86 protein-coding genes and 5 pseudogenes are annotated in these 94,186 nt (G+C 67.0%); 28 read left to right on the forward strand and 63 right to left on the reverse strand.

Going from position 1 to position 94,186, the window contains the following annotated elements; genetic code table 11:
* Positions 1-709: 709 nt before the first annotated feature.
* Entirely contained in the window at positions 710-1,834 is a 1,125-nt protein-coding gene (locus HQN59_RS22485) for a PD-(D/E)XK nuclease-like domain-containing protein (RefSeq protein WP_176071389.1), read from the forward strand.
* 141 nt (positions 1,835-1,975) lie between these two features.
* Here HQN59_RS22485 and HQN59_RS22490 read toward each other — a convergent pair whose 3' ends face one another.
* Positions 1,976-2,320, reverse strand: a complete 345-nt coding sequence (locus HQN59_RS22490; protein WP_176071390.1) for an H-NS histone family protein — start codon at positions 2,318-2,320, stop codon at positions 1,976-1,978.
* A 153-nt stretch (positions 2,321-2,473) separates the two neighbouring features.
* Complete coding sequence (locus HQN59_RS22495; RefSeq protein WP_176071391.1) at positions 2,474-3,619, reverse strand: integrase domain-containing protein; 1,146 nt, start codon at positions 3,617-3,619, stop codon at positions 2,474-2,476.
* Positions 3,620-4,757: 1,138 nt separating this feature from the next.
* Here HQN59_RS22495 and HQN59_RS22500 point away from each other — a divergent pair.
* From HQN59_RS22500 to HQN59_RS22520, 5 genes are all read left to right on the forward strand, one after another.
* Positions 4,758-5,801: a PRTRC system protein D gene (locus tag HQN59_RS22500; protein ID WP_176071392.1), complete on the forward strand. Its 1,044-nt coding sequence runs from the start codon at positions 4,758-4,760 to the stop codon at positions 5,799-5,801.
* Positions 5,798-6,163, forward strand: a complete 366-nt coding sequence (locus HQN59_RS22505; RefSeq protein ID WP_176071393.1) for a hypothetical protein — start codon at positions 5,798-5,800, stop codon at positions 6,161-6,163. The genes HQN59_RS22500 and HQN59_RS22505 overlap by 4 nt, the downstream gene beginning before the upstream one ends.
* A gap of 7 nt (positions 6,164-6,170) precedes the next feature.
* The gene (locus HQN59_RS22510; RefSeq protein ID WP_176071394.1) at positions 6,171-6,596 is read left to right on the forward strand and encodes a CFI-box-CTERM domain-containing protein; all 426 of its coding nucleotides are present in this window, start codon (positions 6,171-6,173) and stop codon (positions 6,594-6,596) included.
* A complete protein-coding gene (locus HQN59_RS22515) occupies positions 6,593-7,141 on the forward strand; it encodes a PD-(D/E)XK nuclease family protein (RefSeq protein ID WP_176071395.1) in 549 nt (182 codons plus the stop codon). The genes HQN59_RS22510 and HQN59_RS22515 overlap by 4 nt, the downstream gene beginning before the upstream one ends.
* 167 nt (positions 7,142-7,308) lie before the next feature.
* Positions 7,309-7,608 (forward strand): hypothetical protein, encoded by a 300-nt coding sequence (locus tag HQN59_RS22520; RefSeq protein ID WP_176071396.1) that lies wholly within the window; start codon positions 7,309-7,311, stop codon positions 7,606-7,608.
* A gap of 37 nt (positions 7,609-7,645) precedes the next feature.
* Here HQN59_RS22520 and HQN59_RS22525 read toward each other — a convergent pair whose 3' ends face one another.
* Together HQN59_RS22525 and HQN59_RS22530 are read right to left on the reverse strand one after the other, a co-directional pair.
* Positions 7,646-8,671, reverse strand: coding sequence for a S49 family peptidase (locus HQN59_RS22525; RefSeq protein ID WP_176071397.1), 1,026 nt, complete (start codon positions 8,669-8,671; stop codon positions 7,646-7,648).
* Positions 8,672-8,820: 149 nt separating this feature from the next.
* Positions 8,821-9,432: a hypothetical protein gene (locus tag HQN59_RS22530; protein ID WP_176071398.1), complete on the reverse strand. Its 612-nt coding sequence runs from the start codon at positions 9,430-9,432 to the stop codon at positions 8,821-8,823.
* A gap of 100 nt (positions 9,433-9,532) precedes the next feature.
* Here HQN59_RS22530 and HQN59_RS22535 point away from each other — a divergent pair, with 100 nt between their 5' ends.
* The gene (locus tag HQN59_RS22535; protein WP_176071399.1) at positions 9,533-9,814 is read left to right on the forward strand and encodes a hypothetical protein; all 282 of its coding nucleotides are present in this window, start codon (positions 9,533-9,535) and stop codon (positions 9,812-9,814) included.
* Between the two features lie 20 nt (positions 9,815-9,834).
* Here the strand turns inward: HQN59_RS22535 and HQN59_RS22540 are convergent, their stop codons facing one another.
* The 36 genes from HQN59_RS22540 to HQN59_RS22715 all read right to left on the reverse strand — a co-directional run bounded on the left by HQN59_RS22540 (position 9,835) and on the right by HQN59_RS22715 (position 46,006).
* Positions 9,835-12,753 carry a conjugal transfer protein TraG N-terminal domain-containing protein gene (locus HQN59_RS22540; RefSeq protein WP_176071400.1) on the reverse strand — a complete coding sequence of 973 codons (2,919 nt, stop codon included), beginning with the start codon at positions 12,751-12,753 and terminating at the stop codon, positions 9,835-9,837.
* Positions 12,754-12,780: 27 nt separating this feature from the next.
* Positions 12,781-14,217, reverse strand: coding sequence for a conjugal transfer protein TraH (locus HQN59_RS22545; protein ID WP_176071401.1), 1,437 nt, complete (start codon positions 14,215-14,217; stop codon positions 12,781-12,783).
* Positions 14,218-14,226: 9 nt separating this feature from the next.
* A complete protein-coding gene (traF, locus tag HQN59_RS22550; protein ID WP_246295107.1) occupies positions 14,227-15,114 on the reverse strand; it encodes a conjugal transfer protein TraF in 888 nt (295 codons plus the stop codon).
* Between the two features lie 10 nt (positions 15,115-15,124).
* Positions 15,125-15,514, reverse strand: coding sequence for a hypothetical protein (locus tag HQN59_RS22555; RefSeq protein WP_217704276.1), 390 nt, complete (start codon positions 15,512-15,514; stop codon positions 15,125-15,127).
* Entirely contained in the window at positions 15,505-17,925 is a 2,421-nt protein-coding gene (gene traN / locus HQN59_RS22560) for a type-F conjugative transfer system mating-pair stabilization protein TraN (protein WP_176071402.1), read from the reverse strand. The genes HQN59_RS22555 and traN overlap by 10 nt, the downstream gene beginning before the upstream one ends.
* Before the next feature lie 2 nt (positions 17,926-17,927).
* Positions 17,928-18,503, reverse strand: coding sequence for a type-F conjugative transfer system pilin assembly protein TrbC (trbC, locus tag HQN59_RS22565; protein ID WP_246295108.1), 576 nt, complete (start codon positions 18,501-18,503; stop codon positions 17,928-17,930).
* Positions 18,504-18,681: 178 nt separating this feature from the next.
* On the reverse strand, positions 18,682-19,707 hold the full coding sequence (locus tag HQN59_RS22570; RefSeq protein WP_176071404.1) for a TraU family protein: 1,026 nt from the start codon (positions 19,705-19,707) through the stop codon (positions 18,682-18,684).
* Positions 19,704-20,363 carry a type-F conjugative transfer system protein TraW gene (gene traW / locus HQN59_RS22575; protein WP_342451287.1) on the reverse strand — a complete coding sequence of 220 codons (660 nt, stop codon included), beginning with the start codon at positions 20,361-20,363 and terminating at the stop codon, positions 19,704-19,706. The genes HQN59_RS22570 and traW overlap by 4 nt, the downstream gene beginning before the upstream one ends.
* Positions 20,335-20,664, reverse strand: a complete 330-nt coding sequence (locus tag HQN59_RS22580; protein WP_176071405.1) for a hypothetical protein — start codon at positions 20,662-20,664, stop codon at positions 20,335-20,337. The genes traW and HQN59_RS22580 overlap by 29 nt, the downstream gene beginning before the upstream one ends.
* A gap of 12 nt (positions 20,665-20,676) precedes the next feature.
* Positions 20,677-21,189 (reverse strand): conjugative transfer signal peptidase TraF, encoded by a 513-nt coding sequence (gene traF / locus HQN59_RS22585; protein ID WP_246295109.1) that lies wholly within the window; start codon positions 21,187-21,189, stop codon positions 20,677-20,679.
* A gap of 63 nt (positions 21,190-21,252) precedes the next feature.
* A complete protein-coding gene (locus tag HQN59_RS22590) occupies positions 21,253-21,612 on the reverse strand; it encodes a hypothetical protein (RefSeq protein ID WP_176071407.1) in 360 nt (119 codons plus the stop codon).
* Positions 21,609-24,185, reverse strand: a complete 2,577-nt coding sequence (gene traC, locus HQN59_RS22595) for a type IV secretion system protein TraC (RefSeq protein WP_176071408.1) — start codon at positions 24,183-24,185, stop codon at positions 21,609-21,611. Before traC ends, HQN59_RS22590 begins: the two co-directional genes overlap by 4 nt.
* Before the next feature lie 17 nt (positions 24,186-24,202).
* Entirely contained in the window at positions 24,203-24,838 is a 636-nt protein-coding gene (locus tag HQN59_RS22600) for a TraV family lipoprotein (protein ID WP_176071409.1), read from the reverse strand.
* Positions 24,835-25,647 carry a DsbC family protein gene (locus tag HQN59_RS22605; protein ID WP_176071410.1) on the reverse strand — a complete coding sequence of 271 codons (813 nt, stop codon included), beginning with the start codon at positions 25,645-25,647 and terminating at the stop codon, positions 24,835-24,837. The genes HQN59_RS22600 and HQN59_RS22605 overlap by 4 nt, the downstream gene beginning before the upstream one ends.
* Positions 25,637-27,040 carry a TraB/TrbI/VirB10 family type IV secretion system protein gene (locus HQN59_RS22610; protein WP_176071411.1) on the reverse strand — a complete coding sequence of 468 codons (1,404 nt, stop codon included), beginning with the start codon at positions 27,038-27,040 and terminating at the stop codon, positions 25,637-25,639. Before HQN59_RS22610 ends, HQN59_RS22605 begins: the two co-directional genes overlap by 11 nt.
* A gap of 2 nt (positions 27,041-27,042) precedes the next feature.
* Complete coding sequence (locus HQN59_RS22615) at positions 27,043-27,873, reverse strand: type-F conjugative transfer system secretin TraK (protein ID WP_176071413.1); 831 nt, start codon at positions 27,871-27,873, stop codon at positions 27,043-27,045.
* Complete coding sequence (traE, locus tag HQN59_RS22620; protein ID WP_176071414.1) at positions 27,809-28,429, reverse strand: type IV conjugative transfer system protein TraE; 621 nt, start codon at positions 28,427-28,429, stop codon at positions 27,809-27,811. The genes HQN59_RS22615 and traE overlap by 65 nt, the downstream gene beginning before the upstream one ends.
* 21 nt (positions 28,430-28,450) lie before the next feature.
* A complete protein-coding gene (gene traL / locus HQN59_RS22625) occupies positions 28,451-28,750 on the reverse strand; it encodes a type IV conjugative transfer system protein TraL (protein WP_176071415.1) in 300 nt (99 codons plus the stop codon).
* 36 nt (positions 28,751-28,786) lie between these two features.
* Positions 28,787-29,134 (reverse strand): hypothetical protein, encoded by a 348-nt coding sequence (locus HQN59_RS22630; protein ID WP_246295110.1) that lies wholly within the window; start codon positions 29,132-29,134, stop codon positions 28,787-28,789.
* A 27-nt stretch (positions 29,135-29,161) separates the two neighbouring features.
* Positions 29,162-29,458: a hypothetical protein gene (locus HQN59_RS22635; RefSeq protein WP_176071417.1), complete on the reverse strand. Its 297-nt coding sequence runs from the start codon at positions 29,456-29,458 to the stop codon at positions 29,162-29,164.
* Positions 29,458-30,186, reverse strand: a complete 729-nt coding sequence (locus HQN59_RS22640) for an OmpA family protein (RefSeq protein WP_176071418.1) — start codon at positions 30,184-30,186, stop codon at positions 29,458-29,460. The genes HQN59_RS22635 and HQN59_RS22640 overlap by 1 nt, the downstream gene beginning before the upstream one ends.
* Positions 30,183-30,746 carry a lytic transglycosylase domain-containing protein gene (locus HQN59_RS22645; RefSeq protein WP_176071419.1) on the reverse strand — a complete coding sequence of 188 codons (564 nt, stop codon included), beginning with the start codon at positions 30,744-30,746 and terminating at the stop codon, positions 30,183-30,185. Before HQN59_RS22645 ends, HQN59_RS22640 begins: the two co-directional genes overlap by 4 nt.
* A 3-nt stretch (positions 30,747-30,749) precedes the next feature.
* Positions 30,750-31,166: a hypothetical protein gene (locus HQN59_RS22650; protein ID WP_176071420.1), complete on the reverse strand. Its 417-nt coding sequence runs from the start codon at positions 31,164-31,166 to the stop codon at positions 30,750-30,752.
* 286 nt (positions 31,167-31,452) lie between these two features.
* Entirely contained in the window at positions 31,453-32,076 is a 624-nt protein-coding gene (locus HQN59_RS22655; protein WP_176071421.1) for an IncC plasmid conjugative DNA transfer DtrJ family protein, read from the reverse strand.
* Positions 32,073-33,983 (reverse strand): conjugative transfer system coupling protein TraD, encoded by a 1,911-nt coding sequence (gene traD, locus HQN59_RS22660; RefSeq protein WP_176071422.1) that lies wholly within the window; start codon positions 33,981-33,983, stop codon positions 32,073-32,075. Before traD ends, HQN59_RS22655 begins: the two co-directional genes overlap by 4 nt.
* Before the next feature lie 9 nt (positions 33,984-33,992).
* Positions 33,993-35,879 carry a MobH family relaxase gene (gene mobH / locus HQN59_RS22665; RefSeq protein WP_217704277.1) on the reverse strand — a complete coding sequence of 629 codons (1,887 nt, stop codon included), beginning with the start codon at positions 35,877-35,879 and terminating at the stop codon, positions 33,993-33,995.
* 88 nt (positions 35,880-35,967) lie between these two features.
* Positions 35,968-37,110 carry a FlhC family transcriptional regulator gene (locus tag HQN59_RS22670; RefSeq protein ID WP_176071423.1) on the reverse strand — a complete coding sequence of 381 codons (1,143 nt, stop codon included), beginning with the start codon at positions 37,108-37,110 and terminating at the stop codon, positions 35,968-35,970.
* Positions 37,111-37,130: 20 nt separating this feature from the next.
* Complete coding sequence (locus tag HQN59_RS22675; RefSeq protein WP_176071424.1) at positions 37,131-37,442, reverse strand: hypothetical protein; 312 nt, start codon at positions 37,440-37,442, stop codon at positions 37,131-37,133.
* Positions 37,443-37,756: 314 nt separating this feature from the next.
* The gene (locus HQN59_RS22680; RefSeq protein ID WP_176071425.1) at positions 37,757-38,599 is read right to left on the reverse strand and encodes a helix-turn-helix domain-containing protein; all 843 of its coding nucleotides are present in this window, start codon (positions 38,597-38,599) and stop codon (positions 37,757-37,759) included.
* A 356-nt stretch (positions 38,600-38,955) separates the two neighbouring features.
* Positions 38,956-40,020: a DUF932 domain-containing protein gene (locus tag HQN59_RS22685; protein WP_176071426.1), complete on the reverse strand. Its 1,065-nt coding sequence runs from the start codon at positions 40,018-40,020 to the stop codon at positions 38,956-38,958.
* 249 nt (positions 40,021-40,269) lie between these two features.
* Positions 40,270-41,286, reverse strand: a complete 1,017-nt coding sequence (locus tag HQN59_RS22690; RefSeq protein ID WP_217704278.1) for a DUF7146 domain-containing protein — start codon at positions 41,284-41,286, stop codon at positions 40,270-40,272.
* 87 nt (positions 41,287-41,373) lie between these two features.
* A complete protein-coding gene (locus tag HQN59_RS22695; RefSeq protein WP_176071427.1) occupies positions 41,374-43,878 on the reverse strand; it encodes an adenosylcobalamin-dependent ribonucleoside-diphosphate reductase in 2,505 nt (834 codons plus the stop codon).
* A 444-nt stretch (positions 43,879-44,322) separates the two neighbouring features.
* Positions 44,323-44,673 carry a hypothetical protein gene (locus tag HQN59_RS22700; protein WP_176071428.1) on the reverse strand — a complete coding sequence of 117 codons (351 nt, stop codon included), beginning with the start codon at positions 44,671-44,673 and terminating at the stop codon, positions 44,323-44,325.
* 38 nt (positions 44,674-44,711) lie between these two features.
* Positions 44,712-45,023, reverse strand: a complete 312-nt coding sequence (locus HQN59_RS22705) for a hypothetical protein (RefSeq protein ID WP_176071429.1) — start codon at positions 45,021-45,023, stop codon at positions 44,712-44,714.
* Positions 45,024-45,032: 9 nt separating this feature from the next.
* On the reverse strand, positions 45,033-45,371 hold the full coding sequence (locus HQN59_RS22710; RefSeq protein ID WP_176071430.1) for a hypothetical protein: 339 nt from the start codon (positions 45,369-45,371) through the stop codon (positions 45,033-45,035).
* Complete coding sequence (locus HQN59_RS22715) at positions 45,356-46,006, reverse strand: hypothetical protein (RefSeq protein ID WP_176071431.1); 651 nt, start codon at positions 46,004-46,006, stop codon at positions 45,356-45,358. Before HQN59_RS22715 ends, HQN59_RS22710 begins: the two co-directional genes overlap by 16 nt.
* Before the next feature lie 499 nt (positions 46,007-46,505).
* On the opposite strand from HQN59_RS22715, the gene HQN59_RS22720 reads away from it, so the two are divergent.
* Entirely contained in the window at positions 46,506-47,285 is a 780-nt protein-coding gene (locus tag HQN59_RS22720; protein ID WP_176071432.1) for an AcaB family transcriptional regulator, read from the forward strand.
* Here the strand turns inward: HQN59_RS22720 and HQN59_RS22725 are convergent.
* Positions 47,282-47,509: a hypothetical protein gene (locus tag HQN59_RS22725; protein WP_176071433.1), complete on the reverse strand. Its 228-nt coding sequence runs from the start codon at positions 47,507-47,509 to the stop codon at positions 47,282-47,284. The two genes, HQN59_RS22720 and HQN59_RS22725, sit on opposite strands and share 4 nt — an antisense overlap.
* Before the next feature lie 35 nt (positions 47,510-47,544).
* Positions 47,545-48,618: a tyrosine-type recombinase/integrase gene (locus tag HQN59_RS22730; RefSeq protein ID WP_176071434.1), complete on the reverse strand. Its 1,074-nt coding sequence runs from the start codon at positions 48,616-48,618 to the stop codon at positions 47,545-47,547.
* Between the two features lie 509 nt (positions 48,619-49,127).
* On the opposite strand from HQN59_RS22730, the gene HQN59_RS22735 reads away from it, so the two are divergent.
* On the forward strand, positions 49,128-50,981 hold the full coding sequence (locus tag HQN59_RS22735; protein WP_176071435.1) for an ATP-binding response regulator: 1,854 nt from the start codon (positions 49,128-49,130) through the stop codon (positions 50,979-50,981).
* A 32-nt stretch (positions 50,982-51,013) separates the two neighbouring features.
* On the opposite strand, the gene HQN59_RS22740 is transcribed toward HQN59_RS22735, so the two are convergent.
* Complete coding sequence (locus HQN59_RS22740; protein ID WP_217704279.1) at positions 51,014-51,292, reverse strand: hypothetical protein; 279 nt, start codon at positions 51,290-51,292, stop codon at positions 51,014-51,016.
* Positions 51,293-51,410: 118 nt separating this feature from the next.
* The gene (locus HQN59_RS22745; RefSeq protein WP_176071436.1) at positions 51,411-52,634 is read right to left on the reverse strand and encodes a hypothetical protein; all 1,224 of its coding nucleotides are present in this window, start codon (positions 52,632-52,634) and stop codon (positions 51,411-51,413) included.
* Positions 52,635-52,947: 313 nt separating this feature from the next.
* Between HQN59_RS22745 and HQN59_RS22750 the strand changes: the two genes are divergently transcribed.
* The 3 genes and pseudogenes from HQN59_RS22750 to HQN59_RS26355 all read left to right on the forward strand — a co-directional run.
* Entirely contained in the window at positions 52,948-54,513 is a 1,566-nt protein-coding gene (locus HQN59_RS22750) for a S8 family peptidase (RefSeq protein ID WP_176071437.1), read from the forward strand.
* A 10-nt stretch (positions 54,514-54,523) separates the two neighbouring features.
* Positions 54,524-54,796 carry a hypothetical protein gene (locus tag HQN59_RS22755; protein WP_176071438.1) on the forward strand — a complete coding sequence of 91 codons (273 nt, stop codon included), beginning with the start codon at positions 54,524-54,526 and terminating at the stop codon, positions 54,794-54,796.
* A gap of 230 nt (positions 54,797-55,026) precedes the next feature.
* Positions 55,027-55,279: pseudogene (locus tag HQN59_RS26355) on the forward strand (hypothetical protein); the annotation flags it as partial.
* Between the two features lie 47 nt (positions 55,280-55,326).
* Here HQN59_RS26355 and panC read toward each other — a convergent pair.
* The 14 genes from panC to HQN59_RS22830 form a co-directional block, all read right to left on the reverse strand.
* Positions 55,327-56,187, reverse strand: a complete 861-nt coding sequence (gene panC / locus HQN59_RS22765) for a pantoate--beta-alanine ligase (RefSeq protein ID WP_176071439.1) — start codon at positions 56,185-56,187, stop codon at positions 55,327-55,329.
* An 18-nt stretch (positions 56,188-56,205) separates the two neighbouring features.
* Positions 56,206-57,036, reverse strand: coding sequence for a 3-methyl-2-oxobutanoate hydroxymethyltransferase (gene panB, locus HQN59_RS22770; RefSeq protein WP_176071440.1), 831 nt, complete (start codon positions 57,034-57,036; stop codon positions 56,206-56,208).
* Positions 57,033-57,419, reverse strand: a complete 387-nt coding sequence (gene panD / locus HQN59_RS22775; RefSeq protein ID WP_176071441.1) for an aspartate 1-decarboxylase — start codon at positions 57,417-57,419, stop codon at positions 57,033-57,035. Before panD ends, panB begins: the two co-directional genes overlap by 4 nt.
* Before the next feature lie 10 nt (positions 57,420-57,429).
* Positions 57,430-58,461, reverse strand: a complete 1,032-nt coding sequence (gene bioB, locus HQN59_RS22780) for a biotin synthase BioB (RefSeq protein WP_176071442.1) — start codon at positions 58,459-58,461, stop codon at positions 57,430-57,432.
* A 7-nt stretch (positions 58,462-58,468) separates the two neighbouring features.
* On the reverse strand, positions 58,469-59,257 hold the full coding sequence (locus HQN59_RS22785) for a citryl-CoA lyase (RefSeq protein ID WP_176071443.1): 789 nt from the start codon (positions 59,255-59,257) through the stop codon (positions 58,469-58,471).
* A 36-nt stretch (positions 59,258-59,293) separates the two neighbouring features.
* Positions 59,294-60,154, reverse strand: coding sequence for an HpcH/HpaI aldolase/citrate lyase family protein (locus tag HQN59_RS22790; RefSeq protein WP_176071444.1), 861 nt, complete (start codon positions 60,152-60,154; stop codon positions 59,294-59,296).
* A 34-nt stretch (positions 60,155-60,188) separates the two neighbouring features.
* Positions 60,189-61,562 (reverse strand): MmgE/PrpD family protein, encoded by a 1,374-nt coding sequence (locus HQN59_RS22795; RefSeq protein ID WP_176071445.1) that lies wholly within the window; start codon positions 61,560-61,562, stop codon positions 60,189-60,191.
* A gap of 27 nt (positions 61,563-61,589) precedes the next feature.
* The gene (locus HQN59_RS22800; protein WP_176071446.1) at positions 61,590-62,765 is read right to left on the reverse strand and encodes a CaiB/BaiF CoA transferase family protein; all 1,176 of its coding nucleotides are present in this window, start codon (positions 62,763-62,765) and stop codon (positions 61,590-61,592) included.
* An 11-nt stretch (positions 62,766-62,776) separates the two neighbouring features.
* A complete protein-coding gene (locus HQN59_RS22805) occupies positions 62,777-63,937 on the reverse strand; it encodes an acyl-CoA dehydrogenase family protein (protein WP_176071447.1) in 1,161 nt (386 codons plus the stop codon).
* A 77-nt stretch (positions 63,938-64,014) separates the two neighbouring features.
* Positions 64,015-65,613 carry an AMP-binding protein gene (locus tag HQN59_RS22810; RefSeq protein ID WP_176071448.1) on the reverse strand — a complete coding sequence of 533 codons (1,599 nt, stop codon included), beginning with the start codon at positions 65,611-65,613 and terminating at the stop codon, positions 64,015-64,017.
* A 76-nt stretch (positions 65,614-65,689) separates the two neighbouring features.
* Positions 65,690-66,631, reverse strand: a complete 942-nt coding sequence (locus tag HQN59_RS22815) for an electron transfer flavoprotein subunit alpha/FixB family protein (protein ID WP_176071449.1) — start codon at positions 66,629-66,631, stop codon at positions 65,690-65,692.
* Position 66,632: 1 nt separating this feature from the next.
* Positions 66,633-67,382, reverse strand: coding sequence for an electron transfer flavoprotein subunit beta/FixA family protein (locus HQN59_RS22820; RefSeq protein WP_176071450.1), 750 nt, complete (start codon positions 67,380-67,382; stop codon positions 66,633-66,635).
* A 102-nt stretch (positions 67,383-67,484) separates the two neighbouring features.
* Entirely contained in the window at positions 67,485-69,110 is a 1,626-nt protein-coding gene (locus HQN59_RS22825; RefSeq protein WP_176071451.1) for a long-chain fatty acid--CoA ligase, read from the reverse strand.
* A complete protein-coding gene (locus HQN59_RS22830; protein ID WP_176071452.1) occupies positions 69,107-69,823 on the reverse strand; it encodes a TetR/AcrR family transcriptional regulator in 717 nt (238 codons plus the stop codon). Before HQN59_RS22830 ends, HQN59_RS22825 begins: the two co-directional genes overlap by 4 nt.
* A gap of 67 nt (positions 69,824-69,890) precedes the next feature.
* Between HQN59_RS22830 and HQN59_RS22835 the strand changes: the two genes are divergently transcribed.
* From HQN59_RS22835 to HQN59_RS22905, 15 genes are all read left to right on the forward strand, one after another.
* Positions 69,891-71,027, forward strand: a complete 1,137-nt coding sequence (locus tag HQN59_RS22835; protein ID WP_176071453.1) for an acyl-CoA dehydrogenase family protein — start codon at positions 69,891-69,893, stop codon at positions 71,025-71,027.
* Positions 71,028-71,089: 62 nt separating this feature from the next.
* The gene (locus HQN59_RS22840) at positions 71,090-72,298 is read left to right on the forward strand and encodes an acetyl-CoA C-acetyltransferase (protein WP_176071454.1); all 1,209 of its coding nucleotides are present in this window, start codon (positions 71,090-71,092) and stop codon (positions 72,296-72,298) included.
* 25 nt (positions 72,299-72,323) lie between these two features.
* Complete coding sequence (locus tag HQN59_RS22845; RefSeq protein ID WP_176071455.1) at positions 72,324-74,459, forward strand: 3-hydroxyacyl-CoA dehydrogenase NAD-binding domain-containing protein; 2,136 nt, start codon at positions 72,324-72,326, stop codon at positions 74,457-74,459.
* Positions 74,460-74,498: 39 nt separating this feature from the next.
* Positions 74,499-76,118, forward strand: coding sequence for an acyl-CoA carboxylase subunit beta (locus HQN59_RS22850; protein WP_176071456.1), 1,620 nt, complete (start codon positions 74,499-74,501; stop codon positions 76,116-76,118).
* A gap of 11 nt (positions 76,119-76,129) precedes the next feature.
* Positions 76,130-78,100 carry an acetyl/propionyl/methylcrotonyl-CoA carboxylase subunit alpha gene (locus HQN59_RS22855; protein ID WP_176071457.1) on the forward strand — a complete coding sequence of 657 codons (1,971 nt, stop codon included), beginning with the start codon at positions 76,130-76,132 and terminating at the stop codon, positions 78,098-78,100.
* A gap of 34 nt (positions 78,101-78,134) precedes the next feature.
* A complete protein-coding gene (locus tag HQN59_RS22860) occupies positions 78,135-79,283 on the forward strand; it encodes an acyl-CoA dehydrogenase family protein (RefSeq protein ID WP_176071458.1) in 1,149 nt (382 codons plus the stop codon).
* The gene (locus HQN59_RS22865) at positions 79,280-80,461 is read left to right on the forward strand and encodes an acyl-CoA dehydrogenase family protein (RefSeq protein WP_176071459.1); all 1,182 of its coding nucleotides are present in this window, start codon (positions 79,280-79,282) and stop codon (positions 80,459-80,461) included. Before HQN59_RS22860 ends, HQN59_RS22865 begins: the two co-directional genes overlap by 4 nt.
* Complete coding sequence (locus tag HQN59_RS22870) at positions 80,445-81,413, forward strand: AAA family ATPase (RefSeq protein ID WP_176071460.1); 969 nt, start codon at positions 80,445-80,447, stop codon at positions 81,411-81,413. The genes HQN59_RS22865 and HQN59_RS22870 overlap by 17 nt, the downstream gene beginning before the upstream one ends.
* Entirely contained in the window at positions 81,397-82,803 is a 1,407-nt protein-coding gene (locus tag HQN59_RS22875; RefSeq protein ID WP_176071461.1) for a VWA domain-containing protein, read from the forward strand. The genes HQN59_RS22870 and HQN59_RS22875 overlap by 17 nt, the downstream gene beginning before the upstream one ends.
* Positions 82,804-82,805: 2 nt before the next feature.
* Positions 82,806-84,452 (forward strand): MBL fold metallo-hydrolase, encoded by a 1,647-nt coding sequence (locus HQN59_RS22880; RefSeq protein WP_176071462.1) that lies wholly within the window; start codon positions 82,806-82,808, stop codon positions 84,450-84,452.
* Between the two features lie 26 nt (positions 84,453-84,478).
* Positions 84,479-84,970 (forward strand): PaaI family thioesterase, encoded by a 492-nt coding sequence (locus HQN59_RS22885; protein WP_176071463.1) that lies wholly within the window; start codon positions 84,479-84,481, stop codon positions 84,968-84,970.
* A 43-nt stretch (positions 84,971-85,013) separates the two neighbouring features.
* Positions 85,014-86,795, forward strand: coding sequence for an acyclic terpene utilization AtuA family protein (locus tag HQN59_RS22890; protein ID WP_176071464.1), 1,782 nt, complete (start codon positions 85,014-85,016; stop codon positions 86,793-86,795).
* 39 nt (positions 86,796-86,834) lie between these two features.
* Positions 86,835-88,031 (forward strand): acyl-CoA dehydrogenase family protein, encoded by a 1,197-nt coding sequence (locus HQN59_RS22895; RefSeq protein ID WP_217704280.1) that lies wholly within the window; start codon positions 86,835-86,837, stop codon positions 88,029-88,031.
* Positions 88,032-88,036: 5 nt separating this feature from the next.
* Positions 88,037-88,489 (forward strand): MerR family transcriptional regulator, encoded by a 453-nt coding sequence (locus tag HQN59_RS22900; RefSeq protein WP_176071465.1) that lies wholly within the window; start codon positions 88,037-88,039, stop codon positions 88,487-88,489.
* Positions 88,490-88,508: 19 nt separating this feature from the next.
* Entirely contained in the window at positions 88,509-89,291 is a 783-nt protein-coding gene (locus HQN59_RS22905) for an alpha/beta fold hydrolase (RefSeq protein WP_176071466.1), read from the forward strand.
* Between the two features lie 32 nt (positions 89,292-89,323).
* Here HQN59_RS22905 and HQN59_RS22910 read toward each other — a convergent pair whose 3' ends face one another.
* From HQN59_RS22910 to HQN59_RS22925, 4 genes and pseudogenes are all read right to left on the reverse strand, one after another.
* Complete coding sequence (locus HQN59_RS22910; protein ID WP_176071467.1) at positions 89,324-90,064, reverse strand: methyl-accepting chemotaxis protein; 741 nt, start codon at positions 90,062-90,064, stop codon at positions 89,324-89,326.
* 17 nt (positions 90,065-90,081) lie between these two features.
* Positions 90,082-90,297, reverse strand: a pseudogene (locus HQN59_RS26360) (transposase); the annotation flags it as partial.
* A gap of 550 nt (positions 90,298-90,847) precedes the next feature.
* Positions 90,848-91,969: pseudogene (locus HQN59_RS26365) on the reverse strand (recombinase family protein); the annotation flags it as partial.
* Positions 91,970-92,109: 140 nt separating this feature from the next.
* Positions 92,110-92,403 (reverse strand): hypothetical protein, encoded by a 294-nt coding sequence (locus tag HQN59_RS22925; protein ID WP_217704282.1) that lies wholly within the window; start codon positions 92,401-92,403, stop codon positions 92,110-92,112.
* A 143-nt stretch (positions 92,404-92,546) separates the two neighbouring features.
* Here HQN59_RS22925 and HQN59_RS22930 point away from each other — a divergent pair.
* A pseudogene (locus HQN59_RS22930) lies at positions 92,547-92,762 on the forward strand (transposase); the annotation flags it as partial.
* 119 nt (positions 92,763-92,881) lie between these two features.
* On the opposite strand, the pseudogene HQN59_RS26370 reads toward HQN59_RS22930, so the two are convergent.
* Positions 92,882-94,062 (reverse strand): annotated as a pseudogene (locus HQN59_RS26370) (Tn3 family transposase); the annotation flags it as partial.
* Between the last annotated feature and the right edge of the window lie 124 nt (positions 94,063-94,186).

Genomic DNA, 94,186 nt, shown 5'->3' on the forward strand with positions numbered 1-94,186 from the left:
TACAGGGGCTCAACCGGGGCGCCTCCGGCGGCCTGGCAGGGGCCCGGGATTGAAGAACTTCAAACCGCAGCCAATCCACTTAACTCAGGCCGCTGCGTGTTCAAACCAGCGGAGCCGGCTCTGTTTCGCTGCTGCTGCCAACTGGAGGAGGTCCGGCTCACAGCCTTCGTTCGTCGGCAACGCCGAAGGCTGGGCTCGATTGGTCGCAACAGCTTGGTCCGAACTGAGCCAGGAACTCGCTTCCGGCCCGCGCCCAATGATCCAGGGTCGGCGGTGCGCGTCCTCAGTGGCAGCGGTCGATGGTCCCCTCGCCGAGAACAGCACAGCCGATAGATCGGGCAATTGCTCGTTCTGCGCCGATTCGGCGACAAGCCAATGGGCCGAGGAACACGCCTCGACCGTGCCTAGCGGCCGATGAATGGCTGGCTGGCGTCGTTTCGTGAACACTGCCGCCTTCACGCGTGAGGACGCCGGGGCGGGAGGCTGCTGCGGGAGATCTCGGCAAGTCGGGGATGCAGTCCCGTCCGTCAACGTTTGCGCGCGTATCGGTTGAAGTTCGGTGCGCCGATCCGGCAGGTCGCCGACCTCCGCTTTGGTGTGCTGGCGTGGGAGCGCATTGGCCCCAACGTCGCATCGGGGCTGACCCATCTCGCGCAAGCGACGGCGGAGTCGTTCCAACAGTGATTGCACGTGAGTCCTTCAAGTGGCGATGGGCGACATCGACGTTGCGCCGCTCCATGACGTCGGCGCGATGGTCTCACTATGCATGACCAGCCTCGGCGGCGTCCATCCGAAAGCGCGCATCGGACCCCCGGCCGAAGTTGCCATCGGCGTGGCAGGACATTGGAGGAGCATCGCGCAAGTACAAAGGGGTCCACCACGTCGTGCGGTCTTGAGTAAGCGGGCCCGGTCCGTATCGTGTTCAGGTAGCAACGATACGGAGATGGCAATGAGCCAAGATTTGCAAGAGGACGATGTGGAGGCGGTAGATGCTTGCGAGCCAGCCGCCGCGCCGATGCGCGAGGTTCCCGATATTCCATTCGGCATCACACGATGCATGAGAAACGAGGACTACCACGGCGACCGCAGTGCGGTGTCTTCGACCCAACTCAAACGTATGCTGATCAGCCCCGCGCACTTCCTCAGCGGCATCAGCGACCCGGAGGAGTCCACGGAGGCCCTGCTGTTCGGTTCGGTGCTGCACGGCCGGCTGCTGGAGCCCGACACCTTCGAGTCGCGCTTCTTCGCGATGCCGAAGCTGAACCGCGCCAGGAAGGAAGGCAAGCAGCGCTACGCCGAATGCCTGGTGCAGGCGGCTGGGCGCACCGTGTACCCCGAGGCCTGGAAGGAGCCCATCGAGCGCATCATCGACAACGCGATGGGTCACCGGAAGGCACGCGAGCTGCTGGCCAAGGGCGAGGCCGAAGTGGCGCTGGTCTGGCTGGACCCCGACACGGGCATCAAGTGCAAGATCAAGATCGACTGGTGGCACGACGCGCGCACGCTCGCCGACGTGAAGTCTGCCGAGGACGTGACCTTCGAAGGCTTCCGTCGCTCCTGCGCCAGGCTCGGCTATGCGCTGTCGGCGGCGATGTACTGCGAGGGCGTCTACCAACTCACAGGCGAGGAACCCGAGTGGGCTTTCATCGCCTGCGAGAAAGCACGGCCGAACACGATTGCCGTCTACCGCGCGACGCGTCCGATGCTCGAGCGTGGTCGCAGCGACTTCCGGCGCGCTCTGCGACGGCTGGCCGAGTGCCGGGAGCGTGGGCACTTTCCGATGCTGCAGGCCGATGGCGAGTGGGAGGACATCGACTTGCCGCGCTGGGCCTGACGGGCGGGCTTGAGGCGCCGGGCCTGGGCGTCCAGTCGCTGGCGGACGGCCTCAGCCTGCTCGGCTGGTGCAACGGGACTGCATCCCCGCGCCGAAAGAGCCCGCCATCGTCTGGACGTTCGAACTCGCTGGGTCAGTGGCTCAGTTGACCGCGAAGTCTCCGAGTTGCTTACCCTCCGCCAACCGCGCAACCAGCCAGCGCGGCTTGTTGCCCCGGCCGGTCCACGTGTTCTCGCCGTCGCGGTACTTGATGGCCACCGGGCGGCCCTTGGCAGCTGACTTGCGCGCCGGCGCCTTCTTGGCCGCCGCCCGCGTGGCCTTGGTCTTCTTCACCGAGCCGAACAGCTGGTCGGGCGTGATGCCGTAGTGCTCGATGGCGGTGCGGATGCGGGCGATGACGCCGTCTAATTCCTTCGCCTTGATCGCCTCTGCCTCGGCCTGCAGTTTCTGAATCTGGGCCTGAAGCTGGCTGTAGGACTTTGCCAATTCGATCTCCTGTGGACGCGCAAGTCTACTTTGGCGAAGGTTTGCTTCGACCTGCTCCAGAGTCCACGCTCGAAACCGTTGCGATGTAGTAGCCAGTGGTGCGGCGCACAGGTGAAGCCGAGAAGGTGCCAGGCATTCGACATGGCCGACTCCTCACGCGGCAGGCGGGGCCACTGCTTCGTCGCCTGCGGTTGGCGACTTCGCCCGCGGCTGAGCCAGGCTCTTGCCCAAATAGGCATCCGTAATCGCGACGCGACCGTGGCCGAGCTCGGACGAGACGGCCATGCGCGCTGCACCATCGGCGTCCCCGGCACCAGCGCCGCCGCGCACCGGCGAGGGCTCGCCGGCGAGTTCCTCGTAGCGGTCGTTGGCATGCTGGTGCCGCAGGCCGTGCGCGGTCACCCCGAGGGCGGCCTTCGTGATCTCGAACCGACGCAGCACGTTGTAGAAGCGGTTCGCGTTCTGGACCGCCGTGCGGCCCGGTGCGCCGACGTAGTGACCGGGCGCAACCGACTGCAGCGCGCGCTCGATCAGTTCCTGCTGCTCCGGAGTCTTCACGGGGATGTCGCGCGGGCGTCCACCCTTGGTGCCGTAGCGCACCCGCAGGAACTGCTTGCAGTCGGGGAAGTGCTGGGCGTCGCGCGGGTTGGCCAGATCGCGCGGGATGACGGCGACATGGGGCCGGAAGTGCCGAGCCTCCTTGGCGCGCAGGCCGAAGCGGTAGCAGAGCTCGAGCTGCATCCCGACCCACGGGTCGTAGGCCGTCACCTCACGGATCTTGGCCTCGACCTCGACGCATCGGGCAATCCAGCTGCGATCGACCTTGGCCGTGCGCTCGCGGTGGACGTAGTGGGAATCGGCGCCGAAGTAGGTCGCGACGTCGCGCACCATCCCCGGACGGCCGATCCACGCCGCATAGGTGCGCAGGAACGAGAGGTAGTTGTGGACCGTGGCCACCGACAGCTTGCGCTCGGCCCAGAGGTTGGCAACGGCCTGCACCTGGCGGTTGGTCAGGACTCGCGGATCAGCGTCTTTGAACGTGGTGTTGAATCGCAGGTCGTCCCAGAACTTGAAGTAGAACCGCTCGCGATCGAGCATGGTCTTCTGCGAGACCGTCTTGAGCAGCTTGGAGTGCTCCGGGTTGTGTATCGCCAGGACACAGTGCAGCAGGCGCTTCCAGTCGCGCGTGCCGTTGGGCTCCGTGTCGAGAACGTTCTGCGGGTTCTTGGGCGAGCCCGCTGGCGACCGGCGTGCGTAGACCGGCAGCTTGGCCGGGGGCATTGGCTTCTTCGACGACATTTCTTGCTCCGTTAACGGCCGGCGAGCCACTGCGGCCGCGTCAATGGGTTCGGACGCGGAACTCCTGCTCGCACGTGCGTCCAGGGTCGCGCGAGCAGGTCGAAGGTCAAGGGAGCAGCCGGCACCGTCGACCCTCGAAGGCGGTGCGTTGTTTCAAGCGTTCGGCCGCGCGGAGCGACCTGGCAGGTGTTGAAAAATCACAGTCCCGTAGCCCACCGTCGCGATTCCGCGGCGGTCGACTAACTGGCCAGCACACCTCGTCGGATGCGCTGCGCCGTCCTCGGTCCATGCCGAGGTGCTTCTGGGAGTTCGTGGGTACCGTTTCTCGCCGCTTGAAAGCGCTCCTGCCACCGGAGCGCACGGGGCCACGTCTGGAATCGATCGTGCAGCCTCAGACGGGCTGACCACGACCGAGAACCCTCATGGGGTTGACGACGTAGGCGACGGTGTTTTCGCGAGCAGCGCACGGGCTGCTCGTGGGATGGCCTCGGCCGCAGCGTCGCTGCTAACGAAGGCCACTCAGGCAGATCCGATGGACGGATCGAGATGAAGAGGTAGGAGCACCGCGACTGGCGCGGCAAGGCCTCGAAGGGCCGGGCTTGAAGTGCAGGTCACGACTGCGAACGGCGGGTTCTCGGATCCCGCAGCACCGGCCTGCTTGCATTGAGAGCTGTGGCAGGCAGCACAGGCTCGGGGGGAAGTTGAACCCATGCGAGGCGCGCTTGTCAACAGCGCGAAGCCCTTGAAGAAAAAAGCGCGGTGGTATGGCAATGGTTAGTGCATTTCCACGATCTGCGATGACCTTTCCCAGGGGCTTGACCTACAGGTTCCCCCGTCTAGTCGTGGAAGGCGAGCCAGACGCGAATGTAACGAGCCGCCGCAGTTCGAACGCCAGGCACGAAAGCGCCAGCAGGAGCCCGCCGAGAGGTCAGTGGAACTGCCGCCTTCGGCGGACTTCGTCGTACTTCGTGCTGGCTGGACAACGACGGAAGTCCTGCCAAGGTGCCACTTCGAGAACGTAGGCCCGGGCTCGCGATCGCGAAACAACGGGGGTCCCGGGTCTCGTTTCGAGTTGGCGGGAAGCGTTCTCTTGGCCATGCTGACGACATCGAGCAACGCAACCTGGAGAGGGTCACTCATGGGACCGATCGTCAGAGCCATCGATGTGGGATTCGGGAATACCAAGTACGTGCGAGCGTCGCAGGACGGGCGCGTGGAGTGCGCGCACTTCGCCTCGATCGCCTACGACAGCGCCCACGACAGCTCGGGCGACGGTATCGGAAACTCTCGAAGAACAGTATGCGTGCCGGTGGGTGGCATCTGGTATGAGGTCGGTCCCGACGTCGCGCTCGCAGCCGATGGGTTCGTCGGCCGGAATCACCACGACGACTACATCCGGACGCAGGAATACCGAGCTTTCACGGCCGGCGCGCTGCACTTCATGAAGGTCGACCATGTCGACCTCCTGGTGCTCGGCCTGCCCGTCTCGCAGTACATGAACCGTCGGGCCGAGTTGCAGAAGTCCATGACGGGAACGTTCGATGTCGGGCGAAAGCGCAAGGTCGAAGTTCGCCGCGTGCTTGTCGTCGCGCAGCCGCAGGGCGCGATGTATGCGGTGTTCGGGGATCAGGCGAACGCCAACCTCCGGCAAGGTCGAACGCTCGTGATCGACGCGGGGTCGCGCACCTTCGACTGGCTCGTGACATTGGACAGCCGTGTGGTCGGCAAGATGAGTCACTCGGTCAATCGAGGCGTGCACGACATGCTGACGAAGATAGCGGCTGCCATCTCGAGCGAGACTGGGCGGGACTACCAGAACCTTGAGGCGATCGACAAGGCACTGCGGGAGCGGAAGCCGCTTCGCGCATACCAGCGCAGCATCGACCTGAAGAAGTACGACAAGATGATCGAGAAGATCGCGGAGCAAGGCGCGGCCGCGATCCACAAGCGCTTGGGCTCCACGGACGATCTCGAACACATCGTTGTTGTTGGCGGGGGCATGCACCTGTACCGCGCCACGATCCGGCGCAAGTTCCCGGAGGTCAAGATGAGCGAGGTGGACGAGCCTCTGTACGCGAACGTCAAGGGCTTTCAGCTGATGGGCGAGCAGTACGTGCGCGAGAACCCGCAATTCTTCGCCGAAGCTGCGGCTCCGGCGGAGGCGGCTCCAATCGAAGGGTGAACGACATGAGCAAATCTCGCAAGATGGTGGTGCAGGTGACGATTGCCGCTGAGGAATGCCCTGAGCTGCATCGACGTCTGGCCGACATCACGTCGCCCAGGCGACGGGTGAAGCGGTTCCTGAGCCTGGCTGAGATGGGCCTTTTCGCGGAGCACGTTCGGCTCGGCGTGGCTGCACCTGCGCAAGCTGATGTCACCGGCCCCGGGACGTCCATGCCCCTGAAGCCGCTGGCGCTGAACCGTAGCGTGAGCGCACCCCAGCTTCCATCGCCGCCGGGCGGCCAAAGCATCGCCGAAATGGCGGACATGTTCGAAGACTCAAAGGGCGCAGAGGGCTCGGCTGATGCCGACGAAGCGGGCTGATCGAGACATGGTGAGCGCCAGCGAGTTGGCCCAACTCGGCTACTGCGAGCGCGCCACGCATTTCGACTGGCGTCACGGCGCCAAGCGGACTCCGGAGCAAATCCAGGCGCAAGACCGCGGCAACGCTGCGCACCAACAGTTCTACAGGGACAGCATCGCCGTTGCACGCGCCAGCGAGCGAAAGGGGAGGTGCTTTGTCGCGACCTTGGCGCTGGGAGAGGGCGACGCGACGACGGCACTGCGAGCCTTCCGGGACCTGTACCTTCGCAAGACGGCCGGCGGGCGGTGGCTCATCGGGGCCTACTACCGCTCAGGGCCTGCCGTGTGTGAGGTGCTGAGCAGGCATCCGCGCATGTTGCAGGTAGTGCGCTTGGGAGTCTCGCTGGCCGCCAAAGCGGCTGCGTGGGCGGTCGTTCGGAAACTCTCGCGATGAGCGACGCCATCTCCGGCGCCTTGCTGCTTGTCGGGCTGCTGTTCTTTTCAATCAGCTACCTGTGGTTGCGAGGGAGACAGGAGCGGCCGGACGAGAGCTGGTTGCCCAGGGAACTCGCCGGCGGGCAGCTGGCCTTCGCCGAGAAGCGCTTCGAGTCTAGGCGGCACGGCCTCGTGGCTCGGCTCGACCGGGCCTACCGCGCCGGCGATCAACTGCACCTGGTCGAGCTGAAGACCCGGGCGTACTTGGCCGCGCACGTGTCCGACGTGATCGAGCTGTCCGTGCAGCGCCTTGTCCTCGAGGCGGCGACCGGCGAACCTGTGTCGTCGATCGCGCACGTCGCCGTTCAACTGCCGGACCGATCCGGCCTGCGTACCATCCGGGTCGAGTTGTTCGACGAGCACCAGGTCATGGCCATGCGGCAGCGACTGCTGCAGCTGCGGGACGGCAAAGGCGCGACGCCGCTGCCCGCGCCGCGGAGGAGGGCCTGCGAAAAGTGCGGCCACCGGACAGTGTGCCAACGCACCTACGGCGATCGCGAGTAGCAGCACGCTGGTGTGGAGGACGGTCGGCCGCGCTCTGCGCCGGGGCAGCACGTGCCCCCTTGCCATGCTTGGGAGCTGACTCCGATCCGACAATGGCGACCCGCCACAGCGCGCGAGGAGGGCGGCGCGATCAGCTGGCTAGACTCAATGGAACCTGCGCACAGCCGATGCACATCACCGACCTGACACATTTCCTCGATGCCTCCGGCGGCCTCGCGCCGGTCAAAGGCCCGGCGCGCACACTGGCACAGTTCCTGTTCGATGTGGTTGCGCACGCGTCCGATGGATCCGACGGTGCGCCGGCTGCGCCGAAGTGCTTCAAGTGCAAGAAGGGTGCGGTCACCGCGGCTCGAGCCATGGACCAAGCGGTCGTGTGGACCTGTCCATCTTGCGATGCCGAAGGTCGAATCTCCAACTGGCAGGGCACGATGTGGGACTTGACGGCGCGGCCCAAACCGCAGGGCTGAGGGCCGCTCGCGCCTGGGTAGCCGAGCGGTTTGCGTCCTACTGAACCACAGGACCAGACATCGCGAGTCTCCTGACCGCGCCGGCAATCGCCTCCTGCAGAGAGCGGGCAAGGAAGGGCGAGGTGTCGGAGCTGGGTCCGTAGTCGTAGGGCTTGAGGCCCCAGTGGGCAGCGACGAAATCGTCGACGGTGGCCACCGCGTCGATCAGGCCGAGCTCCTTCGCCTCCGGGCCCGGCCACACCTCGCCGGTGCCGAAGTCGACGTTGGTCTTCAACGCCTGGCCCCGCCGGGCCTTCACCTCCGCCAGGAAGAAGCCTCCCATCTGGTCGACGAGTTGCTGCGCCTTGCGGTCGACTTCAGGGCTGACCGGAGTGAAGGGGTTGAGGAAAGCCTTGAGCTTGCCAGATGCGTAGACGCGCTGGGCCACGTCGACTTTCGCAATCGCCTTGTCCAGTTGCCAGGGGGCCATGATGGCCCCTATCGACCCCACGAACGAGTACTTGGCCGCGACGATCTTGTCGGCGTTCAGCGCGACCATGTAGGCAGCGCTTGCGCCGACGTTGTTGATGACCGCGACGACCTCCTTCCGATGCTTCGACTTGAGGGCATTGATGGCCGTTGAGATCCGTTCGGCCTCCACCGGCGCACCCCCAGGGCTGTCGATGTGCAGAACCACGCCCTTGACATTCGGATTGCCGAAGGCCTTCTCCAATATCGGGATGATGTTCTCGGCAGAGGCGCGTTCGCTCGACCCGATGGGCCCCTCGATGCGGACGATGCCGACGACGTTGCCGAAGGGACCCCAGCGGAACCCAGTCGAGCTCAGGAAGAAGAGAAAGTACAGCACCCCAAGCAGGACCGGTGCACCGAAGAACATGGCCTGGAACCGGTTGCGCCAGCGGCGCTCGGACCTCCGTTCCTTGGCTGCAAGTGCCGCCGAGCGTTCAAAGGATTGCCGTTGCTCCCGCATCTCTCGCAGCACTTCGAGCACCACGGACGGGAAGCTCGTTGCCTCACTGCGACCGTCTGGCGGCGACGGTGGTTCGATTGGGGTGGTGGACATCGCGCGCTCCATTCCGGGCTGCCAGTGCCCGGAACTCGAAGATAGTGCGCTTGGCGAGCCGCTTCCACTCGAAAGGAGGGTCCGATCCCCCCATGAAAGCTGGCGGAGGGCTGGAGTTGGGGGAGCCTCAGGGGCTGGGTTGGGCCTAGCTACTTGCAGGAGCCGCCCTGCAGAATCGAAGACAGTGTCATCTTCCCGCAGTCCTTCTTGGCCCCGGGCGATGCGTCCGGCTTTGCGGGACCACGGTCGGCCTGCTGTGCAGCTGCAGCGAGGCGTGCCTTGAGCGCGTCCATCGGGTCGGTTCGCTCGAGCTCATCAAGCCTGCCCACGAGTTCGTCATGTTTGAGAATGGTGCATCGGAGTTCAAAGCCGGCCTGAGTAACGTCGCCGAGAGGTAGCCTCACTTCGGAGCGGACGACGCTCGCGATCGGGCATGCCGAGTTCACAACTTCAGATAGAGACTGCACGTCCACACTACTAGCTGTCGCGCCTTGCACCACTAGGACTTGGCCGTTTCTGCACTTTGTCGCGATGAAACTCGCGGCCATGCGAAAGAAGGCGTCGACCTGATCTTTCTTTGGTGCGGCCGATGGAACCAGCGTCTTCGATCCTAGGAACAGATTCGTGTCGTGAGCAAGATCGCAGACCGAATCGTCGGTGGCCTTGTTCGGTCGCAGCGCAACTGCTTCAGCTGGTCCAGTTGTCATGACGGCGCACAGGGCGACCGAAAGACTCAGCAGGTGGGATGTACAGGCGTTCATGGCTGCTCCCTTGACGGCATGCCAAAGGCAGTATATGAAGACGGACGCGGGCCCCCAACGATGGTGGTGTCGCTGATTGTTTCAGCAGGAGGTAACAAGGGTGGCGAAGGCCAAAGTTGCGCTGGCTGCGTTCTTGATCGTCGGGGGCATCGCCGCCTCGACGGTGACCGAGCGCGACCCGTTTGTCATCGCGTTCTTTTGGGTGTTGTTCGGAGGCGTAGCGGCGGCCCTGGCGATGTTTGCTGGTCCAGACCAGGACGTCGTTGTTCCTGAACCCACGGTGCCGAACCCCTTCACAGATGAGTTGGGCGTCCAGCGCTACCCGGGTGACGTCTTTGATCTGGAGAACCACCCGCGGCCAGGTGCGAACGGACGCTTCTAGCCGCCGTGATTCTTCGGGAGCTATTTGCGACGGCCGTCCCTCGGCAGCATCGTGGGCACTTCTGGTGTCGAATCGATTGCCTTTGCGCGGGTCGATTGAGCTTGGCGTTCTCTCGCCACCTCGGCAGCTCGTAGCGCCGCGTCGCTCCCGCCTCCAATCGCGTCTCGCGCGCCCCCAATCAGATCCCTTGCATTCTCGGCGAGTGCTGCTGCATCTTCTCGAATTTGCCGTGCGCTCCCGAGAACCTGCGATCGCCGGGTTGAAGCGGTCCCATCTTGGTTTCTAACAATCTCGTTGCGCTGATCAAAGGTGGCCGCCTGTGTGGGACGGGAACTTGCGTCCTGTGTCTGGCCAAGGACTTGGCCCTGCACTTGCTCGAGTTGGGTGGACGGAACGGGTGGTCGTAAAGAAGCGGTTCCGATCCGCGTTCCGACTGAACGATCATTTGCGGCGTCTGCCGAGGCGATCCTGCCTCTGGCGAAGATCGCATCTGAATTGTTTGCTCGATTGGTATCGAGCACCCCGGCAAAGGTGCTGGGAAGGGCTGTGCCCGACACGGTCTTGGTGGGCGGGAGAGCCCTAGAGGCAAGTTCACTCGCCATAGCGGCTTGTAGGGCGAGGCTATCCGATCCGTATTCAGCTGCGAGCCTGTTGTAGCGATTGATGAAGTCCGAGTTTGCAGGTAGCTGGGCGAGGTCGATCGAAAGAACTTCGCCCGTCTCGTAAGCTTTTGACAATCGCTCAGCGACAGCGGTTCGATCGGCGAGAGTCGACTGTGCGGTCTCGGCACGGCCAACGGCCGTGGACAGGCGCGAAGCGAGTTCGGTTCCTTCGCGCTGATCGCTTCCGAGAGCACGTACGAACGACTGATCACGCGTGGCACGCTCGGCGAAAGACTTGAATTCTCGGAGTTGGTCCGCTGAAAGTTCGTTCGCGACCTTCGTCTCCGCGTCATTGAGCGTGTTCGTGTAGCTCTTTCCAGCGCTTCCACCAGCACTTGCTTTGATGGGGCTGATACCCGGGGTTGCGACACCACCAGATAGCTGGAACGCGATATTCGCAACCTGTTGGGCGCTCAAACCAGTTGTCCGCGCGACAGCTTCGCTGGTGACACGCAAGCGCTCAGCAGTTGCGCCGAGTTCGCTGCTGGAAGAGACACCCTGGCCGTCGTTCCTCGTGGTGGAGCGGAAGCGACCCGCGCCGCGCGACATTGTGTCTACGAGGACTGACGAGAGATCATTCGAAGCCGACACGGCGTCTGTGCGTGCTGCTTCGACGGACTTTGAAGCCTCCTGGACCGATGACTGCGTTACGCGCGACGAGACAACACGTGAGGCCGCGCTCTCGTTGCGGAGGAAGGAGGTAGCCTGCGCGCCGCTGGCAGTAGTCGTGACCCAGTTGCCGTCCAGATTCTGTTCGCGACTCACCCAGGGGTTCGAGGTGGATGGGCTGATGGTCCGCTGGTCCATCGACACGTTGCCCATGCTGGCATTGCCAGTGGCTGCGGCCGCGGAGGCGTTTCCAGACATCGAGGCAGCCTGAAGCCCCTGCAATCCGCCCATGACAGCGGAGCCGAAGTTGACCATCCGATTGGCCAGGGACCAGGCGAGCATGGGGATCCCGATGATCAGGTACGAAACCACCGCCTGCGCAGAGACCGAGTTCGAGTAGATGGGTGAGGCTGTCTGCAGCGATAGCGCCTTCACGCCCCCGCCAATCTCGGCAGCTGCTGCCTGATCGAGTTGCCCGTAAAGCGTCGCCATGTAGTTCAGGATCGCGAAAAGGGGTGGCCAGAGCTGGATTGACACCAGGGCTATCGCATAGCCCGAGAGGATCATGATCGTCGTGCGGCCCGTCGAGACGAAGAGCAAGAGGACAACGAGCGGGAAGACCGCGTAGCACATGGCTTCCGCGACATTTCGGACGACCGGCAATGCCTGGGACGAGATCTTCGCGCCGTTGATCCAGGATGCGTTTTGGGCAGCCACTGCTTGAGCGCGACCGGTCGCGAGCATCATGCAGGCCGGATCGTTGATGCGCTGGCAGCCCATCTCTCCCGCGTCATTGATCGCATTGACGATGGCGTTCTGGCGGATCAGGTCCGCAGCTGTCGCCGCGGCGCCGGCGATCTGAGATCGAATGTAGGCCTGGGGAATTTGGTTGAGCACAGCCGCCTGCGCGGCGGCGGCGGGCAGGTCCGGATTCAGTCGCTGGCCGAGACGCGCCACCAGCGCGTTCACCTGCGCGGGCAAACGTCCGGCGATCGAAGCGTATGCGGCGTCGCAGGTCGTGGTTGTGACGCCCGCGCCGGCCGTGATCACGGTGAACCTGGCGGGGTTGGTAGCCGCCATCGCTGCCCAGAGGTTGTCCGAAGTGGAGAACGCCGTTGCCGACAAGGTGCCGTCGGCGATGTCGTACGCGGTGCAGTTGTTCGCGAAGTTGAGGATGTCGTTGAGCACTGCCGGATCGGGAATCGAGATGCTGCGGGTCTCCTGGATCAGTCGGCTTCCGAACATCAAGCCATTCTGCTGGTAGGAGAGCTCTCCGGGCAGTGAGGCCGGGCCGGGAAGCGTCTGGAAAGCCGTCTCGAACAGCTCGGTGATCGTGTTCCCGATGGTGCTGGTCAGTCCGCCTAGAGCCGCCATCCCGAACGGCACGTTCGCGATGACGCGATTGGCCGTGCCGCCGGTCTTGTCCACCACCGCGACCGTCACGCGCGGCACGAACAGCACGCCGTAGATCAGCACCACCGATGCCAGCCACCTCCAGCCAACCAGCTTCTCCGGCTGGAACATGTAGGCGACCATCGCTGCGACGAAGCCGCAGAAGGCGACGGCGGCGATGGCGCTCAGGTATGTGCCCGAAGCCATGATCGCTGCGATGGCGTTGAATATGCCAGCCAAAGCGTCGCTGTTGTGGTACGCGAAGATCTCCCACATGACTATGCCCTCAGCGCGTGGCCGCTGCTACTTGCTGCCGCGGCTGGAGTAGCCCAGCATGTCGAGCGCATGAAGCGACATGCTCGACCTGAGGTTGCGCTCCAGGCGTTCCATGTCGGTCGCGACGGTCGAGACCGCGGTCACTTTGCGGTAGAGCGTGGCTTGTTCTTGCTGGAGTAGGCCCATGAACTTCTGAACGTCTTCACGTTGCTGGATGGCTAGGCTGCGCTGTCGTTCGCTTAGCCGATGCTGCTTTGTCAGCGCGGAGATGGCTACGTTCGCGAACTGGTTGAGGAAGGTGAAGGCGTAGTCGGCGGCGATGACCTCGCGATAGTTGCCGATCATCATGTCCGCGAGGCCCGAGCCGGGGATCGTGTTGCCGATCGACAGCATGCGCCAGACGGGGATGCTGGTGCTGTTCACGAACCCGACCGCGGCCGAGTTGTTCGGGATCGCGGTGCGGGTACGGATGTTGTCCGAGATGGCCTGCATGATGTCCGAGACCTTCTTGGTCAGCGGCTGATGCACGTAGGTGTTGTCGCGAGTGATCGCGTCGCAGTCGGTGTAGTTGTTGCAGCGAAGGAGCTGGAGGTTGATGTTGCCGCCCGCGGCATCGGACTGTCCGTAGAGCAGCTGCGCAACGGTCGTGATGCTCGGGCCGATGTACTCGGGGTCGCGATTGGCTGCCTCAGCGGGGAAGATCACGGCCCCGACAATGCTCATCACCAGTTCGCGTGCGGGGTCGTCGAGCGTGTCGATCGACTTGAGGGCACGCCAGGTGAAGTTGCCGACAAACGGCGCCTGGGCCGCAATGTTGGCATCCGCGCTGGTGCGCGCCGAGGCAAGGATCGATGGACTGTCAGATGCGCAGCGCCGCATGGCCGAGTCGATGTCGGTTTCCATGCCCATCTGCATGGCCAACTTGGCGCACGCTCGTTGCGAGTCGTATCCGACGGCTTCGGCCGCGGACGACACCAGGGCCGTCGCGGTCTCGCAGGAGTTGATGCGCGCGTTGTTGATCCAGGTCTCAAGGCCCTTCGCCCACTTGGTCAGGCCGCCCAGCAGTGGCGAGACGGCTTCGAGCGCCAGTTGAAAGGCAATCCCTGGCAGAGCCGCCGTGATGTTGCGCAGCATGTTGCGGAACTCGGTGGCGGAGATGTGCGAGAAGGACCCGCCGAAGAGGTCGATGCCACCACAGCCGCCCTTGGCAGTCGGGAACTGGATCGCGGCGAGCTGGTAGGTCTTGTTGGGCGAACGCAGGTAGAGGTTGCCGCCGGTGTACGTATTGAAAGTCTGTCCCTTGAAGGCCCCCGGCGCGGTGTAGTTGCCGATCGCACCGAGGTTGTTGAACATGGTGTTCACCTCGGCGTTGAGGTCGCCCGCGTAGGTGAGCGGTGACGCGAGGGCCAGTGCGTAGGCGACCAGGACGGCGATCAGCTTGCGGAGCATGATGCGTGCGGACATGACGGCTCCCTATTGAAGATTGACCCGACGGGTGATGGACGGCACGTACGCGTCAGCGCCCGGCGCGGTGACGGTGGCGATGCGCTCGAGGAGTTGGGACTCGGAGAGCACGCCGAAGCCGATCGGCATGATCTTTCCGGTGAAGGGCTCGGCCAGGTAGACCGCGGGCACCTGCGTCACCTGCAGCGTGCGCGCGATGCCGTTGTCGCGGCGGAAAGTGGGGAAGTTCGGCAGGCCCTTGCCGTCGACGCTGATCGGCACGACCTGGACCCCGAAGCGAGCGCTGAACGCCTCCAGCGTCGGTGCGAAGGCATGACAGTAGGGGCAATCGGAGCGGAAGAAGAAGAACAGCACGTGGCTGCGCGCCAGGTCGCTCATTGACTGAGCTCTGCTGTTGGACTGCTCGCGATCGAAGACCTCGATGGCCCGGGAGTTCACGGGCCGACCCTGCAGCGTCATGTCCAGCTCCGGTGTTGCCCAGGCCACGCGCTGCGCAACGTCGGAGAAGTAGCTTGCCTGGCGGACGACCTGCGCCTCAAGCTGCATATAGCGGCGGACGTTGTCCTCGCTCGGCCGGATGATCGCGATGTTGCGGTACTCCTCGAGCCGCTTCTGCAACTGCTCGAACTCGATGAGCTCGGGTGCGCGGGTGTCGCGCCGGCGCGGTTCCGCCTTTGGCTGCGCGGGCTTGGGCAGCACGGGCGGCAGAACCTCTGGCTCCGGGTCCTCGTAGAAGTGCCAGCCCCGTCGCGCGTCATCCCAGAATGGCGAGCGGGAGACGGGGTGAGCGGCGGTTGTGGTCGCGCCGGGCGTTGGATCGGCCTGCGCCACGGCCACGGCGGGTGACACCAGCATGGCGATGGCGGCGAGCGCGGCGAACGGCCTGGACATGAACATGGCGCGCTCCTTAGGAGAGGGACCTGGGTGGCTGGCCGTCGCGGCAATAGTTGATGCCGAAGTCGACCGTATGGGGCTGGCCCGGCGCTTGGCCTGGGACCTGCACCCCCTCCTGGCGGAAGCTGACCTTGAGCCGACTGCAGCCAGCCTGTGCGTAGCGCTTCACGGTGGTGACGTCGATCAGGATGGGGCCCGACGCCTTGAAGTGCCGGGTGATGTTCTCGGCGTCCTTGTTGGTCAACACGCCCAGTGCCGATCCCGACGGCGAATCGATGGCGGCGACCATGAGGACGCGCACGTCGACCACTGGAACCCGTGCGGTCTCACCCGCCTGGGCATGAGCGGGCAGCGAGACGGTGAAAGGCAGAACGGCGAGCAGGCACAGCGGTTTCATTGACATTTGCCCTGTCCGAAGTAGCAGTTGGGAACCCTCGCGCCGTTGTTGTTCTGGATCGCCGCGAGGTTGGGGCTCTTGGCCACGAGCGACGCGTAGAACTCGCTCAGGTCCATCCGGGCGAAGTCGAGCGACTGGAGCTGAGCGATGCTGAAGCCGGAGCAGTCCGGGGTCTCGGCGCTTCCCCAGCCTTTGGAGATCTGGCCGCGTCCCTGCTCGTTGACGATGCGCGCGAGCATCGAGTTGAAGCAGCACTTGCCGGTCGTGTGCTCGGTGCAGGAGACACAGACGCCGAGGATCCGCAGGCAGGTGGAGCAGTAGCTGCCCACCGTGTGGCACAGACCGGCGCCTTCCTTCAGTGCGACCCGGGCCTCGTTCTCGTTGCACGAGGTCAGCGACAGCACGATGTAGATGATGGCGGCGATCACCAGGGTCCAGGGATCGAAGGCGATCACGAAGCCCTCACCCGCCACCGTGCTGGACGAGTACAGCACCGTCGAGCCGGCGGGAAGCGCTGTGCCGTTGACAGCGATCGTGACACCGTAGGTGGAGAACGAGCCGCTGAAGCCCGCGCCGGTCAGCAAGGCGCTGAGACCCTGGTAGACGAACTCGCGGTTCTCCGAGTTCATCAGGATGTCGTAGACCAGCCGGGAACCGGTGCCGAACACGCTCTGATTGGACATACCGCGGCCAGACGAGTCGGAGTTGCAGCAGTTCGTGAGCAGGCGGTCGCGGCAACTGTTGGCCTCGCCCTTGAAGACCTGCATGCGGTCACTGTCGAGGTAGACGCCAGCCTCGCGGGTGGCCTCGAGCATCGACATCGTTCGGGCGAAGTCCGTGTCGTTGGTGTAGGTGGTGTTGAAGCAACTGGTGCCGAGGCAGAAGACATTCGTCGGACAGTTGGTCGCTTGGGTCACCGTCTCGTTCGGGATCGTGCAGGTGTACTGGTCCTGGAAGGCCTCGCAAGCGCCTGTCACCGGATTCGTCCGGGAGCAGGTCGAGGAGAGCGGTGTGCAGCCGGCGGCCACCAGGGGAGCGCATTGGTCGGCGGTCGAGGTGCCGCTGCAGCTCATGGTGCTCTGGTACTGCCAGCAGTCGCGTGTGACCGGCACGCCATCGATGACCTTGGTGGAGGGGCCGTCCACGCACACGGGTGTGCTGGCCACTGCGCAACGGCTGTCGGCCGCCAGACCCGGGCATTGGTTGTTCCAGGTGTCTGTGGCGGTATTGAGCGTTGCCGGTTTGGCGTAGGACAGCCGCATTTGCGGGATCGGGCCGTAGGCCGGGTTGGGTGCCCAGCCGACCACCGCGCGGGTCGATGTGGCTCGCCAGTAGGCCGCGGCATAGGTGCCGGTCACATCGGTCGCCCGGATGTCACCGGGTGAGCCCGGGCTGTAGCAGGTTGTGGTTGCCAGCGCGGAGCTCGTGCACCCGAAGTTGTCGCCACCGAATATGCAGGTGGTCGCTAGAAGGTTGTCGCCACTCTGGCTGCCCGCGGGGCAGGCACCGTAGACGTCGATGAAGGGGTGCACGGTCACGCACGTCATCGATTCCCAGCCGCCGGTGCACGACTCGACCGGATCGTCGGCGATCATGGCCGTCAGGCTGCACGTCGCGCCGGTGCAGCTCTTGTCCGCCACGTAGACGCCTCGCTCCGCACGCGTGAAGCTCGGCCAGTTGAAGGTCGTCCCGATGACGGCCACCCGTTGCGGCGCGACCACGGGTGTGGTCATGTCGACATCGAAGAACGCGAGGGGATTGCCGGAGCTCGTCACACGAAAGTGCTGACGGGTGTCCGGGCGGTCCGGCAGACATTGCGCGGCGACGGCGGTCGATCCCGACGAGGCCTGCGCGAACCAGTCGCCGGCGTTGCAACTGGTGGAGCGTGAGACTGACACGTTGAGGGCGTTCGAACAGCTGTAGCTGCCGGACGTCACGTAGCGGGCGCAAGCACGTGTCTCGGTGTGCGTCGCGATCGTGGTGTCGGTTGTCGTGCAACCGCTGTAGTAGGCGGCAAGGCTGCCCAGATCGAGCGAAGGATTGCGAGCGATGCTCGATGCGGCGGCCACGGCCGGATCGCTCGGAGAGATTGTCGGGCGCGGCGTGTTGGCCGAGTTGATGGCCGTGCGAAGCGCCTGGCAGGTCGGGTCGTTCGGTGTCGCGGCGCAGGCCGCGAGCTTGGCAGTGACGTCGGGGCCGAGCGCAGGCCGCCCGGCCAGCGATGCCTCCGGCGGCGTCGTGGTGTAACCAGGGACGACGCCCGTGGCGGACGGCTGGTTCACCATGCCGCGGATCGTCGTGTTGGCAGCGCGCCCGGCGGCGACGCCCTGATCGTGTGAGGTCTGGGCGATCGCCGCCGTCTGGGTCACGATCAGGGCTTGCGTCATCACCCAGACAACCAGGCGCTTGAAGGTCATGCTCAGCCCCCTTTGATCCGGGCGAGGAAGTGATTGGCGTCGCGCGAGAACTTCGGGGCGCTGCGCTGGATGAAGCGCAAGGCGTAGTCGATGCTCACGTCACCTGCTGCGAGCGCGTAGCTGTCGGCTGCGAAGCAGGTGCCGGCAGCGCAAGGCGTCGGGACCGAACGGTCCTTGATCAGCACGAAGGACGGTGTGGCCGTGATCGAGAAGCGGTCGAAGGCCTGGGGATCGATCTGGAAGCCGACCTTGCGCTGACCGATGACACGTTGGACCCGGGTCACGGTCTTCGGCAGAGAGTCCTCCACCAGGCCACGCAGCACCAACGTCGCCCCGCTTCGAGCCGCCTGCTCGGCCAAGCGCTCGAGCGCCGCATCGGACATCGAGAAGCTGACGAACACCAGCAACGCCGGTCCCATGGCCACGCCCGGCCTGGAGGGGTCGGGGGCGCCCATTTCGTCGAAGCCCCTCGCGATGGCACCGAGGTCGATGCGCTGCGGCGTGCGCGGCTGTGGCAAAGCGTCGATCCGGGGCGTTGATGGGACGGGAACCCGGGAGAGCTCTTCGTCGGTGGGCATGCGGTACCTGCGGCGCGCGGCCTCGATGTCCTTGTCGGAGATGGCCGGCTGGCTGCGCGCCGCGCGAGCGATGTCGGCCTCGGTGACCTGGCCACTGCTCGCCTGAGCGAGAGCCGCTGGTGCCGCGGTCACGACCAGCGCAGCCGCGAGCGTGGCGGCCAGGACGCTGCGATGAAGCTCAGTAGCCGACACAGCAATTCCTCTTCCGGAACAGCATGAAGGCGAAGTCCTCGCCGCGAACGGGGTACTCCTTGCCTGCGCCCCACAGGACGGTGGTGCGTCCGAACGGCTGGCAGCACTTGCCGTCGAGCTTGTCGGTCGACGGGATCGGGTAGGTGAGGTTGGTCTTGTAGGACGCCTTGTCCATGATCGGCTCGAAGTAGGGACCACATAGGCCCCGCGAGCCGTGCCAGCCCCAGGCGATGAGTTCGCGGTGCATCTTGGCCGTCAGGCGCTGGGCGAGTAGCGCGGCCGTGCGCACGCCGCCCATGTGGTACTGGACCTGGCCGTCCAGCGGATAGATGCCCCCCTGGCAGCCAGCACACCAGAAAAGGGTGTTCAGGCCAAAGCCGACGGTGGCTGCCACGCAATCCGCCGCGCAGGCGGCGATCGCGATCGGATTGGCGAAGAGCACCGCGTCCGGATTGAGGATCAGCGTCAGTTCGTCGTCGTTCCACAGCGGATCGACCTCGGTGAGGTACGCGAGGTCGAAGCTGCCGCGCTCAAGGCAAGGGAAGTCGGCGACGACTTCGAGCCAGTACAGGACGGGGTTCGTGTAGAAGTGGGCCTGATAGAACGACCCGCCATCGCCGTCCCCTTCCGAGCGGGTGTAGCGGGCACCCTCGGGAGCTGCGATGCCCGGGTCCAAGTTGAGGCCGCCCAGGGATGGCAGGCAGAACGGCTTGCGCGTCGCCTCGACATGGCGCGCAGGTTCCCAGAAGCCGATGGACAGGCCGATCGTGGGATTCACGCCGCAGCTGCAGATCGGATTGGACGGGTTGTCGCCGCTGTCCTCCTGCCCACCGAAGTTCGCGATGGTGGCGCCGCCGATGGTGATGGGCAGCACGCACGACCAGCAGATGTCGGTCAGCGGGTTCGGGAACTTCCCCGTGCAGGTGGCCATCCCTGCCGCGGTGGCCAGCGAGGACCATACGAGCAGCGGCAGCAGGATCAGCAGGATCAGCAGGCGGTGGAGCGTGTTCATCGCACGGGAACCTCATCGATGCGAAGGCGCTGGCCTTCCTGAGACACGATTGCGGGCACCGCGGCGATGCCGAACTTGCGCACGAGGGTGCCCTCCTGGTCATAGAACACCGGCTTGTTCCAGCGCTTCATCAAGTCCATGTAGCTGCCGCCCACGAGGATCGGCTTGACCTTGCCCTGGTAGCGCTCGATCAACTCGCGCGCCCGCGCGACCTGGCCCGGATCGCGTGCGTCGAAGAACAGCAGGTGCTTGGACAGGCTGACGACCTCCAACGGGTTCTTTCGGGTGCCAGCCGGGAAAAGGACCGCGCCCTGAGCGTCGACGACGTTGGACTGCAGCGTGAAGGTCGGGTCAAAGTAGTAAGTGCGTGGAGCCAGGGCGGTGCGCAGGCCGTCCACGGGCTTTGGGTTGTTGACCGCGTAGGCGGCTCGGTCGCGCGCCTCCTGCTCGTGCCGCCGGAGTTCGCCACTGGCCTCCTTGGCTCGCAGCCGGGTCATGATCACATCGAGGAAGTGCTTCTCCGCGATCGGGTAGGTCGGCCCGATGGTGCCGAGGTTCTCGGCCCGCCCGCTCGCGGCGCAGCACAGGGCGGCGAGCGCGAACGTGACGGCAGGAAGCCGTGGCATCTCACTTCCCCGGGCACGCGATGGAGGCACCGAGTCGCTGCAGCGCGGCCGTGTCCCGCTCGTGGGAGGCGCGGATCATGCCCATCAGCACCGGGTCGCCGTCACCTTGCGCGAAGGCACGACGCAGCTCGGTGGTCCGCAGGGGACGTCCGCAGCGATTGCGGAACGCCGCCATGAAGGCTTCCGCACCGTCGCGTGCCGGCGGCGCGACCTGGGACAGCAGCGCCAGGTAGGTATCGATCGGCACGTCATCCTGGATGTCCAACCTCTGCGGCTGGGCGCCGACCGTGCCCGCCAGGCACAGCATCGTGAACATCGAGATCGCGCGCATGCAGTCCTCACTTCACAGCAGCGGAATAACTCGCGACTTCACGTCCTGCACCCGCACCAGCCCGCTGAGGCTGTAGCGCGAGTCGAAGCTGTCGGCGCTGGTGCCTTGCACATACAGGTGACCCGCCGGAATGACGGTCGGCGCAATCGGGCTCAGTTCCCGGCGGTCGAAGGCATGGGTCTTGGCGCGTCCCACCGGTGCGCCGTTGACGAAGACGTCGCGCCCCTGCACCGTGACCACGTCGCCTTCCACGCCGGCGACCCGTTTGAACAAGGCCTGATGGCGCAGACCGGGGTACGCGACTTCGCCTGCGGGTCCCTCGAATGCGTAGACCACCAGATCGCCGCGGCTGATGGCGCCGCTTCGGTAGTCGGCGATCGCGACCTTGTAGGGCAGACTGGGCGTCCAGTTGAACAGCAGCGGAACGACCGGCAGCGGATGGACGAACATGCGGATGAGCGCGAGTACCCAGACTGCGCCGACCGCGCCAAAGACCAACCAATGCCGTCGCATGTCGCGCGCCAACAGGCGGGCGCCATGGAGCAGCCAGGGACCGAGACCGACGCGGAGAGTCGTCATGGCAGCACCTCAGGACTTCGAGCCGACCTTGGCCTTGAGCGCCGCGGTGAGGTCGATCGCGTTGGACCAGCTACCCGCCACCGCCGACTTGACCACCACCGTGCACCTGCACTCGGAGGGCATCTCGCGCAGCGCTCGGTCGAGGCGGTCGCCGAAGGCCTGAGCCTGGGCGTAGGCGCGCTGGCGCTCGTCGTCGGTCTTGCTCGCCGTCAGAAGCGCAGCGAACTCGGACTCCTTGGCGCGATAGACCTCGGCGATGTCGACGATCCCGATGACCTGTGCCGGCTTCACGACCAGGCGGTCGTAGGCGAGCAGCGCGCCGGCGGTCACGAACACCGACACCAGGACATGGGTCGCAGCCGAGGTCATACCGCATGCCCCCGGCGCCGCAGCAGCTCGGTGATCGCGTCGTCGATGGACAGGCCCTGCCGGCGAAGTGCGTCCAGCGGCGCGTTGTCGTCGAGCTTGTTGCTGAACAGCAGGTGAGAGAATGGGTCCAGGATGATGCGAGCCACGCCCTCGCCGATGGGCGACGTGATGTAGCACTCGGAGAACACGCCGGGCTCCATGCGCAGCGAGTTCAGCAGCCGCTTCTTCGGCTCGTCCATCGAGAAGCGGCCCGTCCGGGCGAGCAGCTCGATCGACTCGGGTTTCTGCCGCAGCAGGAAGGTCCAGTCGGAGCACTTCAGCGCCGATTCCATCTGCGCAGAGGTGAAGTAGTCGTCGCCGTTCTGGGTCGCGGTCACGAGGCTGCCGCCATACTTGCGAGCGCGCCGTGCGGCCTCGTCGATGGCTGCCGCCATCACCAGGTCGTTCTCGCTGGAGTCACCGAGCTGCTGCTTGAGCTCGTCGATGAACCAGACCTTCTTGCGATCCCGCGTGAGGTACATCTCGCGAGTGATCGCATGGAACAGGATGATGTTGACGACGGCCTGCAAGTCCGGCTTGCGCTTGAGCTCCTCGCTCTCGATCACGACGAAGTCGTTGGAGAAGTCGATCGTGTTGCGGCCGGTGAAGAAGCGCGCGTACTGACCGCCCTTGGCATACGGGTTGAGCATCACGGCCAGGTCGCGGACCCGCTGGTCTTCCTTGATGCCCAGCTCCTCGATCGTTCCGGGCACGAACGAATCGCGCAGGATCGTCATGTCCAGCTCGGGGCCGTACTGGGCCCAGAGCTTGAGCAGCATGGCCGAGATCGCCTTCGTCTGGACCTCATCGAGCTGCTTCATTGAGGCCATCTTGGCGATGGCCGGCAGCAGCATGTCGATGTCCTCGTTGATGTCTGTCACCAGCGGGAACGGGTTCAACGAAATCTCGACATCGGGCCGGAACTCGATGAAGGTGCCGTCGGCCTTGCGGCAGAGCTTCTCGAACGAGCGACCCAGGTCCTGCATCCAGATCTTGGCGCCGACTGCGCGATAGGACCACGCGAGCTCGTTGAGCAACACCGACTTGCCTGAGCCCGGCGAGCCGATGACCGCGGCGTTGTAGTTGCCGTCGTTGTCGTACAGGTCGAGCGTGAGCAACTGGCCGCGGCGACCGGCGAACATCAGGGTCGGTGTCTTGCTGCCGCGCCACTCGGCCAGCACTGGCGCGAGGTGGATCGCGTTGGCCATCGTCTTGCGCGTGACGCGCTTCATCTTCCGCAGGTCGCCGTGGAAGGCGGGCGACAAGGTCATCGGCAGGCTGGCCAGCAGCGCCTGGCGATGCTTGTAGACATCTGCATTGAGCTCGAAGCCGCGAGCGCGCCAGATGGCCTTGGCGGTCTCCTGGGTCTGGGCCACTTTCGTCGGGTGGCAGAACAGGCCGAGCTGGTGGTACATGCTCACCAGCGCTCCGCCCGTGTCGATCGCGTCGGCGGCCGCGGACCAGTCGCGGGCCTTCTTTGCGACGTCGGGCATGACCACGGCCATCTTGCTGCCCGCGTTCTGCGTGGCCCGGACGTGGTTGGCCGTGACCACCGTCTTGGTGGCGTTGGGGTCGAGGATGTAGACACCCATCGTCAGAAGGAAGGGCGAGCTGTACTGCAGTGCCGGCTGCATCAGGTCGCCGACGAGCGCGCCCATCTGCCACAGGCCGAAGCGCTCGGGGAAGGACTTGATGGAGAAGAAGCGCACGTCCAGGCCGTCGCCGGCGCCTTCCTTCCACAGGTGCAGGCCGTTGGAGCGCGCATCCTGGATCGTGTCGTGGTCGACGATCTGGTCCCTCAGCTCTCGCCCGTCGTCGTAGTGAAGGTCCGGCGCGGTCGCCGCGTCGATGCGATCGGGATTGACGAACAGCGAGCACCAGTTGATCAGGTCGGCCGCATCGCAGACGCGGTTGGGCAGCGAGGCCGAGCGAAGAGTCGTCGCCATGCCGTCGCGCAAGCCGATGATCCGTTCGCGATCGGCGAGGTTGGCGGGATCGGCGTTGACCGACACGCTGACCATCAGGCGGAAGTCGCGAATGGTGTAGTGGAAGCCCTGTGTGAGCGAGTGGTGCGCACCATGGGACAGGTGGGCATAGCGGCGCCGCGCGAGCTTGCGGTACAGGTTCTCGTTGCGCGCCGGGCGGCCGAACGCCTGCGCCTTCTGGATCTGGTCCCCGTCCTCCATGCGCAGGTTGGCGTAGCGACGCAGCGGCGGGCAGATGTGCGGCGAGGCGAACAGGTGGAACTGGATTCCCGTGTCGGGCGGGCAGTTCGAGTAGAGCGACACAAGCACGTCCACCATCCGGTCGTCGGCGCCGCTTTGCGGCATCACCTCCAGGAGGAAGCCCACGCCATCCTTGTTGACGAAAAGCTGCTCCTCATCGAGGTAGGAGATGTAGGGCAGCCAGCTGGCGAACTGGTCGGCGGGCGACTCGTCCTGGTGGCCGAACGAGAACAGCCCCGGTCCGGGCTTGTCACCCGTTCCAGCTGACGGTGCGCTGCCGAACAGGTTGAGGCGAAGGGACTCGAGCATGGAAAGGCCCTCCCAGGTCATTGGTCGGCGGCAGGCGTGCGGCCCTGCAGGGCCCGCAGTGCCTGCGTCAGGGACGGTGCCTCCTCGGTCGGCACGGACGACGGGCCGTTCGCACCAGACGCGGCGCCGGCCGACTTCGTCGGCGTGGGCGGCTTGGGCGCACGGATTGGCATGAAGGCCTCGCGCTGTTGGCGCTGGACGTGATCGACGAGCCAGCGACCGTTGTCGACCTGGACGTAGACCAGGCTCTCACCGACGAGATCGCGGTCGGCGTCCTCCCAGGCTTTTACCCACATGCGGAGCACCCGCGGCGCGGCGCGCAGTGGGGCCGCCTGGTACGCCGCGCCCTCGTCGTTCGCCGAGGGGCGCGTCGAGGCGTTCAGCATCGCTGGGGCAGCGCGCACGCCTCCCGCCGGGGGGCTCGACTGCGGCGTGGTGTCCACCGGTGGCGTCCCGGAACGGCGCTGCACCGGCAGGTTGTTCTGGATGGCGTTGTAGTAGTTGCCCGAGAGCGAGTCGCAGCGGACCCCTTCGGGGGCCTTGCACGCGTACCTCGAGTCGCCGTCCAGTCCGGTAATCGACGTACAGCCCGACAACAGGACCACCAGCGTGAGCACGAAGCCCGAGGCGATGAAAGTACGGTTGCTGCTCATTGCGGCCTCACCTGGGTGACCGTTCTCGGTTGCGCGGCCGGCAGATCGCCCGCGATCGCGGAAGCGAGGCGACGCTCGATTTCCGCACCGGGAACGTAGCCGGTCGTGCGCGTGCCATCGGCATAGAAGATGGTCGGCGTGCCGTTGACGCCGAGTTGCCGGGCCAACTGCACGTTGCGATCCAGCGCCGTTGCGCAATCGGCCTGCCCGTTCAGCCCGCTGGTGTCGGCGTTGAGCATCACGGCCCGCCAGCTCTTCACCGGGTCGGGGGAGCAGAGCACCGCTTGCGGCAACTGGCGACCCTGGAAGGGCAGCACGAAGGTGTAGACGGTCACGTCCGAGAGACGGGCGAGTTCCGGCTCGAGCCGCCGGCAGAACGAGCAGGCCGGATCGCTGAACGCGTACAGGATGCGTGCACCCGTGCCGTGGACGACCTTCAGGGCGTCCTGCAGCGGCAGCCGCGAGGCATCGATCGGCTTCTCGGCCACCTCGATGGTCTCCGTGGGCGGTCGAAGGGCCTGGGCGCGTGCGAGCTTCGGTCCGGTGACGTCGGTCGCCGTCTTCGCGTCGAGAAGGCGTCCCATGATGAAGTAGCGCGGGTTCTTGGGCGACACGAAGGCCACGTTCGGTCCCATCCAGACTTCGAAGAGACCGGGGACTTCGCTGGCGGCGACCGAGGTGAAGGTCGTCGACGGATAGGTGCGCTTTAGCGTGGCCAGCAGGCGGGCTTCTTCCCCGGTCGAGGCTGCGTGCAAGCCCTGCAACGCCAGCGCAAGGAGAGCGCCGACCAGGAGCTGTTCATTCTTCATCGGTGGTCACCTTCTGGTAGCGCTCCGACGGCTCCGTGCGGCCGGGCAGCGAGGTGGGGGAGTTGGACGCCGAAGGGGCATCGGTGTTGTCGATGCGCACGCCCTTGGTGAGGACCACGTCGATCTCGCGGCCACCGTCGATCTCGATGATCGGGAAGGTCTGCTCGGCGAGCTTGATGTAGTACTGGGCGAGCCGGTCCATGGCTTTGCCCACGCCCGAGCCGATGCCGGCGCGATAGGCCTCCGATCCGGATGTGGTGGCCACCGATCCCAGCGGCGAGGTGCTGTAGGTCGTGTTCGCCTGCGAGAAGCCTTGGCCGATGCCACTGACCACCCCGGCAAGCAGTGCGTTCGCCAGCATCTGGCCTTGCTTGGTCACCAGGCGGCCGCGCATGCCGACCTTGCTGTCCTCGCCGAACACGGAGCCCTGGATCTTCACTTCCAGCGAGTCGCCGTTCGGCCGCACGCAGGAGAGGAGCTCGGTGCGCAGGAAGGCCCGCTCCGAGCTGATGTCCCCGTAGCCGGCGGCGATGACGAAGCACTCCCGGTACTCCGCGCGGAAGCGGTTGGGCAGCACCGAGTTGTCCGACAGCCGGATCAACACCGGATGCGGATTCGATTGCGCCTGGCCGCCGGTAGGGGCGTCCAGGCCCCCCAGCAGCACGCCCTTCGTGAAGCTGACCGGCAGGAAGTTCTCCAGGGTCTCGCGCGGCTTCTTGCCTCCCGGCTCGGCGGGATCACCGGTCTTGGTCGGCTGGGCCAGCGTGACCCGCATGAGTTGCGGCATGGCCGGCGCGGCGCCGACATCGATGCCGCTCGGCGACGCCGTCCCCGGCACGCCAGGCGGCATTGCGCCGCGTCCGTACGCGACGGGCGGTGGCGGTGGAGGAGGAAGCCCGGCCGGCACGCGGGGCAGCGCGGCGTCGGGTGGCCCGGGTAGTGGCGGGTTGGACGGCTGCGCCAGAGGCCCCGGGGCGGACGCCGCCCGGGTCGCTTCAGCCGGGCGACTCTTGAGTCGCTCCTCCATCTCGGCCAAGCGACGCAGCAGGTCCTGCTGCTTGTCGTTCAGGTCGCGGTTGAGCTTGCGCTGCTCATCGCGTTCCGCCTTGAAGCTCTCGAGTTCCTTGCCCGCCTTGCCGATCCAGACCTCCGAGTCCTTGACCTGGGAGCCGGGTGCCATCAGGTCGACGTTGGTCGGCCGCACGTCGCTCTTCGCGGCTGCGGCCGCCGCGCGCTGGGCACTGTCGCCCGACCCTGCGGAGAAGACGGCCCACAGCAGCGCGACGCCGCCGCCCGAGATCAGCGCGGCCATCGTCCATTGGCGCGCGCGCGGCGACATGCGCTCGGCGATGCCGGCCCAGCGCTCGCGAAGGTTGTCGACGAAGCTGGGCATGATCAGGACCCCTGGCGGATGACGTAGACGGTGGTGCTCTCACCGGGGCGCAGGTTGTGGTTCTCGATCGAGATGGCCAACACGTTGCCGCGTTCGCGATCGAACTCCTGCTCGGCCAGAACCATGTCGAGGTTCGAGACGTTGGTCAGCACGTAGCGCTCGCCGATGAGGCCACGACCTTCGTACTGCCGCACGAGCGAGAACTTGGCCTCCTGCCAGAGCTGGATGGGGCGGTTCACCTCGTCGACGCGGATGTCGGTCGGTGCACGGTCCGCTGCCATCGCGACCAGCATCGCCTTCAGGGCCCGGACATGCTGTGGCGTACGGGCCGTCGGCGACGCCGAGGCGGGGTCGATGCGGGTCGAGCGTGGCGACTTGTCCCGAATGACGATGGTGTCGGCCGGCGTGTCGGAGCGGCGCAGAAGCAGGGTGTATGTCGCCTGCTGGGTCGACACGAACAGATTGACCGGCTTGCCGGGCCCGCCGACCGGGCGGACGTAGATCTCGCCCTTGTCGACATCGCACTCGAGCACGACTTCGCCGGCGGGGTTCACCGCGCCGGCTGCTGGGGCCGGCATCGCGCCGGGCTGGGCCGGGGCCGCGCTGGTGATGGCCGCACCGCAGTTGGTCGAGTAGATGTTGCCGAAGACGTTGGTGATCGGCGCACCGTCGACGCGGATGCGGGTCGGCTCCTTCAGCGAGAGCACGGCGTCGACGGAAACGCCGTCGCTGGCCTCGACGACCTGCAGCGCGAACGCCGGGGTGGCGCTAGCGAGCAGGAGCGCCGTTGGGATCAGCAGCGCCGACGCGAGTTTGCTGGCCGGGTTGCGCATACGGAATCTCCTTGAACGACTGGATGTGGACGCGACCGCCCGCGTACTGGAACTGCGCGAGGTATGACCGCGTCTCCGGCTCGGTGACGTCCGCGCCGTTGATCTGCCGACGCAATCGGCCGGTGACGACGACGGACTGCTTGGCCTCGTCGGCAGCCAGTTGCTGCACGAGGAAGAACGTGGTGGCGTTGTTGCCGCGCAGGCGTTCGGCCTCCAGGTCCATCTTGGTCTTCATGGCCGCGTGCTGATCCGGGGCCACCCAGTTCAGCAGCACGTTCTTCTTCCAGTCGACGGTGGAGGGCGTGACGTCCAGAACCAGCCAGGCGACGTAGCTCGCCATTTCCTCGAGGTACTCCCGGCTCGCCTTCTCCTTGGTGACCCAGAAGGTGCGGTCGATGTTCGGCGGGACGATGACGGTCCGGTCGGATCCGACGATGCTCACGATGACGATGAGGCACAGGAGCACCGTCATCGACAGGGCGGCCACGATGGCGCTGAGGACGCGATTGGCCCGCCGCTGCGCGCGCAGGTCGTTCTGGTGCTGGGCGAAGTCCATGGTTGCGGGTTCCTGCAGGGTTCAGCCGACCATGCGTCGGATGTGCGAAGGCGGCGTGGCGCGCAGGGCGGTGGCGGGATTGGTCGGCAGCGCCCAGTACGCCCAGTGCATCGCGAAGGCCGGGTGCTTGTCGGCCTTGGTGCGAGAGATCCAGCGACTCAGGAGGAAGCCAGCACCGGCGCAGAGCACGAAGCCCCACTTGGTGCCGGACATCCAGCCGAGAAAGAGGAAGAAGACGAAGGGGAAGGCGACATCGGCGTCCCAGAAGCCGAGCTTCCACTGGTCGTCCAGCCGTCGCGGGATGTAGGTGTCCGACTGCATCGCGCCTCCCCTTGCTCGTGGGCCCTGCCGGCCGGCTCAGATCACCGCACCCAGGATCGCGCCGGCGATCGTCAGGCCGACGGCACCGAAGATGGCCATCCCGAGATAGAACAGGACCGGGCCGAAGTTGCGCAGCGCGGCCAGGCTGATGAAGGCGACCACGAAGCCGACGAAGCCGACGAGCGCCTTGACGCCCGGAGCCAGCGCGGCCAGTTGCGCCAGCGCGGCCGCGAGCGGGCCGGCGATGCCGACGAAGCCGACCAGGTCCAGCGCGTGGCTGGGCGCTGCCGCCATCAGGCCGGCCAGGAGGGCGAAGATCAGTCCGGTGGCCAGCATCACCTTGCGCGAAGGCAGGGCCAGGGTCGGTGCGGTGGTTGCTTGCATTGCGTTCTCCAATTGAAGGTGGTGAGTTCAGGGGGTCGTGTGGGTGACGCCGAACGAGGCGATGGCCCGCTGCACGATTCGCTCGGCACCGAGCTCCAGCGCCAGTTCGACGCACGCGTCGGCCAGGTAGCTGAGGTCGATGACGGGATCCCTCGTGGATTTCTGGATGCGCCGCAGCTCGGCGAAACTCTCGCTCCGGACGATCGTTGCCTTCCAACCGGGGCGAGGCTTGCGCGAGTGCTGCGGGGATGCGGCTGATGTCGCGCCCGAAGGCGCGGCGTCGGCTGTGGGGGCGCGAGCGGGGCGTGCGACGGGACGGTCCATCAAATCACTCCCGAGCTCGTGAAGACGACTTCGACGCGCCGGTTCCGGCTGCGACCGCTTTCGTCGTCGTTGGACGCAATGAAGCAGCACCGCCCCTTCGCGTCGATGGCGATGACGTTGGGCAGGTCTGGCACCGCGTCGCGGATGAAATTGCGCACGGCCAGAGCGCGGGCCAGCGCAAGCTGTTGGTTGATCTCCTCCGGCCCCAGGCTGTCGGTGCGCCCCGAGATCACGATGCGGTCGGACTCGCGCGCCAGCCGCAACGACCGCCGCAAGACCTGTCGCGATTCGGCCGTCAGCGCGGCCGAGCCGAACGCAAAGGTGAGGAGGATGTGCGTGTCCGCGGTGCCCGCACGCGCAGGCGCGACAGGGGCGATGGGTACCAAGTTCGCGGGGGGCTCGTCCGGAGCAGGCGTGTCAGACGCTCGCGTCGCTTGCAGGGACGGGCCCATCACATCGCCCGCGGCCGCGGCGACGGGATGGGTGAGGGCGCCGGGCAACGTCTTGGGCGTGGGCGATGGGCACGCGGGCTCGGCGCAGGCAGCGAAGTACGCACTCGGGCCGAAACTCATCTGCGCAATGCGAAGCGGGGCAGGGCGAACCGGCGCCGTGCTCGCCTGGACCTGAGTCTCGACGGTGCGTGGCGGGTGAGTACACGACGCAGTGGCCAGCAGCATCGAGGCAGCGAATCCGCTCGCCATCGACAGTCGGGTGAGGCGCAGGGTCATGGAGTCACCCTTGCATTGAGGATGAACGGCGCGGGGCGGGCGGGCGTGTCGGATTCCGTCCGAGGGCGCGCCGTCGCAGCGGCCGGGATGTGCGTGCCCTTCGCTTGACTGGGAAGTCGGCGGAAAACACGCCACGCGTAGGTCGAGCGCGCTCGCTGGCAGGCCGTGCCCTTGAGCTGCGTGCAGGCGGCGTTGTAGGCGCCCACAGAGTCCCAGCTCACGCCCTGGCGCGAGAACTGACCGGCCAGCAGCCAGGCGCCAACCATGATGTTGGTGCAGGGCTCATAGAGATCGCGCTCCGTGATGCCGAAGCGCGCGAGGGTCGGCAGGTGCGAGCTGTTGATTTGCATGAGGCCGATGTCGTAGCTCTTCGTGCGGTCACGATGGGTCAGGTTGACCGCCGAAGCGTTGAGGTCGGACTCCGCACGCGCCACCGCGTACAGCAGCTGCGGCGAGACGCCGTAGCGAGTGGCCGCGTCCTCCCAGCACGCGTGAGCCAATGCCGGCAGCAGCAGGCCTGCGCACGCGAGCGACAACAGGAGGGGATGGGCGTGCGTCATGGCTCAGCCCTGCAGGTCCCGGTCGGCGGCCGCACGCGCCGCGAAGTTCAAGCGCGCTTGCTGCAGCACGCGTGCCACGGGGTCGTGTCCCGCGCGCACCACCGCCACGCAACCGGTGGCAATGTCGTCGAGGTCGAACCTGGGGTTCGGATGGGAGTTCCAGGGGGCCCGGTGTTCGCGCAGCAGGTCGTCGAACTGCCGGCGCCAGACGTGGCACGAACGCCGCGCGGATGTCGCATCGCGCGCGCCGAGTTCGGTGCTCAGAAAGCGCTGCAGTGCGGACATCGCGTCGGTACTGGCCAGCACCAGCGCGATGCATGCCGACAGCAGGTCGGGGAAGCGGAACTTCGGCGAGTGGTTGGAACTGCTGGCATAGACGCTGTGCAGCCAGTCGTGCTCCGCCAACCACACGCGCGTCATCACGATGGCCGGCGGCTGTGCGGCGACGAGGGTGGGCGGCATCGACGGTCCTCGTGAATGGGCGGCTTGGGGTTGCATCGGCGGGGCCTCAATGAGGCTCACGACATGCGAAACCTCAGGTGCTTAGCGTAGGAAGCAAGTCGCGCCCGCTCAACTCGAAACCCGGATCGGAGACCCCCGAGTTTTCGACCGTCGATTCCGCCGGCGCTCCGGTTTGGATGCCGTGGTGCCTGCCAAAACGAAGCGGCCCGCACAGTGGCGGGCCGTTTGGGGTTTCGTATGGAAATCAGCGCATCACGTGGTAGTTGGCGATGGCCCGGCTGAACACGAGCAGCATCAGGAGCAAGGCTGCGATGGTCAACAGAGGGTTGATCGTGAAGGGCAGGAACAGTGCCACCAGCACGAGCGATAGAAGAGCAATGCCGCTGGTGGCGCTCAGGGTGTATACCTCGGCGCTGTAGGCCGCGAACTCGCGCGCGCGAACACTGCGCACAGCAAAGCCGTCAATCGCGCACACGAGGAAAAACACCAGCAGAAGTGGCAGCACGTGAAGCAATGTCGCGGCGCGCAGCGTCGCCAGAGTGAACAGTGCGTCCACCGACTTGAAGTAGGGCGAGGAGAACAGGCGCGTGCTCATCTGTCCGAACTCGGCGGTCATGGCCGTGTTGATGCCGGGCCCGGCAGGCTGGACGGTTTCCGGTGGCGGCATCGACACATTGACCCCATTGGCCTGGAAGGTCAGCATGCGCTCGAGGATGCGATCGGCCGCTGCCATCCCCCACAGGGTCGTGTTGAGTTCGTGCTCGGCTCGCACAGTCTGCATCAATCGCTCCGGTGGCACTGACGAGGGGATGTAGAGCACGAGGCCGAGCACACAGGCCAGTGCGGTGATCCAAACGATGCGGATCATGCTGCGTGCCCGGTGCGGCGCGGCCTGGGCCGGTCGAAGTCGGGGTCCAGGATCGGGAAGCGGCCCTTGATGAGCCGACCACCCGAAACCTGGGCGAAGTACTGGAGGTTGGGCAGCTTCCCGAGCACGTCTGCCGGGATGCGCTCTTCCATCGCGTCGGTGATCTGCACCGACTGGCCGCTGCTCCAGTCGCCCAGATGCGTGTCAGCCCCGAGGTTGCGGCCGACCCGCATCGTGTGGATGCCGGTCTTGCCGAAGGTCTCGACCACGAAGTCCTGTGTCGGACGGTCCTTGGTCCGCAAGGCGAAGAGGTTGTTGAGGTTGCCCAGCGCCATGCGTGCAGCGTCTTCGGATCCCAGTCGGTTGGCGAGGTCCGCGAGGGTTTGCATCGCGCAGATCGAGTGGATGCCGCCCTCGGCGCCCTTGTTGAGGATCTCGATCAGCGGTTTGTTGATGACGTTGGAGACTTCGTCGACAACCAGCGTGATGCGACCCTTGATGTCGAGGTTGTAGCGCATGCCCGCGCGCGCGGCCATGTCCGCCAGGGCCAGCGCGCCGATCGCGGAAGCCACGGACGGGTCGGGCAGCGAGTCCAGGCACATGTAGAGCACGTGGCCGCCGCGTTCGATCTTCTCGAAGTTCATGATCGGGCGCGTGTCGTCCAGATCGAAGGGATCCGGCGACAGGCTTTTGCCTAGGTCACCCGAGGTGAGCATGGACAGGATCGGCAGCAGGCTGGCCGTGATCTTCTGGTAGTGCTCGCGGTTGTGTCTGAAGACGCGGATCTGATCGTCGATCACGCGCTCATGCTGGTTCTGCGGGACCTGCTGTTCGTAGTAGGTGACGTAGGCGATCAGCTGAGGGCTGGTTACCTCCGAGGGGCGGCGAAGTTGTCCGCGGCTGGCCTCCTGCAGCAGCTTGCGCATCTCCACCGAATCGCGCCAGCCGCGCGGCAACACGCGGTCGAAGAAGTGAGTCAACGAGGCCTCCAGCACGGGCTCGACCCCGCCGGCGACGTACTTGATGAGCTTGACGAGGTTGGGACGGTCTTCGAGGCTCACCAGGCCCTGCACCACGACGTTCACGGCGTCCCATCCGAAGGCGCTGAAGGTGCCGTCCTTGTCGGTCGGCATGATCGACTGCAGGCGGCTCGCGATCTCGGTGGGCTTCTGCCAGTTGAAGGTGAAGTCCAGGCGTACACCGACTTCTGGGAAGGCCGGATGGAATTCGAGGAAGGTGTCGGGCGCCCGGTAGTCCTCGCAGGCTCGCTGGACGACACGCTTGAGTCGTCGACTGTTCTTCGGATCGATGAAGACGACCACGTCGCCGCGCTTGATGGCCTGAGTGAGCAAGGTCGCGAGTGCCACGCCCTTGCCGGCCTGGGTCGTGCCCACAAGCAGCGTGCCGCCTTCGAAGTTCTGCAACGGCCGGTACAGCGGCTGTTCCTTGGGCTCGACGCCGTGGATGAAGGGCATGCCGATCTCGGAGTCCGGCTGAGGGTCCACCGTGTAGCCCAGCAGCGACAGCAGGTAGGGCGGTAGCGTGAAGGCCTTGTAATCGATCTTGGCCAACTCGTAGAGCCGCTGCGAGTGAAGTGGCTGCCATTCGAAGCCGAAGCCGAGGAACACCAGGTCTGGCTTCGGCGTGAGCTGCCCCAGGCGACGGGTGGTGATGACCTGCATCGCACGACCGGACAGTGAGGCCCGCACGGTAAGGACACCTAGCGCCTGGCGTGCGCGCACCACCACCATGGCCATCGCGAACGCCGCCAGCGCCAAGGCCAATGGCGTGAACACGGCGCGGGACCCGGTGATGTAGACAAAGTACAGCAGGCCGGAGAGCCAGGCAGCGGCGGCCCAGACTTCGTAGGCCGGTCGCCATGGCATTTCGTAGGGTCGAACAAGCATGGCATCACCTCATGCAGTGGCTTGGAAGTCGGAGAGGTCGAGGCCGTGTATGTGTCCCGGCTTGACGATCACGCCGGCCTGCTCCTGGCCTCCGATGTCGTGCTGGTAGGTCCTGGGGCGGCGATCCTTGGTCCCCACAAGCAGGTCGACCTCGACCAGCGCCCGCAGGGCCACGTTCACGTCGACGCTGCAGGACTTGAAGTGCGACAGCGGAACGAAGACGCCCGCCCCGACGGTTACGGCGACCGCTGCTCTGGGGTCTGCGTTCATGCTTTCGATGGCAGCCTGCAATGCCTGGCGGACTTGGGGAACGAGCCGAAGCGGTGCGTTCAGAGCAAATCTTCGTGGTGGCGATGGCGGAGTAGTAGGCGGAGGACTTGCCAAGTGCTGTGGCACGGATGCGTCCAGCTCACTTGGCGAGGACGGAGCCGCGGACCCAGCGTCCGGGTTGCCACCGAAATCGAGCGGTGTCTGCGGATCGAGCGCACGGCGCGAAGTTGGGTCATGTTCGGGTTCTGCGCGCTGTCCCGGGTATGGTGCCCCGGCCACCTCGTCAACGCCGGGCCGTGGTGGGGCGGGCGCACGCGTCTCCGCTGCGGCCGGCGCCGCTCCGGCGGCAACCTGCGCGGCGGTCGTGTGTGCTCGAGCGGGTGTGGGCGATGAGCGCGCCAGCAACGACTGGGGAAGTGGTTCGACAGGGCGCGCCTGACCCGTCAGCAGGATGTCTGGCGACATCAGGCGCACCGCCTCGAGCGCAGTCGAACTGCCAGGTGGCAGGATCGACCAGTTGGTAACTCCCGGCGGCGGCGACATCAGCACTCCGGCAGCAGTCAGGATCTCGACGATGGTCTCGGGCGCCTTGGGAATGCCGCGCAGTTCATCGTCCTCGAGGACTTTGCGGATTTCGGCCGCGGCGTTGGGCCAGACGATGAACAGGCCCTCGGCACCCAGCCACACGCGCGAGCGCTCGGTGTTGGGCGACCAGGCCGGGTGCGCGGCGATGAGCTGGCGCATGGCATCAAGCAGGTAGCGTTCGATGTGTGCGCCAAGGATGGGCCGGCCATAGCGATGGGCACTCGCGGCCAGGTCGCGGTCGATGACCAATGCGGCGGAGCGTTTGACCAGCTCGATCAGGATGCTCTGCTCGTGCAGCAGTGGGATCCCGGTGATCGAGGCCAGCATCTGCGGGACCACCACGTGATTGGCGGCTGCAAGCTCCTGCATCGATTCGGGCGAGACGATGTGCGGCAGTGCGAACAGGCTCAGTCCGCGGCTCTCCGGAGCGTTGGCAATCCAGCGCACAAAGAAGCGGCGTGCCTTGCGACGCGCCAGCCAGGTCGTCAGTGGCATCAGGTACGCGGGCCACTCATCGCCCTGCTCGTCCATCACCGTGGCAGCGCACAGCGTGCGGTGCAGTTCGCTGCACAGCCCTGCCAGGAACGTGGCCCGGCGCCAGCGCGGCTCGAGGTCCTTGCGAACGCTGATGGTCGCGCGCCCCGAGACGATGTGGGCGTCGGTGCCCTGCAGCCCGAAGAAGGCCACCTCCAGTCCAAGGCGAAACAGGCCGCCAGCGCCGCAGAAGTAGTTGTCCGCCGTTGCGGGGAGCAGGTTGACGTAGCCGGCGTAGCGCCGGATCGGCTCGACGATGTCGCGCTCGAAGGTTTCGCCGTCGCAGCCGTAGCAGTACTTGAAGCGTTGCAGCAACTCCGCCTCGGAGGCGAGCAGTTCGTCCACCGTGCAGGCGGCGATGCCCGGATCGACCGAAGGATGTTCGGGACCAGGTGGCGGTGCGACGATGCCGCCGGGTTCGGTGCGCGGGATAGGGCCAGCGCGGGGGCGACGGTGGAGCAGATCGAGCAGGCCCATGTTCGACGCCACGATTTGAGTGGCATCCATGATGCGGCGCTGCAGGCCGTGCCTTCAACCCGAAACGACGGTCGCAGCCCCCCGGTAAAACGACCGTCGTTCCCGGCCCCTGGGAGGATCAGGTGACTTCAGCGCTCGCGCGGGTATTCGTGGGTGCGGGCAGCAGGACGCGGTGGCGTTTGATGAGCATGCAAAAGGGGCACCCCATCGGGCGGGCTTCCAGCTTGCTCACCAGGTGGTGCGAGTCGCATTCCGGGCATCGCACGAGTTCGAACTGCCGTGTGGGTACGCCCCACAGCGCATCCAGCAAGGCGGCGACCTCGAAGCAGCGGTCGAAGGCTACGGGCTTGGGATAGCCGTGGCAGACCTTGCGCATCTCCTCGACAGCCGCACACATGGCTTCGACCAGGGTCAGATCCAGTTGCACCAGCCGTCTGAAGTGCGCCGCGAACACCGCGTACTGCACCCGGTGCGTGACTTCCGTCTTCGCAGACCAATGGGTCAGGGACATCGGACGCGTGAGGTGTGCGCTGGTGACCGTCCGTCGACCGCGCGAGGCGCGAAACAGGGTGGCCCAGTGCTTCTCGGCCAGGACCGCGCGCACCCTGTGGCCGGCTCCCAACTCCTCGAGCCGGCGCAGCAGGCGCACATGGGCGATATCCAAGTCCAGTTGCCATGGTTCGTGCTGCTCGGCCTTTGCCGGCGCCGGCAGGGCCGGTGTCGGGCCGCGCAACAGTTTTGTGGCATTCCGTCGGCGTGAGGGTGCTTGCCAGTCGGTGCGGCACGCAGGGCAGTTTTCTCGCTGCGCCATCCCATGCGCGGCGAGGTAGGTGCTGTGGCAGCTATGGCACTCGACGAAGGAGAGCACGCTCTTGTTCGCAGCCCAGATCCCGTCCAGCCTCGAAACCATGAAGAATGCCTGGTCGAAGTGCAGTTCCGATGCGGGGTGCGTGGTGCGGTGGTGCCGGTAAGCGGTGATGAGCGCGTCGGCGGGCCGGAAGCCGTCGCCGGTCAATCGGCGGTAGTGGGCCGCAAGCAGGCTGGCCTCTGCCTGCAGGCGGCGAGTGGTCTTGAAGAGGAAGTCTTCCGAGTACTTCGGTCGACCGATCGGCGGCGGGTATTGCTTGCAGTAGACGGCCCGCGAGATGTAGCCGGGTGTCAGTTGAGTGATGAATGAGATGGTGCGGTGTCGCGCGCCCAGCATCGCGCACTGGCGCGCTGTCTCCAGCGCACGCAGGCTGGCCGCCGTCGTGCTGACCACAATTCACCGCCCTGCGGGGTTCAGGCGTCGGCGATGCGGGTCGAACGCACGGTGGCTGGGCGCGCCGATGCAATTGCCGGCGCGACGGCCGGGGGCAGCGCCAGCAAGGTTGGGAGGTCGCTGCGAGGCAGGAAGAGCGCTTGGTCGCCGATGCCGCAGACAAAGCTGAGCAACTCGTCGGGCGCGCGACTGACGATGGCCGCGAAGTCCTGGCGTGCCAGCCCGAAGCTGCATACCGCGCCGCCCATGTCGCGCAGGGCGACGTCGCGCATGAGCAGGAGAAGGTTCAGATTGGCTCGCTGAACCTGCGAGAGTGAGGTTGCGTGGTCCATGGTTTCCGTCCGGTCTGCCGTGTGGCGGGTTGACGCGGGCAGCATGCGAGCCCAGCGTCAAGTCGATACGGCCGTGCCGTCGCGACTTGAGCCAAAGATTACCGATTTCTGGCGTTCGGTGTCAATGAGAATTGGCGTTACATATACACATGGAACAGACTAGACGGCGCTGGAAGTAAATTAGTTAGTTCGTATGTCGTAAGTATCCGGATGTGAATGCGCGGATTCAGCCAACACCGGGTCGATCGTTTCTAGACCATTCGGGCATTCCAGCCGGCGCGCATCAGCATGCGCGACAAGTCGGACAGTGCCGATCAGGTCGCTGTCGCAGGCGCGGCGAACCCCACCTGTAGGGCGTTGAAGATCGACAGCGGGCGCGTGGGCTTTTCGAACAGCAGGGCGCGATACGCCGTTCCCACCATGACCAGTTCGTCCTCGGTCGCGAGGCCGGTCGCGATCTGTCCCGTGAGGATCACCAACGGACCCGACGGCATGCGCACGCGGATCTGCGACAGCAGGTCCTTTGCCGTGTTCTCGCCCAGGAGCCAGTCGACCACGAATCCGTCGAAGGGCTCGGCATCCATGGCTGCGAGCAAACTGCTCGCACAGTCGAACGGTTTGGCGTCTAGCCCTTTGGCGCTCAGGAAGTCGACGATCGACTGTGCCGAATCGCCGTCGTCGTCGAGGACAGCCACGCGGCGCGGGGGCGCGCGCTCGAACAGCAAACGGGCCAGTTCGTAACTCGGTCGGTCCGCCACGTCGGAGGCGGGTGCAACCGTCCACTGTCCGGTGGTCTCGTCGAGCAGGGCGACCATGGGTCCGATGCGTCCCGAGAGTGGCTCGCCCACGGGCCAGATCGTGCAGGGCAGCGGGGCGCCACCGAACGGCAGCGTGGCGGGTTTTCCGGGCTCGTCGGCGAGTGCCGACAGGATGGGAATCAAAGGCTCGTGAAAGTGGGTCGCGAGGCGCCTGATCTCATCGATCGTCCACGGGGCCTCGCCGAGCATGCGCCGGCGCACCTGGGTGTACGACAGGCCTAGGGCCGCTTCAAGGGCTCGGAAACGCTGGCGGTCGGCGACGCCGTGCTTTTCCAGCATGGCATCGATGAAGGCAGCGAGGGCTCGGTGCCGGTCTTCGTCGGAGCGTTCGCTCGCCATGCCTAGCCCAACCGGCGGAGCGCAAAAGTTGCGTTCGGAGTCATCATAGATCGCCGCTGAGAGCAAACGAAACCCCAGAATCCTGGACTTTCGCTGATCCTTCTTCTTGTCCCTCCCCGCAACCGGCGAATGCTACGCGAAATTGCGGGGGTAGTCGCCTGGGGCGACCACAGGACACGGAGCGATGCAGTGGGCAGTTCGGCATTCCGGACTTCCTACTCCGAGCGGGAAGCTTATGCCCTCCCGGACGGTTGTGCACGCCTGGAAAACGACCGCTCGCAAAAAAAGAAAAGGACGCCGCGGGTGCGGCGTCCTTGCTGGGGTGGTGACTGCCCCGTGGGGCAGTGAGATGTGGGTCAGGCTGCTTCGGCGAGTTCGGACCACTCCTTGGCGCCTTGGTCGAGCAGACGCCCACCGATGGCCTCCAGTTCGGTCGAGCGGTCGTACAGGTCGACTTCCTGTGCGTAGCCCGTCACGGCGTTCACGAGACCGAAGCCCGTGAGGTCGCCGTCTTTGATCAGCGTGCGCAGCACGCCGGCCTTCTCGTGCTCCTGCAGCAAGTACTTCACCGCCAGGCGCTCGACGCTCTTGACCGGGTCGCCCACCAACTTGATGCCCATCGTCTTGCGCATGCGCTCGGCGATCAACGAGAAGGTGGCCTGGGACACGGCGGCCTGGACGGTGTCGCGCACCTTCAGGAAAAAGGCCGCATCGTCAGCGGCCAGGGTGTCTTCCTTGAAGAACGTGACCTCGTCGTGCGAGGTCTCGGTCATGCGCCCGATGTGGGTCTTGCGCATGGCCTGGTCGGCCGCGATGAGGCCGTTGCTGCACAGCAGCCGGAAGATGAGCGGACTCACCGACAGCGAGCCCTGTCCGGTTTCCGAGTTGCTGATGACGACGCCTGCGTGCACCACGTCGCCCGGCTGCAGTTCGAACTGCACGCGCGACGTGACGACCTTCAGGTACATGCGGCTGTCGGTGACCTCGCAGGACTCCACGCGAGCCCCGGGCAGTTCGCGCAGCATCGGGTAGACGTGCGCGAGCAGATCGTAGTTGTCCAGGCGGCGGTAGCGGTCGGACAGGAATGCACGCGCGTTGCCGTCCAGCGTGCGCACCATGCGCTGTTCCGGCTGTGAGTGCAGCCAGGTGTCGATGTTGCGATCCAGCAGCGTCGGCTGCTCGGCGCGCATGCGCTCGAAGTAGGCATACGGGATCTTGAGGCGGTCCGCGAGCTGCCGGCGGCAGTTCTCGGTGGTCCGAAAGGTCCGCACGCCATCGCTGGTCTCGATGTTGAGCACCGAGCTGCCGCTCTCGCTGGTGACGTGGTGCATCAGCGGGGTCGGGACGATCATGTCCTGCTTCGTTGCGAGCTGCCGCTCGAGTTCGGTGGCGAGGTCGACGAGGGAACGTCCGTACTTCATGGAGATCTCCAGATGAAATACGGGGACGGCTCTACCCCTTGAGCGGGGAAGCGCGTCCCCGCGGGGTGGTGGGCTCAGCGTCGCTGAGCGGTGATGCGGCGCGACGGGCAGGCCGTCGTGCGCTCGGATTGAAGGGCTACCTTTGCTATCGATCAGCGTGGCCTGGCAGCTGCCACTGGGAAACCTCTTTCACTGTGCCCGGCAAGGGACACAAGGAAAGAGGGGTGGCATTGCTGCCACCCCAAAAGACTACGCCGCCCGCCTGTCCTTGGCAAGCGAGGCGAGCCAGATGTCGGCCCAGTCCGTGCCCGCCTGGCGGGGCACGAAGACTTCCACCGTGCGATGCAGACCTGCCTTGCGTGCCTCGCGAACGAGGCGTTGCGCGAGCAGGTATGCCGATGACTGGCCGGCGAACTCGGCGTTGGCGTCGTTGTCGGCATAGATGCACACGCGCAGCACGCGGTCGGGAACCCACAAGCGCTCCAGGTTGCCGCAGTTCAGCGCGGCCCAGGTCGGCTTACCGGTGCGCAAGCGCACCGCCAGCGCGGTCTCGATGCCTTCGGTGACCGCGAGTTCGTCCGTGGCTTCGTCGAGGCGCACGGCCGATCCGTTGATGCCTGCCGACAGCAGTTTCTTGGATTGGTCACCCAGCGCCTTGCGCCCGTCCTTCAGGTAGGTGCGGTGCAGCGTGACGGCCTGACCGTCGCTCCCCTGTACGCACGCAAGCATCGCCGGATAGGTGGCGATCAGCTTCGAGCGCTTCTGCCCGGGTTGCTTCTCGTAGTAGCCCAGTGCCGGATGGAACCGAAGCGTCTTCGGATACGCACCCTGGTCGATGCCGCGGTTGCGCAGATACCGGTCCACCTCGTCGCCGGCGGCGACCGGGGTCGCCTGCAGCCAGGTCTGGTGGCACAGCTTCTTCATCCGCTCCAGCGATGGCCCTGACAGCCCGGGTGCCGGCACGACACGGGCCGTGCCGAGCATCCTCTCGATGTCGTCCAGCAGTTCGCCGAACCGTCCTCCGCGCACGGCGTGGGCCAGCTTCAGGCCTCCACCGGCACCGCAGGAGCGGCAGTGGTAGTTGCCTTCGCCGAACTTGTCCGTGTACTGGAAGCGGTCGGTACCGCCACAGCCGTCGATGGGACAGGGCAGGTTCTTGCCCTTGAGGATGTCTTCGTCGACGCCCAGGTTCCGCAGTATGGACGTCCAATGCCCGTGCGCGCGGGACTTCAAGTCCTTCACGCGCACTTCGAAGTCATTGTTCATGATCTTGTCCGATGAGTCGGCACCCTCGACCCATGTTGCTCACCTGGACGGTGAGCACCATGCGCCGAGGACACCTGGGTTGTTGATTCAGCCGCAGCTGCCGACGTGGTTGCACTCGGAGCAGCGTTCGCAGCCGTCGACGCGCTGCAGGGCGCGCGCCCCGCACTCGGGGCACTGACGGCCGCGGGTCACGAAGCTCGATGAAGCTGGCTGCGATGCCAAGCTTTCGGCCGAAACCGCGTCGCCTTCGAAGCCCAACTGCAGCTCCAACTGACGCGACAGACGTGCGGACAACTCGATCACCGGCACCTGAACGCCTTCGGCATCCAGGAACCCGCGTTTGGCCAGCATCTGCTGGAGCCAATAGCCGATTGCCGCGACTTCGGAGTCGTGCCAGCGCTTGGCCATGCGACCGTCACCGCGCTCGACGCTGCCGCACTGGACCGGGCCCTTGTCCCAGACCACCTCGCGCATGTTCTTCAACGCCTTCTCGATCGAGCCACCGGAGCGACCCACCATCGACAGCATGCGCATGTTCGAGGCGATCCATTGCTGGCCCTCGTCGCGCTGACCTGCCGGCATGAAGAACTCGACCGGCCGCTCGATGACGACCTGCCGACCGTTGACGATGCCCGCGACACGCATGAAGTTGATGGTCAGGTAGACCGACTTCTTGCCTTCGCTCGTGTGGTACTCCACCTTCGAGGTCACGCCCTCGAGATCACCCTCGGGCCGGCTGTCGAACTGCTTGCGCAGCGGATCGTCGTCTTGCGCCGACCGAGCCAGCAGCGGGGTTGGGGCGCCCTCTACGCTGAGAACGGAGCCGGTCACCTCATTGGGTCTGAACGTCGCCAGCCCCTTGATCTCGGCCTTCCAGGCCCAGAGGTACAGGTCCTTGAACTGCTCGTAGGGATAGTCCGCCGGGACGTTGACCGTCTTGGAGATGGCGGTGTCGATGCAGGGGGCAACCGCCGCGACCATCGCCTCGTGATCCATGGCGCTCATCTCCAGCGCTGTCACGAATGCAGGTGTCAACGGGGCCGCTTCGCCCTTGAGGCGGCGGTACAGCCGCCATGCGTGGTCTTCGACCGCGTACTCCCGGATGCTGCCGTCGGGCATGCGCTTCTTGCGCGTGTACTGCCAGCTGAACGCTGGCTCGATGCCGTTGCTGACGTTGTCCGCGAAAGCCAGGCTGATCGTGCCGGTCGGCGCGATCGACAGCAGGTGCGAGTTGCGGATGCCGTGCTGCCGGATCTGCTCCCGCAGATGTTCCGGCAGGCGAGATGCGAAGGTACCGCGCGACAGGTACAGCTCGGCGTCGAACAGCGGGAAGGGCCCACGCTCGCGCGCAAGCTCGATGGAGGCTTGGTAGGCCGCGTTTCGCATCAACTCTGCGATCCGCCGCGCCTGGCCGCGGGCCTCGGGCGTGTCGTACCGCAATCCGAGCATCACAAGTGCGTCGCCCAGGCCAGTGAAACCCAAGCCGACACGACGCTTGTCCATCGCCTGTTGCCTCTGTTGCGGCAACGGCCAGACGGTGGCGTCCAGCACGTTGTCGAGCATGCGCACTGCGGTGTCGACCACGCGGGCGAAGGCATCCTCCTCGAATCTCGCGTTCGGCTCGAACGGGTCGAGCACGAAGCGGGTGAGGTCGATGGAGCCCAGGCAGCAGCAGCCGTAGGCCGGCAACGATTGCTCGCTACACGGATTGCAGGCTTCGATCGTCTCGCAGTACGACAGGTTGTTGTCGCGGTTGATCGTGTCGATGAAGAGCACGCCGGGTTCGGCGTGGTCATAGGTGGACCGCATGATCTGGTCCCACAGGACCCGGGCCTTGACGGTTCGATAGACCCAGGGTCCCTGACCGGCGTACAGCTGATAGGCACCAGCGGCCACCTGTGAGGCTCCCGGCTGCGCGATGTGCTTCAGGTCGATGTCGCCGTCGTTGACCACGGCCTGCATGAAGGCGTCGGTCAAGGCCACCGAGAGGTTGAAGTTCTTCAGGCCACCGGTGTCCTTGGCGTGGATGAACTCCTCGATGTCAGGGTGGTCGCAGCGGAGCACGCCCATCTGGGCCCCCCGTCGCGCGCCGGCGCTCTCGACCGTCTCGCAGGAGCGGTCGAAGATCTGCATGTAGCTCACCGGGCCGGACGCGTGGCTGCGCGTGCTGCCGACCCAGGCACCGCGTGGGCGGATGCGCGAGAAGTCGTAGCCCACGCCACCGCCGCGACGCATGGTCTCGGCGGACTCAGTCAACGCGGTGTAGATGCCGGGGTGGCCGTCGTCCGTCTGGGCGATGGAGTCGCCGACCGGCTGCACGAAGCAGTTGATGAGCGTCGCCGCGAGGTCCATGCCCGCAGCCGACTGGATGCGACCGGCGGGCAGGAAGCCCTGCTGGAGCGCCCGAAGGAACTCGGAACGGCGCTCTTGGCGGTGGTCCGGCTCGACGTTGGCGAGTGCGTTGGCAACGCGCGCGTTGACGTCGTCGATGGTCGACTCGTCGCCCTTGCAGTACTTCTCGCGCAGGACGTCGACGCTGATGGACTGCGGCTCCAGGGTCGCAGCGGGTAGGGAAAGGTCATTGAGGTTCATGAGAACTCCTCGGGTGCGTGATGCCCACCCGGCAAGGCGCTGCCAGGCCGCACGCCTTGAAGGCGTGGACTGGCAGGCTCGGATGCGCGACGGTGGGCGGAAGAGGCAGGCAATCGGCCACGGGATGGCCGGACTGCTGCCCGCCGGACGGGATGGGTCGTGCAGGCGTGTTGCCTGCATGGGGACCGCTGCGGGGCAGCGGTCGCGATTCAAGGGCTGACTTCGCGCCGGAGGGCGCCAGGCCTGTCAGCTGCCTGTGGGGAACTCGGTTCTTTCCGAAGGGCGGCTATCCCTTCGGAAAGTACCGCCGTGAGGCGACTCCTTCCCGGGTGCGGCCCTCCCCTTGTGGGAAGGACCGCAGGCCGATGTGGTCAGTGCGTCGTGTTCGATCGTCGTGCACGGGGGCCGTCGGATCGATCATCGCCATGCAGCGACCTTGTGGTGCTACTGCCGAGCGGGCACGAGTTGCGGATTCGTGATGCGCCAGGTCGGCGCTACCGCGAATCCCGTCGGCGTGCGCCGGCCGGTGTCCTCGAACAACCCGGTCGCGAGCATCGAGTCGATCAGCGGCTCGTTCTCGGACCACGATTTCACGGAGAACTCGTCATCCGCGAGCACGGCGCCGTAGGGCACGAGGTTGCAGCTCAGGGTCGCGAGCGGCTCCGGCGGCTCGTCGTCGACGACCGTGTAGAGCTGGACGTAGATGGCGCCGCCCTTGGGGTAGCGGCCGATGTGGATGCTGGCCAGCCCGTAGGGTGTCTGGACCGAGCCGATGCTGGGGGGATTCATCGACATGGAGGTTTCTCCTTGCGAGGTCTGTGGATCCCGTCGCGCTAGGGCGCGAGGGGCTCGGTGTAGAGAAGGCCGCACGCCAAGGCGTGGCCGATCGGATGGCTGGCCAGCTCGGGTGCGGTCGTCAGCCACTGGTGCGGCAGGTCGCTGTCCAGTCGTGAGATCTGGAAGCCTGCGACGTCCGCATGCACTTGGTAGGCAGGGCGATCGGCGCCGGCCACCACGAAGGTGCGACCGGCGTTGCCTGTGAGCACTTCGCTTTCCTTCACGAGGTGCTCGAGCTCACCCACCGAACGTACGAGCAGCAGGTGCTGCATGCCCGCGGTGCGGATGGAAGGGGTCGTGGCATTCATCGAGGTCTCCTAGTCGTCGTCGGCGACGACGCAGGTCAGTCGGCGGCTCGTGGCCTCGCGATGGATCGCAGCCGTGAGCCGGGAAGGGGGAGATGGCTGCAGGGGGGTGATGGGAGCCGAGATGAGGAGTGGTTGCGCCTGCCGCCTGGCCGTGCCCTCGCCGAGGTCGTCGACGGTGCATCGCAGGCGAACGACAGGTGCTTGCGCCTCTTCGCCGGTGGCGGGCGCCAGCGGGCTCGCGGCTTCGGGATCGAACCCTTCGAGGGGCTCGTCCAACTTGCCGGCGATCCCCCAGAGCACCAGGATGACCACCAGCAACGCCTCAGGTCGCATCAGTTGATGTGGCATGACGCCTCCGGCATACGGGCACCGACCTCGTCGACCGGCAGTGCGAACAGGTCGGGCTGGGCGGAGTCCAAGGACACCGATGCCTCGTGGCGACGGATCTGCTCGTTGAGCCACTGCGGATTCGTCGTCAGCTGCGCCGCAGCGAAATGGGGATCGCTGTAGAACAGCTCCTGCGCCCACTGCGGGTAGCGTGCGACGGACTCGCGCAGCCACCGTCGCGCATTGACGAGGAGCCATTGGCGAATCTCGTCGACATCCAGCAGCCCGAAGTACGCGGTGGGCGACAAGGGGCTGGTGCCGACGACCCGCACGCACGAGGCGAACGAGAAGGGAAGGTGGTCATTCGCCGGACTGGTCAGTGCCCAGTCGAGCGTCTCGATCTTCTCTTCAAGGGGCGTCTCGGGGTCCGTGAGCTTCTTCAGCTCTTGCAGGAGCACCCAGTGCAGTTGCACGACGGCCGCTTCGCTCCACGGGACTTCGTCGTCGGCCGGGACCGGCGCATTCGGTTTGTCGAGCGCCTGCAGCGGCCACTGGTGCAACTGCAGGGTATGGATGGCCTCGGCGCGGCCGGGGATGGAGATGGGCTCCTCGAAGTCGAAGAGGGAGCCCCGGATGCACGCGGTGGTGGCACTCATGGTGAGCATTGCTGCCTCCAAGGGAATGCGGAGCAACGCCCGTCCCCTGCGGGGCAGCGAATGCCCCGCAGGGGTTGAGTTGGTGGCCGGTCATGAACCGGCATTCAAGGGCTGGCTTTGGCGGCGCAAGCCGCATCAATCGGTGTGCCAGCTACCGATCGGGAAACACCTTTCGGCGCACGACCAGACAGGTCGCGCCTCGAAAGGCTGATCGGCGGATGTGGGTGTGCCTGGTGCGGGCGGCGCGTCGGAACGACGCTCTGGAGGGCTTGCCTGATTTGGGGTGCAGGGCCAGCTTCTGCACGTGCAATACCTTAGCGCCGGGCAGGCGGCTTTGTCAACGACGGGGCAACGCGCGATTTCGACGGGGGGTTGGGACCGCCTTTACGGTGGCGCGCGGCGGCCGCGCTCGGGATGATTGCGGTACGCGTCCAGTTCGCCCGGACAACGGAGAGACACCATGACTTCGACCCGACTCGCCGTCATCGACACCGGTCAAGTGAACGAGCGCATCCTGAACAAGGATGAGTACCGCGCCGACTTCCGAAAGGTCGAAGGGGCGTCGCTCAAGCGCACGACACACCTGTCGAGCCCGCACGCCAAGCGCTTGTTCGCCCGGTGCTTCTACAGCTTCCAGGCCTCGATGTACTTCATCAGCGAGCTCGGGCGGGTCAAGCTGGACCACGAGGTGGTGGAGCGCATCGAGCAGAACATCCGCGAGACGCTGGACTCGGCGACCGCGGAGATCAACACGGCGATCGACCAGGCCGAGGCCCTGCTCAAGCATCACAACATCGACGTGCTGGCTTCCTATGACACGGTGCCGCTGCAGGTGGAGATCGGCATCACCTCGTCGTTCGGTCGGCGCTACTTCGACCTGATGCACAAGCTCGATGTCGTCATGCCGATGATGGAGACCCTGGCGATCGAGGAGATCATCAACGAGCGGGAACTCGAGACACGCCGGTCGATGTACAAGCGCGCCGTCCTGCACATCTCGACGCGGGCGCGCAACCTGTGGATGGGCGTGCGACGGCGGATGAACGAACGTGATGCGCGCTTGGCCGCAGAGGCCGCCAAGCCCAAGCCCACCGGGCAGCGGCGGAACGCGCCGGACGAGACAGATGGCGATACCGGGCACGAAAGCAGCATCGGAACCCCCGCTGTTGCGAATGCGACCGAGGATGCGAGTGCGGCTTCGTCAGATCCGCATCCTTCTCCTGCGGAACTGCCCGAGCCGGCCGGCCAGGATCAGGAAGTCGTGCGGGCCGCCGCCTAAACGTCAGCTGCCAGGCGGTCCGCGATCCACTGCCGAAGTTCGGTGCGGCCGTCGTCATCGGCTACCAGTTGCTTGGGACTTCGGTCCGTCAGCTCTGAGATTGGCAGCGACACCCACAGCGACAACCCAAGGGACGCGGGAACCAGACGTTCGGGCACTTCCTCGAACCCGAGATCCAGCAGCACCCTGCGCACATATGCAATGGCCATGAGGTCTGCCGGCATGCGGTTCGCAGTCTCCCGTGGCCCTTTGCGCCGCCTCAGTCCGGCCGCTCGGTGGAGTAGTCGACGCGACGGTATCGATCCATCACGCGCATTTCGACGATCCCGAGCCACTTGGCCACGAGTTCCTCGGACTTGCCGCGACGCAGTTGGCGAAGGGCGAAGGTGTGCCGCAGCCGATAGGCGCCGCCCTCGGCGAGGCTCTTGTCGATGCCGGAGGCCTCGAGGACCGATCGGACGGCTTCGTAGTGGGTCACCTTGCCCCACTGCTTTCCGGAGCGGGTCGCGGGCAGGAGGTAGTCGCCGGCCAGTTCCTGCTCTCTTCGGACCTGAAGCCAGTAGGCCAGCACGCGCCCGGCCCACTTGACAACGGGGGCCTCCCGCTCGGGGCTGTCGCCATGCGCCGGCACGTGCAACGTCCCGGGCACGCCCTTCTCGTCCCCAGCGCGGATCCGCGGCGACGAGAGCTGCAGCACGCGCACGTCTGCCGGGGTCAGCCCTGAGCCGAGGTGAAGGGCGACGGCGCAGCGATTTCGCAGTTCCTGCCAGGAGACGTCGGCCCCTCGGCGTCCGGAGCGAGGCAGGCCTGCGGACAGGTAGTTCACGAGGATGCGTGCCTCTGCGGGTTCCAGGAAGTTGGGCAGGGTCGCCCGCCGATTGGCGTTGGCATACAGCCAGTCCTCGCGCGATTGCAGCAAGTCGGAGGCGCAGCGATTCGGCGGGTTTGATCCGGCCGCCTGTGCGCGGAACTCCAGCACCCCGTCGATCAAGGTCAGCAGTCGCCAGGCGTGCCGTGGCGTGAACTTCCCGGCCTCCTTCAGCCGGCTGAGCTTCGCGTGGGACGTGGACTTGGCGGCCAGCCGGCTGCTGATGAATGCGTTGAGATCGGCCTCGGTGAGCTTGTCCAATGCGACGACTGGCGACTGGCTCAGGCACCACTCGGCGAAGGCCTGCCACAGCACCGTGTACGCCTTGATCGACGAGGGCAGCGTTAGCTTGCGGGCGACCGACGTGCGCTGGTGGGTGAGCCAGGCGTCAAACGCAGCCTGGTAGTTGCGAACCTCCATTGCCGGGTCCGTATCGTCAAAGAGGTCGAGGGTCTGGGAGGGCATTGGGAAATCATAAATCCGAACCAACGGCGAGGGCCGTTGCTTACCCGATTCGAAACAGCTCTCGTCAGCCAAGGCACCAAATGCAGCTCAGAACGACAATGCGAGCGCCGCCGCCGTTGGTTCGGTTTCAGGGTGACCGGGACCCCGGCAGGTGGGCACCACGAGGTGGGATGGACGCCTCCCCCGATCGGGGGCAGCCACGTTCACACACGTCAGGGTGATCGGCAATTCGGTTGCGCGGCGGGAAGATTGGTGTGGATCCGCCACGGGCGGACGGTCTGCGTGACGTCAGCCAAGTCAACCAATTGCGGGGTGCCCGACTGTGCCGGTGTCAGAACATGGAAACTTGGTTTCGCTGTCGTTGTTGGATTGAACGCAGTGGTGTCTGCGTACCACGGTGAATCCCTTGCAACCGAGACGAGGTGGGGCACTCTGGGACGAGGAACAGGCAACTGCCAGCCGGTCAGCAACTACAGCGGCCGCGGCCGGCTCGACGTAGGACGGCGCAAATGATGAGCAATCAGGATCAGGGGGCAGACGGGCCAAAGGCCTCGAGGGACGAGAAACCCCCGAGGTGGGATCACTCGCCCGATGCGGGCGAGACCACGCGCGCGATGACGGCCAACGCGGTCGTGTCCGCTGCCGCCAATGTCCCCTTGTTGCTCGCCGCCGTCGGCCTCGTGATCTACCTTGCGTTCGAAGCCGGCCTGAGCATGCCCGGAACCATCTTCGGCGGACTCGGCCTGGCCGTCTCCGGCTGGCGATGGTCAATGAGCAAGCGCTACCGGGCGCGCGCGCCTCTGGACGAGGCGACGGAGCGGTCGGCTCGACGAGAGGTCGAACTCAATGCGGGGCTGGCGGGCCTCATGTGGGGCTACGGCGCACTGGCAATCTACCCGCACCTGAAGGAGGTGGCGCAGATCGCGTTTCCAATGATGGTGGCAGGCTCCGCCGGCGTCGCGGCGCTCTATGCGCCCCTGGCTGGGCGCGCGTACCTGTACATGATCGTGCCGCAGGTTGCGTCTCTCGCGCTGGCGCACCTGGCCTTCGACGGCTTGCGTTCGATAGGACTCGCGATCATTGTGGCCGGCTTCGGCTTCACGATGTACCGCTCCGCCCAGCTTTCCAAGGCGGCCGGCGAGCGGCTCGCGCGGGCGTTGCTCGAGCGCGATCGACTGCGCGCTGACCATGCGCGGCTGGCGGAGCTTGAATTGGCCGAAGCCAAGGTCGCCGCCGAGTCCGCGCGCAACGAGGCCGCGGCCACCCGCGACCTGTTCATCGCGAAGGTCTCGCACGAGTTCCGCACGCCGCTGCAGACCATCGTGGCGCTGGCCGACCTGCTCGCCCTGAAGACCGCAGACGACAAGTCAAAGGGCCTGCAGGAGCCGGTCCAGCGACTATCGCGCGCGGCAGATCAGCTGATGCACCAGGCCAACGACCTTGCAGCCTTCGTTCGAGCGAACAAGGCCGCCGGCTACGAGATCCGCGAGCGGCCGGTGCGACTCGACGAAGTCGTCGCGGCATCGATCGTCGAGCTGCGTGAACTCGCCCACCGCAAGGGCATCGAGGTTCGCGTGGCAGTCCCCGAGGTCTCGCTGCACGCCGACGACATGCGCCTGCAGCAGATCATCGGCAACCTGGTGAGCAACGCGGTGAAGTACACGAGCACCGGGCACATCGAGATTCGAGCCGAGGTCGATGGTCGAGATCCCTGCACGATGACGCTGTGGGTCAGCGACACGGGCAGCGGCATTGCGGAGGATGCGCTGCCCAACGTGTTTGACCCGTGGTTCCGAGGTACGCGTGAGGCGCGGGGGCTGGGACTCGGGCTGTCGATCGTTCGGTCGCTGGTCGCGCAGCTCGGGGGGACGGCGGAGCTAACGTCAGAAATGGGCCAAGGCACCACGGCATGCATTCGCATCCCGGTGAAAGTGCTGGAGCAGGCTCCCAAGCGGCCGAGCGTTGGGACCGCAAGCCTGTCGAACCTGCGCCTGCTGGTCGTCGACGACGAGGATTCCGTTCGCAGCGCCGTTGCCGATCTGCTTCGCGCCAAGGGCGCCATCTGTGTGGAAGCCCCCGGCACCGAAGAAGCCCTTAAAGAACTCGAGGACCACGCCTACGAAGCTGCGTTGATCGACATCCAGATGCCTGGAGCTGACGGCTACGAACTCGCCAGGCGCCAGAGGGCCCGCTATCCGAGATCGGAGACGAGATTGATCGCGATGAGCGCGTTTGGTCTCGCGCAAGAGCACAGCGGACTCTTCGATGCGTATGTGGCCAAGCCCGCCAAAGCAGACACCATGGTCGGCACCATCGTGCGCGCATTGGAGCGGCGCGGATTCTCTGCGGCGAATCGCACCTGAGCCGCCGGCGACCGGCCGCGCACGGGTGCAGTTCAACTGTCCCTTAGCGAGGGAAGGACGTCGGTGAGGGAGACCGCCCGCAGGTCACCAACCAGGCGGCCCTGGGTGTCGGTGACGAGGAGGCCCTTCTTCGCAGCCTCCTTGCAGACCGTCGCGAGCCGCGGATCGGTGAAACCAGTCGGCGGCTCGTACGCCTGCAGTTGAAGCCCCGCGATCGCCAGCAAGCCGTCAACGTCGGCGCGGCCGGCCTGTGCAGTCGGACCGCACAGGCCGGCGAGCGCTAGTCGCAAGGGGGATTTCCGGGGCTTCATGGCAAGGCGCGTGCAGGGATGACCATCCTGCGTCCCTTGTGAGGGCCTCGCAACTCGAAAGTCCGGTCCAGACCCCCGCCAAAACCGCCACTGGCCGTTGCGCGTGATGCGCGCTGCGTTATTGGGCCTCGAGCGCGTTCGCCAAGCTGACGCCGCCCGAGAAGCGCAGCGCCATCTCCCTGGCTCGCGAATGCCCGTCGTCATCCAGTTCCGGCAGGTCTACCGCAGGGGATCCGTCCACGTGCATCGGGCCGCCGAAGTCACTGTCGTAGAACTCGCCCGCGTGCTCGCCCTCGGAGTGGTAGGCACGGTAGTCGGACTGGGTCAGGTCAACGCCGAGCGTGGCAGCGAAGTTCTGGTAGGCCCATGCACGCAAACCGTCTCCGCTCTCCACAGCCTCCTCGGCCAGGGTGCGCAACGCCTCGACATCGCCTTCGCGCGCGAGCCGCTCGAGTGCCCAGCTGTCTCCCGCATGCGCGAGATCGTCCAACGCCTGGTGCGATCCCTGCTCGGCTGCCGAGCGCAACCAAGCGTGTCGTTGCTCGGCAGTGGGAGCGAGCTCGGCCATGGTCCGAGCGTCAACCTCACCGTCGAGGTGCTTCGCACGCTCGTAGAAGGTGGCGTCTTCGAACGCAGCGGCATATTCCGCCGCGGCCTGTCGCACGCCGCCGAGTGCCGCTTGGCGCAGGTGATGCTCGAAGGCGCGGTGCTGCGGCGCCTCGGCCAGGTACTGGTCGACCCAGGCCTGCTCCTGCTTGGTCAGCACCCGTCCCTTCAGCGACTCCTCGTAAAGGTAGGGGTTGGGCTTGCGGCACCGAAACGCACCCGCCAGCTGGTGGTGGATCTGCGGGCTCATCGCGCGCGATGCCAGCTCATCGAGCAGCAGTGGCGATCGAGCAAGACGCACCGCCGGCGATGGGGGAGGCATCGCGGGCTCCTCATCGTCGAAGTCAAGGTCGGCATCGTCCTCTTCGGACCAAGCCTCCGGCCCGCCACGTGGAGGAGCCTCGACCGCTGGCTTGGTCATTGCTTCGACGGCGTGCCATCGCAGGGCGCTGACGCGGCGCTCCTGGAGGAGGGCGAGCAGCGTCGATGCCGCGACGGAGGTTGCGTTCGGCGGGATGTTCAGCTGCAGGGCCCGGCCAGCGAGCGCCGACCCGTTCTGTGGCACCAAGTCCCCGACGCCCGCATCGCTCAGGACGCAGTCGGCCCGGAACGCCGCCCAAGAGCCATAGCCGAAGGCCGCAGCGAGCAACTCGTGGACATGGCTGCGCGCCACGGTGATGCCGCAGGCGGTCTGGATTTGCTGGTGCGCGGCGTGCGCGAGATGCTTGACGGTCATACGTCTTCCTTTCCGTGTGCAACGTCGCAGCAGGTCGTGTGCACGCGTTTAAGGACCCGGCGACGATGCCCGGTGGGGAAGAACGTTGACGATGAATGGAGACGCCTTTTTCTACTCGCGTGCAAGTACGGTGGGCACCTTGCTTTGCATTCTACGCAAGGCGGTCTGGGCTTCAAAGGGTGTTCGTGTCGGACGTCAGTCGCTCCAACCGCGCCGAGCGTTACAGGAAAATCAGCGCCAACAATCGGGGACACTTCCTGGCATGCGCCGATGACCGGCCACCCACAAGAGTTACCCAGGAGGAGGACCGCCCATGAAACTCCCGCAACGCCCCAAGCGGTTCATCGTCATCCCACGGCCTTCGCTGCCAGCGGTCGCGCCGACATCGCTCCAGACGATGCGCCTTATGCATCTGGGCCCGCGCCCAGCGGCCAAAGCTGCTTCAGCCAAGAAGGCAGCTCCGACAGTAGCCTCGCGTACTGCACGAGCGGCGACACCAAAGCTTTCCCTTGCCGCACCGGTCAAGGTGGTGAACCGCTCGCCGGCCGACGGGGCCTTGCTGCTGGCGCCTCAGGATCACGTCACGCTGGATCGCTTGAAGGCGCAGGCACCGCAGGGTGCGAAGGTGCTGGAAGAGCAGTGGTACAGCCTCGAGAGGCCGGCCAGGCCGTGGTCCACCCAGAGCGCGGCGCTCAAGAAGCCGCGGCTGCGTACCGGTCACACCGTGACCTGGTCGGTGACCGTGGTGCTCGACGGCGGCCAGCGGCGGCGCCTGCCGGATGCGCTGGTCACCGTGATGACCGACGAGGACAAGGGCATCGGCGTCGAAGGCACGACGAACCGGTACGGCAAGGCGAGTTTTGTGCTCAGCGACAAGACGCAGCGCGTGGACGCGATCTACGTCGACCCGCTGCATTCGGGTTGGCCGATGCGCTTGGCTGAGGTGCATGTCGTGCCCGGCGGCGTCGAAATCGCCGTGGTGCCCATCGACCCAGCGGTCGTCGACGTGCGCGGCACAGTCTACGGCAAGCCTGCGGCGGGGTCCGGCAAAACGGTCCGTGTCGCGGTGGTCGACACCGGGGTTGGCCCGCACAGCGCGCTCAAGGTAAAGCGCGGACTGAACACGACCGCCGCCGAGTCGGGGCGGCGTTTCCGGGACGAGGACGGGCACGGGTCGCACGTCGCAGGGGTGATTGCCTCGGCAGCGGCGGGCTGGCGCCGTGGCGAGGCCAGCGCGGTCGAGCTGCATGCCTACCGGATCTTCGAGTCAGGCGACCCCTACGCGTCGAGCTTCGCGATCGCCGCGGCGATCAAGGATGCTGCCAACCAGGGCTGCGACCTGGTCAACCTGAGCATCGGCGACAGCATGGCCGACGACGGCATCCGCGATGCGGTCGAGTTCGCCTGGGCCAGAGGCTGCGTCTGCGTCGCTGCCACCGGCAACGACGGCAAAGGGCAGGTGGATTACCCTGCGCGCTACACGCAGGCGGTGGCCGTCTCGGCGATCGGCCTCATCGGCAGCTGGCCGGCCGGCACCTACCTGGACTGGACGCTTAGCACCTCGCGAGGCAAGCCGCTGGGCGGGCAGCAGAGCTTTCTGGCCAGCTTCTCCAACCGAGGCGCCAAGGTGGCGCTGACGGCCCCTGGCGTGGGGGTGGTGTCCACCATCTTCGCCAACCGCTGGGGGGTGATGTCCGGCACTTCCATGGCCACGCCGATCGCCACCGGGGTCCTGGCGCGCCGGCTGGCAGCCAACCCAGCGGTGAAGGACCTGGCGCGCGACGCCGCCAGGTCGGCCGAGATCGTGAAAATGGCCCTGCAGGCGGCCGAGGACATCCATTTGCCCGCGGGTATGCAAGGAAAGGGCTTGGCCCGATAATCCGAGCACCATGAGCCGCTACGTCTTCTTCAACAGTGACGCCCAGGACGCCAAGGTCCTGACGGCGGCCAAGAAGACCGCGCGCTCGCGCGGGGCGACGGTGGTGAAGTCGCTGGCCGGCACGATGCTGCTGGAGGTGACGCCGGCGCGGGTGCCCGAGGTGGCGCAGGCCTTGCCGGGCTGGCGCTACTCGGTCGAGCGTAAGGCCACCCGGGTGCCCGAGCGCAAGCCGCTGGAGCGCTCGAAGGCTCGAGGAACGCTGGCGGCTGCTGCCAAGGGCTAGATTCCGGCCGGCCGGGCTTTGAATCCCGGCCCGCGACGCCTAGATTGGCACCCTCTTGGGTGCAAATCGCGATGAGCGTCAATACTAATTATGTCAACTACCTGAAAAGGCCCCGTCTCTATAGACGCGCCATGCTGAACTATCCTCGCCGCCCTCGGGATGGTTCAAATGTACGAAGCCATGCTGGACAGCGGCAATTCGGGCGACTGGCAGTGGGCTTCAAATGCGCGCCGCTGGCAACGACCGAGCCGATCGACGCGTTCGAATTCGTCCGCACGATCGCTGCGGCGCGCATTCGCCTGCCGCGTGCGATCGTGCGGCTGGCGGCCGGCCGCGAACGGATGAACGACGGCGTAGCAGGCGCTGTGTTTCCTCATCTGCGCGAACTCGATGTGCTACGGCGACAAACTGCTGACCACCATCAAGCCGCCGACTCGGCGCGCCCGCGCGCTGTTTGAGCAGCTGGGCCTGGGGGCGCGCTGAAGGGGTGCCTTCGCAGCCGCACGGGCTGCTACGTAATCAGCACATGCTTAGCGCTGGCGGGCCGCAACGCTGACTTCGATGTTGTCGATCAAGCGTGTCGAGCCGATACGGGCCGCTGCAAGAACGACGACCGGCACGCCGTCGGCACGATCCTGCAATGTCGGCACGGCCAGATCGGCCTGTCGCCGGATGCTCACGTAGTCGGGCACCCAGCCGCCATCGCGGAGTTCGGCCATCGCAGCCGCCTCGATCGCCGCAGCATCCAGCGCCGCCGTGTTCCAGGCGTCGCGAACGCGCGCCAGCGCCTGTGAGAGGCCGACGGCGCGGGCCCGCTCGCCCGGGTCGAGATAGCCGTTGCGGCTGGACAGCGCGAGACCGTCCGCCGCGCGCACGGTCTCGCCGCCGACGATTCGGATCGGCAGCGCGAACTGCTCGACCATCCGGCCGACCACCTTCCACTGCTGGTAGTCCTTCTTGCCGAACACCGCCACCGCCGGCTGCACGCAGGCAAACAGCTTGAGCACCACCGTGCACACGCCACCGAAGAAGCCGGGCCGGAACTCCCCCTCCAGGATATCGGCCAGCGCCGGGTCCGGACACACCGCATAGGTCTGCGCTTGCGGGTAGAGCTCGCGCTCGTCGGGAGCGAAGACGATGTCGCAACCCGCCGCCTCGAGCAGTTCGCAGTCGCGTGCCAGCGTGCGCGGGTAGCGGTCGAAGTCCTCGTGCGGAGCGAACTGCAGCCGGTTAACGAAGATACTCGCGACCACCGGACCACCCTGCAGGCCGGCCTCCCGGACGAGCGCCAGATGGCCGTCGTGCAGGTTGCCCATCGTCGGAACGAAGCTCGTCGAGCCGCAGCCCGCCAGGGCCTCCCGCAGATCGGCAATGGTGTGGATGGTTCGCATGCTGCCCCCCGGCGCCTTTCAGTAGGTGTGCTGCGTTGCTTCCGGAAAGCTGCGGTCCTTGACCGCGGCGACATAGCGTTGCAGCGCCTGGTGGACGCCGCCACCCTCGCGGCCGAAGTCGCGCACGAAGCGCGGCAACGGCCCGGCGGTCACGCCCAGCATGTCGTGCAGCACCAGCACCTGGCCGGCGACGTCGCCGCCCGCGCCGATGCCGATCACGACGAGCGCCGGATTCTCTTGCTGCACCCGCCGCGCCAGCGCAGCGGGCACCAGTTCGAGCACCAGCATCGCCGCACCCGCATCCGCCAGCGCGCGGGCTTCGCGGACCAGGCGGTCGGCGGCGGCCTCGTCGCGGCCTTGCACGCGGTAGCCGCCCAGCGCCGAAGCCGACTGCGGCGTCAGCCCGAGATGGGCGCAGACCACGATGCCGCGCTCCACCAGGAAGTGCACCGTCTCGGCCGTCCAGCCGCCCTCGAGCTTGACCATCTGGGCGCCTGCACGGGCGAGCACCGCGCTGGAGCGCAGCGCCTGCTCGGGGCTTTCCTCGTAGGTGCCGAAGGGCAGGTCGGCGAGCAGCCAGGCGTGCCGGCGCCCGCGCGCGACGCAGCGCACGTGGTAGGCCACCTCGTCGAGCGTCACCGGCACCGTGCTCGATCCGCCTTGGACCACCATGCCGAGCGAGTCGCCGACGAGCAGGCAGTCGGCACCCGCGTCGTCGGCCGCACGCGCGAACGTGGCGTCGTAGGCGGTCAGCATCGCGATCTTCTCGCCCGCGGCGAGCATGGCGCGCAGCCCCAGCAGCGACACCGGCTTGCGATCAGGCCGCGTGGCCTTTACCAATGCGCTCATACCGGCGTCTCCTGCACGGGGATATCAGACCGCATCTCGCAGATGCGGTTACGCTCGTCGACGAAGACGAGCTTCGGACGCCGCCGGTCCAGATCGTCCTCGGCCACCATCCCGAAGGCCGCGATGATGACCAGGTCGCCGATCGCTGCACGGCGGGCGGCAGAGCCGTTCAGCGACACGATGCCGCTGCCGCGTACGCCCCGTATCGCATACGTCACGAAGCGCTCGCCGTTGGCGATGTTCCAGATGTGCACCTGCTCGTTCTCGCGCAGGTCGGCCGCGTCGAGCAGGTCCTCGTCGATAGCGCAAGAGCCTTCGTAGTGCAGCTCGCACGCGGTGACGGTGGCGCGGTGGATCTTGGACTTCAACATGTGGCGGAACATGGCTGTCCTCTCAGCAGGTGCGGATGCCGAGCGTGCCGAGCAGTCGCTGATCGGCTTCCCAATCCGGGTTGCCGGTGGTCAGCAGCTTGTCGCCGTAGAAGATCGAGTTTGCGCCGGCGAGGAAGCACAGCGCCTGCACGGCATCGCTCATCTCGCGCCGCCCGGCGGACAGGCGCACGCGGGCGCGCGGCATCGTGATGCGAGCCACCGCGATCGTGCGCACGAATTCAAGCGGATCGAGCGCCTCGGCCTCGGCCAGGGGCGTGCCTTCCACGCGCACCAGTTGGTTGATCGGCACAGACTCGGGGTAGGGGTCGAGGTTGGCCACCTGGGCCACTAGGCCGGCCCGCTCGCGCTGCGACTCGCCCATGCCGACGATGCCGCCGCAGCACACGCCGATGCCGGCGTCGCGCACGCGCTCAAGCGTGCGCAGGCGGTCGTCGTAGGTGCGAGTGGAAATGATGCGGCCGTAGGCCTCGGGCGCGGTGTCGAGGTTGTGGTTGTAGTAGTCGAGCCCGGCGTTCTTGAGGGCGTCGGCCTGGCCTTCACTGAGCATGCCGAGCGTGCAGCAGGCCTCCAGCCCTTCGGCCTTCACGGCGCGCACCAACTCGGCCACCTTCTCGATGTCGCGGTCCTTGGGCTCGCGCCAGGCCGCGCCCATGCAGAAGCGCGACGCGCCCTGTTCGCGCGCGGCGCGAGCCGCGGCGGTGACTTCGCCCACGTCGAGCAGCTTGCCGGCCGCCACACCGGTGTCGAAGTGCACCGACTGCGGGCAGTAGCCGCAGTCTTCCGGGCAACCACCGGTCTTGATCGACAGCAGCGTGGACAGTTGCACTTCGTTGGCGTCGAAGTGCTCGCGGTGCACCTGCTGCGCGCGGTGGATCAGGTCGGCAAAGGGCAGATCGAACAGCGCCTCGACGCGGTCCACGCTCCAGCGCTCGCTGTCAGCTCCCGTTGGAGCACCCGCCGCAGCGCCGCCAGTCTCGCGGCGCGGCGGCAGCCACTGAACCGCCTGTTCGACAACGTCCTTCGGTTCACTCATGTTCGCGTCATCCCGCGTTCGGCCGCACGTGTGCCGTGGCCTCGTCCTCGACCCGCTGCCAGATCTCCACCGCCATGGGATTGTTGCTCTCTTCGAGGATGTGGCCCACCAGGCCGATCGCGCGCGCAAAAACACCCACGCCGCGCACGATCTTCCACGGCAGGCCCAGTTCGCAGCAGATTGCACCGATTGCGCCCGTGGCGTTGACCGGCAGCATCTTGCCGCTGGCACGCTCGGCCTCGGTGCAGATCAGGCGCTCGAGCTGGATGTAGTCGCCCGAGAAGCCATTTTCCTCGGCGATCTTGAACAGCCGCGGCGCGCGCGGGTCGACGGGTTTGTGCAGCGGGTGGCCGAGGCCGGGCACAATCTGCCCCCGCGCGCGGTAGCCGGCCACAAGGTCGCACGCGATCTTCTCGAGGTCGGCGTTTCTGGTACCCGGCGGCAAGGCCTCGTAGAGCATCTTGGCCGTGCCCTCGGTGGAGCCGACGAACACCGAGCCCAGCCCGCACAGGCCCGCGGCCACCGCCGCCTGCAGCGACTCGGGCGCGCCGGCGTAGGTGATGCGCGCGGCCAGCGCACTGGGCGTGATGCCGTGCTCCACCAGCGTCACCGCGATGGCGTTGAACACGGTGGACTCCTGCGGCGTGGGCATGCGGCCGACGATCAGCAGCCAGGCCATGTCGCCGAGGCTGATCTTGCCCAGCAGTTCGTCGGGCAGGCTGCGCCCGCGCACCTCGATGCGGTCGGGCGTGCTCCAGGCGATGTCGGAGCGGATCGGCTTGGTCTTGCGGGGCATAGGCCCTCCTGTAATGGACAAAGTTGGGAAAGGGGTTCAGCTTGCGAGCCCGGCGCTCCGCAGCACGGCCCGGGCGCGCTCGACGACGGGCACGTCGATCATTTCGCCATCCACGGCCACCGCGGCGCCGCCCGAGGCAGCGAACGCCGCGCACACGCGCCGAGCCCAGGCGATGCGCTCGGGATCGGCGGCAAACACGCCCTGCACGACGGCGATCTGCTTGGGATGGATGCACAGCTTGGCGCCGAACCCGAGCCGGCGCGAACGCTCCGCATCGGCGCGCAAGCGCGGCGCATCGTCGATCGCGAGGCTCACGCCGTCGGCCGGCGCCGCCAGGCCTCCGAGCCGCGACGCCAGCACCACCTGCGCGCGATAGGGCTGCAGCTCGGCCTCGCCGCCGTCGGGCGCGCAGTCGATGCCGAGATCGACCGCCAGGTCGATGCTGCCGAAGGCCAGCCGCACGACCCCCGGCACGCGCGCGATGGCGCGCACCTCCTCGATGCCGCGCGCCGACTCGATGATCGGCAGCACGTCCTTGAACGCATTCTCGAAGGCGTGGCAGACGGCGTCGATGCCGTCGGCCTTGGGCAGCATCACCGCGGCCACGCCCGGATGCCGGCACAGTGCCAGGTCGTCGTCGAACCAGGGCGTGCCCGCCGCGTTGACGCGCACGATCAGCGGCGCGGCTTCGTCCTGCGCTGCGTCGAGAGCACCGTCCAGAGCGTTCGCCAGCGCGTCGCGTGCATCCGGCTTGGCGACGGGCGCGACGGCGTCCTCGAGATCGACGATGACGGCATCGGCCCCGGCCGCGCGCGCCTTGGCGTAGCGCTCGGGCCGGTCGGCCGGCACGAACAGGTAGGTGCGCGGCTGCCGCGCTGCGAGCCCGTCGTCGCTCATCTGGAGGTCCCTGCCCGGCCCCTTCGCGTGTCCGTCAGGTGCCCAGCAGGCGGCCGATGTGCGGGGTGCGCTCCAGCGCCCAGACGCCTGCGATCAGCGTGCCCATCTCGGCCGGCGTGGCCGCATCGCCGTAGGCGGCGAGCCGGCGCGCCTTGTCCTCCAACTCGGCCCGGCTCAGCGTGTTGCCGGGGTCGCCCTTGGGCTGGTCGACGCGCGCGTCGAGGATTCGTCCATCGCGCGTGCGCACCTGCACCTTGCCGATCCAGCGTTGCGGGTACGCGGCGTCGACCTCGGCGTCTAGCTGCATCGCGACACGGTCGCGGAACTCGGCGACGCGCGGGGCGACGAAGTGGCGGTCGAACTCATCGAGGCCGGCGTAGCCGAACTCGGCCACCAGGCCCAGCACCGTGCCCATCGAGAACTTGGCCTGGTGCACGGTGGCCGGCACCACGACGCGCCCGAGCACGTCGATCGCCCCCTGGTGCACCCGCGCCTTGACCTCCGCGATGTCGTCCGCGCCGAGCCGGTGCTCGCGCATCAGCGCCAGCAGCGCGTCGGCGCTCGGATGCGTGTGGCGGCACGAGGCGTGGTACTTGAACGAGGTCTCTGCGGTCGCCCAGCGCTCGCCCAGGCCGACCGTCAGCCGGGCCGGATCGGCATCGCTGGACATGCCCGCGGCCATGCCCTGCTCGCCTTCGAGGATGCGCCGCGCGCCGGTGAACCCGTCGCGTGCGAGCCAAGCCGATGCCAGGCCGGCCGAGGCCGCGTGCGCACAATGCAGCTGCTTGGAATCGGCCGCGTCGCGCAGGAACTCCCACAGGCCCGCGGCCTGCGTGCCCGCGCTGCCGAACGCGTGCAGCATCGTCTCGGCGTCGAGCCCGAGCAGCCGCCCGGTGGCCGCGGCGGCGGCCAGCGTGCCGGCCGTGGCAGTGGTGTGGAAGATGCGGTAGTGCGGCCGGCCGAGGAACTCGCCCACACGGATGCCGACCTCGTAGCCGGCGACCGCGGCGGCCAGGAACTCGCGCCCGCTTGCCCCCGTGGCCTGCGCAGTGGCGAGCGCCGCGGGAAAGACCACCGCGGCCGGATGGAACACCGAGCCGTTGTGCACGTCGTCCTGCTCCACGACATGCGAGGCGGCAGCGTTCACCATCGCCGCGAAATGCGGCGACGTGAGGCGGCGCGAGATCAACACCTCGGCGCCACCTGCGTCGCCGTTGCGCAGCGTCGGCCCCATCGCCAGCGCGTAGCGCTCGATCGCCTGAACGGCCCGGGCGCTCTTGCCCGCGAGCGTCGAGCCCAGCCAGTCGAGGAACAGGTCCTCGCTGCGGCGCAGCACCGCGGCAGGGATGTCCTCTGCGCGGAGCTTCGCGGCGAAGGCGGCCAGTGCGGCCGAAGGGTGATCGTTCATTGGCGTCTCCACGGAAGCTCTGTCAGGTCAGATCGCGCCCTCAGCACGCAGCTTCGCGATCTGGTTCGCCGACCGCCCGAGCTCGGCCAGGATGGCATCGGTGTGTGCGCCCAGCGCCGGCACCGCGCCCATCGGCGGCGGCTCTTCGCCGGACACGTGGTGCGGCGGATACAGCGCCGGTACCGGGCCGCCGGGCGTGCCGATCTCGGTCCAGCGCGCGCGGGCCCGGAGCTGCACGTGGCGCCACAGATCGGCCATCTCGTTGAGCCGGCCGTAGGCGATCTGCGCCTCCTCGAGGCGTTCGATCAGCTGCTCGCCGGTCAGCCCCACGCAGACCGACTCGATGATCCCGCGCAAGGTCTCACGCTCGGCCAGGCGTTTCGCGTTGCCCTTGTACTGCGCGGCCAACTCGGGCCGGCGCAGCACCTTGTCGCAGAACTGGCCCCACTCGCGGTCGTGCTGCACCGCAAGCACGATCTGGCGTCCGTCGCCGCAGACGAACGGGCCGTAGGGATAGATCGCCGCGTGTGCGGCACCGGCGCGCGGCGGCGGCGGCTGGCCGCCGAGCGTGTAGTACAGCGGAAAGCCCATCCACTCGGACATGGCCTCGAGCATCGAGATCTCGAGCCGTTTGCCGCGCCCGGTGCGCCCGCGCTCCAGTAGAGCGGCCAGCACGCTGCTGTAGGCGTACATGCCAGCGGCGATGTCGGCGATCGACAAGCCGGCCTTCGACGGATGCTCTGGCGTGCCGGTCACCGACACGAAGCCCGACTCGCTCTGGATCAGCAAATCGTAGGCCTTCTTCTCGGTAAAGGGGCCGCCGTCTCCGTAGCCCGAGATGTCGCAGACCACGAGCTTGGGGTTGCGCGGCGCGAGGCTCGCATGGTCTAGGCCCATGCGCGCGGCGGCGCCGGGCGCCAGGTTCTGCACCAGCACGTCGGCGCGTTCCACCAGTTCCTGAAGCACTGCACGCGAGGCGGCATTCTTGAGGTCGAGCGTCAGGCTCTCCTTGCCGCGGTTGCACCACACGAAGTGCGACGCCGAGCCGCGCGTGCGCGTGTCGTAGGCGCGCGCGAAGTCGCCTTCGCCGGGGCGCTCGACCTTGATGACACGCGCGCCCAGGTCGGCGAGCTGGCGCGTGCAGAACGGGGCGGCGATGGCGTGCTCGAGGGTGACGACGAGCATGCCCTGAAGCGGACGCATGGCAGGACCCTTCAGAACGAACGCGGCAGGCCGAGCACGTGCTCAGCCACATACGACAGGATCAGGTTGGTCGAGATCGGCGCCACCTGGTACAGCCGCGTCTCGCGGAACTTGCGTTCGACGTCGTACTCGCAGGCGAAGCCGAAGCCGCCGTGCGTCTGGATCGCCACGTTGGCGGCCTCGAACGAGGCCTTGGCGGCCAGGTACTTGGCCATGTTGGCCTCGGCGCCGCAGGGCTGCTTGGCGTCGAACAGCTCGCAGGCGCGCCAGCGCATCAGGTCGGCAGCCTCTGTCTCGATATGGTTTCCCGCGATCGGGAACTGGACGCCCTGGTTCTGGCCGATCGGGCGGTCGAAAACGCGGCGTTCGCGCGCGTAGGCGGCGCTGCGCGCGACAAACCAGCGCGCGTCCCCGATGCATTCGGCGGCAATCAGCGTGCGCTCGGCGTTGAGGCCGTCCAGGATGTACTTGAAACCCTTGCCTTCCTCGCCAATCAGGTTTTCGGTCGGGATCTCCAGGTTTTCGAAGAACAGTTCGTTGGTCTCGTGGTTGACCATGTTGCGGATGGGCCGCACGGTCAGGCCCTTCCCGATGGCCTGGTGCAGGTCGACGATAAAAATTGACATCCCTTCGGACTTGCGCTTCACGTCGGCCAGCGGCGTGGTGCGCGCGAGCAGGATCATCAGGTCGCTGTGCTGCACGCGGGAGATCCACACCTTCTGGCCGTTGACCACGTAGCGGTCGCCCTTGCGCAGCGCGGTGGTCTTCAGCTGGGTGGTGTCGGTGCCGGTGGTGGGCTCGGTGACGCCCATGCTCTGCAGGCGCAGCTTGCCGCTGGCGATGCCGGGCAGGTAGCGGCGCTTCTGCTCCAGCGAGCCGTGGCGCAGCAGCGTGCCCATGTTGTACATCTGGCCGTGGCAGGCGCCGGCATTGCCGCCGCAGCGGTTCACCTCCTCCATCACCACCGACGCTTCAGCCAGGCCCAGGCCGGCGCCGCCGTATTCCTCGGGGATCATCACCGCCAGCCAGCCGGCCTCGGTCAAGGCGTCGACGAATTCCTCGGGGTAGCCGCGCGCCTCGTCGACCTTGCGGAAGTACTCGTCGGGAAAGCGCTTGGACAGGTCTCTCAGCGCAGCACGGAGCTCCGGGTGACGTTCTGCAGTAGCAGTCATGAACAAGGAATGACGAAGAGGAAGAAGCGTACTTTAAACTAACGAACGTTAGCTCAAAACGGCGCGGGCCGGCCGACTCATCCGGCGCGGTCGGCGTAGAGTTGCTGCAGTTGCTGGCGCAGCGGATGCTTCTGGATCTTGCCCGTGCTGGTCATCGGCAGCGCATCGACGAACACCACGGCCTTGGGCACCTCGAAGCCGCCAAGGTGCTTGCGGCAGTGCTGCAGCAACTCCTCCTCGGTGACCTCCGCGCCAGGGCGTCTGACCACAACCGCCGTCACTGCTTCGATCCAACGCGCATGCGGCAATCCGACCGCCGCGGCATTCGCCACCGCCGGATGTCGCAGCAGCACCGCCTCGACCTTGATCGACGACACGTTCTCCCCGCCGGTCTTGATCATGTCCTTCTTGCGGTCCTTGAACATGAGCTGACCGTCGACCCACATGCCGAGGTCGCCGGTGTGGTGCCAGCCGTGGGCGCGCGCCTCGGCGGTGGCCTCCGGGTTCTTGAAGTAGCCCTCCATCACGTTCGGGCCGCGGTGCACGATCTCGCCAACCTCTCCTTCGCCAAGCAAAGTTCCCGCGTCGTCCATGACGGCGGTGTCGTTGATCATCGCGCTGACGCCCCAGTACGAGCCGAAGCGCCGGAGTTGCTCATCCGGCCGGAACGCTACGGTCAGCGGGTACATCTCGGTCTGCCCGGTGCCCAGCATGTAGTTCGGACAGATCTCGGTGACCAACCGGCGCAACAGGGTTTCGGGCATGGGCGCCATTGCATACATGCACATTCGCAGGCTAGACAGGTCGCGCCCCGGTCGTGACGGATGCTCGAGCAACGCCTGATGCATCAAAGGCAGGCCCATGAAGAAGGTCAACCGCTCCCGCTCGATGATCTCGAGCATCTGGCCAGGGTCGAAGCTCTTGGTGACGATCACCGTACCGCCGGCAGCCAGCAGCCCGCAGACCAGCGTGTGCTGTGCGCAATGGAACAGCGGCAGAGTCGCGTTGCAGATCGCGTCGCGCCACAGACCGAACTCGATGGCATTGTTCATCGCCGCCATCACCACCGCGAGGTGGCTTTGCATGACGCCCTTCGGCCGCCCCGTGGTCCCACTCGTGTACATGATCTGCGCCACGTCGCGGTCGTGGACCTCGACCTCCTGCTCCACGGCCGGCTGCCGCGAAAGTGCCTGAGCGAACGCGCCGAAGCTGGCCTGGGCCGGCCCTTCAAGCACCCATCCGCGCCCGGGCGTGGCGGCGAACAGCTTTGCCAACCCGGGACGGGTGATGAGCGCCGCGTCGACCAGGACGAAACGCGACTCCGAATGCTCGAGGATGTACCGAACGTCGTCGTCGCCCAGACCGACGTTGATGGGCACCCACACCATCCCTGCCCGATGGATACCAAACATCGCGGTGAGGAACTGCAGCGAATTGCCGCATAGCGTGGCGACCCGGTCGCCGGGTTGCAGTCCGCCAGCCAGGAGCGCGTTCGCACAGCGGGTCACCTGGTCATTGAAGTCCCCATAGCAAAGCCGCTCATCCTCTAGGACGAACGCCGTCTTGGCTCTGTCACGGGCCGCACAGCGGCGTAGGAAGTCCCCGATGGTGACGCGAGCGATTTGCCCGGGGCCTGGAACTCCCGCAGTGACCGTGGAAGCGTTCGATTTGGACAAGGTTTGTCTCCGGACGAGAGGAGAGAGCTGAAAGGTCCCGAAGCGCTCCGGCCCTCGCCTACGGCCTGCAGGCCGTTCAGACCGCGCCGGTCAACTCCGGCACCACAGCGAACAGATCGGCCACCAGCCCATAGTCGGCCACCTGGAAGATCGGCGCATCGGGATCCTTGTTGATGGCAACGATGACCTTGCTGTCCTTCATGCCTGCCAAGTGCTGGATCGCGCCCGAAATGCCCACGGCCACGTAGAGTTGCGGCGCCACGATCTTGCCCGTCTGGCCCACCTGGTAGTCGTTCGGAGCATAGCCCGCATCCACAGCGGCACGAGAGGCGCCCAGCGCCGCGCCAAGCTTGTCGGCCATCGGCTCAAGAACCTCGCGAAATTTCTCGGCAGAGCCCAGACCCCGTCCGCCCGAGACGATGATCGAAGCGGCCGTCAGCTCCGGGCGCTCGAGCTTGACGACCTCTCGACCCAGCAGTTCGCAAAGGCCCAGGTCGGCGCCCGCCGAGGTGGCCTGCACGGTGGCGCCGCCGCCTGTCGTCGCGGCCGGATCGAACGCGGTGGTACGGACGCTCAGCACCTTCACCTTGTCGGAGGACTTCACGCGCGCCACCGCATTGCCGGCGTAGAACGGCCGCACGAAGGTATCTGGCGTCTCGATCGCGACGACGTCGGAGATCTGCGAACTGTCCAGCAGCGCTGCCGCGCGCGGCAGCACGTTCTTGCCGAACGGCGTGGCCGGCGCAAGCACGTGGGTGCAGGCCGAATCACCCTGCACGCAGGCCACGACCACGGCGGCCAGGTTCTCGGCCGACTGCGACGACAGGTGGGCCGCATCGGCCACCAGAACCTTGGCAACACCGGCCACCGCGGCTGCGGACGAGGCCGCGCCTGCGCAGTCGCTGCCGGCCACCAGCACATGGATGTCGCCGCCGATCTTCGCGGCCGCAGCGACGGTGTTGAGGGTCGACGGCTTGAGCGCGGCGCCGTCGTGTTCCGCAATGATCAGAATCGTCATGTCACAGCACCTTCGCTTCTTCCTTGAGCCGTTTGACGAGGTCCGCCACGTCGGCCACCTTGATACCCGCCTTGCGCGCGGCGGGTTCTTCCACGCGCAGCGTGGTTGTGCGCGGCGCGAGGTCGACGCCCAGATCGGCCGCCTTCAGCAGCTCGAGCGGCTTCTTCTTCGCCTTCATGATGTTGGGCAGCGTGATGAAGCGGGGCTCGTTGAGGCGCAGGTCGGTCGTCACGGCGACGGGCAGCTTGAGCTTCAGGTTCTCCAGGCCGCCGTCGATTTCGCGCGTCACCAGCGCGTAGTCGCCCTCGATCTTGACCTTCGACGCAAAGGTGGCCTGGCCCCAACCCATCAGTCCGGCGAACATCTGCCCTGCCTGCCCGGCATCGTCGTCGATCGCCTGCTTGCCGAAGATCGCCAGTTGGACGCCCTCCTTCTCGGCGACGTGCTTCACCAGCTTGGCCACCGCCAGCGGCTCCAGCACCGCCTCGCTCTCGACCAGCACGCCACGGTCTGCGCCGATCGCCATCGCGGTGCGCAGCGTCTCCTGACATCCTGCCGGGCCGCACGATACGGCGATGACCTCGCTGGCCACCCCGGCTTCCTTCAGACGCACCGCCTCTTCACAGGCGATCTCGTCAAAGGGGTTCATTGACAACTTCTGGTTGGCGAGGTCGACCCCCGAACCATCGGACTTCACTCGGGCCTTGACGTTGTAGTCCAGAACCCGTTTCACGGCGACGAGAATCTTCACTTCAAGAGCACTCCTATCGTTGAACGCAAGTGGCGAACCAGAATGAACGCGGCAGGCAGACCTACACGGTCCCGGCTGCCGCAGGGTGATGCCGAAAGACCGTCAAGCACCCGGCCAGGCCCAGTCCTTGTACATGTCGCGCAGCTTTGTCTTCAGGAACTTGCCGGTGGACGTTCGAGGAATCTCCGCAACGAAGTCGTAGGCGTCCGGCACCTGCCACTTTGCGAACGTGCGCGAAAGAGACTGCTGAATCTCCTCGGCGGTGGCCGACATGCCGGGCCGCAGCACGATGGCTGCCAGTGGCCGCTCGGCCCAACGTGGGTGCGGCACGGCAATCACGGCAGCCTCCAGCACCGCCGGGTGTCCCATGATCGCGTTTTCCAGATCGACCGAACTGATCCACTCACCGCCGCTCTTGATCAGGTCCTTCGTACGGTCGGTCAGGCGCAGGAACCCGTGCTCGTCGATGCAACCGACGTCGCCGGTTCGCAGCCAACCGTCCGGGGTGAAGCTGCTCTCGCTGACCGGCATCTCGTGGTAGCTGCCCGTGATCCATGGGCCACGCACCTGGATCTCGCCGACCGACTGGCCGTCCCAGGGAACCTCCCCCTGCTCGCCGACCAGCCGAATCTCGACCAGAGGCGCCGCACGCCCTTGCTTGACGCGCAACGCATACTGCTGCTCTTGGGACAGCGATTTCATCGCCGCCGTCAGCGCCGACACCGTACCCAGCGGCGACGTCTCGGTCATGCCCCAGGCCGTACCCACCTCGAGGTCGAACTCGTCGAAGCCGCGGAAAAGCGACTCCGGTGCCGCCGAGCCGCCGACCAGCATGCGCATCCCTGGCTTCAGGCGGTACCTCTCAGGCTGATTGCGAAGCGTCTGCAGGATCGACAACCAGATCGTGGGCACACCGCCCGTGACAGTCACGGCCTCGCGCTCGAACAGGTCGAGCAGCGAATCGGCATCTAGGTGAGGTCCCGGCATCACCAGCTTGGCACCCACGAACACCGCAAGGTACGGCAGCCCCCAGGCGTTGGCGTGGAACATCGGCACCACCGGCAACACGGTGTCGGCATCGGACACCCTGAGCGCACCCGGCAGGGCCGCCACCAGTGTGTGAAGAACCGTCGAGCGGTGTGAATACACCACGCCCTTCGGATGCCCCGTGGTCCCCGACGTGTAGCACATGCCGCAGGGCGCGTGCTCATCCACCACCACCGGCTCGAACCTGCCGCTGGCCTTGCGCAGCAGCTCTTCGTAGTCGTCGTACCCGGCCGGAACCGGCTTGCCGGTCAAGGGCACGACTATGATGCGCTCGAACTTCACGTCCTTCGAGAACTGCGCAAGCAAGGGCAGCAGCACATCGTCGACGATCAGGATGCGGTCCTTGGCATGGTTGACGATGAACGCCAGGTCATGCGGAAACAGTCGCAGGTTGAGGTTGTGCATGACCGCGCCGGCAGCCGGAATGCCGAAGTAGCACTCGAGGTGCGCGTAGTGGTTCCAGCTCAGGGTGGCCACGCGGTCGCCAGGCTGAACGCCCGCCTCGACCAAGACCTCGGCCAACGCAAGCGCGCGCCGGTGGAAGTCGCGGAACTTGTGGCGGTGCAGCGACTTGTCGGGCAGGCGGCTGACGATCTCTACGTCCGCGTGATATCGCCCCGCACGATCCAAGAAGTGGTTCAGCGAGAGGGGCGCACGCATCATCGTTGAGACTGCGGTCATCGAAACTCCTCCGCAGATGGAAGCTGTGGTGTGATGGAACTCGCCGCCCGCCCCGAAGGATCGGCGACAACGTCGGAATGACCGGCGGCGCACGCGCAGTGGGCGACACCCGGTCTTGATCCACGGCCCAATTGCGCGTGCACTTCGGGCATCAGGATGGCGAACATGCGCGTCGACAACGCGTCGACACTCAGGCGGCTGCTCGCCCGATACCACTGCCCGGCCCAGTTCAGGGCCCCGAGCACAGTCTGCCGCACGAGGACCACATCGGAGTCGACCCAACCATTCGCAGCGGCGGCACCGATGGCCTGGTCCCAGAGATCCTCGTAGCGATTCCGCCAGGCCATCACACGCCGCACCGCCGGCTCGGAGAGGCTCCGCCATTCGTACACCAACACCATCAGCGCGTCCAGGTTGGCCCCGAGCAGCGCGGTCAGATGGCGGCGCACCATGGCCGCCAGCTGCTCCGGCAACCTGCGCTCGCTGGCCAAGCCCTCCTGCACCGACGCATGCACGTCGCGGATGCCCTCCTCCATCACCGCCACGAGGAGCTCTTCCTTCGTCGCGAAGTGATAGAAGAGCGAGCCCGACTTGATGCCCAGTTCGGCCGCAATCTGGCGCACCGAGGTGCGCTCGAATCCCTGCCGCCTGAACAGCCCGGCAGCAGCCCTCAAGATTTCCTGCCGTCGATGGCTATCCACCTGTTGCGTCATGGCTTACACTATAACAGCTAACAAGCGTTAGGTCGAATATTCGAGCCCATCGAGCCATTCAAGATCCATGCTTCAACGTCCCCTGTTCACCGCCGAGCACGACCTCTTCCGCGAGCAGGTCCGGCGCTTCATCGAGCGCGAGGTCGTTCCCCACCACGCGCGTTGGGAGGCCGAAGGCATCGTGCCGCGCTCCGTCTGGCGCGCTGCCGGCGAGGCCGGGCTCCTCTGCCCGGCCATTCCCGAGGCGTACGGCGGCGGCGGTGGCAGCCGGCTGCACAGCGCGGTGCTCATCGAGGAGGTGGCGCGTGCCGGCGCCAGCGGCATCGGCTTCGGGCTGCACTCCGACATCGTGGCGCCCTACATCCTGGCCTACGGCAGCGAAGAGCAGAAACGCCGCTGGCTGCCGCCGATGGCGCGCGGCGAGGTCATCGGCGCCATCGCGATGACGGAGCCCGGCGCCGGCAGCGACCTGCAGGCCGTGCGCGCCACCGCCTTGCGCGACGGTGAGGAACTGGTGATCAACGGCCAGAAGACCTTCATCACCAACGGCCAGAATGCCGACCTGGTGATCGTGGTCGCCAAGACCGATCCGTCCGCTGGCGCCAAGGGCACCTCGCTGGTGCTGGTGGAGACCGACCGCGCCGGCTTCAAGCGCGGCCGCAACCTCGAGAAGATCGGCATGAAGGCACAGGACACGTCGGAGCTGTTCTTCGACGGCGTGCGCGTGCCCGCCTCCAACATCCTCGGCGGCGAAGGCAAGGGCTTCATCTTGCTGATGCAGGAATTGGCCTGGGAGCGCATGCAGATCGCCATCGGTGCGGTCGCCGGAGCCGAGGCCGCGCTGCAGTGGACGCTGGACTACACCAAGGAACGTAAGGCATTCGGCCAGCGCGTCATCGATTTCCAGCACAACCGCTTCCGGTTGGCCGAGTGGAAGACGCAGACCCAGGTGATGCGCGTCTTCGTCGACCGGCTGATGGACGAACTGCTACGCGGACAACTCGACGCCGCGACTGCGGCCATGGCCAAGTACTGGACCACCGACCTGCACTGCCGGCTGCTTGACGACTGCCTGCAGATGTTCGGCGGCTTCGGCTACATGTGGGAGTACCCGATCGCGCGCGCCTATGCCGACGCGCGCGTCTCCCGTATCTACGGTGGCACGAACGAGATCATGAAGGAGATCGTCAGCCGCACGCTCTGACGCGTAACGAGGACGAACCGCCTCCGAACCGCCATCCACTATTCACCCCTTTCGATCAGCCAATGACCGACGCTTTCATCTACGATGCCGTGCGTACGCCCCGCGGCAAGGGTCGCGCCTCGGGCGCCCTGCACGGCACCACGCCGATCCATCTGGCCGTCACCGCGCTGCAGGCGCTGCGCGACCGCAACCGGCTCGACACTGCACAGGTCGACGACGTGATCCTCGGCTGCGTCGAGCCGGTGGGCGAGCAAGGCGCCAACATCGCCCGCGTGGCGGCGCTGGTGGCCGGCTACGACCAGTCCGCGCCAGGCGTGCAGATCAACCGCTACTGCGCTTCGGGACTCGAGGCCTGCAACATGGCCACGGCCAAGGTGATGTCAGGCCAGTCGCCGCTGGCCGTCGGCGGCGGGGTCGAGAGCATGAGCCGCGTGCCCATGGGCACCGGCGGCGGCGCCTGGCCGGCCGACCCGGCCGTGGCCCTGCCCACCTTTTTCGTGCCGCAGGGCATCTCGGCCGACCTGATCGCCACGCTGTACGGGTACTCGCGGGCCGATGTCGATGCCTATGCCCTGGAAAGCCAGCGGCGCGCCGCGGTCGCATGGCAAGAAGGCCGCTTCGCGAAGTCGATCATGCCGGTGCGCGACGTCAATGGCTTGGTCGTGCTCGACCGCGACGAGCACATGCGCCCCGAAACCACGATCGAATCGCTGGCCAAGCTCGAGCCCGCGTTCAAGCTCCAGGGCGAGCGCGCCGGTTTCGACGCGGTGGCGCAGCAGCGCTACCCGCAGCTCGAGCGCATCGAGCATGTGCACCACGCCGGCAACTCCTCAGGCATCGTCGACGGTGCGGCCGCGGTGCTGATCGGCAGCGCCGAGGCCGGCCAGCGCCTGGGCCTGAAACCGCGAGCGCGCATCCGGTCGTTCGCCTCAGTCGGCAGCGAGCCGACCATCATGCTCACCGGACCGTCGTTCTCGGCCGAGAAGGCGCTCAAGCTGGCCGGCATGTCCTGCGCCGATATCGACCTGTTCGAACTCAACGAGGCCTTCGCCTCGGTGGTACTGCGCTTCATGGAGGTGATGGACGTGCCGCACGAGCGCATGAACGTCAACGGCGGCGCCATCGCGATGGGACATCCGCTGGGCGCCACCGGCGCCATGATCCTCGGCACCCTGCTCGACGAACTCGAGCGCCGCAACCTCTCCACCGGTCTGGCCACGCTGTGCGTTGGCGCGGGCATGGGCACTGCCACCATCATCGAGCGCGTGTGAACCGCGCCGATCAGGAATCCCCACCATGAGCATCGACTACCAAGCGGGCGCCGACGGCATCGCCACCCTGACCTGGCAGATGAGCGACGCGCCGATGAACGTCCTCAACGCCGCCTCCATGGCCGCCTATGCGGATGCGGTGCAGCGCGCCATCGCCGACCCCGCCGTCAAGGGCGTGATCGTCACCTCGGGCAAGCCGGAATTCATCGCCGGCGGTGATCTGAACATGCTGTTGGCCTTCGACGACGCGCAGGCCATGACGCTCTTCACCGAAGAACTGCACGCCCTGATGCGCGGCATCGAGAAGAGCGGAAAGCCCTTCGTCGCGGCCCTGAACGGCAGCGCACTCGGCGGCGGCTACGAGGTGGCGCTCAGCTGCCATCGCCGCATCGCCGCCGACAACCCGAAGGCGCAGATCGGCCTGCCCGAGGTGGGACTGGGCCTGCTGCCCGGCGGCGGCGGCACCCAGCGCCTGCCGCGGCTGATCGGCATTCGCCCGGCACTGCCCTTTCTGCTCGAGGGCAAGAAGGTTTCGCCGGCGCAGGCACTGAAGGCGGGCATGGTGGACGAACTCGTGGCACCGGCCGAACTGCTGGAGCGCGCACGCGCCTGGCTGCTGGCGGCACGGCCCGAGGACACGATCCAGCCCTGGGACCGCAAAGGCTTCAAACTACCCGGCGGCCCGGTGCAGAGCCCCGCTGGCTACGAAACCTTCACCGCAGGCAACGCACTGCTGCGCGCCAAGACCTTCGGCAACTACCCGGCGCCCGAAGCGATCATGAGTTGCGTCTACAACGGCTGCCAGGTCGACATCGACACCGCCTTGAAGGTGGAGGCGCGGGAGTTCGTCAAGCTCACCGTCGGGACGGTGTCTAAGAACATGATCCGCACCCTGTTCTTCGGCATCGGCGAAGCCGGCAAGCTCGCCGCGCGCCCCAAGGGCGTGCCGCCGGCCAGCCATCGCCGCGTCGGCATTCTCGGTGCCGGCATGATGGGCGCCGGCATCGCCTGCGCGGCGGCCGAGGCCGGGCTGGACGTGGTGTTGCTCGACACCACGGCAGAACTCGCGGCGCGGGGCAAGGCCTATGGCGAAGCGCGCTGGGCCAAACAGGTCGAGCAGGGCCGCCTGAGCACCGAGAAGTGCACCACGTTGGCGGCCCGCGTTCGGTCCACGGCGGACTTCGCCGCCCTGGACGGCTGCGACATCGTCGTCGAAGCCGTCTTCGAGGACCGCGCCCTGAAGGCCGACGTGACCCGCAAGGCCGAGGCGCAGCTTGCGCCCGACACCATCTTCGCCAGCAACACGTCGACACTGCCGATCACCGGCTTGGCGCAGGCCTCGGTGCGGCCGGCCAACTTCATCGGGCTGCACTTCTTCTCGCCGGCCGAGAAGATGCCGCTGGTGGAAGTGATCGTCGGCAAGGCGACGAGCGAACAGTGCCTGGCCCGCGCGCTCGACTTCGTGAAGGCGCTGCGCAAGACGCCGATCGTCGTCAACGACAGCCGCGGCTTCTACACCAGCCGCGTGTTCTCCACCTACGTCGGCGAGGGCCTCACGCTGCTGTCGGAAGGCGTCGCGCCGGCCTTGATCGAAAATGCCGGCCGCATGGCGGGCATGCCGGTGGGGCCGCTGGCCCTGGCCGACGAGGTTTCGCTCGAACTGATGGCCCGCATCCGCCGGCAGACCGCCGCCGACCTGGGCGCGGCCTACCAGCGCAGTGCCGTCGATGAGGTCTGCGACCGCATGGTCGACGGTGCCCTCGGCCGACTGGGCAAGAAGGCCGGTAAGGGCTTCTACGAGTATCCGCAGGGGGCCGCCAAGCATCTCTGGGCCGGCCTGCCCGACCTGTGGAAGCCGGCGCCGGTGCAGCCGGGCGCGGCCGAGGTCATCCAGCGGCTGATGGCCATCCAGTCCATCGAAACCGTGCGCTGCCTCGAGGAGGGTGTGCTGCGCGCACCGATCGATGCCGACGTCGGCGCCATTCTCGGCTGGGGTTTCCCCGCCTACCTGGGTGGACCGATCGGGCAGATCCACAGCCGCGGGGTCGCCGCCTTCGTGGCCGACTGCGACGACCTGGCACGCCGCCACGGGCCGCGTTTCGAACCCCCGAAGAGCCTGCGCGCGATGGCCGCCGAAGGCAAGGCCTTCTTCGCCCGCTAGCACACTGCACGGCCACAGGCCCCAAGAAGAGTAGACCTCATGCCCTCCATCGAGTCCGGCATCGACCGGCAGTCCGAAGCCTTTCAGGCCCAGCGCCAGCAGATGCTGGCATTGATCGACAACTTCCGCGGCCTGGAAGGCCGCGTGCGCGACACCTCGAACGCGCTGGAGTCGCGATTCCGCGAGCGCCGGCAGCTGCTGCCGCGCGAGCGCGTGTCGCTGCTGCTGGACCGCGGCTCGCCCTGGCTGGAACTGTCCACGCTGGCCGGCCTGCGCATGCACGACGATGACGGCGAGAAGAACGTGCTCGGCGGTGCGCTGATCACAGGCATCGGCATCGTCTCCGGCGTCCGCTGCATGGTCATCGCCTCGGACAGCGCGATCAAGGGCGGCACGATCACCCCGATGGGCATGCGCAAGAGCCTGCGCGCCGAGGCCATAGCGCTGGAGAACCGGCTGCCGGTGGTGCGGTTGGTCGAGTCCGGCGGCGCCAACCTGATGCACGTGGGCGAGGTCTTCATCGAAGGCGGCCGCGGCTTCGCCAACCAGGCACGCCTGTCGGCGGCGGGCATTCCGCAGGTCACGGTGATGCACGGCCACTCCACCGCCGGGGGCGCCTACCTGCCGGGCATGTCCGACTACGTGATCATGGTGCGTGGCCGCGCCAAGGCCTTCCTCGCCGGCCCGCCGCTGCTGAAGGCCGCCACCGGAGAGATCGCCGGCGACGAGGAGCTCGGCGGCGCCGAGATGCACACCCGCGTCTCCGGCGTGGCCGAGTACCTGGCCGAGGACGATGCCGACGGCATCCGCATCGCGCGCGACCTGCTCGCGCGCATGCCGTGGAACGACAAGCCTGGCCAGGGTACCGGGCGCGCCTGCAAGCCGCCGCGCTACCCCGCCGAGGACATCGTCGGCCTCGTGCCGCCCGACTACCGGCAGCCCTACGACGTGCGCGAGCTGCTCGCGCGGCTGATCGACGACTCAGACTTCCTCGACTTCAAGCCCGAGTTCGGTGCCGCCACCGTGTGCGGCCACGGCGCCATCGAAGGCCAGCCCTGCGGCTTCATCGGCAACAACGGGCCGATCGACCCGCAAGGCGCGAACAAGGCCACGCAGTTCATGCAGCTGTGCGAGCAGTCGGGCACGCCTCTGGTCTACCTGCAGAACACCACCGGCTTCATGGTCGGCAAAGAGGTCGAGCAGGTCGGCATGATCAAACATGGCTCGAAGATGATCCAGGCCGTCACCAACTGCAAGGTGCCGCGCATCACGCTGATGATCGGCGCCTCCTTCGGTGCCGGCAACTACGGCATGTGCGGTCGCGCCTACGACCCGCAGTTTGTCTTCGCCTGGCCGAACGCGCGCGTCGCCGTGATGGGCGGCGAACAGGCGGCGATGGTGATGCGCATCGTCACCGAGGAGAAGATGGCGCGTGCCGGCAAGGCGCCGCCCGAGGCCATGCTCGAGTCGATGCGTGCCGAGATCCTGAAGCGCTTCGACATGGAGTCGCACTCGCTGTTCGCGACGGCGAGGTTGTGGGACGACGGCATCATCGATCCGCGCGACACGCGCGCCGTGCTGGCGCTGGCGCTGGCCGTGTGCCGCGAAGGCCGGGTGCGCGGCGTCCGCCCCAACAGCTTCGGCGTGGCACGGATGTGAGGACGCAAGCGATGCATACCTCCTTCCAGAAGATCCTCATCGCCAATCGCGGCGAGATCGCCTGCCGCGTGATCCGCACCGCACGCGCCCAGGGTTACCGCACGGTGGCCGTCTACAGCGAGGCCGACGCCGGCGCGCTGCACGTGCAGCAGGCCGACGAGGCGCTGTGCATCGGCCCGGCGCCGGTGCGCGAGAGCTATCTCAACATCGATGCGTTGTTGCGCGCCGCGGCCAAGAGCGGCGCCGACGCCATCCACCCCGGCTACGGCTTCCTGTCGGAGAACGCCGAATTCGCGCGCGCGGTGCAGGCCGCCGGCCTGATCTTCATCGGCCCCGATCCGCAGTCGATCGAGCAGATGGGCAACAAGGCGGCGGCCAAGCGGCTGATGATCCAGGCCGGCGTGCCCTGTGTGCCCGGCTACCAGGGCTCCGACCAGTCTGACCGCACCCTGCTCGCGCAGGCGCGCGAGATCGGCGTGCCGATCATGGTCAAAGCCGCGGCCGGCGGCGGCGGGCGCGGCATGCGGCTGGTGCACGACCTCGCCGAACTGCCCGAGGCGCTGGCGCGCGCGCGCTCGGAAGCGGCCAACGCCTTCGGCTCCGACGAACTGATCCTCGAGCGCGCGGTGATCGAGCCGCGCCATGTCGAGGTGCAGGTCTTCGGCGACCGCTACGGCCACATCATTCACCTGGGCGAACGCGACTGCTCGGTCCAGCGTCGGCACCAGAAGGTGTTCGAGGAAGCTCCCTCGCCGGCGGTCGACGCGGCGCTGCGCGAACGCATGGGCACAGCGGCGGTGGCGGCGGCGCGCGCGGTGGGCTACGTCGGTGCCGGCACGGTGGAGTTCCTGCTCGACCGCGAAGGCCGCTTCTACTTCCTCGAGATGAACACCCGGCTGCAGGTGGAGCACCCGGTGACCGAGTGCATCACGGGCCTGGACCTGGTGGCCTGGCAGCTCGCCGTGGCACGCGGCGAGCCGCTGCCGCTGGCGCAGGACGAGGTGCGCCTGACCGGGCACGCGATCGAAGTCCGGCTGTACGCCGAGGACCCGGCCAGCGACTTTTTGCCGCAAAGCGGCGAGGTGGCCTTGTGGCAGCCGCCCTCGGGCACCGGCGTGCGCGTGGACCATGGCCTCGCGCAGGGTCAGGCGATCAGCCCCTTCTACGACCCGATGATCGCCAAGATCATCGCCCACGGCGCCACCCGCGACGAGGCGCGGCGACGCCTGGTGGGCGCGCTGCGCAGCACCTGTGTGCTGGGCCTGCCCACTAACCTGGGCTTCCTGGCCGACGCCGCCGCGCACCCCGAGTTCGCAGGCGGTCAGGCGACCACCGCCTTCATCGGCAGGAACTTCGGGCCCGAGCGGCTGCGTGCTGCCAACGCGGACTCGCGAACGCTGGCCGTCGCCGCGGCGCTGTGGTTCGATGCCAGCGCGTACCGCGGCGCGCAGTCCGGCTTCCGCTCCAACGGCCCGGCACGCTGGCCCCTGATCCTGGGCGTCGGCGATGATCGGGCGGCCACGCATGTCCGCATGCTGGGGGCCGGGCGATTCAGCGTCGAGTGCCCCCGTGGCGCGATGCACGAAATCGCGCTGCTCGGGCGGGACGCCGAAGCCCACCTGCTGGCCATCGACGGGCTGCACACGAAGGCCGCGGCGGTGTTCGCCGGCGGCAGGTTGCACCTGGCGCTGGCCGGCCATGCGCACAGCTTCGACGACCTCACCTACGCCCCGCCCAAGCGGGCCGACGACGCCGGCGAATCTAACGTGCTGGCACCGATGAACGGCCGCCTGCTCGCCCTGCTGGTGTCGCCGGGCGACCAGGTCGTCAAGGGCCAGCGCGTCGCCGTCCTCGAGGCGATGAAGATGGAACACCAGTTGCTGGCCCGCCGCGACGGCGTGGTCGAAAGGGTCGGCGCCGCGGTGGGCGAACAGCTGGCGACCCGCGCCCTGGTTGTCAAGCTGGCCGAGTCCATCGACTGACCACCTTTCGACGATCCGCAACCGAGAGCCAATCATGAGCCGATCCAGCCCCTTCTACACCGCCGAGCACGAAGCCTTCCGTCAGGCCGTGCGGCGCTTCGTCGCGCGCGAGATCACGCCCCATGTCGAGGCCTGGGAGACCCAGGGCAGCTTCCCGCGGGAACTGTACCGGCAGGCGGCCGAGCTGGGGTTGCTGGGCCTGGGATTCCCGCAGGAGTACGGCGGCAACGACGGTGATCTGTTCATGACCATCGTCGCCTCGCAGGAGCTCACGCGCTGCGGCGCCGGGGGGGTGTTGGCCAGCCTGCTGTCGCACACCATCGGCTGCCCGCCGATCGTCAACGTCGGCAGCGAGGCGCTCAAGCGCAAGGTGCTGCCGCCGGTGATGCGCGGCGAGAAGATCAGCGCGCTGGGCATCACCGAGCCCTCGGGCGGCTCGGACGTCGCCAACCTGCGCACCACCGCCAGGCGCGACGGCGACCACTACATCGTGAACGGCTCCAAGACCTTCATCACCTCGGGCATCCGGGCCGACTTCTACACGGTGGCGGTGCGTACCGGTGGGTCGGGCCCGGCAGGGGTGTCTCTGCTGCTGATCGAGAAGGGCATGCCGGGTTTCACGCAGACCCCGCTGTCGAAGATGGGCTGGCTGTGCTCCGACACCGCGACGCTGCATTTCGACGACGTCCGCGTTCCGGTGGAGAACCTGGTCGGCACCGAAAACCAGGGTTTCAAGGCCATCATGCAGAACTTCAACCGCGAACGCATCTTCCTCGCCGCGGGGGCGAACGGGTTCGCACAGGTGTGCCTTGACGAAGCACTGGCATGGGCCAAGCAGCGCGAGATGTTCGGCGGCAAGCTCATAGACCAGCAGGTCACGCGCCACAAGCTGGCCGATATGGCGATGCGCATCGAGGCCACGCAGGCGATGCTCGAAACACTGGCTTGGCGCGTCGAGCACGGCGACGCGCCGGTGGGCGAGATCTGTCTGCTGAAGAACCAGGCGACGCAGACCATGGCCCACTGCGCCAGCGAGGCGGTGCAGATGCATGGCGGCGCCGGCTTCATCCGCGGCGTGACCGTCGAGCGCATCTACCGTGAAGTCAAGGTCAACGCCATCGGTGGCGGCGCCGAAGAGGTGATGCGCGACCTGGCGGCGCGGCAACTGGGGTTTCACGCGTGAAGACGGTGGTGCCCGCCGCCCACCCGCCCGCTGAAGGCCTCGCGCGGGCGCTGAACTTGGCGCTGCGCGGTGCACCGGCCGTTGCGCGCGAGGCAGGATTTCCGCGAGACTGGTGGCGGCACTTGGGCGAACAGGGACTGCTGGGCTTGTCCTTCGACCTCGACGGACGCGGCCCGCGCGCCGACTGGCCCGCCATCGCCTGGATCGCCGGCTGCATGGCGAGAGAAACAGCCAGCCTCGGACTCACGCTCGGCTGGCTGCTCAACGAGATGGTGGGGCGCTGCATCGTCGGCGCCGCCGACACCGAGCGCGCGCGTGCCCTGCTCCGGCGAATGGCCGCCGGCCAGGCGATCGTGGGCTTGGCAGTCTCCGAACCGGAAGCCGGCGCGCACCCCAAGCGCCTGCGCTGCGCCGCGCGCCGCGAAGTCGACGGACAGGGCGAGCGCTGGCTCATCGACGGTGCCAAGTCGCACGTCAGCAACGGTCCCGTGGCCGACGCCTTTGTCGTGCTGGCCGTCACCGCCGACGATGGCCACCGCAAGGCCTTCGACGCCTTCCTGGTCGAGGCCGGCACCGCGGGATTGACGCTGCGGCCGGCGATGCCCGCCCCGGCTGAGATCGGTCAGGCCTCCTCGGCCGTACTGGCACCGCTGCAGCACGCGGGATTGCAGTTCGAGGCCTGCGCGGTACCGGCCAGCTGCCGGCTGGGACAGGGCGGGACAGCCTTCGACCGCATCGCCAGGCCGGTGCGCGTGACCGAGGATGCCCTGCTCGCCAGCGCGATGGTCGGGGCCATGTACGCCGAGCTCGACGAGCTGGCGCGCTGGCTGCGCACCACACAGCCGGCGCCGTCGCTCGTGCGCAGGCTGGGCGCATTGCGGCTCGAGCTGCACGCCCTGGAGGCAGTGGCCGATCACGCGGCCCGGCGCCTCGAGGTCGAGGGCCCCAGCGCCGGCCTGGCGGAATTCAATGCCGGCAGTCGCAGGATGTTCGAACGCTGGCAGGCGGAGTTCGAAGCCCTCGCGGCGACTCTGGACGACCTGGGCGACGGCATCGCGTCCCTTAGCCGCGACCTGCGCTGCATTCTGGGCATCGCCCGCAGTGTCGGTGAACTGCGCCAGCTCGAGGCCGGACAACGCCTGCTCAACACCAAGGAATCCGATGAAGTCCCTGCATGACACCCACTTCGAGAGCGTGGAGGTGGTGTCGTCCCGCCTCTCGGACGTCGACTACATCGCCAGCCGGCAGCTCGCCACCGCGGTCTTTCTGGCCTTCAACCTTGAAAAGCCCGTGCTCGTCGAAGGCCCGGCCGGCGTGGGCAAGACCGAACTGGCCAAGAGCATGGCGTCGATCCTCGACGTGCCGCTGATCCGCCTGCAGTGCTACGAGGGCCTAGACGAATCGAAGGCGCTGTACGAGTGGAAGTACGGCAAGCAGCTGCTCTACACGCAGTTGCTGAAGGACAAGCTGGCCGAGCTGATGCAGGGTGCCGTCGGCTTGGCGGCCTCGATCGAGAAGCTGCATGCGCACGACGATCTGTTCTTCTCCGAGCACTTCCTCGAGCCGCGGCCGCTGTACCAAGCGCTGCATCAGGAACGTGGCTGCGTGCTGCTGATCGACGAGGTTGACAAGTCCGATCCGGAGTTCGAGGCCTTCCTGCTCGAGGTGCTCTCGGACTTCCAGGTCTCCGTGCCCGAACTGGGCACGATCGCCGCGAAGGTCAAGCCACTGGTCTTCCTCACCAGCAATAACACGCGCGAGATGAGTGATGCGCTCAAGCGCCGCTGCCTGCACCTGCACATCCCCTTCCCGGAGGCCGCGATCGAGCGCCGCATCCTCGAGCGGCGCGTGCCGGGCCTCTCGGAGAAGCTCAACCGCGAACTGGTTGCCTTCGTGCAGGCGGTGCGCGAGATCGACCTGAAGAAGCAGCCCTCGGTCAGCGAGACGATCGACTGGGCGAAGACGCTGCTGCTGCTGAACTCCGAGCATCTCAACCTCGACCTGGTGCGCGACACGCTCAACGTGTTCCTCAAGTTCGAGCAGGACATCGCCACCGCCGCCGAACAGCTGCCCGCGCTGATGGACAAGGCGCGCAAGAACGCGGAGCTTCCGCATGCAATCCACGCTTGAAGATTTCTTCAAGGCGCTGCGCGGCAGCGACCTGGACGTGAGCCTGAACGCGCAGATCGACGCGGCGCGCGCCACGGCGCTGGTCGGCTGGGGCGAACGCGAGCTGCTGAAGTCGGCGCTCGGCACGACGCTGGCGAAGACCCTGCCCGACCGGGCGATCTTCGACGAAGCCTTCGACCGCTTCTTCCGCTTCGACTCGTTCGGCACCGGCGCAGCTGCGACGACGGGCGGCGCTGTGCTCGACCCGGCGGCGCAGCCGCAGAGCCCGCCGCAGGAGGGCAGCGGCCAGGGCAGCGGCGGCCCTGGCGGCTGCCAAGGCAGCGCCGGGCAGGCGCTGTCGCAGCTGCTGCTCTCGGGCGACTCGGCGGCATTGGCGCGCCGTATGCAGCAGGCGGCGCGCGAGGTGGGCCTCACCGACATCTGGTTCTTCACCCAGAAGGGCCACTACACGCAGAAGATCCAGCAGGCGATGGGCCTGGAACTACTGGACCGCGAGATCGCCGAGGCGCGCCGCCAGACGCTGGCGCCGCAGCGCCATGCCGACCTGGAGCTGGCGCGCAAGCGGCTGTTCAACGAGGTGCGCAACTTCGTCGAGCGCAAGCTCGCGCTGTACGGCACAGCGCCCACGCGCGAGCTGCATGACGAATTCCTGCAGTCGCAGAAGCTGTCGGCCATCGACCGTCGCGACTTCGCGCGCATGCACGAGATCGTGCGCAAGATCGCGCGCCGGCTGGCCGAGCGCCACGCCCGCCGCAAGCGCCGCGAGCAGCGCGGCCAGCTCGACTTCCGGCGCACCCAGCGCGCCAACGCGGCCTACGGCGGCATGCTGTTCGAGACCCACTGGCGCAGCACGCGCGTCGAGCGGCCCAAGGTGGTGGCGATCTGCGACGTCAGCGGCTCGGTGCGCCAGTACGCGCGCTTCCTGCTGCTGTTCCTCTACAGCCTGGACGAGCTGCTGTCGGATGTTCAGTCGTATGCATTCACCAACCACCTGGTCGACGTGAGCGCCACGTTCGAGTCGCTGCCCGTCGAGCAGGCGGTGGACAAGGTGCTCAACGCGGTGGGCGGCTCGGGCACCGACTACGGCCAGATGCTGCTCGATCTGGACGAGCAGCTGATGCACCGCATCGACCACCGCACGACGGTGCTCGTGCTCGGCGATGCGCGCAACAACCGCGGCCACGCGCGCAGCGAGATCATGAAGACACTGTACGGGCGCGCGCGGCGGGTGATCTGGCTGAACCCCGAGCCGCGTTCGTTCTGGGGCCTGGGCGATTCCGAGATGAAGCGCTACGCGCCGTATTGCCACATCGCGCGCGAGTGCAACTCGCTGCGCCACCTGGAGCGCACGCTCGACGAGCTGCTGCGCTCCAACAGCGCCAGCGCCTGAACATGGCCCGCCCGGTCACCCAGCTTCATCCTCCGCGCACGCCGGTCGCGCCGCGGCCCGCCGCCACGCTGCTATGGCTGCGCGATGCACCGGCCGGCCCCGAGGTGCTCTTGACGCGGCGCTCGCCGAACGCGAGCTTCCTGCCGGGCGTGTTCGTCTTCCCCGGCGGCCGCATCGACGACGCGGACGCCTCGGCGGCCGACCTCGTCGGCGAGGCGGCCGCAGCGCTGCCGCACCTCGCCGCGGCGGTGGCAGCACTGCGCGAGAGCTTCGAGGAGCTCGGCGTGCTGCATGCCCACGACGCCGCCGGCAGCCCGGTGGCGGCAAGCGAGCTCGCCGGGCTCAAGCGCCACGAGCCGCTGCATCCGCAACTGCGCGCGCGCGGCCTGCGCCTGGCCGCCGGCGCGCTGCGCGTCGCGGTGCGCTGGACCACCGACCGCGACGTGCAGCCGCGCCGCTTCGACACGCTGTTCCTGATCGGCCGCATGCCCGAAGGTCAGACGCCGGTGGCCGACGAAGCCGAGCAGTTCGAGCCGGTGTGGCTGCGCGCCGCCGACGCGCTGGCGCGCCACGAGGCCGGCACGCTGCCGATGATCTTCCCTACCCTGCGCACGCTGCGCTGGCTGGCCGGCTTCGACAGCGTCGACGCGGCGCTCGCGGCATGTGCCGGCAACCGGCCGCACTGGGAGTCGTGCCCGCGCGGCGCGCTCGTCGGCGGCAAGCCGCAGCGCTTCATGGAAACGGACGTGCCGTTCGGCGAGCTCGAACTCGTCTGCCCCGACGGGCAGATGCTGCACGCGCTCGACTGGCAGAGCGAGCGGCCGGTGCAACTGCTGCGCCACCTGTGGCGGTTCACCGCACCGAACCCCGGCGTGATGACCGGCCCGGGCACCAACGCCTACCTGCTGGGCAGCGCGGCCGCCGGCTGGATCGTCATCGATCCCGGTCCGCCGGACGAAGTCCACGTCAAGCGCCTGCTCGAAGTCACCGGCGGCCGCGTGCGGACGATCATCTGCACCCATTCGCATCCCGACCACTCGCCGGCTGCGCAGCCGCTGGCGCAGGCCTGCGAGGCCGCGACCGGACAGCGTCCGCCGATCCTCGGCCTGCCGTCGGCGCCGACGGCGCGGGCGCACTCGGAGTTCACCCCCGACCGCACGCTCGCCGACGGCGAATGCATCGTGCTCGACGACCCCGCGCACCCGCTGACGCTGCGCGCCGTGCACACGCCGGGCCACGCCGCCAACCACCTGTGCCTGGTGCTGGAGGAGGACGGGCTGCTGTTCTCCGGCGACCACGTGCTCAGCGGCAGCACCACGGTGATCGACCCGCCCGACGGCAACATGGCCGCCTACATCGACTCACTCGACCGGCTGCTGCGCGAGTGCGAACGCCACGACATCCGCTTCATCCTGCCGGCGCACGGGCATGTCATCGGCTCGGCACCGCAGGCCATCGCGTGGCTCAAGTCGCACCGCCTCGCGCGCGAGGCGAAGGTGCTGGCGGCGATGCGCGAGTGCCCCCAAGGCAACGCCGACGACTGGGTGCCGATCGCCTACGCGGACACCCCGAAACAACTGTGGCCCGTGGCCCGGCGCTCGCTGCTGGCGCACCTGGAGCGCATCGAGGCGCTCGGCCGCGCGCGCTGACCACCGCCCCGACCGGAGACCCACCCTTGAACGATCAACCCAAGCTTCCCCCCGCAGTCGTCGACGCCTTCTGGAAACGCTGGGGCAGCAACACCTTCCTCAGCGCGCAGGGCCTGGAACTCGAACTCGGCGGGGTCGGGCGCGCGGTCGTCCACCTGCGCGCGCCGACCGCCGCGCAGCGCGGTGGCGGCGGCTCGGACAGCGTGATCAACGGCGGCGTCATCGCCTACATGTTCGACGCCGCGCTCGGCTGCGCCATCGCCTCGGCCAACCTGGCGCGACCCGAGATGCACGAGGTCGACCCCGGCGGGCTGCGCCAGTCGACCATCAACCTCGATATCACCTACGTCGATGCGGCGGCAGGCGCGCGCTTCGAGGCCCACGGCAGGGTCGTGCGCTCGGGGCGGAGCGTGGCCTTTGCGGAAGGCGAGCTGCTCGACGACAGGGGGCGCGTCTGCGCCACGGCCAAGGGCATCTGGCGCATCTTCTGGCCGCACCGGGACCGCACGGCCGGCTGAAACGCCACCATCCAACCCACACCTCGCAAGGTGACTCATCCGCATGAGCAAAGACATCCTCCGCATAGGCTGCGCCTCCGGTTTCTGGGGCGACAGCGAGTTCTCGGCCGCCCAGCTCGTCGAGCACGGCGACATCGACGTGCTCGTCTTCGACTACCTGGCCGAGATCACGATGTCGCTGCTGATCCGCGCCAAGGCCAAGGATCCGAGCCTGGGCTACGCGCCCGATTTCGTCAGCACCATCAAGCCGCTGATGAAGCAGCTCAAGGCGCGCGGCATCCGCGTCGTCGCCAACGCCGGCGGGGTCAACCCCTCGGCCTGCCGCGAAGCCCTGGTCGCCGCAGCCCAGGCCGAGGGCGTGGAGCTGAAGATCGCCGCGGTGCTCGGCGACGACCTGATGACGCAGGTCGAGGCGCTGCGCGCGGCCGGCACGAAGGAGATGTTCTCCGGCGCGCCGTTCCCGGCCAAGGTGATGAGCGCCAACGCCTACCTCGGCGCGTTCCCGATCGCGGCGGCGCTTTCCGCGGGCGCCGACATCGTCGTCACCGGCCGCTGCGTGGACAGCGCGGTGACGCTGGCGCCGCTGATCGCGCACTTCGGCTGGACGACCGACGACCTCGACAAGCTCGCGCAGGGCAGCCTGGCCGGGCACCTGATCGAATGCGGCACGCAGACCACCGGCGGCAACTACACCGACTGGCAGAGCGTGCCCGGCTGGGACGACATGGGCTTTCCGATCGCCGAGTGCCGCGCTGACGGCAGCTTCGTCATCACCAAGCCACCGGGCACCGGCGGGCTGGTGTGCCCCTCGACCGTGGGCGAGCAGATGCTCTACGAGATCGGCGATCCGCGTGCCTACATCCTGCCCGACGTGGTGTGCGACTTCACCCGCGTGACGCTGACCCAGGCCGGCACCGACCGCGTCGAAGTGCGTGGTGCGCGCGGACTCCCGCCCACCGACGAGGCCAAGGTCAGCATCACGTACGCCGACGGCTTCCGCGCCACGAGCCTGTTCATGATCGGCGGCATCGACGCCGGCGCCAAGGCGCACCGAGTCGGCGCGGCCATGCTGGCACGCATGCGGCGAAAGTTCGCCGAGCGAGGCTGGCCCGACTTCACGGAGGCCTGCGTCGAGGCCATCGGCGCCGAGGACACCTACGGTCCGCAGGCCCGGGTGAGCGCGCGCGAGGTCATGCTCAAGGTGGGCGTGCGCCACCCGCTGGAGGATGCGCTCGAGCTGTTCTCGCGCGAGGTGGCGCCGATGGCGCTGATGTCGGCGCCGGCCATCACCGGCTTCACCGGCGGGCGGCCCAAGGTGCAACCGGTGGTCCGGTTGTTTTCCTGCCTGGTGCCGAAGTCGCAGCTCGGCGTGAGCATCGACATGGGCGCGCAGAAGGTCGCCGCACCGGCGCTGGCCGGCGTGAGGCTCGACGCCGCGGCGTTGCCTGCTGTCGACGGGCCGCTGCCGGCCGCCGATGCCTTCGCGCGCGGGTCGCGCAGCGTGCCGCTGGTGCTGCTGGCCTGGGCGCGAAGCGGCGACAAGGGCGACGCGGCGAACATCGGCATCATCGCCCGCAAGCCCGAGTACCTGCCCTTCATCCGCGCCGCCATCACCGAGCAGGCGGTGGCACGCTGGTTCGCGCACTTGGTGAACGGCGAAGTGCGCCGCTACGACCTGCCGGGAACGCATGCGCTGAACTTCACGCTGCAGGAAGCGCTGGGCGGTGGCGGCGTTGCCTCGGTGCGCATGGACCCGCAGGGCAAGGCCTATGCGCAGATGCTGCTCGACCACCCGGTGACGATTCCAGCCGAACTCGCCCTCTGATCCCACCCCTTCATTTCACGACACCATCGGAGTGAACCCATGACCGCAATGACCCCGCCCACCGGCCGCGCCACGGCCTCCTCGATCATCCAGTCGCGCATCCGCGACATCCAGGAAGCGGCGCGCGGCGTCACCAAGCAGTACCCGCGCAGCTACATCCTGCAGTGCATCAAGGAAGACAGATTCCCCGACGAACTGTGGCGCGAACTTGGCAAGTTCGGCCTGCTCGGCCTGTCCATTCCCGAGGAGCACGGCGGCTCGGGTGGCGGCGTGCTCGAGATCACGGCGCTCAATGAGGCGCTTGCGCTGGCCGGCGTGCCGACGCTGTTCCTGGTGGTCACGGGCCTGGCCCGGGTGCCCATCGTGCGCCACGGCACCAAGGAGCAGATCGCCAAGTACGTCACACCCACCTGCACCGGCGAGAAGAAGATGTGCTTCGCGATCACCGAGCCGAATGCCGGCACCAACAGCTTTGCGATGACGACGCTGGCCAGCCCCGACGCCGACGGCGGCTGGACGCTTAATGGGCAGAAGGTCTTCATCTCCGGCGCGCGCGATGCCGACTACATGCAGGTCGTGGCGCGCACCACCAAGGCCGGCGACGTGAAGCACCGCACCGACGGCATGTCGCTGTTCGTGGTCGACATGAAGACCCCGGGCATCAAGCTGCAGCAGCTCAACATCCAGGTCGAAACCGCCGAGCGCCAATACATGGTGTTCTTTGACAATGTCAAGCTGCCCGCCGAGGCGGTGATCGGCGAACCCGGCAAGGGCGCCAAGCTGATGTTCGAGGGCCTGAACTCCGAGAGACTGCTGGCCGCCGGTGCGGCCATCGGCCTGGGCGACTACGCGTTGTCGAAGGCCGTGGCGTACGCCAACGAACGCAAGCCATTCGGCAAGCCGATCGGCAGCTATCAGGCGCTGCAACACCGCATGGCCTTGGCCAAGGCCGAACTGGAAGCGGCGCGGCTGATGACCTACGACGCCGCGGACCGTTTCGACAACGGCGAGGACGCCGGCGCCCATGCCAACATGGCCAAGCTGCTCGCGTCCCGCGCCGCGGTGGCGGCCATCGACGCCACGCTGCAGGTGCATGGCGGCTATGGCTTCGACCGCGACTACGACGTGGTCACGCTGTGGCCGATGACGCGCCTGCTGGAGATCGCGCCCATCAACAACGAGATGCTGATGAACTACATCGGCGAGCACGTGCTCGGGCTCCCCAAGTCGTACTGAACGAGATGCCTAGCCGTCGGGCCCAGGAATCGGCCACCGCGGCTGGCACCGCCGGCCGGGACTCGGGGGGGCACACGGGCGCGCACCTGCCGCTCGGCATTGCCGAGACCTGCCGGCGCGTCGGCATCACGTTGCGCGCCATCAGGCACTACGAGTGCCTGGGCCTGTTGCTGCCGCGGCGCATCAACGGCGCGCGGGTCTACGGCGCAACGGACCTGCACTCGCTGGAACTGCTGCTGCGCTTCAAGGCGATGGGGCTGTCGCTGAACGAGTGCCGCAACGGTCTGAGGTGTTTCGGCCTGCCAACGTCGGGCCCTTCGGCCGATGACGCGACCGATCCGCAAGGGCTCCTCCGGGCGCTCCAGCGCCGCCGTCATGCGATCGATTCGACGATTGCCGAAATGAACATCATCCGCAATGAGGCCTCGGCTGCACTGGCTGGCAGCAGGACGGCCTGACGAACTTCTCGGAGAACACGTGGAGCAGCATCATCTCACCGCCGGCGGCCACGGGCTGGCGGCGTACTCCTGGGGACGGTTCGACGGCGAAGCACCGGTCATCGTCATGATGCACGGCGGACTCGATTGCACGAGCACCTGGAAGGACCTGCCGGAGTCCATCGCGCGAGAAAGCGGTCTCGCCGTGCTGTCTTACGACCGCTGGGGTTATGGCGGATCGGATCCCTATGTCGGCCGACGTGAGCGCTCCTACCGGTTCGAGGAGTCGGGGCCGGTGTTCGCCGAGGTGCTGCGCCATTTCGGCATTAGGCAGGCAGTGATCTTCGGCCACAGCGACGGCGGCGCCATGGGCATCCTGGCCGCAGCCGCCCACCCGGACGTGGTGCGCGGCGTATGCGCCTGTTCGCCCACCGTGGCGCTGGACCTGCCGATGGTGCGGGCCATGGCATCGGCGCGGCGGGCCTTCGAGCACGGCGGCCTGCGCGAGAAGCTGGCCCGACATCATGGCGACAGGACCGATGCCATGTTCTGGGCATGGTACGAACCCTGGGCCGATGAGGCGGCGATCGAATGGTCGATGGCGGCGCAGGTGGCCGAAGTCCGCTGCCCCGTCGCTGCACTGTTCGGCCAGGACGACGACTACGGCTGGCGCGCCAGCGCGCGGCTGTTGGTGGAGCACGGTCGCATGCCTCTGGAGGTGACGGCAATTCCCGGGGTCGGCCACGATCCTCAGCACAGGGCGCGTGCTTCCGTGTTGGGGGCGCTGGACCGCGTGCTGCGTACGGCCGCCACGCAACCCTGACCAAGCAAGGATCAGGCCCGAGCGCGGGCCGATCACTGCGCTGTGGCCTGCGTCTCCAGTAGTTCGTTCCCGAGTCTGAAGGTCGCGACGGACTCGACGAGGGAGCGGGACTGGTCCGAAACTGAGGCTGCAGTGGCGGCCGATTGCTCGACCATCGCTGCATTCTGCTGCGTCACGGAATCGAGTTCGGCAATCGCCTGCTCGACCTGCACGACTCCAGTTTCCTGCTCACCGAAGGTCGAACTCACTTCGGCGATAAGCGTGCTGACGCGTTGGACAGAGTGCATCGTCTCGGTGAGTGCAAGGCCCGCTGCCTCAGCTTGGTCGACGCCGACGATCACTTTGGCCGACGCATCGCGAATCAGAGCCTGAATCTCCTTGGCCGCCGCAGCCGTTCGCTGCGCAAGGGATCGCACCTCGGCCGCGACCACCGCGAAGCCGCGGCCTTGCTCGCCCGCGCGCGCCGCTTCCACCGCAGCGTTCAGGGACAGGATGTTGGTCTGAAACGCAATGCCATCGATGATGCCCGTGATATCCCCGATCTTCTTCGAAGAGGCATGAATCCCCTCCATCCCGCGCGCCACATCCCCGACCGCCTCTTCGCTGCGCTGCGCCGCGATGCGCGCCCCTCTAGACAATTGATCCGCTTGTTGCAGTCTTGTTCCGCATTCCTTCACCGTTGTCGATATCTCGGCCATGGTGGCCGACGTCTGCTGCAGTGCCGCTGCTTGCTTCTCGGTGCGGACCGATAAGTCTTGAGCTCCGACCGCCACCTCATGGATGCTCTTGATTAGCGACCAACCTCAGCCGCACGAATGAAGTGAGCCGGGGCTGGAGTTGACAGGCAGGCGGCGCGAAGCAGCCTGGGCAGAATGGAGCGCAGATTGAATCGGCGATTGAATCGATACTGGGCCTCGGCGAGGTAGCGATGGGCGTACTTGGCGAAGTCGAAGGCGTGGTAGGTGCCGCCGAGCGAGCGCTTGAGGTTGCCCAGGAAGGTGTTGATCACGCCATGTACGCAAAAGCAAACTTGCTCCCGAGCCATCGGCGCCGGGCAAGGGCCCACCCGGATCGATCGACCCCGCGGGCCCGCCAGACGACCGGTTCGAGTTCGGGATCGAGTGTCGGATGGTGATGCTGTCATCGCCAACGACGACTTCCTTGACGAGCAGCCGGACGACGCGCTGGCGTTCAAGCACGTCCAATCCCTGGACCTGCGTGCGCAGACGCTCGAGGAATTCGCCCAGCGTGTGAGCGAGCCGCAGGTAGGTGGCTTGATCGGCGAGTTGGGCACTCAGCGATTCGAGTTCCGCCTTCAACCGCATCTCGCGCTGGCGCAACTCAGGTATGCGCCGGCGTAGCTCGTCCAAGCTGAGCAGATCCTCTTGATAGGCCGTCAGCAGCCGCTCTATGCGCCGTTGAGCAACGAGCAGCTCGCGAGTGATCCTGTCTTGGTTCTGTTGGGCCGCATGGGACGTGCGCGCCGCTTCCAAGCGCCGGGTCAGTTCGGCTTGGATCAGGGCGGGGTCTTCAAGCAGTCGAGCGACCTCGGTCCACACGGTGTCCTCCAGCAGATCGAGCCGAATCGGCTTCGCGCTGCACCGCGCTTGTCCTTGATAGCGCCACGCGTCCGAACCCAGGCATCGGTAGTAGGAGATCTTGCGCGCGCTGCTGCGCGCGGAATGCCGATACAGCGCGTAGCCGCACTGGGCGCAGTGCACCAGGCCCTGCAGAATGCTCGGCTCGACCGTGCGGCGTGGGGAGAACTTCTTGTTGTCCTGCAGGCGCTCCTGCGCCAGATCGAAGGTGCGCTCATCCACCAGCGCGGGCACGGGAATCTGGATCCATTGATCCTTCGGAGCTTCCTGCAACGGGCGTGGGGCGCGTCGCGGTGGATGAACCCGCAGGCGCACGGCTCGGTTGTCGCGATGCTGTCGCGCAGCCTCCTGGGTCTTGCCGAAGCAGGCCATGCCACGGTATGCCGGGTTGCGCAGCATCGCCCAGATCGTCGTGCGCTCCCAGCAGGCTTGCTCCTTCCTGGTCGGCACCGCGAGTTGGTTGAGTCGGCGCGTGATGGCACCGATGCTCAGCGCCTGCGCGGTGTACAGATCGAACACCTGGCGGACCACCTCGGCCTGCGCCTCGATGACCTCGTAGTAGGCCGCGCGTTCCTCGGTCTTGCGCACGTAGCGATAGCCATACGGGGCGCTGCTGAGGACACTGACCTCGCCTTGCTTGGCCCGATGGCGTTTGCCGCGGCGCGAACGCTCCATGATTTGCGCGCGTTCGTATTCGGCAATCATGCCCTGGAACTGCAGCAGCAACTGGTCTTCGGGCGTTTGCGATTGCGGGGCCTTGATGAAGATCGTCTGCACGCCGTGGCGCAGCCATTCCTCGGTGAGCAACACTTGATAGGCGTACTTGCGGCTGAGCCGATCCGGCGACAGCACCAGTACGGCGTGGACCTGGCCTTCGGCGACGAGGTCGCGCACTCGCTCCAGACCGGGTCGAACCAGCGTGGCGCTGCTGAAGCCCTCGTCCTCGAAGATCCACTCAACCGGTACGCTGTAGCCTTGGCTTGAAGCGAACGCCTTCAGTGCGGCCGTCTGGCTGGCGATCGTCTTGTCCTCCTTCTGCTGGTCGGAAGACACCCGCGCATAAATCGCCGCTGTCTTCATGGCCGTGTCCTCCTACTCGGCAGTGCCCGCCGGTGCGGCGGGTGCGATCCGGAACCAAGATGTCGTAGACCTGCTCGAGCTTGGCGCCGAACAGGCGATCGAAGCAATACTCGAAGCGGACTGGGCAGCGCTGGCGGCGCTCAGCCACGCCGGCGCTCCCGAGCCAGCAAGGCCGAGACGGCACGCGAGACCACGTCGCCGATGGTCGAACCCGTGGCGTGCGCGTGCACGCGCAGCTTCGTGGCGATGTCCTCGGGCACCTTGACGGTGACGGCCACACTGGGTGCCGAAACCGGCACAGGACGCTTGATCGCCTGGGCCTCCTGCAAGTAGCGATAGGCTTGGCGTTGCGACAAGCCGAACTCCTCGGTCAGCATCGCCGCGGCCTGCGCGACAGCGTGGCCTTGGGTGAGGAGATCGAATGCAGCGTTCAAGCGTTGGGCCCTCTCGGCGCCGTTGGATCGCGACATTGGACACAAACATATTACCTCTTGCGTCGCAAGTCAAGGATCGAAAGCGTTCGGCACAACGCGACATGCCGCTCAAACTCGAAATTGCCTTTTGCGTACATGGCGTGATCAACACCTTCCTGGGCAACCTCAAGCGCTCGCTCGGCGGCACCTACCACGCCTTCGACTTCGCCAAGTACGCCCATCGCTACCTCGCCGAGGCCCAGTATCGATTCAATCGCCGATTCAATCTGCGCTCCATTCTGCCCAGGCTGCTTCGCGCCGCCTGCCTGTCAACTCCAGCCCCGGCTCACTTCATTCGTGCGGCTGAGGTTGGTCGCTAATCAAGAAAATCAATGACTTACGCACTGCCTCATTCTCGGGCATCGTTGGGACGCGTGCAGTTCGTAGCGGTAGGGTTGCGGCCGATCGCCGCGTAGGCGCGCAGGACGGGCGGTGCCCACTATTCGGTCGTCCCTGTTCGCCGCCGCGCAGCGCGCTGCACGAGGGCGTCGACGAACTCTTCGACCTCGAAGGTGATCGTGCCCCGGAAGTTGATATGCCCGAAGTGCACTGGCCCCATGTGGCGCAGCCAGTCGTCCGAGATCGGGTGCTTCTCGGCACGCCAGCGGTCGACCACCTCCTGCATCTTCATGGTGTTCCAGGCGATCACGATGTTGGTGAGCAACGCATGCGCGCCCGAGATCGCGCGCATCTCCTCGCGGCGGCGGCCGCGCTCGGGGGCGATCCGGCCGTGGTAGACGGCGCGCTGCAGTTGGTGTGCGGACTCGCCGCGGTTCAGCAGCGTATGCAGCTCGCGGCGAAACGCTGGCTTGGTGAAGTAGTCGCACAGAAAGATCGTGCGCAGCAGCTTGCCGAGTGCGTCCGCCGCTGCGTGCAGCGCTTCGCCCCTGGCGGCGCTACCCAGCCTTTCCAGGGCCTCCTTGGCCGTCAACCGGCCACTGCGAATCGACGCGATGAGTCGGAGCAGTTCGTCCCAGCCGGCCTTGATCTTGCGCTCGCTGGCCTTCCCGTCTTCACTCGCCGCAGCAAATCGGGCAGCTCAATGCCGGCGGGCAGGTACAGCATGCGCTCGGCGAGGTTTCGAAGGCGCACGCACAGGTCAAAGCCCAAGAGCTTGGCCACCGTCATGGCGGCGTTTGTGTAGCCATGCGTGTCGACAGCGAGCAGCGACAGCCGGATGCGGTCCTCGCCGCGCCGAGCGTTGTGGTACTCCACGCCGTGCACGGCCACCGGCGCTTGCCGATCGTTCAGCACGACCGGATCGTCGTAGAACAGCCCGTACGAATCCAGGTAGTGCGTGTAGACACCCATCGCTGGGCCCTTGCGCCTCGGGTCCAGGCGAGCCGTGTACAGGTGCCGTGACGCGTCCACAGACATGGCGTCCGCCGAGGCCTTCTCGCCGCGGCCCCAGTTCAGCGCGATTGGGAACGACTGCTGGAAGTCGACAACACGCTCGTTGGCACGCCGCAGGCGGCCGGACGCTTCCATCGCCCGCATCGCAGCGGTGATGTGCGACACCTCCAGACCGGGCACCATCGCAGCGACGCCCTTGGCATCGTTCTCGGTGCCGTGCGCCAGTAGCGCGCCATAGGCCGCGACGAGCTCTTGCACGGACTTCGCCCAGAGCCGGCCGCGCAAATCTGAACACGGCGTAAAGTGGACTGGCTGCTCCGATGGGCGAGGATAGAGCCCGAGATTCAGGAGCAGAGAACATGAGCAGAAGACCACGGCGCAACCACTCGGC

It is taken from the genome of Rhizobacter koreensis (assembly GCF_013366375.1).
Lineage (GTDB): Bacteria > Pseudomonadota > Gammaproteobacteria > Burkholderiales > Burkholderiaceae_C > Schlegelella_A > Schlegelella_A koreensis.

What these genes read in the sequence shown, in the direction of transcription:
- HQN59_RS22485 (WP_176071389.1), top strand. Translation starts at nt 710, where the DNA reads ATGGGCGACATCGACGTTGCGCCGCTCCATGACGTCGGCGCGATGGTC.
- HQN59_RS22495 (WP_176071391.1), bottom strand. Translation starts at nt 3,619, where the DNA reads ATGTCGTCGAAGAAGCCAATGCCCCCGGCCAAGCTGCCGGTCTACGCA.
- HQN59_RS22500 (WP_176071392.1), top strand. Translation starts at nt 4,758, where the DNA reads ATGGGACCGATCGTCAGAGCCATCGATGTGGGATTCGGGAATACCAAG.
- HQN59_RS22510 (WP_176071394.1), top strand. Translation starts at nt 6,171, where the DNA reads ATGGTGAGCGCCAGCGAGTTGGCCCAACTCGGCTACTGCGAGCGCGCC.
- HQN59_RS22515 (WP_176071395.1), top strand. Translation starts at nt 6,593, where the DNA reads ATGAGCGACGCCATCTCCGGCGCCTTGCTGCTTGTCGGGCTGCTGTTC.
- HQN59_RS22520 (WP_176071396.1), top strand. Translation starts at nt 7,309, where the DNA reads ATGCACATCACCGACCTGACACATTTCCTCGATGCCTCCGGCGGCCTC.
- HQN59_RS22525 (WP_176071397.1), bottom strand. Translation starts at nt 8,671, where the DNA reads ATGTCCACCACCCCAATCGAACCACCGTCGCCGCCAGACGGTCGCAGT.
- HQN59_RS22530 (WP_176071398.1), bottom strand. Translation starts at nt 9,432, where the DNA reads ATGAACGCCTGTACATCCCACCTGCTGAGTCTTTCGGTCGCCCTGTGC.
- HQN59_RS22540 (WP_176071400.1), bottom strand. Translation starts at nt 12,753, where the DNA reads ATGTGGGAGATCTTCGCGTACCACAACAGCGACGCTTTGGCTGGCATA.
- HQN59_RS22545 (WP_176071401.1), bottom strand. Translation starts at nt 14,217, where the DNA reads ATGTCCGCACGCATCATGCTCCGCAAGCTGATCGCCGTCCTGGTCGCC.
- traF (WP_246295107.1), bottom strand. Translation starts at nt 15,114, where the DNA reads ATGTTCATGTCCAGGCCGTTCGCCGCGCTCGCCGCCATCGCCATGCTG.
- HQN59_RS22555 (WP_217704276.1), bottom strand. Translation starts at nt 15,514, where the DNA reads ATGTCAATGAAACCGCTGTGCCTGCTCGCCGTTCTGCCTTTCACCGTC.
- traN (WP_176071402.1), bottom strand. Translation starts at nt 17,925, where the DNA reads ATGACCTTCAAGCGCCTGGTTGTCTGGGTGATGACGCAAGCCCTGATC.
- trbC (WP_246295108.1), bottom strand. Translation starts at nt 18,503, where the DNA reads ATGCCCACCGACGAAGAGCTCTCCCGGGTTCCCGTCCCATCAACGCCC.
- HQN59_RS22570 (WP_176071404.1), bottom strand. Translation starts at nt 19,707, where the DNA reads ATGAACACGCTCCACCGCCTGCTGATCCTGCTGATCCTGCTGCCGCTG.
- HQN59_RS22580 (WP_176071405.1), bottom strand. Translation starts at nt 20,664, where the DNA reads ATGCGCGCGATCTCGATGTTCACGATGCTGTGCCTGGCGGGCACGGTC.
- HQN59_RS22590 (WP_176071407.1), bottom strand. Translation starts at nt 21,612, where the DNA reads ATGACCTCGGCTGCGACCCATGTCCTGGTGTCGGTGTTCGTGACCGCC.
- traC (WP_176071408.1), bottom strand. Translation starts at nt 24,185, where the DNA reads ATGCTCGAGTCCCTTCGCCTCAACCTGTTCGGCAGCGCACCGTCAGCT.
- HQN59_RS22600 (WP_176071409.1), bottom strand. Translation starts at nt 24,838, where the DNA reads ATGAGCAGCAACCGTACTTTCATCGCCTCGGGCTTCGTGCTCACGCTG.
- HQN59_RS22605 (WP_176071410.1), bottom strand. Translation starts at nt 25,647, where the DNA reads ATGAAGAATGAACAGCTCCTGGTCGGCGCTCTCCTTGCGCTGGCGTTG.
- HQN59_RS22610 (WP_176071411.1), bottom strand. Translation starts at nt 27,040, where the DNA reads ATGCCCAGCTTCGTCGACAACCTTCGCGAGCGCTGGGCCGGCATCGCC.
- HQN59_RS22615 (WP_176071413.1), bottom strand. Translation starts at nt 27,873, where the DNA reads ATGCGCAACCCGGCCAGCAAACTCGCGTCGGCGCTGCTGATCCCAACG.
- traE (WP_176071414.1), bottom strand. Translation starts at nt 28,429, where the DNA reads ATGGACTTCGCCCAGCACCAGAACGACCTGCGCGCGCAGCGGCGGGCC.
- traL (WP_176071415.1), bottom strand. Translation starts at nt 28,750, where the DNA reads ATGCAGTCGGACACCTACATCCCGCGACGGCTGGACGACCAGTGGAAG.
- HQN59_RS22630 (WP_246295110.1), bottom strand. Translation starts at nt 29,134, where the DNA reads ATGCAAGCAACCACCGCACCGACCCTGGCCCTGCCTTCGCGCAAGGTG.
- HQN59_RS22635 (WP_176071417.1), bottom strand. Translation starts at nt 29,458, where the DNA reads ATGGACCGTCCCGTCGCACGCCCCGCTCGCGCCCCCACAGCCGACGCC.
- HQN59_RS22640 (WP_176071418.1), bottom strand. Translation starts at nt 30,186, where the DNA reads ATGACCCTGCGCCTCACCCGACTGTCGATGGCGAGCGGATTCGCTGCC.
- HQN59_RS22645 (WP_176071419.1), bottom strand. Translation starts at nt 30,746, where the DNA reads ATGACGCACGCCCATCCCCTCCTGTTGTCGCTCGCGTGCGCAGGCCTG.
- HQN59_RS22650 (WP_176071420.1), bottom strand. Translation starts at nt 31,166, where the DNA reads ATGACGCGCGTGTGGTTGGCGGAGCACGACTGGCTGCACAGCGTCTAT.
- HQN59_RS22655 (WP_176071421.1), bottom strand. Translation starts at nt 32,076, where the DNA reads ATGATCCGCATCGTTTGGATCACCGCACTGGCCTGTGTGCTCGGCCTC.
- traD (WP_176071422.1), bottom strand. Translation starts at nt 33,983, where the DNA reads ATGCTTGTTCGACCCTACGAAATGCCATGGCGACCGGCCTACGAAGTC.
- mobH (WP_217704277.1), bottom strand. Translation starts at nt 35,879, where the DNA reads ATGGATGCCACTCAAATCGTGGCGTCGAACATGGGCCTGCTCGATCTG.
- HQN59_RS22675 (WP_176071424.1), bottom strand. Translation starts at nt 37,442, where the DNA reads ATGGACCACGCAACCTCACTCTCGCAGGTTCAGCGAGCCAATCTGAAC.
- HQN59_RS22680 (WP_176071425.1), bottom strand. Translation starts at nt 38,599, where the DNA reads ATGGCGAGCGAACGCTCCGACGAAGACCGGCACCGAGCCCTCGCTGCC.
- HQN59_RS22685 (WP_176071426.1), bottom strand. Translation starts at nt 40,020, where the DNA reads ATGAAGTACGGACGTTCCCTCGTCGACCTCGCCACCGAACTCGAGCGG.
- HQN59_RS22690 (WP_217704278.1), bottom strand. Translation starts at nt 41,286, where the DNA reads ATGAACAATGACTTCGAAGTGCGCGTGAAGGACTTGAAGTCCCGCGCG.
- HQN59_RS22695 (WP_176071427.1), bottom strand. Translation starts at nt 43,878, where the DNA reads ATGAACCTCAATGACCTTTCCCTACCCGCTGCGACCCTGGAGCCGCAG.
- HQN59_RS22700 (WP_176071428.1), bottom strand. Translation starts at nt 44,673, where the DNA reads ATGTCGATGAATCCCCCCAGCATCGGCTCGGTCCAGACACCCTACGGG.
- HQN59_RS22705 (WP_176071429.1), bottom strand. Translation starts at nt 45,023, where the DNA reads ATGAATGCCACGACCCCTTCCATCCGCACCGCGGGCATGCAGCACCTG.
- HQN59_RS22710 (WP_176071430.1), bottom strand. Translation starts at nt 45,371, where the DNA reads ATGCCACATCAACTGATGCGACCTGAGGCGTTGCTGGTGGTCATCCTG.
- HQN59_RS22715 (WP_176071431.1), bottom strand. Translation starts at nt 46,006, where the DNA reads ATGAGTGCCACCACCGCGTGCATCCGGGGCTCCCTCTTCGACTTCGAG.
- HQN59_RS22725 (WP_176071433.1), bottom strand. Translation starts at nt 47,509, where the DNA reads ATGCCGGCAGACCTCATGGCCATTGCATATGTGCGCAGGGTGCTGCTG.
- HQN59_RS22730 (WP_176071434.1), bottom strand. Translation starts at nt 48,618, where the DNA reads ATGCCCTCCCAGACCCTCGACCTCTTTGACGATACGGACCCGGCAATG.
- HQN59_RS22735 (WP_176071435.1), top strand. Translation starts at nt 49,128, where the DNA reads ATGATGAGCAATCAGGATCAGGGGGCAGACGGGCCAAAGGCCTCGAGG.
- HQN59_RS22740 (WP_217704279.1), bottom strand. Translation starts at nt 51,292, where the DNA reads ATGAAGCCCCGGAAATCCCCCTTGCGACTAGCGCTCGCCGGCCTGTGC.
- HQN59_RS22745 (WP_176071436.1), bottom strand. Translation starts at nt 52,634, where the DNA reads ATGACCGTCAAGCATCTCGCGCACGCCGCGCACCAGCAAATCCAGACC.
- HQN59_RS22750 (WP_176071437.1), top strand. Translation starts at nt 52,948, where the DNA reads ATGAAACTCCCGCAACGCCCCAAGCGGTTCATCGTCATCCCACGGCCT.
- HQN59_RS22755 (WP_176071438.1), top strand. Translation starts at nt 54,524, where the DNA reads ATGAGCCGCTACGTCTTCTTCAACAGTGACGCCCAGGACGCCAAGGTC.
- panC (WP_176071439.1), bottom strand. Translation starts at nt 56,187, where the DNA reads ATGCGAACCATCCACACCATTGCCGATCTGCGGGAGGCCCTGGCGGGC.
- panB (WP_176071440.1), bottom strand. Translation starts at nt 57,036, where the DNA reads ATGAGCGCATTGGTAAAGGCCACGCGGCCTGATCGCAAGCCGGTGTCG.
- panD (WP_176071441.1), bottom strand. Translation starts at nt 57,419, where the DNA reads ATGTTCCGCCACATGTTGAAGTCCAAGATCCACCGCGCCACCGTCACC.
- bioB (WP_176071442.1), bottom strand. Translation starts at nt 58,461, where the DNA reads ATGAGTGAACCGAAGGACGTTGTCGAACAGGCGGTTCAGTGGCTGCCG.
- HQN59_RS22785 (WP_176071443.1), bottom strand. Translation starts at nt 59,257, where the DNA reads ATGCCCCGCAAGACCAAGCCGATCCGCTCCGACATCGCCTGGAGCACG.
- HQN59_RS22790 (WP_176071444.1), bottom strand. Translation starts at nt 60,154, where the DNA reads ATGAGCGACGACGGGCTCGCAGCGCGGCAGCCGCGCACCTACCTGTTC.
- HQN59_RS22795 (WP_176071445.1), bottom strand. Translation starts at nt 61,562, where the DNA reads ATGAACGATCACCCTTCGGCCGCACTGGCCGCCTTCGCCGCGAAGCTC.
- HQN59_RS22800 (WP_176071446.1), bottom strand. Translation starts at nt 62,765, where the DNA reads ATGCGTCCGCTTCAGGGCATGCTCGTCGTCACCCTCGAGCACGCCATC.
- HQN59_RS22805 (WP_176071447.1), bottom strand. Translation starts at nt 63,937, where the DNA reads ATGACTGCTACTGCAGAACGTCACCCGGAGCTCCGTGCTGCGCTGAGA.
- HQN59_RS22815 (WP_176071449.1), bottom strand. Translation starts at nt 66,631, where the DNA reads ATGACGATTCTGATCATTGCGGAACACGACGGCGCCGCGCTCAAGCCG.
- HQN59_RS22825 (WP_176071451.1), bottom strand. Translation starts at nt 69,110, where the DNA reads ATGACCGCAGTCTCAACGATGATGCGTGCGCCCCTCTCGCTGAACCAC.
- HQN59_RS22830 (WP_176071452.1), bottom strand. Translation starts at nt 69,823, where the DNA reads ATGACGCAACAGGTGGATAGCCATCGACGGCAGGAAATCTTGAGGGCT.
- HQN59_RS22835 (WP_176071453.1), top strand. Translation starts at nt 69,891, where the DNA reads ATGCTTCAACGTCCCCTGTTCACCGCCGAGCACGACCTCTTCCGCGAG.
- HQN59_RS22840 (WP_176071454.1), top strand. Translation starts at nt 71,090, where the DNA reads ATGACCGACGCTTTCATCTACGATGCCGTGCGTACGCCCCGCGGCAAG.
- HQN59_RS22845 (WP_176071455.1), top strand. Translation starts at nt 72,324, where the DNA reads ATGAGCATCGACTACCAAGCGGGCGCCGACGGCATCGCCACCCTGACC.
- HQN59_RS22850 (WP_176071456.1), top strand. Translation starts at nt 74,499, where the DNA reads ATGCCCTCCATCGAGTCCGGCATCGACCGGCAGTCCGAAGCCTTTCAG.
- HQN59_RS22855 (WP_176071457.1), top strand. Translation starts at nt 76,130, where the DNA reads ATGCATACCTCCTTCCAGAAGATCCTCATCGCCAATCGCGGCGAGATC.
- HQN59_RS22860 (WP_176071458.1), top strand. Translation starts at nt 78,135, where the DNA reads ATGAGCCGATCCAGCCCCTTCTACACCGCCGAGCACGAAGCCTTCCGT.
- HQN59_RS22870 (WP_176071460.1), top strand. Translation starts at nt 80,445, where the DNA reads ATGAAGTCCCTGCATGACACCCACTTCGAGAGCGTGGAGGTGGTGTCG.
- HQN59_RS22875 (WP_176071461.1), top strand. Translation starts at nt 81,397, where the DNA reads ATGCAATCCACGCTTGAAGATTTCTTCAAGGCGCTGCGCGGCAGCGAC.
- HQN59_RS22880 (WP_176071462.1), top strand. Translation starts at nt 82,806, where the DNA reads ATGGCCCGCCCGGTCACCCAGCTTCATCCTCCGCGCACGCCGGTCGCG.
- HQN59_RS22890 (WP_176071464.1), top strand. Translation starts at nt 85,014, where the DNA reads ATGAGCAAAGACATCCTCCGCATAGGCTGCGCCTCCGGTTTCTGGGGC.
- HQN59_RS22895 (WP_217704280.1), top strand. Translation starts at nt 86,835, where the DNA reads ATGACCGCAATGACCCCGCCCACCGGCCGCGCCACGGCCTCCTCGATC.
- HQN59_RS22900 (WP_176071465.1), top strand. Translation starts at nt 88,037, where the DNA reads ATGCCTAGCCGTCGGGCCCAGGAATCGGCCACCGCGGCTGGCACCGCC.